This window comes from Micromonospora sp. KC213 (assembly GCF_004348325.1).
In the GTDB taxonomy this organism is placed as follows: domain Bacteria; phylum Actinomycetota; class Actinomycetes; order Mycobacteriales; family Micromonosporaceae; genus Micromonospora.
The window spans coordinates 1-114,446 of the sequence record NZ_SMKF01000002.1 but is presented as its reverse complement, the minus strand read 5'-3'; the positions used below and the strand labels follow the sequence as shown (position 1 = coordinate 114,446).

The following is a 114,446-nucleotide window of genomic DNA, read 5'->3' as shown; positions in this document are numbered from 1 at the left end:
GGCAGGCCCCAGGCCCCGGCCCGGTCGGGAAAGGTCAACGTGCCGGTGAAGGTGCGCCGGATCCGCCCACTCTCCAGGGTGAGCTTCGCGTCCCACGGGCCGTTGACCAGTTGCTCGTCGAGCAGGAATGTCACCCGCCCACCGCTACCGGGCGCGAGGGTGGCGCTTCTCTGCGCGCGGAACGGGCCGGCGTTGATCCGGCCGCCGCTGCCGGACAGCCACAGTTGCCCGTCGATGTCGAGCGCGCGCTCGCCGGTGTTGTGGACGTCGGCCTTCACGATCGGTACGCCCTGCTCGGTCCGCCCGGGAGTGACCTGATCGATGCGGAAGTCGGACGGGGGGTCGCCGCCAAGGCCGATGTCGAGGTAGACCCGGATACCGACCCCGTTGACGATCTGGACGTTCTCGTCCTGGCCCGGCGTGGGTGACGCCACCTCGGCGACGATGGCGCCGTAGCGCTCCCCCTTGGTGGCGTTCGGCGGGATGCTGATCCGGGCGGTCAGCCGGGTGCGGCTGTGTGGTGGTGCCAGGAACGTCGGCTGGTCGATGGTGATCCATGACGGCAGTTCGTTGGCGTTGCGGTCGTCCGCCGGCCGGAAGCTATTGTCGCGGATCTCCGCGGCGGTGACATGGACGTTGACCGGGTGCGGCTTGCCGGAGTTGTTGGTGACCTCGAACCGGCGGGTGATGGTGGTCCCCGGGTTGATGTGGTCCACGATGTACAGCCGCGCCCTGGGATCGTCACGACGGTTGGACGAGGCCTCGAGGAGACGGATGCCGAGCGTGCTGCCGTCGGGCCGGAGCGGTCGTCGTCAGGAGCAGCGTCACGGCGAGGACGCCCACTGCTCTGGCCAGCCGGCTGGGTGTGATCATCCGTCAGGTGACGGTGTGGGAGATGGTCCCGGTGTACGTGCCCGCCACCTTGTTGAGGGCGACCTGGGCGGTCAGGGAGGGATTCCACGTGGCGGAGTTGTTGCCGGTGCCGCCGGAGTGGCTGAAGGCGGTACGCGACACGTCCAGCGTCTGCCCGACGGGAGGTGGCGGTGGGGCGAACGCCCCGGCCTGTCCCGGGGTGAAGGTCCCGTCGCCGGTGGTGGCCGTGGCGTTGCCGGAGAAGTAGTAGATGCTGGAGTTGGGGATGGTCTCCGGTGTGGTCTCGCCCCCGGTGGTGAAGTCGGTGCCGGTGACGGTCGCGGTCCAGGTCGGCGTGAGGGACGCACGTTCGTCGCTGACGGTCACCGGCCCGAGCGACCCGTAGGCGTACCCGCCGGGGGTGGCGTCGTTCCCCAGGTCCGCCGTGTCGGGCACGGTGATCTCCAGGGCGCCGGCGGTGACGTCGAAGGTCGTCGTCGTGTCGCAGGCGGTGTCCTCGGCGCACGTGTCGGCCTGGGCCGGCGCTGCGGTGAGCAGCCCGGCCGCGAGCACGACCGCGCCGATGATTCCGGCACTGGTCTGTTTTCTCATGCAAACCCCCCGTAGTGGCATTAATCGGTCCAGAGGATCCTAGCGAGCATGTCCGTATCCGGCAGGAGTTCGCCGAGACCGGCGGCCGGCCGGACCCCACGCCGACACCCGGGCGGGGCTGGGATCTCAGCACATTTTCAGCACACGATCAGCAGCGAACGGTACTTTCCCCCGGCCCGTGGCGGGCGTGCCGCAGCACCACCAGCACTCGTCCAGAACGGCACGGTCGGGCTGTCTGGTCAAGGTCAACGAGGTCCTGAACCGGCTTCCACGCGTGGATTCGATGCGCGCCCCGGCCCCGGTGCGCCCGTTTTGCCCATCTCCGGCAGCGAGGAGCAGCGTGAGACACATCCTGGCAATGGGTACGGCCGCGGTCACCCTGGCCGCGGCCGTACTCGTCGGCGGCCCGTCGCAGGCCGCGCCCCCCGACGGCACCGGACGCCGCGTCGGTGACGGTTCGGCCCGACCGGCACCGACGGCACCCGCCCCGACCCACGACACCGACCAGTACGTGCCCCAGCGCCCGCAGCCGTACCGACCGGTGACGCCGGACCGTAAGGCCGCGCGACCGAAGGCGACCCCACCGGACTTCGGGCCACACGAGAAGATCGTCCGCGCGTACCACCGCGGCCAGCTGTCGCTCGACGAGACCGTGCGGTACGGCACGATGGTCGGTTCCCCCGCTTCGGTACCCGCGCACCTGCGTCCCACCGGCGCCATCAAGGACCCGACAAGGTACCTGACGTACCTGTCGATGCTGTCGGCCAAGGCGACGCCGGCTGCCTCCCGCACCCTGACCCCGACGCTCACCGCACCCGCGCCCGCACCCGCCACCGCCGGGCCCACCGGGTACGACGACTGCGCGGCCGAGGACTACGAGTATCTCGACGTCAACTACAAGTGCCGGGCCAGCGCCGGTGAGTTCCTCATCCTGTACAACGTCGCCGGCAGCGGCCAGCCCGGCATTCCGCCGGTGTACAACCCGAACGGGCGGCCGGAGGCCGTGCAGCACATGCTGAACTCGCTGTCGATCGCGGTCGGCGAGTACCGGGAGATGGGGTATCCCCTGCCGGTCCGTGCCGACAAGCCCTACGTGCTCGTGTACGGCGTGAACAAGCTCGGCCCGGTGGACATCACCGCGCCGTTCGTGTTGCCGTCGGGCCTGAACCAGCAACCCACCATCCTGGTGCCGACCAGCGAGAACGAGTGGGACTACATGCCCCGGCACGAGCTGTTCCACGTCATGCAGTACCAGTACTGGGACCGCTCCGACGTCGTCGCGGACTGGATCTGGGACTTCGTCGGCGGCAAGGAGTTCGGCTCGATGAACTGGTGGATGGAGGCCACCGCGGAGTGGGCCGCCCACCAGACGTACGCCCGCACCGGCGGGTGGAGCCCGCTCGGTGAGGACGACAACTACGCCCGCAACGTGGACGACGTGCTCTCCAAGCCCGGGCAGGCGTTGAACTCCTGGGGTGGCCTCGGCGGCGGCCCACAGTACGGCTCGTTCCTGCTGCCCGCGTACCTCACCGAACGGACCGATGGCGCCTTCGTCCGGCACACCTGGGAGAGCGTGCGGGACCACGACCACCTGCCGATCGAGGCGATCCGCAACGCGGTGGCGGGCTACGGCATGGACTTCAAGCACATGCTGCTGGGCTACCACATCGCCAACTACCGGCTGGCGAAGGCGAACAGCCCCTCCCTGCCGACCCCGCCGGGCAGCTGGGATATCTACGGCTACCAGGACCCCGACGCCACCCTGTGGCGATCGGAGCTGTACGGCGTCACCGCGACCGACGACGACGGTCTGGGAGACGCCCGGCCGGCGCGCAAGAAGCACACCGTAGCGGCCGGTACGCACACCGAGTACCAGGACATCCTGCGCAAGGGTGGGGCGGTCTACCACGACTTCTGGGCCAAGGCGCAGTCCGGCGACCCGAGCTGCGGCTACTGCTCCACCCTGCTGGTGGACACCACCAAGGACAACAACCGCAGCTCCGCCATCATCATCTGGTCGCCCAAGGGCAGCCCCGGCTCACTGGCCGAGTACCCGACCATCCAGACGGTGAAGTACCCCGACGCCGGCGGCCTCATCACGGTGTCGAACTTCGCGTATCCGATGGTGGCCACGCTGGTGACCACCTGGACCGAACTGGACGTCCACTCCCAGGACGCCGCCGAGTCCCCCAAGACGTTCAGCACCTACATGGAGACCACACTGCCGATCAAGGAGCGGCAGTGCGCGTTGCGGGCGCCCAACGTCACCAGTCTGCACCTGAACGCCGCCCCCGAGGCGACGTTCAACAACTACGCGGCCAGCACCCCGGACGGCTGGACCGGCGGCGACTCCACCTACTCGGTGAAGCTGCCGGACGGCCGCATCATCTGGCTGTTCTCCGACACCTGGCTCGGCCCGCTCAACGCCAACGGCACCCGGCCGACGACAGCGCCGCTGGTGAACAACACGTTCGTGGTGCAGAACGGCAACAGCCTCACGACGTACCACGGTGGAACGGCCGGGGCGCCCAGAGCCATCATGGGTCCCACCTCCACGACCACCTGGTTCTGGATCGGCGACGGGCACCTCTCCGGCGGTAAGTTGCAGGCGGTGTACCAGGAGTACCTGAAGTTCGGCCCCGGGTCGTGGGACTTCCGGTTCAACCGCAACGTGGTGGCGGACTTCGACCTGGGCAACCTGCGCACTCCCGTCCGGGTCCGCGACCTGCCGTCGGCCAGTGGAGTGGCGTGGGGTTCGGCGCTGCTGCCGGCCAGCCGCAGCGGTGACGGCTACACCTACATCTACGGCGTCGACGACTCGCCGACGCACAAGCAGATGCGCATCGCCCGGGTCCAGGGCGACGACCTCGGGTCCGGCACCTGGCAGTACTACACGCCGTGGGGCTGGTCGTTCCGGGAGCAGAACGCCCGCAACACGCTCACCGGCATCGCGAACGAGTACAGCGTGACGCCGTGGAACGGCCAGTACCTGCTGCTCAGCCAGGACAGCACCGAGGCGTTCAGCGGTCAGATCATGGCGTACACGTCGTGCTCGCCGTTCGGGCCGTTCACCAACCGCACCCCGGTCTACCGGATGCCCGAACCGGGTCCGTACGGCAGCTACTGGGACGGTGACATCATCGCGTACAACGCGCACGTCCACGCGTCACTGAGTTCCGGCAACACCTTCGTCGCCTCGTACAACGTGAACAGCATGGACACCAGAGTGAGCCCCGAAGGGGACCACTACCGGGACCCGGGGATCTACCGCCCACGGTTCTTCCGGTTCACCCTCGGATAGCTCGACCGGCGGTGTGGCGGTGCGGATCCCGCGCCGCCACACCGCCGTCACGGCGGGGGTCATTCCGGGCCCAGCTGACGCAGCCGCTCGGCCAGTTCCCCGGCTGCGGCGGCGTCCAGGCCGTGCAGCAGGGCCAGCGCCCGCCGCCACGCACGCCCGCACCCGGTCGCCTCGCCGGCGGCGAGGCGGCTCTCCCCGAGGCTGACCAACGTACGCGCCTTGCCCATCCGGTCGCCGCACTCCTGCGACATCTCGATACTGCGCTCGTAGCACCCGATGGCGAGGTGGTATTCGCCGCGCTGGTGGTGGATGTACCCCATGCTGTCCCAGCCGGCCGCCTCTCCGTGCCGGTCCGCGCTGGCCCGCAGCAACGCCAACCCCGCCCGGCAGTGCGTGAGCGCCGCGTCGTACTCGCCGAGCTGGGCGTGCTCCCAGCCCAGCGCGGCGAGGGTCCGTGCCTCCCCGACGTCATCGCGTTCGGCGCGGAACAGGTCCAGGGCGAGTTCCAGGTGACGCACCGCGTCCCGGTGGCGTTTCTGCCGGTCGAGCATTCGGGCCACGTCCAGTTGGACGTGCGCCTGCCCGATCCGGTCGTCGACCGCCCGGTAACGGTCGAGCGCGTGCTGGTAGTGGGTTTCGGCGTCGCCGTGTCGGCCCAGCCGGTCGTAGCCGTCGGCCAGGTACCGGTGTGCCACCGCCTGCGCCGCGGTGTCGGCGGCCTTCGTCGCCATCGTCACCGCCGTACGCTGCGCCCGCACCTGGTCGTGGCGGTGCCACTGCCGGCTCAGCCACGGCTTGATCGTCCAGGCGAGCTGCCAGGCGTGGGCGGCGAGCCCTTCGGCGGCGGCCCGGTCGATCGCGGCCAGCACCGCCGGCCGTTCGGCGGTGAACCAGGCCAGGGCCTGCCTGCGGTCGGCCGGCTGGTCGACGGGTACGTCGTCGGCGCAGGGCTCGAACCGGATCGGCGCCCGGTTCGGCTCCACCAGGGTGTCGGCGCGCCGGGCACTGTGCAGGTAGTGGTCGATGAGCCGGCGTACCGCCCGGCGGCGGTCCTCCGCCGGATCGGTGGCGTACGCCAGTTCTTCGGCGTACGCCCGGAGCAGGTCGTGGAACCGGTAACGGCCGGGGACGTGTTCCTCGATGAGGTGTACCCGGACCAGCTCACCGAGCAGCGCCTGCGCCCGTGGCACGGGCAGCCCCGTGAGGCTGGCCGCCCCGGACAGACTGATGTCCGGGCCGGGGTGCAGGCCGAGCCGCCGGAACACCAGCGCGGTCTGGGTGCCGAGCGCCCGGTAGGACCAGGAGAAGACCGTCCGTACGTCGGTGGCCGAGTCACCGTTGGCCAGGGCGTCGAGGCGATCACTGCTCTGCTTCAGCTCGGCCGCGAGCGCGTTCAGGGTCAGGCGGGGACTGGTGGCGGCGCGGGCAGCGACCACGGCCAGCGCCAGGGGCAGCCGCCCGCACGATTCGACGATCTCCGCGGCCGCCCGTGGTTCGCCGGCGACCCGCCCGCTGCCCAGGCGCCTGGCCAGGAACTCCCGTGCCTCTGCCGCCGAGGGACGCCCGAGCGGGAGCGGCATCGCGCCGTGCCCGGCCACCAGTCCGGGCAGTTGGTCACGGCTGTTCACCAGGACGAGGCAGCCCGGCACTCCGGGCAACAACGGGCGGACCTGCGCGGCGTCCCGCGCGTTGTCCAGCACGATCAGCACGCGGCGCGGTGCGACAACCGTACGGAGCAGGGCGGACTGTTCGTCCAGGGCCGCCGGCAGCCGGCTTGCCGGCACGCCCAGGCCGACCAGCAGCCGGCGCAGCGCATCGGCCGGTTCCATCGCGGCCCCCGAGGTGTCGAAGCCGCGCAGGTTCACGAAGAGCTGCCCGTCCGGGAAGTGGTCGGTGACCCGGTGGGCCCAGTGCACGGTGAGCGCCGTCTTGCCTGCGCCGGGAGCACCACTGATCACGGCGATCGCGACACCGTCGTGCCGCGACTCCAGCAGCGCGTCGAGCGCGGCCAGTTCTCTGGTACGGCCGGTGAAGTGGGGCACCGGCGCGGGCAACTGCCGGGAGCAGGAACCGTCCGGGGCCGACGGCGCGGCCGGCATGCCGTCGGCCAGCACCGCCCGGTGGACGCGGTGCAGTTCGTCACCGGGTTCGACGCCGAGGTCCCTGGTCAGCCGGAGCCGGGTTTCCCGGAACACCGCCAGGGCTTCGGTACGTCTGCCGGCGCGGTGCAGCGCGGTCATCCACAGCGCGACGGCGGTCTCCCGCATCGGGTGCTCGGCGACGACGGCGGCCAGCCGGGCCACCGCATCGGCAACCCGCCCCGCACCGAGCTCGATCCGGGACAGCTCCTCGATGGCGGAGATCCGCTCCTGTTCGAGGATCTGCCCGATGGTCGCCCCGAGCCACTCGCCCGCGACGTCGGCGAATGCGGGACCGCGCCACAGGTTCACGGCCGTTCGCAGCAGCTCGTCGGATGGGGCGTCCGCGGCCGTCGCCTGCCGCACCAGCCGTCGGAACCGGTGCGCGTCCACCGACTCGCGCGGCACGGACAGCTGGTAGCCGTGCCCCGCCGTGGCCAGCTCGACTGCCGGGACGCCACGGACGAGCCGACGGAGTCGGGACACGTGCCCCTGGATGGCGTTGCGCGCCGAGGCGGGCGGGTCGTCGCCCCACAGCGCGGTGACCAACTGGTTGAGGGTGACCACGTGCCCCGGGGCCAACAGGAGCATCGCCAGGATGGTGCGTTGCTGGGCGTTCGTCGGGCAGAGCCGCTGGCCGTCGCGCCACACCCCGACCGGTCCCAGCACCCGAAACTCGACATCGTCCACTGTCCACCGTTTCCTCGCACCCGAGCAACCGCCGCGAGCAGGTCAGCCTAGTGTCCACCGCCGACAGGGCGCCGCCGAGGACGGCACGATCAGCGCGATTTCAGTGCCCTTTCACGGGTCGCCGATACGGTCCCCGACGATCCACGCCAGCCATTGATCCCGGGAGCAGTGCAATGACTTTCCGTACCCTTCGTCGTGCCGGCGTGCTGACCGCCTGCCTCACCACCCTGGCTGCCGCGAGCCTGTTCGCCGCCGCGCCCGCGCAGGCCGCGGTGTCCTGCTCGGGCACCGTGACCTACAGCAAGACGGTGCCGAGCAGCAACCCCGTCGGCGAGTTGGTCATCTACTACAACACCAGCAACGGCGGCACCAACAGCGCCTGCTTCTACCACCGGGGTGCCGCCTACGGGAAGTCCGCGCTGACCGGGGTGCAGATCGGGCGCTGCGCGCAGCAGTCGGGGCAGGGACGGCCCTGCGATTTCACCGCGCTCTCCTCCCCGGACGAGGGCACCTACTCCTACCAGGCCGGACCGGTCGGGGTCACCGGCACCGCCAACTACTGCGTCTCGGCGAAGGGTTGGATCGTGTGGGGTGGCCGCGTCTACACCGTGGACAGCCTCACCCGGGGTTGTTGAGCCACCACCCGCACTCGACATGGGCACGCGGCGTTCCTGTTTGCGGTGGGTGGGGTCCGGCGCGTGTTGCCGCGGCATGCCGCACCCAGGATCAGCCGTGCCGCCCGATGGTGGCGTGCGCGGGTAGCCCGCTCGGCCGTCACCGGACTCTCCCGTGCCACTGCCACTGCTCCCGGCGACCGGCGCGGGCCAGCGCGATCCGACCGGTGCACCACAGCAGGGTGTCGACGGCGGCGTGACCGGCCGGGGCGTCCGGAAACAGTCGCTCGACCGCGGGGTCGCACAACCAATCCGGTGGCACCCAGTCGAGTCCGAGGGCGCGGGCGATGTCATGGGTGTGCACGACCAACTCGACTATCCCCATGGCGGCGAAGCCGGGACCGTCGGAGTGCCCCCACGGGTGCCAGGCGCGAACATCGGGAGTCGCCTCACGAACGGCCCAGGCGAGGACGGTTCCGGCGATCCGGAGGCCCTCCAGGCACGCGGGGATCGGTGCGCGCGGGTCGAGCGAGGCGAAGAGCGTGATGTACCGGTCGGCTGGCTGGGCGATGAGCAGTCCGGCGTACCCGACGACGCCGAGGGCCATGTGGTCCAGCGTCTGTCGACAGGTCCACTCCAGGCCGGCGGCGTTGCGGGACCAGTCCTGGTCGATCGCCTTCTCCAGCACCTGAGTGCATTCGCTGGCGGCCGACGAGACCAGGCTGGACCAGGAGCCGTTCATGCCCGGAGGGCCGGCGTGAAGTGCTCGACGATGCGCGCATAGCTGTCGAGGGCATGACCGTTGGCGACCGCCTCTTCGACGAGCCTCTTGGTGTACTCGGCTGCCGTGGCGTCGATGCCCCGGGCCCGGCTCTCCTCGATCAGGTGCTCGACCGGGGAAAGGTGGGTCTCCAGCGTGGCGTCGCTTGCCGTGTAGTCGCCGGTGTCGATCTGTTCGGCGTAGGGCGTGAGGAACGAGGCGACGCCGGTGAGCCACTGCCTGGCCAACGGCAGGAAGGTGGTCGCCGGGACGTTCTCGCTGCCCACCAGCGCGGCAGCGTGCATGAAACCGTTGAAGGTGCTCCACATGATGCCGAGCAGCGCCACGTCGTACACCGACGCGAGGCCCACGTCGGCACCCAGGTGGATGGTGCCACCACCAAGGGCCGTCAGCGCCGGTCGGTGTGCCGCGAATGTCTCCGACGGACCGCCGTAGAGAATGACCGCCTCCGCCGTGCCGATGCCCGGTGGAGTCATCATGATGGCCCCGTCGAGGTATCCGGCGCCGCGTTCGGCGGCCCAGCCGGCCATCGCCCGCGCCTGCGCCGACGTGCCGGAGGTCAGGTTGACCAGCAACCGGCCGGCGAGGGCATCGCTCACCGGACCGAGGATCTCGTACGCAGCCTGGTAGTCGCGTACGCAGACCACCACCAGCGGACTGGCCGAGACGGCGGCGGCGACGCTGTCCGCGCCGGCCGCGCCGGCGGCCACGAGTTCCTCGGCCCGACCAGCCGTACGGTTCCACACCGTCGTCGGGTGCTCGCCGGCCAGAAAGGCCCGGGCCAGCGCCCGGCCCATCATGCCGAGGCCGATCACCGTCACCGGCACGCGTCCGTCGCCCATCCTCATGTCCCCACTTCGTACGGGGCCGCTTTCCGGCCCGGCGGGAACAACGCTCGCATCGGATCACCTTGCCGGACAGTGGCAGGCCTGACGACATTCGCCAGTTTCCTGCCACTACTCTGGCGATCATGAACCGGCACACGGTGGCGGCATCCGTCATCGACGACGCACCCCTGACCCCGTGGGACGTGTACGAGCTGGGCATCGCGTGCGCGATCTTCGGCGGCTCGCACAGCGACCTGGCCGACCCCTGGTACGACTTCCGGCTGTGCGGGATCCGACCGGGCAGCGCGCACAACGGGCCGGGCCTCGTGGTGAACACCCACCACGGCATGGCCGATCTCGCCCACGCCGACACCGTGATCGTGCCGTCGGTGCCGGACGACTGCGTGACCGGCGACCGACCGTTCCCGCCCGAACTGATCGAGGCGCTCCGTCGCGCCGGCACCACCGGCGCACGGATCGTCTCGCTGTGCAACGGCGCCTTCGCCCTGGCCGCCGCCGGCCTACTCGACGGCCGTCGGGCCACCGCTCACTGGGCCCACACGGAGTTGCTGGCGGAACGCTATCCGGCGGTCCTCGTCGACGACTCCGTGCTGTACGTCGACGAGGGGCAGATCCTCACCAGCGCCGGGCTCAGCGCTGGGCTCGACCTCTGCCTGCACCTCGTACGGCGCGACCTCGGCGCGCACGTCGCGAACCAGTTGGCCCGCCGCATGGTGGTCCTCGCCCATCGCCCCGGCGGACAGGCGCAGTTCATCGAGCGCCCGGTCATGCCCAGCGACGACGACAGCCTGACCCCGGTGTTGCACTGGGCCATGGAGAAACTCGACCGGCCGCTGTCGGTGGATGCCCTGGCCGTGCGGGCACGGATGAGCCCCCGCACCTTCCACCGCCGGCTGCTCGCCGCAACCGGACTCACGCCGATGAAGTGGCTGCTCACCCAGCGCGTCGCGCGGGCGCAGGCGCTGCTGGAAACCACCGACCTACCGATCGACGAGGTCAGTCGGCGAGCCGGGCTGGGTACCGCGAACAATCTGCGCCGGCATTTCTCTCTCCACGTCGGGCTGTCGCCGACGGATTACCGGCGGGGATTCCCCGCCGTCGGGGAGCGTCAACCGATGCCTGTCGGCACAGCGGCGTTCCCTGCCAGCTGAACCAGGGCGAGCGGAAGCGGCCCTGGTGAGCGCAGCTGTCGGCTGCCGCCGTCAGGTCGGGATGAGCCGTGTGTCCGCGGTGGCGACGCCGGCCGGCCGGGCCGAGCGGCGGCGGGCGAGAAGCCGGGCGGTGGCCGTCGGTAGCAGGGCGACCGCCGCGGCGACGGCGATGGTGAGAAGGCCCAGCAGGGTGGTCCGCCACGGCCAGGTGTCTCCGGTCAGGCGCAGGTGCCGCGCCGGGTACTCGGTGAACTTGGCCGTGGCGCGGGCCGTGGCCTGGTCGGTGTGCTCGGCCAGGTCACGCAGGACCGGGTCGAGGGAGAACTCTCCGGGAGCCTGGTCGGCGTGCGGGAGGGTCACGGCGAGGCGACGCTCGGCCGCCCAGCGGGCCAGCACGGGATCCGGCTGGTCGACGCCCGGCACCACCAGGCGGTCCACCGGCCCGGCGGTGTCGGTCGGCACGGCGAGCAGGAGGGCTCCATGGCGCGTGGTCACCGTACGGCCGGCGGCGACCGGGATGGTGCGGGCGGCGAACGAGGTGCCGGCGTACGCCTCGAACACCGAGGCCACGTCCAACTCCCCGACACCGTCGACCAGGCCGATGCCGACGGTCGGGCGCCACCACGGGAAGGCGACGTTGAGCGCGTACGGCAGATCGGACAGCGCCAGCCGCTGCTCGGGAATCCGGGTCGACGCGTCGAGTGACCAGCCCGGGTACGCCAGCTCCCGGCCGATCCGCTCCGCGTCGGCGGGCCCGGCCAGCAGCTCCACCATGCGCAGCGCCCCGACCAGTCCGGAGGTGACACCGGCGGTGGTGACGATCCGGCCGGCCTGCACATAGCGCTCCCCGGCCACCCACTCCACCTGCCGGTACCGGCTTCGCAGCGACCCGAGGCGCTGCCAGAACGAGGTGGCCTGACGCCCGTCGAGCAGGCCGGTGGCGGCCAGCACCTCGGTGCCGGCGCAGACCCCGAGGACGTACGCGCCCCGGTCGGCCCGGCGGGTCAGCCAGTCGCGCATCGGTGCCTCCCGGCTGCCGGTCGGATCGACCACCGCCGGGACCACCACCACGTCCGGTCGCGGGGCCGTTCCCGCGTCGACGTCGGCGAACGTGTGCTCGGGAACGATCCGTAGCCCACCGGAGAGCGGCGTCGGCGTACGTCGTTCGCCGACCGTGTAGACGAAGAACCGCGACGAGCGGGCGAACACCTCGTACGGCATCAGCACATCACCGACCACCGAGCCGGTGGTCCCGGCGACCACCGCCACGACGGTCGTGCCCGGCGGGGCGGTGCGCGGCGTCGACCAGTCGGACCGCGACACCGCGGTGGCCGGGCCGGCAAAACTGTCGCGCATCGTGGCGGCCACCCCGGCGGCCGCGGTCGCACCCACGGTGGCCAGGGACAGGACGAGGCCGAGCAGGGTCAGGGCAGCACGACGCAGGAAACGGGGCATGCGGGAACTCCGGACGGGAGGCAGGGCGGGACAGGTGGTCAGGCGGGACGGGCCGCCGAGGGCGGTACGCCGTGGCGGGCGGCGTACAGCCGACGAAAATGGCGGGCATCGCGGAAGCCGCACCGGGCGGCCACCGCCTCGATGGTCAGATCGGTCTCGGCGAGCAGGTTGGCGGCCAACTCCAGGCGCAGGCGCTGCTGGTACTCCAGCGGGGTGCACCCGATCGTCGCGGTGAACGCCCGGGTCAGGCCGCGCGGGGACAGGTGCGCCAACCGGGCCAACTCGTCGAGGGTGTGCGGGGCGTCGAGGTGCTGGGCGATGTGGTCCTGCACCCGGTGCACCGCCGGATGCAGGTGGGCGCGGTGTGCCAGGAAAGGACTGATCTGCCCCTGGGCACCGTCCCGGCGCAGGTACACCACGAGTTGGCGGGCCACCGCGGCGGCCAGCGCCGGCCCGTGGTCGCGTTCGACCAGGGACAGCGCCAGGTCGATGCCGGCGGCGATGCCGGCGCTGGTGCTCACCGGCCCGTCGTGCACGTACAGGACGGCTTCCTTCACCTTGGTGTCCGGGTAGCGCCGGCGCATCGCGTCGATCAGGGACCAGTGGGTGGTGCATCGGCGTCCGGCCAGCAGTCCCGCCTCGGCCAGCACCGCCGCGCCGGTACAGACCGCGGCGACGCGGGCGCCGTCGCGTACCGCGCTACGCAACCAGGGCAGTACCGCCGCCGGTACGAGCGGATGTTCCGGCGTGGGCGGTCGTAGCCGCGGGCCCGGCACCAGAATCAGGTCTCCGGCGGCGGTGGCGGGCAACGGGTCGAGGCCGGCCAACCGCAGCCCCTGGGCCGAGGTCAGCTCGCCCGGGTCCGCCGACACGAACTCCAACCGATAGTCGGCACCCTGGTACGCTGCCGCGTCGAAGACCTGCACCGGACCGCCCAGGTCGAGCAGGTTCACCTCCGGCAGCACCAGTACGACCACCCGTCCGGTGCTCCTGTCCTCGCTGCTCACGGCCTCTACGCTAGGTCAGCGACGACTTCCCGCCGAGGGCCACCGAGGTCGTCCATCGGACGGATCAGGCACTCGACCACGGACCGCTGCGCCGCTCACCGTCGCGGGGCTGGCGGCTGTCGGGGTGGATACCTGCCACAGAGCATTGACTTCGATCTGCGCGGAGACTCACCGCTGCCCGGAATCGACGTTTCGTCGGGATGCGCCCGGGTAGCCCGTCCTCACGGACGACACCGGAGCAACGGGAGGCACCGCATGGGATACCGGGCGCGCGACGGTGAGCTACCGGTCGACCCGGAGCACGCCGAGGACGAGGCCGGCCAGGCGCGGCTGGTCCAGGTGAAAGCGGACACGACGGTGCCGACGTCGGACGGCGCGGAGCCGGACCTGGTCACCGAGGACGACGGCTCCGGTGTGGCTGGTGGTTCCTCGGGTGGCAGCGGCGGCGGCTCCGGTATGCCGGGGCACCCGGACGCCGCTCGCTGACGCGCTCCGACCAGCGCGGCGACGAGCTTGCCGACGCCGCCATGGGCCGTGTAGCGCTTGCGTCACAGTCCGTGCAATCTGATCTTGGTTCGTCGAACTCCCTTGACCTCAACCCTCCTTCACACCGGACGGTAGGTGGTGTACCCGCACAACGTGTCGAGGGAGACTCCGATGATTTTGGTGACCGGCGCAACCGGAAAGACGGGCCGCCAGGCAGTGGCGCAACTGCTGGCGGCGGGCATGGACGTCCGCGCCCTGGTCCGTGACCCGCAGGCGGCCGCGCTACCGGAGCAGGCCGAGGTGGTCCGTGGCGACCTGACAGATGCGGCTTCCGTCGAGGCGGCCATGGAGGGGGTGGACGGGGTCTTCCTCATCTGGCCACTGCTGACGGCGGACGCCGCGCCCGCGGTGATCGCGGCTGCCGAGAAGCACGCCCGCCGCATCGTCTACCTGTCCGCGTGGGGGGTGCCGGACGACGACACCGTCGAGCCGGAGCCCGGCATCCTCGCCTTCCACACCGCGATCGAGCGTGCGATCCGCGCCTCGACCCTGCAGTGGACGTTGCTGCGTGCGGGCGGCTTCGCGTCCAACACCCTCGCGTGGGCGGAGCAGATCAAACAAAGCGACGTCGTCCGCGCCTCGCATGCCCGGGCGACGCGGTCGCTGGTACACGAGGCGGATCTCGCGGCGGTGGCGGTGACTGCGCTCACGACGGCCGGCCTGGAGGGTAGGGCCCCGCACCTGACCGGTCCACAGGCGCTGACCCAGGCGGAGCAGGTCCGTACGATCGGTGACGTCCTCGGCCGCCGGATCGTCTTCGAAGAACTGGACGAAGAGGCGGCGGCGGCCGCCCTGGAGGCACAGGGCCTGCCCCCGGAATACGCCCGCGCCATCGTCGAGGCCCACGGGCAGATGGAGTCGGAGCCGGAGCAGGTGTCTCCGGCGGTGGCCGAGATCACCGGTCGGCCCGCACGCACCTATCGTGAGTGGGTCGCGGACCACGTGGCGGACTTCGGCTGATCCCACCTTCCTCAGCCGGCCGGCGGCTACCCGCTGGTCGGCCGACCGAGGTAGGTGATCGGACCCGGATCGGGCACCGGGATCTCCTGGAAGCCCAACCGGTCGTAGAAGCCCCGGGCCCGCACGTTCGCGGTCACCATGCCGACGTGCAGCGCCGCCGCCCCGGCCTGCGCGGCGGCGGCGAGGAAGGTCTCGACCAGGCGGCGACCATGGCCCGCGCCCTGAGCCTCCGGCAGCAGGTCGATGTGCAGGTGCGCCGGATGGTCGGCCAGTTGCGGCAGCAGCATCCGCTCCGGCCGGTGGTGCTGGGCAATCATCTCCTCGTCCGGCGTGCGGGGCGGCCGGGTGGGTGCCGGATACCGGTGCGCCAGCCGCGGAATCCACTGCTCACGGTAGGCGCGTACGAAGGCGGGCGTGTCCACCGTGCCGATGACGTACCCGACGACCCGCTCCCCCTGAGCCAGCACGAAGGCCAGCTCCGGTTCGAGATGCAGGTAGGGGCCGGCGAACAGGTCGGGCATCAGGTCGTCGCTGGCGTACTTCCCGCGGGCGTCGCCGCCCGCGTCGGCGGTACGGACGCAGATGTCGTACACCGCGTCGTGGTCCTCGTCCCGGTACCGCCGGATGACCGGCCGTTGCCCCAGTGGCGTGCTGTCCATGCCCGGACGGTAGGCGTTGGAACCGCTTCCAGCGCAAGCGGCGGTACGCGGTGGCTGGTCAGTCGGTCCGGCGACCTCGGTGGCTCCGGCGGCGACCAACGGGCGGTGGCGGAGGGGACGGGTTCACGCGTCGGTGTCGTCAGGGGCGGGCGGCGAGCCGTACGGGCACCGCGACGAGATTGGTCCGCGACCCGTCCACCGGCGACACCTCGTACACCTCGATTGTGCCGACCTGCTCGCGGTCCAGACGGTAGTCCACCAGTACCCGGTAGTCGCCCCGGCAGCCAGTGCCGCAGGTGGCGGTGGTGAACGTCGTGGCGATCTCGCGGCCGGCGGCGTCCAGGACGCGCACACTGACGGTGGCCTCGAACACGTCCGCCGTCCCGGCCACCGTGACCGGGCCGGCTACCCGAGCGCCGATGCCGGGAGAGGTCACCACGATCGGTGGGAGCAGGTCCGCGTAGTCGGCGCGGTCCACCGGAGCGGCGGCGCCGAAGCGGACCCGCCGCACCGTGGGGAACTGGGTGAGCGTCCAGACGATCTGCGCTTCCCGCAGCCGCACGGCGGCCGGTCCGCCGGTCGTCGGCACCGCCGCGAGCACCGCCGTCCCGTCGGCGATCCGGGTGACCTCGACGCCGGCGGGCACCAGCGTGGCCAGACCGGCGGATGCCTCCACCGCCGTCGGCCCGGCCGCCAGCTCGGCCAGCGCCAGGCGGGAGGTGGTCAGGATTGTCGGACGGGTACGCCTGGTTGGGACGATCCGCCCGTCCCGGGTGTACCACAGCTCGACGGTGACCGTACCGGTCGGCGGCGCGGTGGGGGCCGGTGGCGTGCTGGTCCCGGTCGGGCTCGGCGGTCCGGCCGGTGCGCTGGTCGGCGGCGGCGCGACGGTGGTAGGCGCGCTCGGCGTGGCGACCGGGCCCGCAGTCGGCGCCGGCCCGAGGGAGCCCGACCGGGGCGACCCGCATCCGCCGAGCAGGAGCAGGACGACCACGCCCAGCCTGACCGCCGCGCGTCTCACGGCGCACCCCCCGGTGTGCCGGGCTGTTCGCCGCCGGCTTCCCCGGCGGCGGTTGGCGGGCCCGCCGCCGGCAGCGCGAGCCGGAACCGGGTGCCGACGCCGGGTGTGCTGTCCACGCTCAACCGGCCGGCGAGCAGGCGGGCGTTCTCCCGGGCGATCGCCAGGCCGAGCCCGCTGCCGGGGCCGGAGCGGGCGGGGTCGACCTTGTAGAAGCGGTCGAAGATCCGGGGCAGGTGCTCGGCGGGGATGCCCGGGCCCTCGTCGGTGACCTCGAAGACGACATCCGGACCGGCGTGGTGGGCGCGGGCTCGCACCACGCCGCCGCCGTGCTCGACCGCGTTGGCGAGTAGGTTGCCGAGGACCCGTTCCAGCCGGCGGGGGTCGGTCCGCAACGCGACGCGGGCCACGTCGACGGTCACCCGCCCGGTCCAGGCCCGCGCCCGCAGGATCGACCGCAGTAGCGCCGCGGCGTCGACCGTGGTCACGGCGAGCGGTTCCCGGCCGGCGTCCAGGCGGGAGATCTCCATCAGGTCCTCCACCAGCCGACGAAGCCGAATCACGTCGGTGACCAGCAGTTCCCCGGTTCGGCGGGCGTCGGCGGGCAGGTCATCCAGGTGGTCGCGCAGCAGCGAGGCCGCGGCCACCAGAGCGGTGACGGGGGTACGCAGCTCGTGCGCCACGTCGGCGGTGAACCGCCGCTCCCGGGCCTGGGCCCGGGACAGCGCCTCGATCTTGGTTTGGAGCGCCTCGGCCATCTCGTTGAACGAGGCGGCCCAGACGCTGAACTCGTCCCGGCCCCGGACCGGCAGCCGGGTGGCGAGCAGCCCTTCGGTGAGCGCCCGGGCGGCCCGGCTGGCCCGGCCCACCGGTTCCAACGTGCGGCGCGCGAGGGTGTGCCCCACGGCGGCGGCGAGCAGCACGACGAGTACCCAGCCGGCCAGCAGCGCGGTGCGGAGCTGGTCGAGTTCGGCGGCGATGTCGTCCTCGACGGTGACCACGTACAGCTCGGCGGTCGAGCCGGGGATGCGACCGCCGACCACGAGCAGCCGGGGCCGGGCCTGCGGGGCGGAGCGTTGGTAGCCGAGCTGCCCGGCTGCCACGGTCGCCCGCAGCGTCCCGCCCAGCGGGGGCGCGTACCCGGGGTGCGACGGGTACGTCCCGTCGTCAACGAGCACCACGTGCCGACCGCTGCCCTCGAAGCTCGTCAGCAGCTCACCGCGGCGCTGCGCGGTGAGGGGCACGAACTGCCCGGCGAGCACCAACCGGTAACGGGCGTCCGCCGCGGACTGCTGCACCGAGGCGTCGAACCGGGCCTGCCGCAGCAGCGCGTACGACCCGCCGGCGAGCAGCCCGGCGGAGACCCCGGCGACCAGCACGAACGCCACGGTCAGCCGCCGACGCAGGCGGCCGGGGACGACGGGGTCAGCTGTCGGGTGCCCTTTGCTCTGCTGCCACCCACGCACCGGGCACCTCCCTCACGCCGGCGACAGCTTGTAACCGACACCCCGCACGGTCCGGATCAGCCGGGGATGGGCCGGGTCGTCCTCGACCTTGGCGCGCAGGCGCTGCACCGCCACGTCCACCAGCCGGGAGTCGCCGAGGAAGTCGTGCTGCCACACCCGCTCCAGCAGCAGTTCGCGGGTGAAGACCTGCCCCGGCCGGCGGGCCAGCTCCAGCAGCAGCCGGAACTCGGTGGCGGTCAGCGCCAGATCCCGCCCATGCTTGCGGGCCACGAAGCTGGCCGGGTCGATCTCCAATGCACCGACCTCGATGGTGGTTGGTGCCGGCGGGTCGGTGGCCCGGCGCAGCACCGACCGGACCCGGGCGACCAGCTCCGGCAGGTCGAACGGCTTGCGCAGGTAGTCGTCGGCGCCGCACTCGAGCCCGACGACCACGTCGATGGTGTCCGTCCGGGCGGTCAGCATGAGGATCGGCACCCGGCTGGTCCGCCGGATCTCCCGGCACACCTCGAACCCGTCCAGACCCGGCAGCATCACGTCCAGGACGATCAGGTCGGCCGGTCGGGCCCGCCACGTGGTCAGCCCGGACCGGCCGTCGACGGCGGTGTCGACCCGGAAGCCGGCACGGCGCAGGCCGAGGGCGGTGACCTCACGGATGGAGGCGTCGTCCTCGACGATGAGCATCCGGCCTTCCATGCGGTGAGCGTAGCCCCGTTGGAGGCCCTGCTGACCTGCCGAAACGGCTGGTGTGGCGGGCCCGGACGACGCCGGGCCCGCCCGTTGTCACTCCTGCCACTGGTGGGCGACGTCGAGCACGATCCGGCTGTGCGCGCCGGGGCCGGACAGGACGGCCACCCGGAACGGCAGCCGCGCCCGCACCCCCACCGCGAAGGTGGTGTAGCCCTCGAAGCTGCCACCGAACACCACGTCGCGCAGCGTCCGGTGGCGCAGCACGTTGGCCGCGTGCTCGCCGACCCGGTACGGGACGGTGGCGGCGTGACCATCGTCGTACGCCGGGGCCTGCAACGAGACCCGCAGCAGCTCGTCCCCGGCGGTGTACGGCGACAGCGGCAGTCCTTCACCCTCTGTCCATGTCTCGCCGTAGGTGACGGTGTAGCCGCTCACCGGGCCGGCGAACTCGAAGACCACCCGGTCGAAGCAGTCGTGCCGGCCCGTCCGGACCTCCATCAGTGGGGCGCTGCTCGGCGAGCCGGCCGCCTTCGCCCCGCTGCCCCAGGTGATCCCGCAGTACGGCGACCCGGTCGCCGCCTTCGCCGCCTTCGCCGCCGCGCCGGTGTGCGTGGCCGTGCCGGCAGCCGCGCCGGCGACCAGCCCGGCGGCCACGAGCGCCAACACGGTGAGTCCACTCCTGATCCGCATCTGTCTCCTCCTCCGACCGGTGTGGGTGCCGGCACCTGTCGTTCCGGCCCTCGGGTCCACGGTGGAGGGGGTTCACGGCAGCGACCTCGCCGTTGCGTAACAGCCGGGTAACAGTGCCGGCGGACGTGCCGCACGAGGTTTCCCGGCGTTCCGGCGCGGCGTGTGGTGCGGCACCCTTCATGACTTCTTCACCGCTGCGGTGGTCCCGCCGGCCAGAATGAGGCATGAACGCCCGGATCCTGATTGCCGAGGACGATCCGAAGCAGGCCCGTCTGATCCAGCTCTACCTGGAGCGGGAAGGAAACCGCACGCTGGTCGCCGGCGACGGCCGTTCCGCACTCGAACAGTGCCAGGCCCACCGACCCGACCTGGTCGTACTCGACATCATGATGCCCGGGACCAACGGGCTGGACGTGTGCCGGACGCTGCGGGCCGGGTCCGACCTGCCGATCCTGCTGCTCACCGCCCGGACCACCGAGGACGATGTCCTGCTCGGCCTGGACAGCGGAGCCGACGACTACGTCACCAAGCCGTACAGCCCGCGCGAGTTGGTGGCCCGGGTGCGGGCGCTGCTGCGGCGCGCCGGCACGGTCGGCGCGGGCGACCGGAAGGTGCTCACCGTGGGCGATCTGGAGGTCGACCCGGGCCGGTTCGAGGTACGGGTGGCTGGCCGGCCGGTGGTGCTGACGGCCAAGGAGTTCGGCATTCTCGAGGTGCTCGCCGCGAATCCCGGGCGGGTCTTCACCCGGGCCCAGATCATCGACAAGGCCTTCGGGTTCGACCACTTCGTCCTGGAACGCACGGTGGACGCGCACGTGATGAACCTGCGCCGCAAGATCGAGGCGGATGTCACCCGCCCCCGGTACGTGCAAACCGTCTACGGACGCGGATACCGGCTGGCCGAGCAGGTTTTGTCCCGATGAGTTTCCGCCTCCGGGTGCTCGCGCTGGTGGCGCTGGTGGCGGTGACCGCCACCGCCGCGACCGCGTGGCTGGTTTTGCGGCAGGCGTCGCGGCAGCTCACCGAGTCGGTGACGGCCGACCAGAACACCGCCGCGCTGATCACCAGGACCGTCCGCGAGTACGGCGTGCAGCACGGCACCTGGGAGGGCGTCGCAGCGGCCGTGAGCCAACTGCACGATCGAACCGGGCAGCGGATCCGACTGGTCACCGAGGGCGGTGAGGTGGTGGTGGACACCGACCACCTGCTGGGACGGGCAGCCCGCGACGTGACCGGACCGCCGATCTCGGTCAACCCCCGCCCCGTGCTGGAGTTGCCGGAGACCCAACTGCTGCCCGGCGCCGTCTCCGTGGTCACCGCCCAGATCGACCGCTACCGACAGGGCATCTCCATCGCCGCCTGCCTCACCCGCCTGGGCGCGCAGGTCTTCGTGGCCGGCGGCCCGTACGGCGTGCCCCGGTACTCGGCCAACCCGGTCGACGGTCCCGGGGCAGCGGCCGACTGCGCGGCACCGGCATCGTCGGACGCCGCACGCCGCCGTGACCTGGAGACGGTGTCAGCATGCGCCGACCCGGCGGACGAGGCCGTTTTGGGCACCCCGGCAACCGACCGGACCCAATCGGTGCCTGCCGACGGCGAGGTGGTCACGCGCTGCCTCCGGCAGGCGTTCAGCCGCCGCGTCGCCGACTTCGGCCCGCCGACCCTGGAGGTCTACATCGGTACGCGTGGCGAGGCGGCGACCGGTTCGCTGGCGGTGGGGCCGGCGTTGGTCGCCACCGGCCTGGTCGCGGTGCTGGCGATCGCGGGTTCACTGTTGGTCAGCCGACGGGTGCTGCGTCCGATCGAGGCGCTCACCGGCGCCTCCCGGCGGCTCGGGGCCGGTGACCTGACCGAGCGCGTGCCCGTGGTGGGCCAGGACGAACTGGCCGTGCTCGCCCGCTCCTTCAACCGGATGGCTGATTCGCTGCAACAGGGTGAGGAGCGGCAGCGCCGGCTGATCGCGGACGTGGCGCACGAGCTGCGTACCCCGCTGGCCAACGTTCGGGGATACCTGGAGGCGCTCAAGGACGGGGTGGTGGACCCGGACCCGGCGCTGTTCGCCTCCCTGCACGAGGAGGCGGTGCTCCAGCAACGGATCGTGGACGACCTGCAGGATCTGGCTCTGGCCGAGGCGGGCGCCCTGGTCTACCACCACTCGGTGGTGGACCTCGCCGAACTGCTGGAGACCTGCCGGATCGCCCACCAGGCGGTCGCCGACGCCGCCGGGGTGCTCCTGCTGGCGTCGGCCGCCGGCCCGATCCCCGTGCACGCCGACCCGGACCGGCTGCGGCAGGTGTTGGGGAACCTCGTCACCAACGCTCTGCGGGCGACCGCCGGTGGCTCGGTGACCCTGACCGCCGCCCGGGCCGGAACGCGGGCGACGATCACCGTGGCCGACACCGGCACCGGCATCACGCCCGAACACCTGCCGTACGTCTTCGACCGGTTCTGGCGGGCCGACGGGGCGCGGGGCCGGAGCACCGGTGGCAGCGGTCTGGGACTCGCGATCGTCCGGCAGATCGTGGCCGACCACGGCGGTGGCATCTCGGTCGCCAGCGAACTCGGGGTCGGCACGACGTTCGAGATCCAGCTACCGCTGCTTTCCGAACCCCGCTGAGTTCGCACGCCATCCGCACATGTTCTTGACAGCTTCTTCACGGCCGGTGAATAGCTTCAGCGCCACCGAACGGGGAGAAGGGTGGGGCGAGATGGAGTTGACGACCGAGTACCCGCAGCGGACGGGGTTCGAGCCAATCAGTGAGGTGGACCGCAAGGAGTTCCATGACCAGGGCTTCCTGCTGCTGCGTAACGTGCTCACCGACGGCCACCGGCAGCGGCTGGAGGCAGCCGTCGACCGGGTCCACGCGGAGGAGGTCTCGGCCGGGCGGTCCACCGAGGACGGCACCGTTCACCTGCTGGGCTTTCTGGATCGGGACGAGCTCTTCGCCGACCTGCTCGTCCATCCGACCACCTTCCCCTACGTTTGGGGGCTGCTCGGCTGGAACATCTACACCCACCACAACCACCTGGACGTCACGCCGCCGGCCCGGGAGCCGGAGCGACCGTACTGGGGCTGGCACCAGGACGGCTACCGGCAGAACTCGGATCCGGAGACGCTGGACGGGTCACCCCGGCCGATGTTCTCCCTGAAGGTCGCGTACCTGCTCTCGGACCTCTCGACGACCGGCCGCGGCGCGACCAAGGTGATCCCCGGCAGCCACCTGCGGAACAGCCTGGAGCGGCCCGCCTCGCTGCCGCACCCGGATCCGCACGGCACGGTCGAGATCATCGCGAACCCCGGCGACGCCTTCGTCTTCGACCGCCGGCTCTGGCACTCCCGGTCGACCAACCTCTCCTCGATCAGCCGGAAGATGCTCTTCATCGGGTACACCTACCGCTGGATCCGGCCGCTGGACGAGATGTCGGTCGACCGGGACGGCCCGTGGTGGGCCCGGCGGTCGCCGCTGCAACGCCAGTTGCTCGGCGACGGTACGCACACCGCGAACTACTGGGGCGTCGGGTGGGACGGGTACGTCGACGAGGAGATCCCGCTGCGTCGGGAACTCACACGGCGAGGGCTGCTCGACCGTTCCGTTCCCTGGCTCCGCTGAACCGACCGCGTCCGCGACGGCGGACCCTGCGCCGCAACTGCGTCGGTAACTCGTCACCGACGAGGAACTGTACGGGAAACAAACGCGGTGCTGACCTGAGGCGGCGTCGGCCCGCCCGGAAAGCCTCCGGAGAGGTGAGAGTGAATCAGGTTTCCCGTCGGGGAGATGCCCGGACGCGGGAAGCCCCGACCATGGGCCGGGGCTTCCTTCGCACGGTTTTGCTTACGCGGGGGAGATGCTTTCCGCGTAGTCGTAGAGGCTCTTGATGTCGTTGTCGAAGTACGGGCCGTCGAACTGTCCGTTGCCCGGGTTGTCACCGTGGCTCACGACGCTGTTGATGTACCCGTAACCGGTCTGGTCGTTGTATTCCTGCAGCCAGGGGCCGCCGCTGGATCCGTAGGTCATGTTGCAGTACATCCGGATCTGCTGACCGCCGGCGTGCCAGGTGTTGCCCTGGCAGTAGTACTGGCTCTCGCCGCCGCCCAGGTTGGACGGGTAGCCGAGCGCGGTGACGTAGACGTTGTAGCCGTAGTTCCAGCGCAGGCCGTTGCCGCCGACCGTCTCGACCACCTTCGCACCGTAGATACCGCCGTTGTTCATGATGGCGATACCCATGTCCTCGTCGAAGCTGCCACTGCTGGCCCATGCGGTACGGGTCGCGAGGCTGTAGGCCACGAACGTGCCGAACGGCCGGGACCCGTTGCGGTACCGGGGGACGAACTGCCAGTTCGTGTACCACTGACCGCCGCGCCCCTGGTGCACGCAGTGACCAGCGGTCATGACCAGTCGCCGCTTGCCGCTGGCGACGGTGCTGGCCGAGCAGGAGGCGAGACCGCCACCGGGGGTGTTGAAGTACACCTTGCCGACGGTCTGCGACTCGTTGAGCTGGACCCGGAGGTCGTCGTTGCTGGCCAGGCGCGACGCCATGGGCGCGACCGCACCCGCTTTACCGTCGGGCTTCGGCGCACGGTTCTGCGACTGCGCGGAGCCCGCGGGCCTCGCGAAGGTCAGGTCCACGGCCTTCGCCATCCGCTCCGGCGTCCAGTAGGCGGCGACCTCCTTGGCGACCGCCTCGCTGGTGATCGCGCGACCGTCACTGGTGCGGGCGACGGTGGTGGTGTTGCCGTTCCGGTCGCTTCCGGAGGGCGCCGCCTGGGCGGCGGGCGCAGCGGTCACGACCAGCGCGAGCGCGAGGCCGGCCATTGCAGACCATTGCAGGACGGGTTTCAAGAGATACCCCCTTGTCGGTGGTGCTCCATTCGGGCTCCCGCATCGTATTCAGAGTTTTTGATTGATCGGAATCCCCGGGCAATGACAGATCACCGACATTGTTCTCCGGCGGTCGATCAGGCCACCCAAAGGGGGATATGACCAGCGAGAACGACCCATCGGAGCGATCCGAACAAACCTCGCCTTAATAACTTCTATCGATGAGTTCCCCTGCTCTTTGATCCGCTCCACGGGCTTCGGCGACAGCGATCGACACCACCAAGAAACAATTGACTCAATTAATTGCCGACGTCAGCGTCGACTTCGTTCCGCAAATCACCTGCGGGTCAGAAAAAATGGAAATACCGCACTGCCGCCACGAATGGGCACGCCCGGGCAGGTTGCCCCGGCTCGACCGGTTTGTGGGCACCCGACAGCCGCCACAAGGCGGTGCGGCGTCGGCCTTGCGCCCGCCGCCGCCGTCGTCCTCTGCTACCGCTGACCAAGCACGGCGTGAGCCGGCCGGGGCGGCCGGATGGGGCGACGGAACAGTGACCCGCCGGCACGGCTGCGCCAGCGAGCGGAGGCACGCGGCTCCACCATGACGCGTCCCAACCGGCCGACCTGCCATCGGTATCGGCGGCACGCTTCCGCGAACGTCAGGGGGCGGCCGACCTGACGTTCGCGGCGGTGCACGGTTCGTCGGTTCGTCGGTGGGGGCGGCAGGACAGCGGACGCCAGGGCGGGTGCGGTGCGCGCCGCCAGACCGTCAGCCGCGCACCGCCCCACCCCTGTGGTCTCGTCAGCTCCTGGTCTGACCGTCCCGCCCGACCACGTCGATGACCGCGGTGACCGGTCCCACCGCGGTCGTACCGGTGATCCTCACCTCGCCCGGCGCGTCGGTCGCCCCTTCCGGCAACGCCTGCCAGCGCACGGGGCTGGTGGTCACCGTGCCGTTCGCGGTGGTGAGCACGCGGACGGCGGGCGGCAGCACCGGTCTGGTGCGTACCCGGGTGGCCGTGTAGACGGTGTCCTCGACGATGTGCTTGGCCTGGCTGGCGTTGAACACGTTGATCGACGCGTGCGGTTCCCAGGTGTTCGTCATGCCCGGGACGGCCCGGAACATCGTCTGCCAGCCCGCCGGCTCCCAGACCAACACGCCGGTGCCCTGGTTGTTCACCACATCGTTGGCGGCCTGGAAAACCCGCTGGATCGCGTCGGCCTGGCCCTGCACGGTGCGCGGGAAGGGGGAGTTCGGCATCGGCGAACCGTCACCGCCCGACGCGGGGTAGGAGGTCTCCGCGACCTCGATCTCGTAGTCGGGGTACGTCGTCGCCATCGTGTGCAGGTTGCGCTCCAGCGCCTCGGGCGTACCGTGCCACTCGGGGTAGTACGAGATGGCCAGCACGTCCGGGTTCTGCCCCTTCGCCTTCACCCGGGTGAGGTACTGGTGCCAGAACTCCATGGTCTTGGCAAGCCGGTTGGTGCCGACGATCACGTGAATCTCGACCTTGGACTTCGGTGACGCGTCGCGGACGGCCTTGATCCCGGATGCGGCCAGAGTGGTGAACCGGTCCCACGCCTCGTCGTAGAGCCGCTGCTCGACCGGGTCCGTCGACCCCCAGTACCGCCACAGCAGGCCACCGCCCGGCTTCGACTGGTAGATGTCGGCCTGGTTGACGAAGTACGGCGGGGCGGTCGTGCCGATCAGCGCCGCCTCGTCGCCGTACATGAAGCCGTTGATGATCTCGTTACCGACGGCGACCTTGTCCGGCGTGGTGCCCTGCTCGATCAGCCGGCGGAGGTAGTCGGCGGTGAAGTCGTACACGGCCTGCGTCAGGTCGTCGAACTCCAGTTGGGCCCAGGCGCGCGGCTTCGGCTGCTTGCTCGGATCCGCCCACGAGTCCGCGTAGTGGAAGTCGATGCCGAGACCCATGTCTCGTTCCTTGATCGACCGGGCCGACGCCAGTGAGCGCTCCGGCCCCTGACGCGGGACGGATGTCAGCTCGCCGTTGCTCTCGTTCCGCGGCTCGTTGAAGATGCGCAGGCGGGTGTATTCCATGCCCCGGTCCTTGGCCACGTCGAGCAGGTGCGGCCCGGCGCCCCGGTCGGTGGCCAGCGGGTTGACCCAGTACTGCCGGGCCTGGTAGTCGTCCACCCAGGACTGGTCGGCACCGAGGATGAGATCGTCACGCAGGTAGTTGAAGACCTGGATCTCGCTGATCCCGACCCTGGCGCGGCCCGACACCCCGGTGACCGTGAGCCGGACGAAGCGCGTTCCCGGGCGGGTGAACAGGTGCACCGCCCCACGCGACGCGCCCCGGGTCTGGGGCCGGTCGGCGATGGTCTTCCATCGTTGGCCGTCGGACGACGCCTCGACGACGTACCGGTACGCCGCGCCGCGGTCCGGGAACAGAACCTTGACCTTGCGCAGGTTGTCGTACGTGCCGCCGAGGTCGACGGTCAGCCGCTGGTGGGCGCTGGCGCGGTCCGCGTACCAGGACGTCGCCGGGTCGCCGTCGATGGCCAGCCGAGCGGTGGATGCACCGCTGCTCGCCGTCGCCGAGGCCCAGAACTTGGCGGCGATGTTGCTCTCGATCGGCTTGATGTCCGCGGTTCCGAAGATCGCCTGCGCCGGGGTGGGCGCCGCGAACATCGCCGTGCTCACCAGCGTCGCCAGGGCGATCGCGCCCACGGCGATGCGGGCGGGGTGCCTGATCCTCATGCCTTTCCCTTCCTGCCGGTCACCAACAGCTGACGCCCACTTCGCCGGTCGCGTCTCCTGACCCCACCGCCGACCAGGACCGGGAGCGCTCCCAACTGGGACAGCAATGCGCCCTCGCGCATCCTCGGATCTTGATAGGCGTCGATTTGCACGCTACGCGACCGGCGGCAGTTAAACGATTCAACACGCCGCGGTTGCTGCCCCCTGACAGAGTCCCGCAGACTCATCCTGCGCATCGCCGACGACATCACGTAGGGGCTCACATGATGGCCCCGGACCTCGGCGGTCCTGCCCGCCGGCGGCCGGACGACCGGCTGCCACGCCGTGCCGGCCCTGGCCGAACAGCCCGCCAGCCGGCCGCCGCACGTCCGGCCGCCTGCGTCACAGCACCGTCATGTTTGGTACGCCGGCCGACCGGAAACATCGATCCGGACGACACGTACCAAGGAGGAATCCATGAGCGTCACCGGCATCATCAGCGCACTCATCGTCGGTCTCATCATCGGTGCGCTCGGTCGCCTGGTCGTACCAGGCAAGCAGAACATCCCGATCTGGCTGACCATGCTCATCGGTGTCGGCGCAGCGCTGCTGGGCACCGTGATCGCTCGAGCCGCAGGCGTCAGCACGTCCGGCTTCAGCTTCGTGGAACTGCTCATCCAGGTGGTGCTCGCCGCGGCCGGCGTGGCTCTCGTCGCCGGAACGGTGGGGCGACGCGACCGCCGCGCCCTGCGATAGACGACGCGCGTGAGCGGCGGCTGGACCCGACATCCGGGTTCAGCCGCCGCTTCGTCTCAGCCGACTGCGCGCCACCTCCCCAGTCCGACATCTCGGCCGCGCGGCACCGGAAGGTGATGTCCAACAGACGACAGCTCGCAACCCGTGTCGCCCCCAGGGCGTCAGCCAGTCATGACACCGCCCGGAAGGTCCGGGCCGACACGGGGAGATGACGATGACCTACTCTGCTCGACACCGGATGCTCGCGGTGGCCGCCGCCGGCCTGTTGTCCGCCTCCTTCGCCGTCGCCGCCTCGGGGGCGGCGACGGCCGCGCCGAGATCCGCCAGCGCCTGCAGCATCATCAGCCTGCCGTTCCCCGCCGACGCCTACCGGGGCAAGGCGGATGCCGTCGATCCGACCGGGCGATTCATCGCCGGTACCGGCCTGCGGATCGAGGAGGACGGCAACCAGTTGCTGCTGCTGGTCTGGGACCGGGGACGACCCACCACCGTCGAGTCGCCGCTGGCCGACTCGGTCGCCGACGTCAACACCAGTGGCGTCGTGGTCGGCAACGGCTGGATCAACGCCCAGAGCCGACCCTGGGTCTACCAGAAGGGGAACCTGAGACTGCTGCCGACGCCGCCGTCCGGTTACGCCGCGGCGACGGCGATCAACAAGGCCGGCGACATCGTCGGCTGGGGTGAGGAGGCCGGTACCGGCAGGAGGCTGCCGCTGCGCTGGCCGGCGGCCCGGCCCGGCACGTACGAGGTGCTAAATGCTCCGGCCGACGCCGCGGCGACGGGGATCACCCAGGACGGCACCATCGTCGGTTACGCCGGCGAGTTTGGTAAGTGGACAAGTTGGGTGCGCCGCCCCGACGGCCGGGTCGAGACTCTGACCGTGCCGGGCGCAGGGATGACCACGGTCCGCACGGCGCAGGGACACTGGGCGATCGGCCTGGTCGACCTCGGCGAATCCAGCTCGGTGAGAGTGCGCTGGGACCTACGGAACGGCTCGTGGTCACGGATCCCCAAAGAGGTGCCTTGGGTGACTGACGTCAACGCCCGCGGGACGGTTGTCGGCGGTGATGTCGTCGCCCGGGGCGCTGCCACGCGCACCCTGCCCGGCGCTGGTGATCAGGTGAATGTCGGTGCCAACGCCATCGCGGACACCGGCGTCGTTGTCGGGTTCCGCAACGACCGCCGCGAAGGCGGTCGGCTCTCCCCGGTGCGGTGGGCCGGTTGCTGACGTCCTGATGTGACCCGGGCCACCGGCTCGGACAAACGGAGGGGTGCCCCGGTCGACCGGGGCACCCCTCCGTCGGTTCAGCCCCGAACCGGCGCGCCGACCCCCGAACCGAGCACCCTGACCCGATCGGTGTCCGCCGCGGCCACACCGGCGGTCCTCGTCGGGGTGGCCGTACCCGGGTAGAGCCAGAACGTGCCCACCACGTCGGCGACGACATGGGTGGTGCCGGAGTGGTTGTGCACGTGGAACCCGTCCTGCGGGCCGATGACCCCCATCACCGCGTTCGACACGGTCTGCCCGGCGACCGGGTTGAGGTTGCTGGTTGACGGCCTGGGCATGTCGTAGTCCGCGGGCCAGACCGTGAGCACCGTGTTGTTGGTGGGCGACACGGCGGTGACGTTCATCGCCAGCACCTCGGTCGCGTCGGTGACCATGCTCGGCGGCGCGGTGACCGTGCGCGTCGCGTTCGGCCCGAGCGCGCCCGGAATGCCCTGGGCGCTACGGCTGTCAGCGATCCGGGTCGGGCTCATCGGCGTGAACCGCAGTCCGTCCGGCACGGTGCCGTCGTCGATCACACCGACCAGATCCACGACCATGTGCGTGGTCTGCGAGGTGTAGACGCCGAACTGGGGTACGCCGTAGCCGCTACCGCAGCCTTCGTAGCACGGACTGGTCTCCACGAAGGCCAGGTTGGGCACGACCTTGCCGGCCGCGTAGTTGACGGTGGACGAGGTGGGCACGTCACCCACTGTGGACCAGGCGCTCAGGAAGCCCGCCTTCCTGGGCGAGACCGCGGTGATGTTGAGGACCAACGCCCGGATGTTGGAGTTGTACTGCCCGAAGTTCACCCAGCTCCGGATGTAGTAACCGGCCGGGAGCACACCTCCGTCCGTGCGGGTGTCGAAGAGCCGGAACGGCTTGACCCAGTGGTACTGCCCGCCCATGCCCCGACCGGACAGCGAGTTGTTCGCCGCGTAGAAGCCGACCACGTCCACCACGACGTCGGTGTAGCCGGCATGGTTGTAGACCGACACCTTGCCACCGGAGCCCAGCTTGACGGTGACGTTGTTCGAGCCCAGCCAGTGCCTCGGGAAGTTGATCGACGAGGCGGTCGGCCGGCTCACCCCGGCCGGGTAGAGGGTGAGGAAGCTGCTGGAGGTGGGGTTGGTGACGGTCACGTTCAGCACGACGGAGCCGACGCCGCTGCTGGGCACACCGCCTCGACCGGCGACCTGGAGGTCGACCTTCCGGCCCGTGCCGATCTTCGCCTTCGGCGCGCCGAGGCCGGACCGGGTGTCCATCAGGCGCTTCGGGGACAGCGGGTAGTAGGTGCCGGTGACTCCCCGGAAACCCTCCACCGAGAGCTGGACGCGGCGGGTGCCCGAGGAACTGTCGTCAGCCAGCAGCAGGCTGCCCGTCTGCAGCTCCGCCTTGGTGGGATGCGTCGCGACAGAGACCGTGCAGGTCTCGCCGGGAGCGAGGGTCCTGCCCGTGCACTGGGAACTCAGCACGCTGAACGCGGCGGGGGTGGGGCCGCCGATGCTGGCCGCGCCGAAGGTGATCGGCTTCGTGCCGACCGAGCGGAAGGTGACCGTCTTCGCCGCGCTGCGGACCGCGAGCTCCTGGTAGCCGAAGCCAACCGGGTTCGGCGTGCCGTGGGCCACCCCGTAGTCCAGCCCCGAGTTCCAGCGCAGCTCGCCGCTGATCACACCCCTGGAGCCGGCGGCGTCTACGCAGCTGTACTCGTAGGAGGCGGCGAACCGGTCGACCAGACCGGTCTCGGCGTTGCGACCGACCTCGCGAACGGTGATCGATCCCGAGGAATGCCCGCAGCCGCGGTGGTCCGAGTTGAGGTCCAGACTGGCCGTCGTCGCGTCGGCGAACCGGGCCGCCGGGTAGCTCTGGCCCTCCTGCCACGTCTGACCGGTGGGCGGGCCAATGCTGAGGTCGACGTAGGAGCTCGACTGCGAGGCTCTGACCGCCAGCCGGTCCTGCGCACTCGGCGTGACGGACACGGTCGCATTGGTGGTGTCGTAGACACCGGACTGCGAGAGGGGGTATCCCCCGGTGTGGTTTCCGACATCGACGGTGAGAACCGTGTACGGCGCGGCCGGCGCGGCGAGCGCCACCCCCGGCAATGCGGCGGTGGCGCATGTCCCGACGACGAGCGCGCTCAGCAGACTGCGAATTCTGCGCATGAAGACCCCGTGAGGAAAGGAAAAGGAAGCGGGGCCAGCGTAAGGCGATGATCGATGTCCAGCAACCCCGATCGGAAAGCGAACAGGGCATCGGCGACTGCTCGGGCTACATCTGCCCGGGCACGACCAGGCCGGTCTCGTAGCCGGACCAGGCCGTAGACGATCGTGAGCGCGGGAGCGAGGACAAGACAATTGGGGGCTTTCTGCATGCGGTCGACGTTGTCCGCCCGCGGCTTCGCGACATCGCCGATCTTCACCGGTCTCTGCCCGCTACTCGTGCCGGTTGGACCGGCACGAGTAGCGGGATGGCGAGGTCCTATCAGGCGACGGCGGTTCCCTCGAGCTCGACCATCAGGGTGGGGATCGCCAGCCGTGTCACCCCGAGCATCGTGGTGGTCGGTGCCACCCCCGCCGCGCCCAGCCGCGAGGCCAGCACGCCGTAGTGCGGGAACAGCAGATCGACGTCGGTGGTGTAGACGTTGAGTCGGACGAGGTTCGCGAGGGACATGCCGGCCTCGGCGAGCACCGCCTCCAGGTTGTCGAGACTCAGCGCCAGTTGGGCGGCCATGTCCCCGTCATGCTGAGGCTTGCCGTCGCTGCTCATCGCGGTCTGCCCGGAGCAGTACAGGGTCCGGGTGTGCCCGGAGACGACCTCCCCCTGGTTGAATCCCATCTCCACCGACCACGTCCACGGGTTTACCGCCACTCGTTCCACTGCCACAACCAGCTCCATTCGGTCCATCGAAAGTACGTACGCCCACCGGCTCGGCACAGCCGTTCCTGGCGCCGTGTGGATAAGCCTCCCGGCAAATCACGACATCCTTGGTCGTGTATTCCGATAGAGTTCCCGCGTGCGCGCCGACCGGTTGGTCTCGCTGGTGCTGCTGCTGCGCCAGCGCGGTCGGCTGACTGCGGACACGCTGGCCCGCGAACTGGAGGTGTCCACCCGCACCGTGCTGCGCGACATCGAGGCGCTGTCCGCGGCCGGCGTTCCGGTCTACGCCGAACGCGGCCGGCACGGCGGTTTCGGGTTGTTGCCCGGTTTCCGGACCGAGCTCACCGGACTGAACCACGACGAGGCCCTTGCCCTGCTCACCGCCGGCTCGGGGCGCGGCGAGCAGGTGTTCGGCCTTGGCTCGGCGCTCGCTTCGGCCATGCGCAAGGTCGTCGACGCGCTGCCCGAGAGCCATCGGGCCACCGCCAGCGACGCGGTCCAGCGATTTCTCGTCGAGCCGGAGACCGATCTGCTCTCCCGCCGGCTGGCCAACAAGGAGATCCCCGACACAACGATGATCGAGGTTCGACGGGCGGTGCTCGCCGGGCGCAAGCTGCGCATCCACTACGCGGCCACCGGCCAGCCACCACAGTGGCGCACGGTGGACCCGATCGGCCTGGTCACCGTACGCGACCGGGGCTACCTGCTGGCCACGAGATCTGGCGCGGACCGCACCTACCGGCTGTCGCGAATGTTGGCAGCCGAGGAACTCCCTGAACCGGCACAGCGACCGACCCGGATCGATCTGGACCGGGCGTGGCGGGAACGCTGCGCGCAGTTTCTGTCCAGCGACCACATCGCCGTGCTGCTACGGGTGAACCCGAGGCGGCGGGAGGAACTGCTGAACACCGCGGTGGCCGTCCGCGCCGAGGAACCTGACGCGGACGGCTGGCTGCGACTGGAGGTGACGTTCCAGGATCTACGACACGCCGAGTGGGCGCTGTGGCAGCTCAGCACCGGCGCGGAAGCCCTGGCCCCACGGTCGTTGCGCACGCTGCTGCGCAACCGCGCCGCCGCGATGGTCAACCGCTACGCAGAGCCATCCTGAGAGTTGTCGCCTGTTGCGGGGCAGCCGCCGACGCGACGGTGGGGCCGGCGAGTGGGTGCCCTCCCTTCCGCCCGCCCGGCCCCGTCGTGGGTGGTGCGTCAGCCGGCCACTTCCTCGGCCTGGTCGGTAACGGTGATGCCCTCCGCGAAGCGCACGATCTGGTCGTTGCTGAGGCCCAGCTCCCCCGGAACCTGCACCAGCACCTTCCGGCCCGAGGCATCCGGGAAGATCAGCCACCTGGTGTCCGACAGCTTGCCCTCCGACTGCAGGGGGAAGCCCAGCTCACCCGCCCTGCCGTTGATGTCGACCTTCGTCACCGGTGACTCGTCGGGCAGGTGGGACAGGCCCTGAAGAGACACCGCGATTCGGCCCTGCAGGCTGACAGCCTGTCCGGGGGCGGGCGGGGCGGTGTCGCCGCCGGGCGGCGTCACGATGAACGAGCTCTTGTCCGACGAGACCACTTTCCAGCCTTCCGGCACGGTGCTCACCTCGAAGCCGACCGGCTGGGTGCCGGTGTAGGCGACGAGTTGCAGGCGCGCCGTGTTCGTCGACGTGCCGGGCCCTTCCGCGACCCTGGTCGGGGCGCCTCCGGTCCCGCCGATCTGGCCGGCACCCAACGCCACGGTGGCGACGAGGGCGACGGCCGCGCCGGAGAACGCGAGCCGCCGCTGCCGGCGGCGGGTCAGGGCACGGTGTCCCCGGGCCACGTCGGCGGTGACGACATCCGGGCTGGTCTGGTCGGGCGTGACGGCATGCGGCAGGGTACGCAGGACGTCCATCACGTCTGGCATGTCAGTACTCCTTCATTCGTTCGGGTCAGGGGTTGGTTCAGGCGAAGTCGTGCACACGTGCGGGGAAGACCGCCCGTAGTCGTTCCAGCCCTCGGGCGCTCTGGCTCTTGACGTTGCCCTCGCTGCACCGCATCGCGGCGGCGGTCTCGGCGACGCTGAGCCCTTCGACGTACCGCAGCACCACCGCCGTTCGCATGCTCGTCGGCAGCGTGGCCAGCAATGCCAGCATCGTCGTCTCGTCACCGCCCGGGGCCTCGACGGCGGCGACGTCGGGCAGCTGCGCCCGCACCTGCTCACGCCGACGGAACAGGCTGCGACGCTCGTCCGTCGCCGCATTCACGACGCACCGCCGTGCGTACGCATCCACCGTGTCCGGCCGCACCCTCGGCCAAGCCAGATAGAGACGAGTCAGCGCTGTCTGCACCACGTCCTCGGCCTTGGCCAGATCGCCGGAGACCAACAGTGTTGCCACGCGCACCAGGCCGGCACGCCGGGTCATCACGAACTCGGTGAACTCGCGGTCCTGCTCGGAAGGCCGTCTCACAGGCCACCCACCTCTCCTTGTCCCCGCTTGCCACTCGGACACCTCTCTTACGAGAGAGACCGCGAGTCCGTTGCATGCTGGACGAAGAAGTTCAGCGCGAATCCCCCCTGCCCCAGGGGTCAGATGTGGTCAGTGAATGCCTGAATCAGTCGGCTACTTCGCGGCGCTGCCGAAGGCGCTCGACAGGTACGCCCGGGAGTCGGCGATGGCACCCTCGATAATCCGGGCCGCCTCGCGGGCCTCCTCCGGCCGGTGGTCGGCCTGCACCTGTAGCCGGAACCGTGACGAACCGGTCGGCGTCACCGGGAACTCCACCATGAACGCGAGCACCCCCCGGTCGAACAACAGCCGGTTCGCGACACGGGCCAGCTTCTCGTTGCCGATCAGCAGCGGCACGATCGGTGACGGCTCGCCCATACAGGTCAGGCCGCGCGTGGTGAGTTCGTCGCGCAGGGCGTCGATGGCGGCGAAGAGCCGCCCGCGCAGCTCGTCGCCCTCCGGCGACCGGATGATCCGGGCCGCCTCCAGCACCACCGCGGTCTGCACCGGGGAGAGCGCGTTGGAGAAGAAGTGCGAGCCGCCGAACATCTTGATGTACTGCTTCAACGCCGGTGAGTTGGACGCGACGAATCCGCCGTTGGAGCAGAACGTCTTCGAGAACGCGCCCATCACGATGTCGACGCTGCCGAGCAGACCCTGCAGCCCCAGTACGCCGGTGCCACCCGGTCCCATCGAGCCCAGGTCGTGCGCGACGTCGACGAGCAGGGTGGCGTCGTACTCCCGGCAGACTCGTTGCAGGGTGACCAGGTCGGGCCAGTCGGCGTCGACCGAGAAGAGACCGTCGGTGACGACGAGGACCCCGTTGCGGGTGTCCCGACCACGGATGTCGGCCAGGTGCTGGCGTACCGATTCGACGTTGAGGTGTTCGTAGCGCACCACGTTGCGGGTGGCCGCTCGGGCGCCCTGCTGCAGGCAGGAGTGGGCCAGCCGATCGATGAGGATGTGGTCCTCCTGGCGGACCAGGCCGACCACCGCGCCGAATCCGGCGGCCCACCCGGTCGGGAAGAGCGTCACGTGCTCGAGCCCGACCAGGTCACCGAGGGCCCTCTCCAACTCGTCGGAGATGCGGGTGTTACCGAGCACCATCGGCGAGCCGGCGCTGTGCGGACCGTAGTCGCGCATCGCCCGCTCGGCTGCCGTCCGGATCGCCGGATGAGTGTTGAACGACAGGTAGTCCTGGGAGTTGAAGTTGATGCCCCGGGTACGCCGACCGAGGTCGTTGGTGATCTCGGCGACGCTGCCCGGTGCCGCCTCCAACACCCGGGAGTACTGCCACGTCTCGGTCCGCCGCCGGGCGAGCACCCAGTCGTGGAAGTCCTCCGTGCGAGTCAGCAGGTTGCGGCCGGCCGGGCGGTAGAAGTCGTACGCGTTCTTGTCCAGCGCGTACTCCTCGTCGGGGTCGACGGGGTTGCGAAGGTGCGCCGGCTCCCACATCTCCTCAAGGTCGGCGACCACCTGGGCGAGTTCGTCGTCGGCGCCGTCGAGGCTCGCGAAGTCGTCCCACGGGATGTGGGTCGCCCAGTTGCGGATCATCTCGGACACCTCGGCCGCGGTACGGGCCATCGTCGTCACGTCGCCGCGTCGGGCCGCGCCGAGAATGATCTCGATGAGCTCGCCGTCTTCACGCTGGTCCAGACCAGTGGTCACGGTGTTGCCTCCCGGGGCAAGGTGTGTCAGGCGAAAAGGTTCTGCTGGTACATGCGGGACGTCGCGGCGAAGTCCTCGAAGATCGGGTAGCCGGCGGACGTTTCCTTCGCCGCGTCGTTGAGCAGGAACAGGTTCGATGCCTGGAAGAACTCCGAGACCGGCGCGACGTCGGCGTGGGTGGCGATGAACCGGTCGATCTCCTGCTGGTTGCCGCGCAGCGCGACGAACAGCTGAAGCTCGTCGTGCCGGTACGGACGCATCTCGGCGAGCGTGCAGACGTAGTCGTAGTAGGCCGCCGCGTCCTGGCCGCGGCGTCGCCTCTCGTACGACGCCATCACCTCGTCGAACGACGCGTCGTCGGACAGCCAGCGGTCCAGCGCGGCGGAGGCCAGCTCGGCGTCCCGGAAGGCGTGTGTCATCCCGATCGCGGTGCACTGGTCTTTGAACGATTCAGCGTCGCCGACGAGCACCCAGCCGGGCCCGTGCAGCGGCCGGAGGAACGCCGCCTGGTCGAGGGTGCCGTAGATGCGCTCCTCCCGGGTCCCCTGGGCGCGCACCAGCTCACCGAGTTCCGGGCTGACGAAGTCCAGCGCCCGCTGGTAGTTGCCGGGTACGTCGGCGCGGAACTCCCGGGACCACTCGCTCGGCCCCCACACCAGGACCATGTTCTGCTCGAAGTTGGTCGGTACGACAGCGCAGGCCAGCCGTCCCCGCCGGTGCAGCTGCGCGGTCTCGATGCTGAATCCGGAGTAGTAGCTCCAGTAGGCGAAGGTGCACCGCGGGCGCTCGTCGAACTTGGGCAGCTGGAGGGTACGCGCCACGAACGAGTTCCGGCCGTCGGCACCGACGACGATCCGGGCCCGCTCCTCGACCGACCGCCCGTCGGGGGCGCGGCCCCGGATGCCGACGACCCGCCCGTCCTCGACGATCAGGTCACGGACGGTGAAGTTGGTGCGTACCTCGGCGCCGGCCTTGGCCGCCGCCTGGACCAGGATCTGGTCCAGCACGCTGCGCCGGATCGAGGCGTAGGTGCGCACCACTCCCGAACCGTCGCCATGCAGGTCGCGGAAGTAGGCTCGCAGCAGCTCCGCCGGGACCGAACCGGTCAACCGGATTCCGTCGTTGACCACGTCGATCTCGGTCTGCGCCGGGGTGACCGCCAGCACCTGCTCCAGCAGTCCCCACCGGTTCAGGTAGGACATTCCGTGCGGCCACAGAAAGTGCGTCGATATGACGTCGCTGGGAAACGATGAGCGGTCCACCACCAGCACCCGGTAACCACGTCGAGCGAGCAGCATCGCCGTGGACGCCCCCGAACAGCGGGCCCCGATCACGATCGCGTCGTACATTCTTGTCGATCCTCCATCGGATGGGCGCACCGCCGGCCCTCCATGTTAGAGGCACCGGCGGGGCGTACCCCCCTGACGCAAGAAGGGGCGCGAAGGGAGCAAGTTCCCTATTACCGCAAGGTGCCGATCTCCATGCCGCGTCGAATGCCAGCTTTGTCGATCATCGATGGTTATGCCGCTTCGGGTCGCGGCGGCACAAGGTGAGACCGACCGAGGCAGAATCAGGGTTGAAAGGCTGCCGTGTTCTCGCGTACCCAGTTGGTGAACGTCCGTGCCGGGCGACCGGTGACCTGTTCGACGGTCGGCAGCACGGTGTAGCCGGCCTCGGGTGGGTTGGTGCGCATGGTGAGGAAGAACTCGATGTCCTCGTCGGAGTATCCCTCCGCACGCCACCGGGCGATGACCTCGTCGGTGGTCAGCTCGACGTACCGGATCTCGCGGCCGAGCACCTGGCCGAGCTGTTCGATGCGCTCCGGGACGGTCAGCGCCTGCGGGCCGGTGAGCCAAAGGTCCCGCCCGGCGTGCCCGTCGGTGGTGAGCGCGACCGCCGCGACCGCGGCGATGTCGGCCTCGTGGATCAGCGCGCTCTTCGCGTCCGGGAACGCCTCGCGGACGATTCCTTCGGCGCGGATGCTCTCGGCCCAATCCAGCGTGTTGGACATGAATTCGACCGGCGACAGGTGGGTCCACTGCAGTCCGCTGGCCTCGACGGCCTCCTCCAGCGGGCCCTTGCTGATGTCACCGCGAAGAACGGTGACCCTGCGGACCCCCGCTCGCCGCGCCAGATCGACGATCCGGTCGGCCTCCTTGAGCGGGGCGTAGTCGTCGCCGAACGTGATGAGGTGGGCCGCGGTGACGCCGGCGAACGCGTCCACCAGGCTGTCGAGGTCGGTGAGGTTGCCGGCGGTCACGTCGACACCGTCGGGCAGGTTGGCCTCCGTCGGGCGGCGGGTCAGGGCGCGGACGGGATGTCCGGCGGCTGCCAGCTGCGCGACGAGGTGGCGGCCGACGGTGCCGGTGGCTCCGGTCACGAGAATCGTCATACCTCCGACGCTAGAAAGATCCGCGGTCAGATCCTGTCCGCGAATGCCTGACATGCTGTGAGCGTGTTGAACGTGTCGGCGCGGTTGCTGCGGCTGCTGTCCCTGCTGCAGTCCCGGCGAGACTGGTCGGGCGGGGCGCTGGCGGAACGCCTCGACGTGAGCGCGCGCACGGTGCGTCGCGACGTCGACAAACTGCGGCTTCTCGGGTACCCGATCGAGGCGATCGGCGGCGTCGGCGGCGGATACCGGCTGGCGGCCGGCGCGGCGCTGCCGCCGCTGCTGCTCGACGACGACGAAGCGGTGGCCGTCGCCGTCAGCCTGCGGACGGCGGCGGCGCTGGCCGTCACCGGCATCGAGGAAACGTCGGTCCGCGCGCTGGCGAAGGTCGACCAGGTGTTGCCGGCACGACTGCGGCATCGGGTGAATGCCTTCGGCGCGGCGGTGGTGACGCTGCCGGCGTCCGGACCGACGGTGGATCCCACGATCCTCACCGCCGTGGCGGCGGCCGTGCGCGATTGTGAACGACTGCGCTTTGACTACGTCGCCCGCGACGGCTCGACATCTCGACGCGACGTGGAGCCGTACCGCATCGTCCACAGCGGACGGCGTTGGTACCTCTACGGTTGGGACGTCCAGGCGGCGGACTGGCGGACGTTCCGCACCGACCGGCTGTCGCCGCGCGTGCCAGCCGGGCCCCGGTTCCGGCCACGACCGCTGCCGGCCGAGGACGTCGCCGTCCACGTCGCCCTCGGCATGACGTCCCGGCAGTACCGGCACCAGGCGGTCCTGACCATGTACGCGCCGGCGGACGCGGTCGCCGAGGAGGTGCCGCCCACTCTGGGTGTGATCGAGCGGATCGACGAGCACACCTGCACGTTGCGGATCGGGTCGGACAACCTCGACCAGCTCGCCGTGTGGGTGGCCGCGTTCGGCTTCGAGTTCGCGGTACGTGAACCGGCGGAGCTACGCGCACACGTCGACACGCTCGCCGGGCGCCTCGGCCGGGCCGCCTCCCGGCGCACGGCGTGGCCCGCGGTTCGCCCAGGTTCCGACCTCAGTTCCCCAGGCACTCCCGCAGTGCGGCGGTGAGCCGGTTGGCACGTTCGTCGTCCACGCCGCCCATCTGATTGACCACATTGCTTGGACCTAGATCACGAACACTGGTTGACTGGTCGTGACCTTGCAGCCGGACCGGGATTCGCCGAACGGAGTGCCGATGGCCCGTGAAGTTCTTCTCTTCCGCCGCGCCGTGAGCAAGGCTGCCGCCACGGTCGTGACCGTGCTACTCGTCGCCGTGCTCGGCCCCGCAGTCGACCCCACGCCCGCGAGCGCCGCGGCGCCACCCCGGGTGGAGGGTGTGCTACCTGATGGCTCGACCTACGTGATGGACGTGCCGGCGAACTGGAACGGCACCGTGCTGCTCTACAGCCATGGCTACGTGCCCGACAACGTGGCGAACCCGGCCCGCAACGCGCCCAGCGACAACGTCCGCACCGCGTTGCTGGAGGCCGGATACGCGCAGATCGGATCCTCGTACCCCGCGACCGGTTGGATTGTGCAGGGGGCCCTGTCCGCTCAACTGGCCACGTTGGACAAGTTCGAAGCCCAGTTCGGCCCGGCCCGGCGAACGATCGCGTGGGGTACGTCCATGGGGGGCATGATCACCACCGGACTCGCCGAACGATTCAGCCACCGGTTCGACGGAACGGTGACCATGTGCGGACTCCAACAGGGCGCCGTAGCCAACTGGAACAACAACGTCGACACCCTCTTCGCCATCCGCGCCCTGCTGGCGGCGGGCTCGACCGCACCGTTGGTACGACTGCCCGGACAGGCCGCCGCCCTCGCCTCCACCGCCGAACTGACCGCCGCCCTCGACGCGGCACAGGCGACCCCGCAGGGCCGCGCCCGCATCGCGCTCGCCGCAGCGTTTCGCAACATCCCGGCATGGACCGACCCGGCTCGGCCGGAACCGGACGCGGACGACCACGACACCGCACAGCGCAACCAGTTCGAGGCGCTCCGCCAGTTCGTCAAGACGGGGCTCACCTGGCGGCAGGAAGCCGAAGAACACGCCGGCGGCAACATGTCCTGGAACATCGGCGTCGACTACGGCCGCATCTTCGCGCACTCCGCCAACCGACAGCAGGTCGAGCAGTTGTACGCGCGGTCAGGGCTGTCGCTGCGCGACGACCTGGCCGCGCTGGCCGCCGCACCGCGCATCACCGCAGATCCGGCAGCGGTCCGCCACATGATCCGAAACATCTCCTTCACCGGCCGGCTCACCACGCCGATGATCAGCATCCACACCACCGGCGACCCGCTCGTCCCGGTACAGGCCGAGAAAGCCTACGCCGAAGCGGTCAGCGACGCCGGCCGCTCGCGACTGTTGCGCCAGGGATACGTCCACCGAGCCGGACACTGCACCTTCACCACCGGTGAGATGCTGGCGGCAGTTGACGCCCTCGATCACAGGATCAGCGCAGGACAGTGGCCCGACACGTCCCCTGGCACGCTGAACCGACTCGCAGCGGACCTGGACCCCACGGCGACCCACGCCTACGCCCCCTACCGACCTGGCCCGTACCCCCGGCCGTTCCACCTGCGCCACTGACACCGACCACCGGTATCCCCGGCTGGCAGGCCCACGGACACCCTCGCGGTGGTGGTCGGTGGATCCGCTCTCCAGGAGGTCCAGGTGGTGCGGCCCAGCGTCGGTAGGAGGTTAGGAACCTCCACGAGAAGGTATAGGGCCGTATGGCGACGACGGGTCCGGCTCGAGGGATACCGGTGCGGGCCGGACAGCCAGGTGCGAGCCGGCCAGCCGAGCCGCCCAACATCCTGTTCATCCTGGCCGACGATCTGGGCTGGGCGGATCTCGGCTGTTACGGCTCGACGGCGATCCGCACGCCGAACCTCGATCGACTGGCCGGGGAGGGCCTGCTGTTCCGCCACGGCTACGCGTGCACGCCGTGGTGCTCTCCGACCCGCATCGGGCTGTACACCGGGCGCTATCCGACCCGGTTGCCGGCGGGCCTGGAAGAGCCGCTGACCACGCACGCGGAGGGCAGCGGGATTCCGGCCGAGCATCCGACCCTGTCGTCGTTGCTGCTGGCCGCGGGTTACCAGACGGCAATGTTCGGTAAGTGGCACTGCGGGTGGCTGCCCTGGTACAGCCCGTTGCGCATCGGTTTCCAGACCTTCTTCGGCAACTTCGACGGAGCGATCGACTACTTCGAGCACGTCAGCACAATGGGCGAGGCCGACCTGTACGAGGGTGAGACTCCGGTCGAGGAGGCCGGCTACTACACCTCCCTGATCTCCGAACGCGCGGCCGACTTCGTCGCCGCCGACCGCGACGGCCCCTTCTACGTCCAGCTCAACTACACCGCGCCGCACTGGCCGTGGGAGGGCCCAGGTGACCGGGAGGTCGGCGCGGAGATCCGGCGCAGGTTCAGCCAGCAGTCGGTGCCCACCCCGTTGATCCACCCTGACGGCGGCTCGCTGGCGAAGTACGCCGAGCTGGTCGAGGAGCTGGACGCCGGCGTCGGGAAGGTGCTCGCCGCATTGGCCGACGCCGGCCGCGCCGACAACACCGTCGTTGTCTTCACCTCCGACAACGGCGGTGAGCGGTGGTCGAAGAACTGGCCGCTCGTGGGCGAGAAGGGCGATCTGGCCGAGGGTGGCATCCGGGTCCCGCTGATCCTGCGGTGGCCGGCGGCCGTCACCGGCGGCCAGGTCACCGACCACCCGATCAACACCCTCGACCTGACCGCGACACTGGTCGACGCCGGCGGATCGGCACCGGATGAGGGCTTTCCGCTGGACGGGGTGGACCTGATGCCGTGGTTGGTCGACGGCGCCGACTTCCCCGAGCACGACCTGTTCTGGCGTACCTCGAATCAGGGGGCGTTACGCCGCGGTCGGTTCAAGTACCTGTACGACCGTCGCGACCGGTCGGTACTGGGCAACTGGCCACGCCGAGAGGGCCCCTTCCACCTCCTCTACGACGTCTCGGTGGACGGCCGTGAGCAGGCGGACATCGCCGCCCGCCATCCCGACCTGCTGAACGACCTACGCGAGACGTGGGAGCGAACCGACGCGCAGTTGCTGCCCTACCCGGCGGGTCATCCAGGTGTGCCGCAGCCGGAGGCGAAGCCCGCGACCAGCGAGCCGGACTAGGGGCTGATCGGATGATGCAGGTCGTTCTCTCCACGGTGGGAAACCTGGCGGTCCTGCTGTTCGCCGTGACCTCGATGCTCTCGGTGGGCTTCGCCTACTCGGTCAGGCAGATCCTCGGCCCGCTGCGTGACCTGGGGGCTCTGGCGCGGGCGCTATTGGCCAACTTCGTGCTGGTCCCCCTGCTCGCGCTCGGCATCCTGTGGCTCTGGCCGCTCGACCGTCCGCTGGAGGCGGGGCTGATCCTGGTGGCGATGTCCGCCGGCGCACCGTTCCTGGTCAAGTTGACGGCGGTAGCCCAGTCCGAGGTCAGCCTCAGCGCCACACTGCTGGTGCTGCTGCTGCCGGCCACCGTCGTGTACGCGCCGATCGTGATACCCCAGGTGCTTCCCGAAGCGGATGTCTCCGCCGGTGCCCTCGCGGTGCCGCTGCTGCTGACCATGCTCCTGCCGCTCGCCGCCGGCCTGCTGGCCCACAACCGTTGGCCCGCCCTGGCCCGGCGGTTGGCACCGATCGCCCGCCACTTTTCGACCGTCGCGTTGGTGGTGCTCGTCCTGGCCACCACACTGGCCAACATTCCGACGATCACCGACCTCTTCACCAAGGGAGCGATCGTGCCACCCCTGGTGGTGATCGCAGGTGGGTTCGTCATCGGCTACCTGCTCGGCGGAAAGGACCGCAACGCCCGTGAGGTACTCGGGCTCGGCACCGCGCAACGCAACATATCGGCCGCAACCGTGATGGCCACCCAGGGCTTCGACGCCGCCGAAACGGTCGTCATGGTGATCGCGACCTCACTGGCGGGCTTCGCGCTGCTCTTCCCCATCGCCGGGGTACTGCGCAAGCGGGAGCCCGTCGCCACGGCCCGAACTGGCTGAAGCGCAAGCAGGTGCGGTCGACGCGCCTACTCCACGGCTATCCGTACGGTCTGGACACCCTTGTCAACGGCGACGTCGAGAACACGAGGCCCTTCGCCACGCGGGACCACGCTGATACTGCCGTCGCGTTCCAGGTAGGCGAGCCGCACACGCGACAGGTCCGCCTCACTTCCCGTACCGCGAAGGGCCTCGTCGAGATCCAGCCGGGATACGTGGCTCTTTCGCATCCCGGCACGGTTGAGGTGCCCGTCCTCGACAAGCAGGACCGGGCGGCCCTTGACGAGCGGGCCGAACCAGTCGAAGTGACAGGACACGGTCGCGATCAGCCGATGCACCATGATGAGCACGAAGCCGGCGAGCCAGACCGCGACGAGCCCCAGGCTGTTCGTGATGGCGCGGCTCATGACCGAACCGAAGATGATCGCCACAATGAGGTCGAACGCCGTCGCCTTGCCGAACAGCCGCTTGTGCCCGAGCCGGACGATCGCCAGCGCCACCACGAAGGTCGACACCGCCCGCAGCGCCATCTGACCGGGGTTGAGTTCCTCCGCGCCGATGCCGAGCAGGGACTCCAGCAGACTCGTCATCCAATCCACCACTCAAGTCCCTACCCATAACCATAGAAATGCGACATTTGGAGCATACGACAAGCGCCGTCGGATAACAGCGCAGTCGCTGCAGCAGTGACGGCGCCCGACTGTCGGACACCGCCACAGCGGCGCACTGGGACAGGTCGCCACCTGGCCGCTACGCGGCGGCGTCCTCCAGCAGCCGCAACGCGAGCTGCTGCAGCTCGGGGCCGGCCTTCTCCGGACTGCCGGTGTCGAACGGCGGATCCGGGTCGTACTCAACCGCCAGTTGCAGCGCCTGCGCAGTTCTTTCGTCGACCAGCTTGGCAGCCAGGTGCAGGGCCATGTCGATACCAGCCGACACCCCCGCCGCCGTGATGATCTTCCCGGATTCCACGAACCGGCCCGGTGTGTAAACCGCACCGAACGTCGACTCCATATAGGACCGCGACGCCCAGTACGTGGTGGCTGGTAGCCCGCGCAGCAGCCCGGCCGCGCCGAGGATCAACGCACCCGTACAGACGGACACCGTCCACGTGCTCCGCTCGTGCAACCGGCGCACCCAGTCGACCGTCTCGGCGTCCTCCATGGCCGCGATCACGCCCCGGTTGCCAGCGCCCGGGACCAGGAGCACGTCCGCGTGCCGCACCTGCCGCAGCGCCCGGTCGGCGACCAGCCCGAGCACGCCAGTGTCGGTACGTACCGGACCGACCCGCTTCGCCACCGTCACCACCGACGCGCCCGGCACCCGAGACAGCACCTCGTACGGCCCAACCGCGTCCAACGCGGTGATCCCGTCGTACAGCAGGATCGCCACCCGCGGCCCACGCGACCCCGACCCGGCCACGGCCGGCTCGGGCAGTCCCGTGGCGGCCAGACCCGCCCCGACACCACCAAACGCCGCAGCCTTCAACAACGCACGCCGACCACCTTCGGCCATACTGGCCTCCTTCAGATGACAACCTGACCTCAGGTAGTCGGCGGGGAACCCGTTCCAGTTCCCGACCGGTGAGAAAGCCCCTGCTGCCCGGGACGTCGATCGACAACGAGTGGGGCAGGCGACCGGCCGGTGGTCAGCTGACCGCGATCCCACGGCTTCATGATCTTGTGCGTCCGAAGGGGCTCGAACCCTCACCCTCCAGCGAGATTGATCGTCCGGGTTCAGGTGGCACCTTCGGCGGCGGGCACGCCTGCCGGTACCCAGCGCACCGAGTCGCCTGCGCGGATGATGTCACTGGTCCGACTCGCGGCGGCCCCGCGTTCCCTGGGACAGAGCCAGTGCCGGGCGATGGTAACGCCCAACTGCGTCATCAGGTTTCGCTGAAGGTCCGTCGGTAGGCGCCGGGTGTGGTGCCGAGATGCGCCCGGAAACGGCGACGCAGGTTGACCGCCGAGGCGAGTCCGACCCGGGTGGCGATGGCTTCCACCGGAAGGTCGGTCTGTTCCAGCAGTATCCGTGCCGCGTCAAGGCGCTGGTTGAGCAGCCACTGTCCCGGGCTGGTGCCGAGCTGTTCGGTGAACCGCCGGGCGAGGGTTCGGCTGGATAGTCCGGCGCGTTCGGCGAGGTGGCCGAGGGTCAGTTGGGTGTCGAGGTGGGAGGTCGCCCACTCCAGCAGTGGCGCCAACGACTCGTCCGCCCTGGCCGGTGCGGGCTGTGCGGCGTACTGGAGTTGGCTGCCCTCCCGGTGCGGCGGCAGGACCATGCGCCGGGCGATCTGGGCGGCGTACGCCGCGCCGTGGTCGGAACGCACCAGGTGCAGGCACAAGTCGATGCCGGCGCCGGTCCCGGCGCTGGTCGCCACGTCGCCGTGGTCCACGAAGAGCACGTCCGGATCCACCTGCACCTCGGGAAAGGCTGCGGCGAACCGGGCGGCGCTGCGCCAGTGGGTGGTGGCGCGGCGGCCGTCGAGCAGTCCGGCCTGAGCGAGGACGAACGCCCCCGTGCAGATCGCGACGATCCTCGCCCCGCGCTGGTGGGCGTCCCGCAGCGCCTCGGTGACGTTCGGTGGCACGGGTGCGTCGGGCGGCTGCCAGCCGGGAACGATCACGGTGTCCGCCTCCCGTAGGGCGGCCAGCCCCGCCTCGACGAGCATCGCGTAGCCGGCGCCGGTCGGCACGGGTCCGGGACGCTCGGCGCAGACGCGGAAGCTGTAGCGGGGCGGGGCGTCCTGCGGGGCGGTACCGAAGACCTCTGAGGCGCAGGCCAGCTCGAAAGGCGACTGCGGCGGGGTGAGCAGGGCCACCACCCGGTGAAGCAACATGGCAAGAATGTATCTGAGAATGTCATTCCAGACACTCGGCTGCGAGACCGGTCTCGGCCACAGTGACCCCATGAGCGAAATCATCGAATCGACGGTGCTGCGGGCCGAGGTCGAGGTCGACGGCGAGCCGGCCAGCTACCTGACCGTGGAGCAGGACGGCCCGGCCGTGCTGATGCTGCACGGAACGTACTGGAGCCGGGTCTGGCTTCCGGTGATGGACCGCCTCGCCGCGGCGGGGCTGCGACCCATCGCGGTCGACCTGCCGGGACTTGGGCGCTCGGGAGGCGAACTCACCCTGGAAACCGGCACGGTCCCGGCCCTCGCGGACTGGGTGGCGCGCTTCGCCTCCGCGCTGAAGCTCTCCGGGCCGATCGCCGTAGCAGGTCATGACATCGGCGGCGCCGTCGCCCAGCATCTCCTCGTCCACGATCGGCTGGACGTGTCCCGGCTGGCATTGGTCAACTCGGTCACCTACGACTCCTGGCCGGTGTCCAGCGTCGCCCGGTTCCGGGACCCGGCGATCGTCGCCGCGACCACCGCCGACGAGATTCTCACCGCCCGCCGGCAAGCCGTGACAGCAGCACTGGCCGGTGCCGCCACCGAGCAGCGGATCGCGGACTACCTGAACCCGTGGACCGATGCGCGGGTTCGCCGCTCCTGGATGGCCATGGTCGGCGGGGCCGACAACCGCTACACCCGCGACATTGTTCCCGCGCTGCGACAGAATCCGATACCCAAGTTGCTGATCTGGGGCGAGGACGACGGCTTCCAGAAGGTGGAGTACGCCGAGCGGTTCGCCTCGGAGATCCCGCACGCCACACTCATACGTATCCCGGGTGCAGGGCACATCCCCACGGAGAACGCGCCCGACCAGGTCGCGCGCGCGCTCACTGATTTCTTCACGGCGTAGAGGCTTGGTGGGCGGCCTGTGAGCTGCCGTCGTCGTTTCGGTCGCTACGGGTGCGATTCGTCGCCACCGCGCATCGCATGCAGGCTGCACGCCACGGACAGCGCGGCGTTCCGGCCACCGTCCCGCGCGACGTCGGTGTTGTCGACGCTGGTCCAGCGGCCGATCTGCTCAGCGGGCATGACGGGGCTTCCCTACCGCGAAAGTTCTCGCGGCCCTCGTGGTTCCCGTCGGTGCAGCTCTCAACATGATCGTGATGCCACCGCAGTACGAGAGCCTGATGGCGGCGCCGGTCACCCTGACCGTGTGGGTGCCGCTGCGACGGCCGCAATCGTGGTGGTGACCCGTGCCGTCCATGCCGGGCGGCATGGCAGCGCCCGCCAGCGGCAGCCCCGCGCCGGGAAGTTGCTGGACGGCGAACAGGTCCGCCGTCCAGCAACGAGGTCCCGATTCTCGGAACGGCGGACGGGTCAGAGGGTTACCACCCTGCCGCCGAGGGTGACGACGAGGCGACCGTCCGGCGCGAAGGACCAGCCCAGAGAGCCGGTGTAGTTCGCGCAGCGGGTTCCGTTCGCGCCGTCCCAGAACTGGTTGGAGCCGTCGGCGTCGCCGACGATCCGGTCTGTCGATCCGCTGTTGCACGAGGTGTTGTTGCGGAACACCGAGGAGCCGGCGTCGAAGTTGAAGTTGCGCTCCTCGTTGTTGGTGCCGAGGTTGTTGGAGATCTGCATCGAGCCGTTGTTGCGGTTGTAGGTGAAGCCGTGCTTGCCGTTGTCGTGGGCGATGTTGCGCCGGATGACGTGGTTGACCCCGATGTCCTCGCCGCCGAGTTTGTAGCCGTTGCGGTCGCCGTTGCCGGCTTGGCCGCCGTTGCTGAGGGTGCCGTTCTCGTAGGCCAGGGAGTCCTCGATGGTCACCGCGCCGATCGGGCCGGTGTCCGTCTTGGTGAACAGGTCGTAACCGTCGTCGATGTTGTTGTGGGCCACGGTGTAGCGGAACACGTTGCCAGGACCGACGGTGAGCTTCGGGGCGAAGCCGTCGGCGTCCTCACCGTCGGAGTCGACGTTGTCGTGCGACTCGGTGCTCAGGATGAGGTTGTGGGACGGCCACTGGTCCCGGGGGGCGCCAGCTGCCAGCCGCGAGAGCTGTAGCCCCGAGTCCCGGTTGAACCGCGTGATCACGCGCTCGATGATGTTGTTGTTGCCGGCGAGGAGGATCCCGTTGTCGCCGGCGCGTTCGACGACGAGGCCGTGGACGTGCCAGTAGTTCCCGCCCACGACGATCCCGCGGTTCGCCGGATCCTCGCTCTGTGCGGAGAAGTTGAGGATCGGGGTCTCACCGGGGTAGGCGAACAGCTTCTTCCGGGCGCTTGAGCTGCCGTTGTTGCCCTGCGCGATCGTGATGGTCTGCGAGTAGTGGTAGGTGCCGCCGCGCATGTAGATCGCCCCGCCGGCGGCGACACGGGTGATCGCCGAGGTGAGGGTGGTCGGGTTCGACTCGGATCCGGCTGCGCTGTCGCTGCCGTTCGGCGCCACATACAGCGCGCCACTGGGTGGGGGCGTGGTCGGCGGGGCTGTTGTCGGCGGTGCCGAGGTCGGCGGAGCCGTGGTGGGACTGTTCACCACGACGTCGTCGAAGCGGGCGCTGGCGTACTCGGTGAACAGGGCGATCCGCCCGCTGCTGGTCATCGCGTTGGTGCCCGACGCGACCTCAGTGCCGTTGACGAAGCCGCGCAACGTGCTGCCGCTGGCCTCGATGCGCAAGGTGTACCAGGTGCCGGTGGACACGCTCAGCGACGCTGATCCGATCACCGTGATCGAGCTACCGTTCATCGCCTGCAACTCCACCCGATTGGCATTGATCAGTGCCAATCGATACATCGTGGTTGATCCGCTGGCCCGGGCCGCCAGAGCCACCACCCGGTTCGAGCCGTTGAACGACAGCGGTTTGACCCGAGCCTGCACTGCGTAGTCGCTCCAACCGGAGTTGCCGTTGAGGAGCCGGGCGCGGCTGCTGGCGGTGTCGGACTGCTGGAGGACCTGCGAGCCGTCGGACACCACGGACCAGCTGCCGCCGGACTTCGACCAACCGCTGGTGCTGCCGTTCTCGAAGTCGGCCGAGAACAGCGGCGCCGCCTGCGCGGTGACGGCAGCGCCGAGCGCGAGGACGACCGAGGCCAGCGCGGTGCTGGTCGCGGCGACGAGCCCGGCTCTTGTACGTCTCATGGTGCTACCTCCTGGGTGAGCCGGGCAGCGGTGAGAACGACAACTGCCCGGGGACGGGGCGATCCGGACTTATCAGGACCCGGGCGCGCCTCCCGTCCGCGTGGTCGGCGGTGTGGGTGAGTGGGGCCTGGCCAGGAAAGCGCGTTCCCACCGACAGGAACAATGTTCGATCGAAGACTTTGCATCTGTCGAACCGGTCCCCCGGTGTTTGTTATCCCCGACCGCCCCGAGCGTCAACGAAACGGGGACGTCCGTCACGAGCGGGCGGAACCACCGACGCACAGTTCGCCGGCCCCCGGTTCTGGCTGCAACGGCCGAACGACACACCGGCGTGTCAGCATGACGATCCGCCTGGAAAGGGTGCTCATGAGGACAGCTCTGATCACTGCCGCCCGCGCCGGCGACGAACAAGCCGTGGCGGCCGTGGTCGCCGAGGCCATGCCGCTGGTGTACAACCTGGTAGGCAAGGCGTTGAGCGGCAGCCCGGACACCGACGATGTGGTTCAGGAGACGATGCTGCGCGTCGTGCGGGGCATCAGCGGGCTCAAGGACCCTGAGCGCTTCCGGGCCTGGGTCATCTCGATCGCCTACCGACAGATACAGGACCGCGGCCGGTCGGTCCGGGCGGCGACCGCGCTCGGCCCGCTGACCGACGACGTCTCGGACTTGCCGGACCCGTCCGGCGACCTCGCCGACTCCACACTGTTTCGACTGCACCTGGCGAGTGAGCGCCGCGAGGCGTACGAGGCCAGCCGCTGGCTCAGCCACGAAGACCAGCGTGTCCTGATGCTGTGGTGGCAGGAGGTCGCCGGCACGCTGACCCGCGCCGAGTTGTCCAGGCAGCTAGGTCTCAATCCCGCCCACGCGGCTGTCCGGGTGCAGCGCGTCAAGGCACAACTGGCGCTCGCCCGTACCCTGCTACGTGCGTGGCGGGCGAGCCCACGCTGCGACGGCCTGACCGTGGCAGCGAAACGCCTGGCCGGGCCGTCCGGCCCGCGCTGGCTGAGCCGGCTGGGCCGACACGTGCGCGGATGCGACCGGTGCCGGGCCCACGAACGGGAACTGATCCCCGCCGAACACTTGCTGTCCGGTGCCAACCTGGCGCCCGCCCTCGCCGCGTTGGCCGCGTCGACCGGCGCGACCGGTGCTCTCGGTGGCCTAGCGTCACCGCTGGTGGACCTGCTCCAACGGACCGGCCGCTACCTGCTCGCGAAACTCGTTCCGGTCGGCGGCCTGGTCACTGCCAGCGCCGCCACCATCTTCGTCGCCGCCGTCCACCACACGCCGGACACCAGCAACGGCGAGGGGTACGCGCCGCCGCCGGCCGCAACCGCTCCGAGTTCGTCTCGGACGGCTACCCCCGCCGTCGCACCGTCCGCCGTCGCCCCAACCGCCGGCACTCCGGCCGCCGCAGCGGCCGACGGCTTCCGCGGCGTCACCACCGCCACCTATTTCGTGGCTCCCGACGGCAGCGACGACAACCCCGGCGGGCTCGACCGGCCGTTCGCCACAGTGACCAAGGCGGTGAGCGTGGTCCGCCCCGGCGAGACGATCGCCCTGCGTGGCGGACGCTACCGTCCCACGCGCCCGGTCGAGATCACGACCAGCGGCACCCCCGAGCAGCGGATCATCATCAGCAACTACCGGAGCGAGCGCCCTGTCATCGACGCCTCCGGCCTGCCGGACAAGACGTCGTTCGTCACGCAGCGAGCCAGCTACTGGGTGGTGCAGGGCTTGGAGATCAGCGGAGCACCCGGCCACGCCTACCTCTGCCGGTCTTGCCGGCGCAGCGTGTTCCGGGCGCTGTCCCTGCACGACAACGGCGGGACCGCCCTGCTGCTACGGGACAACGGAACCGTGGGGAACCTCGTCGTCGACAGCGACTTCTTCCACAATCGAGACCACGACACCCATGGCGAGACCGGCGACGGGCTTGGCATCGAGTATGGATCAGGTGCCGACAACGTCGTCCGCGGCTGCCGGTTCTACGAAAACGCCGACGACGGCATGGGCCTGCACGAGTTCACCAGCGCGGTACGGATCGAGCGGTCCTGGTCGTTCGGCAACGGCGTGAACCGCTGGGGCTTGGAGCCATTCGACGGCGACGGCTACGGCTTCAAGCTCGGCGGTGGCGACCCGGCACCCGCCGTCGACCACAGCATCACCGACAGCGCGGCGTGGGACAACGCCGGCTACGGATTCACCGAGAGCAGCAACGCCGGTGCGCTGTCGGTCCGCAGCAACACCGCCTTCCGCAACGGCGAGGCCGGCTTCGCCTTCGAGCTGTCCGCGGCGCTGCTGCACAACAACCTCGCGGTCGACAACGGCGACGACGCGCGGATCGGCGGACGCGTGAACGCAGCCGACAACTCGTGGGACCAGCCCGGCTGGAGCGCGGCGGCACTGGTCACCGCGAACCCGGCCTCGGCGCTGGCACCGCGGGCACGGGACGGCTCTCTACCCCGGACAGTCTTCCTGACCAATACCAAGGACAAACGCATCGGTGCCGCCATGAACCCTGGCCGGTAGGCGGCCGCGGTCCGCGACCACGTCCGGGTCGCCGGTGGCCAACACCGCGTTCCACTGCCTGAAGAGGTACGCACCGGTTCCCCCACCAGGGCGGCACCGACGGTGCCCGCGATGACGGTTTGAGATGTCCTGCGCACGGCCCAACCTCTTCGGCCGCCTCGTCCTGGCCCTCGTGTGCCGACAGGACTGGTTTCCTCCTCCGGCTTCACCCGTCTGTCGCGGCCCGCGCCGGAGGTCGGTTGTCGTCGTCGGAGAAGACCCGTGCCGGCACGGTGGAGTGAGCATCCAGGGAGGAGCGATGTAAGAGTTTCTAGACATGATGTCAAAGCCGCGTTACTCTGACAATGTCAAAAATTCTGTACAACCGAGAGGTCGACTGTGACACACGAGGAGAAACGCGCCTGGATCATGCTGGTCGTCAGCGTGGTCGCCTACGCCAGCTATGCGGTCGTCGTCCTGGGCCGGGTCGACGGCGGGCCGCTGTCCGCCGTGCCGTACGCCGGCGCTCTCTTATGGACGGTCGGTGGTGCCATCGTCGCGAACATCGCGGCCGAGATCGCGATGGGCATCGCGAACCCGCGGGCATCACGCGTCAAGGATGTGCGCGACAAGGAGATCGGACGGCTCGGCGAGCACGTCGGCCAGTCGTTCGTGGTCATCGGCGCGGTGTCGGCGATGCTCATGGCGTTGGCCGAGTGGGACTGGTTCTGGATCGCCAACGTCGTCTACCTCTGCTTCGTGCTGTCGGCCGTGGTCGGCGCCCTGACGAAGGTGATCGCCTACCGCAAGGGCGTCCCGCAGTGGTGAAACCGACCCGCGTCACGAACAACATCCGGGCGCTGCGCTTCGCGCACCACGAAATGACCCAGGCCGAGCTCGCCGAGCGGATCGGCGTGACCCGGCAGACCGTCATCGCCATCGAGCAGGGCAGGTACTCGCCCTCGCTGGAGATCGCATTCCGGATCGCCCACGCGCTCGGCGTGCGGCTCGACGACGTGTTCCAGTACCCCAACCCCGAGGAGACAGCGCCGTGAAAGCCATCGTCCAGGACACCTACGGCTCGACAGACGCGCTACGGCTCCGCGACATCGACAAGCCGACCGTTGGCGACGACGAGGTGCTCGTCCAGGTACGCGCGGCCGCGATCGACCCCGGAGTGTGGATCTTCATGGCCGGCCGACCATACCTGGTGCGTCTGGCGAGCGGGCTGCGCCGACCCCGGGTAGCGGTGCGCGGCCGGGATCTGGCCGGGGTGGTATCCGCGGTCGGTGCCCGGGTGACCAGATTCCAACCAGGCGACGAGGTGTACGGCACCTGCCTGCGCGGATCGTACGCCGAATTCGCGAGCGCACCGGCGCAACGACTGGCACGCAAGCCGGTCAACCTGTCGTTCGAGCAAGCCGCCGCGGTGCCCGTCTCCGGGATGACGGCACTGAGGGCGGTGCGTGACAGTGGCGCGGTGCGCCCGGGTGCCCGGGTGATGGTGATCGGCGCGGCCGGTGGCGTCGGGGCCTTCGCCGTGCAGATCGCCAAGGCGTACGGCGCGACGGTGACCGGCGTCTGTGCCCCGACCAAGACCGATTTCGTCCGCGCCCTCGGTGCCGACGACGTCATCGACTACACCCGCGAGGAGATCGACCGCGACGGCCCGGTGTATGACGTCGTCATCGACACCGGCGGTGACCGCCCCCTGTCCCTGTTGCGGCGCGCACTCACCTCGCACGGGACGCTGGCCCTGGTCGGCGGTACGTACTCCCAGGGCCGGCTGCTCGGCGGCTACGGCCGGCAGATGTTCCGCGCGCCGCTGCTGTCCATGCTTGTCGGTCAGCAGCTGCGCAGTGTGACCGCGGTGGAGCGCGCCGACGACCTCGAAGAACTGCGGGAACTCATCGAGTCCGGTGCGCTCACCCCGGCGATAGACCGCACTTATCCTCTTGCGGAAGTACCGGATGCGATCCGGCACTTCGCGGAAGGGCACCCGGCAGGAAAGGTCGTCGTTACCATCTGACCCCGCCACGCGAAGGGGTGATCGGATTCGCGTAGCCGGACCCGGACACCCGAAGAGTCCCGATCTCGTCGGCGCCGCGGGCATAGGCATCTACCCATACCCGCGGCGTCAAAGGTCCTACGTCGACAGCAACGAGAACACGTTGCCGTTCACGCCGCCGCCGGGTAGGGCCGACCAGGCACTACCGTTCCAGCGTGCGATCTTGCTCGCCGGCTGCCCCCCTGCGTTGTCGAAGAAGCCGCCGACGACGAGGAAGCCCGCGTGGGGGGTCACCGCGAACACGCCGTCGTCCGTCCCGACACCGGAGGGACCGGAGAGCGCCGACCAGGTGGAGCCGTTCCACACCACGACGTTGTTCACCACGGCACCGCCTACCCGGGTGAACTGCCCACCGGCGACGAGCAGCCCGTTGTAGACGGTGAAGTCGCGGACATCGCCGTTCAAGCGACCACCCGGCTGCCCGCCCAGCACCGACCACTGGCCATTGAGACGCACCGCCACGTCGTTGACGCTGAAGTTGTTCTCGCTGTAGGCCCGAGACGCCACCAGCGCGCCGTTGTAGTTCTCCACGGCCAGCACCGTGGCACCCTCGATCGGCTGGCCCACCGAGGACCAGGTGCTGCCGTTCCACGCGGCGATACTGTTGGCGGCCACCCCACCGGCGGCAGTGAACAAGCCCGCGACGACGAGCTTGCCGTCGACAACGGTCAGGTCCCACACCGGCGCGCTGATACTTCCTGCGTACTCGGTGCCGACGCCCGACGGGCCCGGCAGGGCGGACCAGTCGCTGCCGTTCCACCGGGCGATGTTGTTCACGGTCACCCCACCGGCGCGTGGAAAGGATCCACCGACGTACAGGTCACCGTTGTAGACGGCCAGGGAAGCGACGAACCCGAGCGGCCGGACCACGACGCCGATGGCCCCACTCGATCCGACCAGCGGCTCCCAGGTGGTCCCGTTCCAGCTGGCGATGCCGCTGACCACCACGCCGCCCGCCTCCATGAACGAGCCGGCGGCGATGAGCTTGCCGTTGTACATGGTCAACGCGTCGACCGTCTCGTCGGCACCCTCGCCGTTGGGGCCGGACAGCGCGGACCAGTCGACTCCGTTCCAGGCCGCGATGCTCGTGGCACCTGTCCCACCGGCCTGGGTGAAGTTGCCGCCGGCAAAAAGCTTGCCGCCGGGAATGGCGTTCGAGGCCGCCGCGGCGCCGGAGAAGGCCACGGTCCCGGCGACCACGACGACGAGACCCAGCACTGCCTGCGCCACCGCCCGCAGCAGACGGCGGGCAGCACGGCCCGACGTCGGTTTCTTGGACACCTTCACGCAATCCCCCGATCTCGGAAACGGCACAATGCCGCTTCCCCGTAAGGTGATGGAAGCCGTGGTGCCACGGTCGCCGCCGCGTTTCCGCCAGCAGCCCTTCATATCGACACACGGCTAAGTCTTGCCTTGGCCAGAGTCAAGCAAGCTCCGACGTTGCGCGTCAAGCAAACAACCGCGTGAGCCACGTCTCTGCCCGACAGAGACCGGCCAAGCCGACGAGACCGGTGGCGACTCATCCAGCAACAGGCTCAACGATTCGTTCAAACTCCTGCAAACAAAAACCCTCAGGCCGGTAAATCATTTGTCATCACGGCGACAATTTCTTCGTGTGCGGACCACTCAGCCATCAAGATCATCTAGCCCTGAAACCCCGTCACCGATCCGATGCCAACTGCGGCGACGCTCGTTTCGGTTAGAGCATGTCTTGAGCCAGATGCGGTAGGACACGAATATGCTGGTCATGTCGTAGCCAGTAGTGGCTGGGGCTGCACGGTTCGCCCCGAGAACCACCAGAGACCGACAAGGGCTCGACAGCGGAGAGGTGAGCGGCGTGGAAGGCGGCTGGCGCGCGCACCCGCACGCCGTCGACGACCGGATGGATCTCCCCCTGTCGAGCCCTGCCGGGTCGTAGGCACAGGCGCCATTCAAGGTGGCCGCGCAAGACCTGCGAGACCTCCCCTACGAGGTGGTCATCACCGACAGAGTGACCCAGTGGCTCGCCCCTGCCCGAAGCTCGACTGCATCCAGATCCAGCCAACGATGTGAACGACACAGCGGCGTCGACAACTCAGCCTGACTGGATCACCGGTAGCTGGCAGCGAACCCACCGCAGGGCGAACCCCAACCGCGAGTGCGCCCCCACGATGCTCTGCGACCAGCTCACGAGAAGACCCGCCCCAGCTTCTGCCGATCCGGCAGCCTCGGCGTACCCGCCGAACTGATCTTGCCTACCGGAACTTCCGAGCGTTGGTCCTCAAAGGTTCGATCGGCGGCCAAGCGCCGCCGGGCGGGTGGGGGAGCACCTGTACGGAGCCGTTGACCGTTGAGGCCGCACATCGGTCCCACGCCCGGGCCCGACACGCAGGAGCGCCCGCTGCGTCGGTCATGCTCGAGCCTTGCGCACCTATGCTGTGCCTCGGCCGGGAGGTGAGCGACAACCGCGTACACGCTTGACAGGCCCCGATGGTCGCAGGAGGGTTCGTGCAACGTCAGCCGCTGGTCATCGCCGTCGCCCAACCACGGATCACGTCGTACGACATCGTCTCGAACGCGGCCGTGCATGCCGACACGGTCCGGGCCGCGCACGCGCGGGTGGTGGTCTTTCCCGAGCTCTCACTGACGGGGTACGAGCTGGACGCACCGGCGATCACCACCGACGACCCAAGGCTGACGCCGATCGTCAAGGCGTGCGCCGACAGGGGGACCACCGCGCTGGTGGGCGCGCCGGTACAGGGTGAGGCGGGTCGCGAGCACATCGCGATGCTGGCCATCGACAGCGTCGGCCCGCGAGTGGCCTACCGGAAGGTGCACGTGCACGATTCCGAGGAACGGTTCAGCCCCGGTGACGGGCCCGCGGTGCTCGAAGTGGACGGCTGGCGGCTGGGCCTGGCTATCTGCCGTGACACCCGCTTCGCCGAGCACGACGCGGCCACCGCGGCACTCGGCATGGACGTCTATGTCGCGGCTGTCGTCGACCATGCCCGCGACGCCCACGTGTCAGCCGAGCGAGCTCAGCGGGTCATCGCCGACCGTGGGGTGTGGGTCGCCACGGCGAGCTTCGCCGGCTGCACCGGCGGCGGCTTCGATCAGACGGCAGGCGGCTCAGCGATATGGGCGCCCGACGGCGGGATCCTCGCGCAGGCAGGACCGGAACCCGGGAAGATCATACGGGCCACCCTGCGCGACTATGCCTGAGCCGGAGTTGGAAGAGTACGGGCGAAGCACTCCGACTGGAGGGCACCGGCGTAGGGGCCGAAGTTGTCGATGCGCTCATAGCCTTCCCGCTGGTAGAACCGGATCGCCTCGGGCTGCAACGTTCCCGTTTCGAGCACCAGCCGACGCACGCCGGCGGCCTGGGCGCGCGCTTCGAGATCCCGCAGGATCGCGGTGGCCACACCGGCGCCGCGGTACGCCGGGTCGACGTACATTCGCTTGATCTCGGCCACACCCGGTTCCAGCACCCGCAGCCCACCACAGCCGACGGCACCGCCGTCGCGGGTGTGGGCGACGACGAACACGGCGACGTCGTCCGCGCTGGGCGCCGTGCCCGGCTCGTGATCGTCGTTTCCGTACCGGGCATCAAGCTCGGCGCGTTGGGCCGCGCGAAGCCGGACGGCCTCGGGCGCATCCCACGGGTGCGCGACGACGACCACATTCATCGGAACCACCTCGTTACCGCAGACGTTAACGTAACGAGCGTTACCGTAACATGCGGTACGGTAACGACGCTGATCCTGCCCCCACCGAAAGGACGGCATGGCTCGTCCCCGCGATATCGACGCCCACCGTCAACGACTGTCAGCCGCCACCTGGGCGGTTCTGGCTCAAGGCGGGCTGACCGGCCTTACGGTGCGGGCCGTCGCCGAACGGGCCGGCTGCACAACCGGCCTGGTCATGCACACCTTCGCCGACAAAGCAGCGTTGCTGCGCCACGCCCGAACCCTGCTGCACCAGCGCACCGCCGAAGGCGCCGAGCAGGCCGAGGCCACCGCCACCGACCCGCGCAGCCGGCTCCACGCCGTGCTGACGCAGGCCGTCACTGTCACCGACGAGAAACGCGAAGAAGCCCGGGTCTGGATCGCCTACACCGCCGCGGCTGTGGCCGACCCCGAGCTGGCCGAACTGCATCGCACACACAACCGCGCGTTCCTCGCGCGCATCGACCGGCTCCTGTCCGACGCACTCCCGCACCTGGCCGACGACGTCCGCGCCGATGCCGCCGTCACCCTCGTCGCCCTGGTCGAGGGCCTCAACACCCTCGCCGCCCTCGACCCGACGACCTATCACACCGACACACAACACCGAGCCGTCGACGACATCCTGACTCGACTTGCCGCAGCACACCCGCACGAGCACGCATCAGGGCCCGCTCCTCTCGATCCGGGTCCACCCGGTCCAACCGCGCTCGGCGACCAGCTCCCGTAGCCGCGCGACGGCGGGGTGGACAGCGTTGGCGAACGAGTCCATCAGGTGCACGAACGCGGTGTCGGGGATGAACTCGTCCTGCCGGTCCAGTTCGCCACTGGCGGCGGCCTGCTCGAACAGCTCGCTCATCAGGTCGGCGATCTCGCGTAGCCGCTCGTCGTCCGTCCAGTCATCCGCGATCCGACCGATGAGCTGGTAGAGCTCGACGACCTTCGGGTTGGCCAGCTGTGCCACCTTGTCGGCCATGAGTTCCGGGATCACCTGCGGCCACCTCGCCGCCATGAGGATCCACGCGTCGCGCTCGTTGTCGACGAGGGCTGCCGGCGCTCCGATGGCACGGAGGCGGTCGAGGTAGTCGACCACCTCTGCGGGGACCGCCAGCGAGTCACTGCAACCGAGCCGCGCGATGCGCCGCCGGTGCTCCTGCAGCTCGCGGATCTGCGTACGCAACCGCTGGTCGATCTCGGTGGTCGCGGCGGCGAAGGTCTCCGGGGCAGCGTCGAGGAGCTCGCTGACCCGGGCCAGGGGGACCCCCGCCTCGGCGAGGGTCCGGATCCGGATGAGTCGCACGACCGCGGCCGCGTCGTAGCTGCGGTAGCCGGAGGGGTCGCGCTCCGGCTCCCGCAGCAGTCCGATCTGGTGGTAGTGCCGCACCGCGCGGATGGTCACACCGGCGTAGGAGGCCAGCTGTCCGATGGTCAGCATGGCTTCAGCCTGCACGACGACGACCCGTCGTCAACTGATTCTGCGGCGGTAGATGTTCATGGCGACGCCGTACGCGACGGCGAGGAGGCCGGCGCACCAGGCGAGGGCGATCCAGATGTCGACACCAACCTGCTGCTGGGCGAACAGGTCGCGGATCGTGTTGACGATCGATGTGACCGGCTGGTTCTCGGCGAAGACGCGCACCGGTCCGGGCATGCTCTGCGTGGGTACGAAGGCGGAGCTGATGAACGGCAGGAAGATGAGCGGGTAGGAGAAGGCGCTGGCGCCATCCACGGATTTGGCGGTGAGGCCCGGGATCACGGCGAGCCAGGTCAGGGCCAGCGTGAACAGCATCATGATGCCGGCGACCGCGAGCCAGGACAGCGCGCTGGCGCCCGAGCGAAAGCCCATGGCGAGGGCGACCAGCACCACCACCACGAGCGAGATGAGGTTGGCGACGAGCGAGGTCAGCACGTGCGCCCACAGCACGGACGCACGGGCGACCGGCATGGACTGGAACCGCTCGAAGATGCCGCTCTTCATGTCAAGGAAGAGCCGGTACGCGGTGTAGGAGATGCCCGAGGCGACCGTGATCAGTAGGATGCCGGGCAGCAGGTAGTTCACGTAACTGTCCGACCCGGTCTGGATCGCGCCGCCGAATACGTAGACGAAGAGCAGCATGAAGGCGATCGGCATGATCGCGGTGGTGATGATGGTGTCCGGGCTGCGGCTGATGTGGCGCAGGGACCGCCCCAGCAGGACAGCGGTGTCACCGAAGAAGTGCTTGTTCATCGAGGGTCCTTGACTGCTCGTGCGGTCGGGGTGGGAACGCCTGCTGTGCCGTCGTCGCCGATGACGGCGAGGAAGACTTCCTCGAGGGTCGGCTGCTTCTCGACGTACTCGACCTTGGCCGGCGGCAGCAGCTGCTTGAGTTCGCCGAGGGTGCCGTTGGCGATGATGCGCCCCTGGTGCAGGATCGCGATCCGGTCGGCGAGCTGTTCGGCCTCGTCGAGGTACTGCGTGGTGAGCAGTACCGTGGTTCCCTGCGTGGCGAGTTCCCGCACGGCCTGCCACACCTCGAGACGCGCCTGTGGATCGAGCCCGGTAGTCGGTTCGTCGAGGAAGATCACTGGCGGATCCCCGATGAGGCTCATCGCGATGTCGAGGCGTCGGCGCATACCGCCCGAGTACGTCGACACCTTCCGGGTGGCCGCGTCAGTGAGCGCGAAGCGGGCCAGCAGGTCGTCCGCGATCCGGCCCGGCTCTCTCAGATGCCGCAACCGGGCAACCAGCACCAGGTTCTCCCGCCCGCTGAGGATCTCGTCGACGGCCGCGAACTGTCCCGTCAGACTGATCGACTCGCGCACCTTTGCCGGCTGTGTGGCGACGTCGAAACCGTTGACGCTGGCCGCTCCCGCGTCGGGTTTGAGCAGCGTGGACAGGATCCGCACGACCGTGGTCTTGCCCGCCCCGTTTGAGCCGAGCAGAGCGAAGATGCTGCCCCGCGCCACGTCGAAGTCCACGCCGCGCAACACGTGCAGCTGACTGTATGACTTCTCCAGGCCCTGGACCTGGATCACCGGCCCCGCTGTCTGGTGAGAATCTCTGGACATGACGCCAGGATGCAGGGTTGACGCTGCGTCAAGGTCAAGTCTGGTAGCGAGGCAGCTCGTCCGCATGGATGCCCGGGGCGGTTCACCCGCGGTTCTCGTGGCAGGCAAATCCGGTCGGGTAGGACGGCGGTTGTCTGATTCGTTCAAGACTGCTGCGCCGGCCGCGTGATGGTCTCGGACCGAATTCCGACTGATCTTCTGGGAGCCGCAATGAGGTTCGGTTACGCCATCGTGTACGTCTCGGACGTGATCCAGGCTGTCGACTTCTACGAGCGGGCTTTCGGGCTCGCTCGCGCGTTCGTCCACGAGTCGGGCGATTTCGCCCAGCTCGATACCGGCGGCACAGCGCTCGCCTTCACCAGCCACCGGCTCGGGGCGAAGGCAGTGCCAGTCCCCTACACCGCCCTCAACCCTTCCATGCCACCGGCGGGGCTCGAGTTCACCTTCATCACCGATGACGTCGCCGGCGGCTTCGCCCGCGCGGTCGCGGCGGGTGCCACCGCTCTGGCCGAGCCGCACGACACCGCCTGGGGACAGGTGGTCTCTTATGTCAGAGATCCCTACGGCGTCCTCGTGGGAATCGCCTCGCCGGTCACCGGGTCCTAACCCGTCGAGCCCACCCGACATAGATCAGCGCCACTGGGAGCACCGGCTGCTCCCAGTGGGCTACCATCGTCGGCTTGGACGAGGTGACTCATCTACGTGTTTCCTTGACCTACGACCGCCGCCCGGCCGTGAAAGCGCACCGCTGGCCGTCCCGGACGGCAGTCCCATCACCGACTGTACTTCGCACGCGGCTGGTCGATCCGGTTCCGCGCTGCCACCGACCTAGCCTGTCGGCACCTTGCCGGGCGCAACGGCGGGGATCAGATGTGTGTGCCTCCCGGCCAGGCGACACACGAACGCACTGGTGAGCACCGACCGGCACGGACCCGGGCAACGTCCCGCCCGAGGCGCACCAGCGCCCTTAGTCGCGACCGAATGTGAGACAGAGGTTCGTTTACAGTTCCCGCGCTGCCTGGTGAGGCAGTCAGCGCAGCCAGCCCGGCTGGATCCGGCCCGACTCGTATGCCCACACGACCAGCTGGGCGCGATCTCGGAGGTCGAGCTTGGACAGGACCCGGCTCACGTGGGTCTTGGTGGTCGCATGGCTGATCAGCAGACGCTCCGATATTTCCTCGTTGGACAGTCCGGCAGCTACCAGGTCCATGATTTCGGTCTCGCGGACGGTGAGGCTCGCCAACTCGGCCGCCGGTGCCGGAGCAGCCAGCCGAGCGGCCACATCGGCGATCAGACGGCGGGTGACCGAGGGGGCCAGCAATCCGTCGCCTCGGGCCACTACCCGCACGCCGTGGATCAACTCGGTGGGCTCCATGTCCTTGACGAGGAATCCACTCGCGCCGGCGCGGATCGCGCCGTACAGATAGTCGTCCTGTTCGAAGGTGGTGAGGATTACGATCTTGACGGCGCCGAGTCGCTGGTCCGAGACGATTCGCCGGGTCGCCTCCAGCCCGTCCAGCTCGGGCATCCGGATATCCATGAGCACCACGTCGGGGCCGTGTTCCGCGGTTAGCCGCACCGCCTCGATGCCGTCGCCGGCTTCCGCCACCACCGTTATGTCGGGCTCACCCTGCAGGATCGAGCGGAAGCCGGCCCGGACCAGGGTCTGATCATCCGCGAGGAGCACCGTGATCATGCCGCACGGCTCCCGGTCGGCGTTCGGACGGACCACGGTAAGCGGCGGTGCGGTGACGTAAACCGGGTACGGCACATGGTGACCATTCTATGAGCCCTCCCAAGCTGGTCTTGCAGCTCAGGGCAGGTGCGGCGAGCCCAGACAGAGAAGAGGGCCAAGATTTGGCAAGACGGCAGTCGACCGGGATCTGCGCAGACCTTTCTACGGCTGTAGAATCAACCTCTACATATGTAGAAGGAGGTAGTGATGGCGCGGACGGCAGTGGTCATCGGAGCGGGCATCGGCGGGTTGAGCGCAGCGATCGGTCTGCACCGCAGGGGCTGGCAGGTGACCGTGCTCGAACGCGTCGCCGCCTTTCGGCCGGTCGGGGCGGGCTTGGTCCTACAGGCGAACGGGCTGCGCTGTCTGGACGCGCTGGGCCTCGGCGCGGTCGTGCGGGAGCAGGGCCACGACGACGTGTCGGGTGGTGTCCGCAGACTCGACGGCCGATGGCTGGCCCGCATCGAGGCTGGCGGACTGGAACGCATCCTCGGCACGTCCGCGATCGGCATCCACCGCGCCGCCCTCCATGAGATCCTGCTCGCGGCCCTGCCAGCCGGCGTTGTGGTGACCGGCGCCGAGGTCCGTGCCGTCACCACGGACGGCGCCGTCAGCTATCAGAGCCAGGACGGACCGGTCCAGGTAAACGCCGATCTGGTAGTCGGTGCCGACGGCATCCACAGCACGGTGCGCAAGCTGCTCTGGCCGGAGGCCGCCGCCCCGGTACCCATCGGCGTCACCGCGTGGCGCGGGGTCACACCGGCCTGGGACGGCGACCTTGTCGTCGCGATCAGTTGGGGGCGGGGTGAGGAGTTCGGCATAGTGCCACTGATCGACGGTCGGGTCTACTGGTACGCCGCCGTCAATGCCGCACCCGGCGGATCGGTCGCCGACGAGCCGGCCCGGGTCCGCGCCCGGTTCGCCAACTGGCACGACCCGATCCCCGCCCTCATTGCCGCGACCGGCAGCGTCCTACGCGACGACCTCGCGTGTCTCGACAAGCCGCTCAGGACATACGTCAAGGGTCGGGTCGCCCTACTCGGTGACGCCGCGCACCCGATGACACCCAATCTTGGCCAGGGTGCCAACCAGGCGCTCGAGGACGCCGTCATCCTTGCTTCCGTCGCCCATCGACCGGATGGGTTGACCGCCTTCGACCGGCAGCGACGTCCGCGCAGCCAGCAAGTGGCGAAGGCTTCCCGAACGATCGGCCGCTTCGGCCAACAACTGGACAACCCCATCGCCGTGGCAGCCCGCAACACCATCATGCGGCTGACCCCGCCGCAGTTGGCATTGCGCTCGATGGCCCGCTACGCCGACTGGCGACCGCCACCGCTGGCGGATCAGGCATGACCAAAGATCACCGTTCGGGTCCGCGCTGAGCGTCTCCTGGATCCCAAATCGCGGTCTACCCACATCTGAGCACCCACCGCGCCGGTACGTGCCCGGCTGCCTACAGTAATCACCATGCGGCCCCCCGAGTGGACGCCGATGCGGCGCGACATGGTGCTGGCGGCGCTGGTCCTCGTCCTGGATGTCGGCACGGTGCTGAACACGGATCCGGGCAGCCGTCCGCTGTTTCCGGTCGGCTGGGCGCTGCTGGCGCTCAGCGCCGCCGCGCTGGTTCTGCGCCAGCGCTACCCGATTCCGGTCCTCGTCCTGAGCAGCGTCTGCGCCCTGCTCTACTACCCGCTGGGCTTCCCCGACTCGCCGATGGCCCTCTCGTTCATCCTGACCCTCTATGTCATCGCCCGCGACTGCTGGCGCCCGGTGTCCATCTGCGCCGCCCTGGTGCTGGCGATCGCCTTCCCGCTGGCGCCCGTCGTTGTTCACCAGCTGGCTGGTCAGGCAAGTGAGGCGCCGCAGACGCATACCGCAGTGGCCATCGGCGTGATCCTGCTCCTCACGATCGCCGCCGGCGAGATGGGCCGCGACCGGCGTGAGCGTGTCGTCGCCGCCGAGCAACGGGCCGCTGAGGCGGAAGCGACACGAGAACAGGAGGCGTGGCAGCGGGCCACGGCGGAACGCCTGCGCATCGCGCGGGAGCTGCACGACGTCGTCGCGCACCAGATCTCACTGATCAACGTGCAGGCCGGTGCCGCCCTGCACACCCGCGACGAGGGTGGTGCATTCGCGGCGCTGGAGGCGATCCGCGCCGCCAGCAAGGAGGCGTTGCGCGAGGTCCGAGCGGTGCTGGGCGTGCTACGCCAGGTCGACTCGGAGGACCAGGTGAGGCCGGCACCGTCGTTGTCCCGGTTGTCGGAGCTGGTTGCGCACAGCGAGGCATCCGGTCTGCCGGTCCGGCTCACCGGGGACAGCGAGGTGCCGGCCCTGCCTGCGCCGGTCGACTCAACCGCGTACCGGATCGTGCAGGAGGCGTTGACCAACGCCGTCCGGCACGCGCAGGCAAGCACGGTGCGGGTGGATCTCCGGCACACCGGCACCGACATGATCATTGAGGTCGAGAATGACGGGACGACCCGGGCGGATCCCATGCCGGTGCGCCCTGGCAACGGCCTGCTGGGCATGACGGAGCGGGTCGCGGCCGTCGGCGGAGAACTGCAGGCGTGTCCCACCACCGGCGGAGGTTTCCGGGTACGAGCACGGCTGCCGGTGGCACTCCCCGAGGACGGCACCGGCTGACCGTGCGGCAACTGAGCTCAGCCCCGAGACCGCGCCGAGCGTCGTCAGCAGCCAGTTGCCGACCAGGCCGACCACGAACGGGCCTTCCCGGGTACGGCACCGAAGCCCACTCACGCCATTACTGGATGCTCTGATCTGCCGACGGCCTGCTTCTTGGGTCACGCTGTCGCTCTGAACGGGCATCATGAATACACCTCTGGTCGCACCGAGCAGATTCGACGTACCTCCGAGGTTGCAGGTTGGAGCTCACGGAATCGGGGGCATTTCGGGGACGCTGCGACGATCGATTCGCGCTGAATCCTGGAACCATTGTTGATGTGAAGCGTAGAAGCATTCTCCTCCTTGCGGCCCTGTCCGGTGCGGCCACCACCGGCCTGGCCTGTGCCTGCAGCGGCGGATCCGAGGACGATTCCGGCAGCGACAGCCCCTCCGGCGGCACGGCCGCCTTCGACAAACCGCTGCGCATCCCGCCGCTCCTCATGCCAAAGGTGGACGCCGACGGCGTGAAGCAGTTCACGCTGACCATGCAGAGCGGGGGCCGCTCGGAGTTCCTGCCTGGCAAGACCACAGAAACCTGGGGCATCAACGGCGCCTACCTCGGTCCGACGCTGCGGGTATCCCGCGCCGACCGAGTGCGCATGCGGGTCACCAATCGGCTCGGTGAGACCAGCACCCTGCACTGGCACGGCATGCGCGTCCCGGCAAAGATGGACGGCGGACCGCACCAGATGATCAAGCCCGGCGCCACCTGGAGCCCGGAGTGGACGGTCGATCAGCCGGCCATGACCGGGTGGTACCACCCGCACCTGCACGAGAAGACAGCCATGCACGTCTACCGCGGCCTGGCTGGCCTGATCATCGTTGACGACCCGGAAGAGCCGGGCCTGCCCCGCGAGTACGGCGTCGACGACATCCCCCTGATCATCCAGGACAAGAAATTCAAGCGCGACGGCCAGCTGAACGTGAGTGACGTGGAGGGCGGCACCTGGGGGGTGCTCGGCGACAGCATCCTGGTCAACGGCACGCTCGGCGCGCAGTTCAAGGTCACCACGCAGGCGGTGCACCTCCGGGTCCTCAACGCCTCCAACGCCCGGGTGTATCGCGTGGGGTTCGCCGACAACCGCACCTTCCACGTGGTGGGCACCGACGGCGGACTGCTGGAGCGGCCCGTCGAAGTCGACCGGGTCAAGCTCAGCCCCGGCGAACGGGCGCAGATCGTGGTGCGGTTCGCCCCCGGCGAGCAGGTCGGCCTCAACAGTATCGGCGAGACGGCGCGAGAGGCCGGCGACCCGGAAGAGGACAATTACCAGCTCATGAAGTTCGTCGCCGCACCGCACCTGGCTCCCTCGGCCGCGCTGCCCACGGCGCTCGGCGGGGCACCCGCCACCCCACCGCCGGCCGGCGCCCGGGTGCGCACCTTCACGCTTTCCGGATCCGAGATCAATGACAAAGAGATGGACATGACCCGGATCGACGAGGTGGTACCAGCCGGTGCGCACGAGATCTGGGAAATCAACAACACCTCGTACGCGCACAACTTCCATATCCACGAGGTGCATTTCCGGATCCTGGAGGTGAACGGCGCGCCGCCGCCGCCGTACCAGCAGGGGCCGAAGGACACCGTCTTCATGGCCAAGGGCGCGAAAGCTCGGCTAGCGGTCTCATTCGGCACCTACGTCGACCCTGTGTCACCGTACATGTACCACTGCCACATCCTTCGGCACGAGGACAAGGGGATGATGGGCCAGTTCGTCGTCGTCGAACCGGGCACCGAGGACCGGGTCCCGCGCACGCTCGCTGCCGGGGCCAAACATCACCACGGCTGATTCCACCGCGCAGGGATGCGACAGGCGGTGCTTGCCGACGACACCACGTCCGACGTGGAAGCGTCGGTACCCGACGTTTCCATGAACCTCGTCCGGGTCGACCGCGAGGAGGACCGCGGTATCGCCCACGATCCGCCCGGCCCGGTCACCGGCCCTCTCCGTGCCGAATACCCGACGAATCCGGTTGACGACAGTCGATTCCTCTTCAAGCCGCGCACCACGTCTGACAGTGTGCAATCGCCAGGGACCTCAGTGGACAGGGCGGGCCGAGGGCGATGACGAAGCGTTGGTTGGTCACAGGGTGTTCGAGCGGACTCGGTCAGGCTCTCGCGGCCCGGCTCGCCGCCGAGGGCGAACAGGTGGTGGCGACGGCCCGGCGGCCGGAGACCCTGGACGGGTTGGTGAGGCGGCATCCAGACAACGTGGTGGCCGCCGCCCTGGACGTACGGGATCCGGAGCAGTGCGCGGCAGCCGTCGAGCGGGCGGTGGACGCCTTCGGCGGCGTCGACGTCCTGGTCAACAACGCGGCCTACGGACAGTTCGGCACCTTCGAGGAGGTCTCCGACGCGGAACTCGCCGCGCAGTTCGACACCAACGTGTTCGGGCCGTGGCGGCTCACCCGCGCGGTGCTGCCGGTGTGGCGGGCGCAGCACTGCGGGCACGCCGTCTTCGTCAGCTCGGTCGCCGGCATGGTTCCCTTCCCGGGGCTCGCCGCGTACACCGCGAGCAAGTTCGCGGTGGAGGGGGCGGCAGAGTCGCTGGCCGCCGAGGCCGGGCACCTCGGGGTGAAGGTGACCATCTTGCAGCCGGGCGGCTTCGCCACCGCCTACAGCGCCAACCTGGTGCTGCCGGAGCACCGGATCGCGGACTACACGCTGGTCGGCGACGGCATGCTCGACGTGGTGCGCGGCATGAACGACAAGCCGGACATCAACTCCCCCGAACTCTTCGCCGACGTGGTCTGGCGTCTCGGTCAGATGGACTCGCCGCCGCTGCGGCTGCCGATCGGTCCCGACTCGGAGACGCTGCTGAAACCCGCCTACGACGCCCGACGCAGTGAGTTCGACCAGGTGATCAAGGCAGGACATCACACCGTGGCGTGAACAGGTGCGCAGATGCCCCTCGCCAGCTGAGCGCACCGGCCCTCCGGACCCGCGCCTTCCTGCTCCTGCGGGTCGCTGTCGGGATCACGCTGGCGATCCGGGAGGCTCGCCGGGCTCTGGTCGGCCGGTCGAGACCAGCCAGCGCCACCGGGGAAGGTCCGCCAGGACCGAGGCGGCTACGAGAATCCAGACGGTGATCGCCGCCGGCATCGGCCAAGCCAGCCAGGATGCCACCACCGATGCCACGGCCAGCAGCACCGAATGGCCGGCGAGCGCCCACAATGGTGGCCACCCAGGCCACCAGCTCGGTGGCGAAGCGCAGCGCGGAGGCCGGCCCCGGCCGGTTCAGGGACCGAGTCACGCCTGCTTCCCGTTCTCCGCCCGGCTCTTGAGCGCCTCGTTGAGCCGTTCGAAGTCCGCCACCGTGCCGTTGACGACCTTTCCGAACAGCGGCACCAGAATCCCCGAGAACGTCTCGCTCTGCACCACCCGCGTGCCCCCGCCGTGCGGGGTGAGGACGAACAGGTGCTCCCCGTCGAAGATCCCGGGCAGGATCAGCCGGCCCAGCCAGCGCAACTCAGCCGCCTCCCGAGCCGCCAGGACGCGCGGCTTGAACGACATCGGACGGCCGGCGACCGGGAACATGCGGAGGCTCAGGGTGCTGCCGACACGGGCCTCACCGGCCGCCTCCCGGATGAAGGGATTCCACTGCGCATAGCGTGGAAAGTCGGTCAGCACCTCCCAGACCCGCTGCGGCGTCGCGTCGACATCCACCTGCGTCGAGATCTCGCGCATTGGTCTCCCTTCAAGAGTTCGATCATGATATCCACTGGGGACCAGTGGGAGGACTCTGGATCAGGTGACCCTTGCAGTCGGCGATGACCTGCACGTTCACCCGTGGCGTTTGTACGCTCCGCGGCGGAGCGTGGTTGCGATGATCTCCGAGCTCTCGGCGTGCAGGGCCTGCGCAGCCGTCTGCCCGGTTGCCGCCAGGTAGGTGTCGACCAGCCGGTTGCCGGCGGCGTACCCGGCGCCCGTCGGCAGCCCCACCGGCGTGAGGCCGAAGCGCTCGGCGCTGGGGTCGCCGTGCACCCAGGCAGTGAAGTTGTGCATACCTGTCACGTCGAGCCCGGTGAGCACCTTGGCGAAGACCTCGTCGTCGTGCAGATGCGGCACGCCGATCCGGGTGTGGCCAAGCTCATCGCCGTAGAGCTGGCGGGCGAAGGCGTCGGCCAGGCCCTCGGAGACGATGTGGTCCCCGACCGTGACGGTCATCGGATCCCACACGATCCCGCCCGGGCCGAACCGCAGGTTGTGGTTGAGTTCGTGCACGGCGGTGGCCTCCAGCCGCTCCACGTTCTCGGGGAAGGGCCAGAGCGTGATCACGATGTGGCCGGAGATGCCACCGAACCCGGTCACCCCGTGGCAGGGTCCCATGAAGTGCTCGTCACCCGGATCGCCGAGCACGAACAGCACGGTGATGTCCGGGGCCTCCAGCCCCGGATTCGCCTTTAGCAGTACGGCGAAAGCGTCGCCCAAGGCGCGTTGCATCCGCTCCCAGGCCCCGGCCGCCGCCAGGGTTTCGAGCGCGTCAAGGCAACGCGCCTCATCACGGTCGATGGGGAACCCGGAAGCTTCCCGGTGCATGGCCACCAGGTCGACCTCGCCGGGGTAGTAGCGGTACATGCCCCTGGTGGGCTCCAGCATGGAACGCAGCAGGTCAACGCGGTCCGCGACCGGGGCAAGCAAAATCCGTTTCATGGCAGAGTAGGTGTCATGAACAGTGATCGACATGGCCTCGATGCTAGGAACTGACGTAACGTCAGGGTCAAACCAGCGGCGCTCTCCGTCAAGGTACGGCCGGCATGCCGTCACCGGGCCCGTCATGACCGACGGTTCGCCGTGGCGATGGACTTATGCACGTTGTTCCGCCGGTACGGTGCCCATACCTGCCGCACGCAGTGTGACCTGGGGACCTTGCATTTGAGGTCGAACCCCACGACGAATGGCAAACCGGCGACCGCCGCCACCTCACCCAAGGCACCGTGGCCCTGATCACCACGCCGCCAGCCCCGACCATCACAAACGAGCTCGTCGCCGCCACGTCAGGGCGCGACGTTGCCGGAAGCGTAACCCATCGGTTACGCTTCCCATGTGGACGAGGTAGCGGCCGCCATCGCCGATCCGGTGCGGCGGGAAATACTGCTGATGCTGCGCGACAAACCACTCTCGGCCGGGCAGATCGCCGACCGGTTCGCGATCAGCCGGCCGGCCGTCAGCCGCCATCTGCGCGTGTTACGTGAGGCCGGCCTGGCGCGCGACACGGCCGATGGACGTCGGCGTGTCTACACACTGGTCACCGCGCCGCTCGACGAGTTGGCCGGGTGGCTGGAACGGCTGATGCGCCCGTCTGGCTGGCAGCACCACCTCGATGCACTGGAAACCGAGGTCTACCGCACCCGCCGCGAGCGGCAGACGGCCGCCGGGCGGCACCCATCCCAGAAGGAGACCGCATGAGCCCGACACCCACCGGCCGACTGTTGGGCAACGACCTCGTGCTGACCCGCACGTTCCGCGCTCCGATAGCTGACGTCTGGGCGAGCCTCACCGATCCGGCACGTACGGCGCGCTGGTTCGGCCCCTGGCAGGGCGACGCCGCGCCGGGACGCACCATCAAGGTCCAGATGGTGCACGAAGAGGGAAAGCCCTGGATGGACATGACCATCGACGCGTGCGAACCGCCGCACCGGCTAACGGTTTCCGCCGTGGACGAGCACGGCAGCTGGCACCTGGACATGGCGCTCGTCGAGAGTGCGGGCGTGACCGAGCTGCGGTTCACACAGCACCTGACCGGCACGGAGGGCGTCGGCGAGGTCGGACCGGGCTGGGAGTACTACCTGGACGCTTTGGTGGCCTCGCACGTCGACCAGCCGGCACCGAACTTCGACGACTACTACCCGGCGATGAAAGAGCACTTCGAGGCTCAGCGATAGATACAGCGCAATAATCCGCGGCAGTCAGCACGGGGTCGGATGCCGCGTTGCTGTCAGGCGACGTCGTAGATCAGGTGCCGACCGTCGTACGAGCAGGTAGGAGCGTTGGCTGGGATGCTCTACCGCGGTGTGGGGTGTTCGGTCTAGGCGGGCGACGAGGTCGAGGCCGGCTTGCGCCAGGGCCGCCGTCTCCGCCGCCGGGTCGAGGAGGCGGAAGGTCAGGTCGACGGGCTGGTCCCACCAGTCGGTCAGGGTCTTGGCCTGCCCGGGCTGGGTGTCGGTGTCGCTGGTGTGGAAGCCGAGCAGGGCGTGTCCACCCTGGCGCAGCACCCGAGCGAACTCGGCGTAGGCGGCGTTGCGCCGGGGCCCGTCGAGATGGATCACCGCGTACCAGCAGAGGATTCCGCTCACGCTTCCGGATCGGATGGGCGGCGCGGTCATGTCCGCCGCGGCATACGGCAGCGACGTGGTGCGGCGCGCGATGGCGCACATCCTGGGTGACAGGTCGATGCCGACCGGGTCGGCCCGGCGGTGGGCGAGATGCCTGGTCGCAATGACCGGGGCCGCAGCCCACGTCGAGGACGGGCCCGTCGGCGGTTAGCTCGGCGAAGGCGTCCAGTAGTGCTCGGTCGAGTGGTTTGCCGTGCAGCTCGTCGCCGATCTCGGCGGCGTAGCGCTCGGCCACCAGGTCGTAGCTGCGGCACGTATCGGCGGCTTCTGCCGTGTGCGCGGCGGATGACTGGTTTCGACCCACGGCCGACACAATCGTCAGGTGACGCCTTTCGGCGGCATGATTGCGTCGCTGTGGTGTTCGGCCGCCACGCGTTAGGCGGCGAGTTGCGCTCGCAGTCCCCACCGGTCGATCTGGATCCAGTACTCCGCGATCCTGCCGTCGGCGACGCGGTACACACAGCTGGTTACCTGGATGATGGGCTGGCCTGTGGGCAGCAATCCGTTGACGCTTCCGACGTGCGTTCCGTGCTGGGTCCAGCGCGCGTACACCTTGTCGCCACTGCCGAACAACTCGTCGATCTCCAGACGGAACGGCCCGTAGGCCGTGAGCATCTCCTCGACATGCTCGGCGTACTCCTGCGGAGTACGTGTGATCGTCGCCGGGTCCTCAGCCTGCACCTGATGAGCGATCACCGTGGCCGCCATCAGCCGGTCGGCTTGTCCGGGATCGGCCCCCGAGCGAACGACCTGCAAAAACTCCCGGACCACCGAAACCGGGTCATGGCTCATGGATCGATTGTGTCCCACCGGATCGTCCCGGCATGGCGGAGCCTGCGGTCTGTGCGTGCCGTCACCGGGTGACAAGTCCCTACGCCTGACCGGTGTCACCGACATCAGCACCACCTCGGGCCTGAGCCGCTGCACCGCGGCGACCGCCTCGACACCGTCGCCGGCCTCGGCGACCACCTCGATGTCGTCCTGCAGGTCCAGGATCGTCGCGAAACCGGCCCGGACGAGGTCCTGGTCATCGGCCACCACCACCCGGATCATGCGAAGACCGCCTCCAGTGTGCATCCACGTTCCTCCAACCCGACGCCAACGGTGACTTCCCCACCGGCCGCCGCGACCCGCTCACGCAAGCCGATCAGCCCGTGACCGCCCGACCCTTGCCTGCCCCCGCCAGCGGAGCGGATCCCGACGCCGTCGTCGGCGACGGAGAGCCGGAAGCCACCGCCGGTCCAGGTGGTGCGCAGTTCGACGGTGCTCGCTTGCGCGTGTTTGACCACGTTGGTCAGTGCTTCCTGGGGAACCCGGTACGCGGCCAGGTGAACGTCCGGAGACAGCTCTCTGGGCTCACCGGTGGTGTGCAGGCGCACCGCCAGCCCGGCCTGCTCGATCTTTCGGGCGAGCGCCGGCAGGTCGGCCACGCCACGCGGCGGTTCGACCGCCTCCGGGTTACGCAGCCCGCGGACGGTGGTGCGCAGCTGGGACATCGCGTCGCGTCCGGTGGCGGCGATGGCGTCGAAGGCGGATGCCGCGCGCTGCGGATGCCGCTCCGCGAGCGCCGCGCCGGCTTCCGCCTGCACGATCATCATGCTGAACGCGTGCCCGACAATGTTGTGCAGGTCGGCGGCGAGGCGGGTCCGCTCGCGTGCGGCCGCCAGCTCCGCGGCCTGCGCGGCGTTGTTGTCGGCCAGTTCCTGCCGGGTCCGCGCCAGCGCGCCGATCGCGAACGCGGCAAGCCAGGTGAGCAGTTCCCGTACCGCGGTGGTCAGCGAACCGACCACGGACAGCAACCCCACCGCGGTGACGACGAGCGCGATGAGGCGGTGTTTGCCGGGCGCCAGATTGGCGACCGTGTAGAGGCCGACCAGGGCGCCGTACCAGATCGGCTGTGCGGGGCCGGTGCCCAGCACGCCGTACGCCCCGACGCACAGCTCGGTCAACACCAGGCACAGCAGGGGCGCCTTCCGGCGGAACACCACGGGCAGCGCGGAACCCAGGACCGGCAGGTACTCCGCGAGCTGCCACGGTTCGTCCGAGGCGACCCGATCGGAGAACAGGAACGGCGCCGACTGCGCCAGCAGCACGACCGCCGCCAGACCGGCGTCCTTGGCCCAGGTGATCCGCACGACGACAGACCCTAGCGCCCCCTCCCCCGTGCGAGGGGGCGCAAGACCAGCCTCGCTGGCGATGTCCGGCACGTCGGCGCTGAACAGGATGTTTCCGGTACTCCCGACCTGACCGCCGCCCACACCCACGGGTTCAGGTCAGGTCAAGGCGGGGCAATTCCCGGCGGGAACGGATGCCAAGCTTTCGGAAGGCGCGGTAGAGGTGGTGCTCGACGGTCCGCGGGCTGAGGAAGAGTTGGGCGGCGATCTCCCGGCTGGTGCTGCCGTCCGCAGCCAGTCGAATCACCTGGCGCTCCTGGGGGGTGAGCCGGTCCAGTGGGTTAGCGGCGGTCGGCGCAGCCGGGACGAGCGTCTCCCCGGTCGCCTTGAGCTCGGTACGCACCCGTGTCAGCCATGGATTTGCATCGAGCTTTTCGAATGTCTTCAGGGCGGCGCGCAGGGACGCCCGCGCGTCGCTGCGTCGTCGGGCGCGGCGCAGCCACTCGCCGTAGAGAAGCTGGGTGCGCGCCTGTTCGAAAGGCCGGCCCGCGTTCTCATGGGCATCAAGGGCGCGCAGGTAGTCGTCCTCGTCGTCGGACAGTAGAGCGCGGACGCGAGCGGTGAGCGCCTGTGCCCACGGCTGCCGACCGGCCCGGGCCCACGCCTCCAGTCGGCGCAGCGCTTCCTCGGCCCGGGCCGGCTCACCCATCCGTACGGCAGCCTCGGCTTGGTCGGCGCCTGCGGCGATCAGGGCGGAGGCGTGTCGCAGCGGCCCCCGGGTGGCCGCCTCCAACCGGTTCAGCGCCACCTCGTATCGACCCAGCCCCAGATCGAGCAGGCTGAGTGAGATAAGCCCGCTCATGCCGCCGGTGTCGGGTTCGCCGCCCGCGAGGCGTACGCAGCGCTCCTCGTCCCCTTCGATGGCGGCGACTCTGGCCAGGACCGAGTTCAGCTGCGACACCCGTTGCAGCAGGCCCGTGTCATGGGCGATGCGTATGGCCTCGGCCACGGATGCCTCGGCATCCCGGTGCCGCCCGGCCAGTATCTGCACACCGGCCAGGTCCTGCAGCACCTGCGGCAGCGCGCCCACGAGCCCGTGACGGCGGCAGTGTAATGCCTGCGCCTCGGCCAGTTCGCGGGCGTTCGCGTCGTCACCGAGGATCATCGCGCAGAAGGTGGCCCAGGTCATGGTGATATCCGCGGGCGGCGCTGTCGCCCCGTTGAGTCTTTCTCGCACGGAACGGGAATCGCTCGTCATCAGCTCCGTCAGCAACGGCAGCCCTCGCGCGTAGTCCTCGTCCACGAGATGCGTCATCCCCAGCACCATCGGGTCGGGGCGGCCCAACGCGCGTAGCCGTTCGGCCGCGTCCCGGATGGCATCCCGGTCACCGCTGAACCACGCGTACCCGGCGCTGGTGCGCAACATGGCCACGGCGGCGTCCGGGTCGGCGTGTGCGGATCGTTCGACCAGTATTCGGGCCGCGAGCCGGCGCTCGCCCAACTCGAACTCCACGGTGGCGCGCACGCGCGCCAGTCTGGCCAGCGATTCGGGATCGTCCACCAGTTGCTCGGCCTGGTCGGCCAGTTGTGCCGCCTGCGCGGCGTGCCCGGCGGAAAGCGCGAGTGAGGCCGCCTCGCCCAGCCGGGCCGCCCGGTCCGACAGGCCGGGGGTGAGGTTCGCGGCCTGCTCGTACAGGCCGGCCGCGGCGGCGTACGCGGTGCGGGCTCGGGCGCGTTCAGCGGCACGGACGATCTCCGCGGCGACACCTTCGTCGGCGGAGGTGGTGGCGACGGCGAGGTGGCGGGCGCGGCAGTCCTCGTCGGTCGCCGACTCCGCGAGCGCTTGGTGCACGGCGATCCGTCGCGCCAGCGGCGCCCCCTGGTAGGCGGCGGTGCTGATCAGGGGATGCCGGAAGGTGACGACGTTCGCGGTGACTTGGACGAGCCCCGCCTTCTCGGCCTCCGTCAGGTCCTCCAAGCCGACTCCCAGCGCGGTGGCGGCGCCCAGCAGCGTCGGCAGGTGGCCGCGCGCCTCGGCGGCGGCCGTCAGCATCATCAGGCGTGTCCTTTCCGGCAGCCGCCCGATCCGCGACCGGAAGGACGCGAGCACCTGGTCGGCCACCGGCATGGGCCCGGCAACGGTGTGGTAGCTACGCCGTGCCGCGGCGAACTCGATCAGTGCGAGCGGGTTGCCCGCCGACTCCTGGATCACCTGTTCACGCAGAACGGGCGTGAGCCCCCGCCCCTCCAGCAACCGCACGGCGTCCTCCGGCGGCAGCCGTGACGGCCGCAGTTCCGGCAGGCCCGTCGCCGGGAAACCCTCCTCCCGCGTGGCGAACAGCATCGCCACCCCCTCGGCGGCCAGCCGGCGTGCGGCGAACAGCAGCGCGTCGGCGCTCGCCCGGTCCAGCCACTGCGCATCGTCCACCAGGCACAACAGAGGGCCGTCGTCGGCCACCTCCGCCATCAGCGTCAGCACGGCCAGCCCCGACAGGAACCTGTCGCCTCCGCCCTCACCTTGGGCACCAAGCAGCGCGCGCAGCGTCTGGGCCTGTGGCCCCGGCAGCGCGTTGAGCCGGTCCCGCACCGGCCAGACCAACTGGACCAGACCGGCGAACGCCAGGTCGGCCTCCACCTCGACGCCGGTGACCCGCAGGGTCGTAAGACCGGCGCCGTCGGCGTACTCGCCGGCCCACGCCAGCAGCGCCGACTTGCCAATCCCTGGCTCGCCGCGCACGACGAGGCTGCCGCTCCGGCCGGTGCGCGCCGCGTCGACCAGGTCTCTGATCGCCGCCTGCTCGCCCGCCCTGCCGTACAGCACCTGCGCTCCCTGTCCGTAGCTACGTACGACCCACCTCCCGTACGCGAATACGGAAACTCTACCGATTCGGCCCGTAACCCCCTGTGCGTAGCGTCGGGCCAGCACAACACCCGTACCGGCAAGGGAGATAGACGTGAACGACGAGCTCCTCCACCCCGTGACTGTGGGCGAGCTGACCCTGCCCAACCGTCTCGTCATGGCGCCGATGACCCGCAGTCGAGCCCGCGGCGGTCTGGTCCATGATCTGACGGCCGAGTACTACGGCCAGCGCGCTGGCGCGGGTCTGATCGTCACCGAAGGAACACAACCGTGCGTGCTCGGCCAGGGTTACATCGACACCCCCGGTCTGCACACGCCCGAACAGGCGGCGGCCTGGCGGCGGGTCACCGACGAGGTGCATCGGCGCGGCGGCCGGATCTTCGTCCAGCTCATGCACTCCGGACGGATCGGTCATCCCATCCTCTATCCCGGCGGTGAACTGCCGATCGCGCCGTCGCCGATCCCCTCTGGCGAACGGCTGTACACCCCCGACGGGCTGCTGGACCACCCCACACCACGCGAGATGACCATGCTGGACATCGCCCGCGCCGTCGAGGACTTCGTGACGGCGGCCCGATACGCTCTGGACGCCGGGTTCGACGGAGTCGAGCTGCACGGCGCCAGCGGATACCTGATCCACCAGTTCCTGTCGGACAACACCAACCACCGCGCCGACGCCTACGGGGGGTCGGTGGCCAGGCGCATCAGGTTCGCCGTGGAGGTAGCCCAGGCAGTCGGCGATGCGATCGGCGCCGCGCGCACCGGGCTGCGGATCTCGCCGGGCATCACCTACAACGGCATGGACGAAAGCGACTCCGAGACCCTCTACACCGAACTGGCCCGCGCGCTCGCCCCACTGGGCCTGGCGTACCTGCACGTCTCGGAGAACGACACCCGCGCCATCACCAAGCTGGTGCGCGCCGAGTGGCCCGGCACCCTGATCCTCAACCCGCATCCCAGGGGCGACGACGCGCCGGCGAGCCCCGAGGAAGGTGTCGACGCGGTGCGCTCCGGACTCGCGGACGCGATCGCCTACGGGCGGCTGTGGCTGGCCAATCCCGACCTGCCTGCCCGGATCGCGGCGGGCGGCCCGTACGCCGAGGCCGATCCCGCCACCTTCTACGGCGGCGACCACCGGGGCTACACCGACTACCCCGCGCTGACGCAATGAGTGCCCCGATGACCCGAGATTGCGCCTCCCACCCCGCCAGCCGCCCGGGCATCCTGGCGGGAGCCGGATCTGCCCGGGACAGGGCGCTCGCGCGGGGCGCGAGTTCCGACCAGGCCGGCGCCGGCGTTGGAACGAGCACAATGCCTTCGGCGGAGGAGCATGTCGCCCGGACGCGCGAGCAGGGCGGCGGGGTTTCTGCGGGATGGCTGGCGGTGCTGGCCGGGCCGCTGTCATTCGGCATCGCCGGGCCCGCCCTGATCCTCCCCGACGTCGCCCGCGACCTCGACCTCACGCCCGCGGCGGTGACGTGGATCGTCACCGCGTTCGGCTGGGCCACCGCGGTCGGCACCCCGCTCATGGCCAGACTGCAGAGCCGCCGCGGCACCCGCGCGGCCCTGGTCGGCTGCGGCACACTGGTGCTGCTCGGCGGAATCCTGACCCTGGTCGCACCGGTGCTGCCGGTTCTCGTGACCGGCAGCGCCCTCCAGGGGCTCGGCACGGCCGGGCTCACCACCATCGCGATGAGTCTCGCGCGCTCGGCCCGCATGATGGGACTGGTCACCGCATCGCTGGCCACGGTCGGCTCCGTCGCGCCACTGGTAGGCGAGGTGGTCGCAGGGCTGCTGGGGTGGCGTGCCGCGCTGGCGCTGCCCATGCTCAGCCTGCTCGCCATGCCCCCCGTTCTGCGCCGCCGGCCCGTCACGGCGCTGTCCGCCGCCCGGTTCGACCTGCCCGGCGCGGCGCTGCTGACCGCGCTGGTCACCGCCCTGGTGTTCGTGCCGCATGTCTGGCAGGTCGCCACCCCCGCTGCGGTGGCTGCCGGATTGGCGTTCGCCCTGTGGCTGCGGCACCGACCGGACGGGTTTGTGCCGGCGGCGGTGGTTCGGTCGCCGGCATTCCTGCTGGCGGCCGGGACGGCGTTCCTGCTGGCGGTGGTCAACTTCGGAACGATGTACGCTCTGCCGCCGCTGCTGGCCGAGCGGGCCGGCTGGACGGGCCAGCAGGTCGGCCTGGCCATCACCTGGCCGCTGCTGTTCGGCGGGATCGCGTCCTACGTCGTGATCGCGGTGACGGCAAGGACGCCGTTCGAGTTTCTCGTCGTGCTCTTTCCCCTGTTGGCCGGGGCGGGAATCGTGCTGGCCAGCCTGACCGCCGCACCCTTCGCGCTGCTCGGCGCTCAGGCCCTCACCTCGGTGGCTGCGGCCTCCGGCCAGGGAGCACTCGCCACACGCGCCGGGACCGCCGTGCCGGAGGACTCGCGAGCCGCCGCGATGGGTCAGTTCAACCTGGCCTATCTGCTCGGTGCCGCCTTCGGGCCGGCGATCGCCACACTGCTCCTTGCCTGAGCGGTAGAGCCAGGCCAGCCCGATCGGCCAGCCGCCTGGTGGCGAAGCCCAGCAACTCGACCTCGGCTCGGACCGCGGCACCGCACAGCACGCCTCGCGAGGCGGCCGAGGTGTGCTGTGTGCCCAGGGCGTGCGGGCAAGTCCTGGAACGCCACCGCCCGCCACAACGGGCCGGGCCGAGGTCAGCCGGCCGCCAGCCCCGACGCGCTACCGGTCCCCCCGGTCACCTCACCCAACATCTCCTCACCTACATGTCTGAAGGAATCACGAAGAAATGATTGTGATTCCGGATCGGCCACCGCGCCACGAACATCCAACGGAGAAACGTAGTCCTGCCGCTGCCCGCGCATGGCATTGTCCAGCCGAACTCGAAGAAAAGCCTCAAGTCCCACCGAGTCCCGAAGTTTGACACCTCTTAGTGCCCGACAGACGTGACCGTACGCCTTTTCAGCCTCTTCGAAGTAGAATCCGCCCGGCGTTTGCGGCAGCAGTTCCCTAGTTAGCTCCACGCCCCCACGAAATGCGACATCACGAAACTCGGAAGCCGAGAAGTCGTTCTCCCCGAATCGATTCCTACTCCTGCCAAGATCCCGGGAGCCCGCCCCAGTCAATCCAGCGTCGAACACCACCCTCTCCAGCTTGGCGCCGAACCAGCAGCCAGTGAATTCCGCCTCGAGGCAGAGCCATCCCTTGATCCTGCACCGCTCGAACCTGCAGTCCTTCACGCCCACTCGCCCGATCGACGCCAGATGCATCCGGCAACGATCAAACAGGCAGCCCTCAAGACTGGACTGCCTGACTCCCGCCCCGAGACTGCCATAAGATATGCTGAGGCCGCGGAATGTGACCCGACTTAGACGGGACCCGTTGGCGATGACCAACTCATCTATGCCGCGCGAGGAGAACACCTCATTTTTCACGTCGCGGCCGTCGATGATCAGGCGACTTCCGGCAACGTACGAAACGGGATCGGTCAAAGTCCCTCCCACGTCCGTTCAATGCTGGTCCCCGCAGATTCGATCATGATCCGGTCCGGCCATAACGGACAATGCCTGACATCGTTGAAGGCCGACCGAACCCGGGTTACCGGGCGTCGACGCCGGAGGACCTACTGGTCGGCGGGCAGGCCCGGAATGGGGAACTCCACCTCGCTGCGGATACCCACCAGCTCCTTGCCCCGGTCGACCAGACGCTTCTTCGGGCTGACGAAGGCGACAATGCCGGCGCTGATCCGATCAACCCAGGCGCACATCGTGACGTGGTACTGCCCGTCGCGGCCGTCACCGCACGCGGCAACGCCACCCAACGGTCCCGCGTCCACCGCCCGGACCTCACCCACCGACGGGTACAGCCCGAAGATCGTGTTCAGCGCCGCTTCCTCGTCCCGGACCGTGCCGGCGGCAGCGCTGACCAGAACCGCGTAGTCGGCGTCGGTCTCACCGTTGTACACGGACGCGACAGCCCTCTCATGGCGGCGATCATCCACCAGACGATCAAGGACGCTGTAGTTCCTGATCGCGACACCCGTCAGCGTCCGGTCATCGAAGCGAGAGCGACTGCCCAGCCGCATCGGCAACTCAAGCCGTGCCCGCATACTCGACGCGCTCGCCGAGGGCTGCGCCGACGCCGACGACAAGGGCGGCTCCGAGCGGTGCCCGGAGGAAGCCGAACACCCGACAGCCGCTCCAACGGCCACCATGACCACAACCCCGCGCACGGCGGCCCGGCCGCGCCCCACCATGACCGCGTACCCCAAGGCCCGCCCCCTCGTCGTGATCACAATCCCGGGGACGATACCGCAGGCTGCCAGCTCCACCGCCGGCCCACCGCCAGCGCGACCAGCCCGCCTCACTCGACAGGCGCGCCAGCGCGTCGCCGGTCTGCCTGCGCCACCGGCCGTCATCTCCGCCGCATCTGCCCGATCGACGGCAGGACCCGCCTTCCGACGCAGCTTGGCGCTGCGTCGGGTTCGCGTTGCGCGAGAAGGGTCCGCGCGGCCGTCCTGGCGGCCCCCCCGCGCGGTTAGCTCAACGTGAAGGTCACGTCGTCGACGTCGAAGGCCGTGACGCCGTTGCCGGTAGTCTCGCTGGCGACGAAGCTGACCGTCGCGGTGCGCTCGGTCGTCGCCGTTCCGGTCGACATGGTGTACTGCCGCCACTGCGACCCGCCGTCGAAGGCCAGCGAGAACCTCGTCTTCGGGGGTATCCCGGTGACCGCCAGCCCGACGTTCAGGTAATCGCTGCGGCTGGTCTCCGTGGTGGTGGTCCGGACCCAGAAGCGAACCGTCAGGTCGCAGTCGGCCGGCACCGTGACGTTGGTGCGCAGCAGGTCGGTACGCGTCACGTCCAGCCCGGCGAAGGTGGCGTACGCGCGGCCGGTGTGTGCGGGCCGGGTCGCGTCGCCGAGCACGACGATGCGGGGGCCGGCAGTCCAGCCGGTGGTGCCGCGCTCGAACCCCGGGTTTGTGTGGATCTGCCCGGTGCAGGGCGTGTCGGCCGCCGGCCGGCCGTAGGGCACGCTGCCCGCGGCCAGGAGCAGCAGAGCCGCAGCCGAGGCGGTGGCGACAAAGGCCTTCATCAGTCCTCCCCGTGTCGATGCATTCGAGCCTATCGATGCCTATCGACCATGCGCGATGGACGTCGACAGGTCAAGCCCTTCCCGGTGTCAGCTCTGCACGGTCGGGCGGATGACGAGCGAGCCGACCTCGACGTCGTTCGACGGAGAAGCACACACCGCGCGGGCGGGCGATGACGCCGTCCAGGCGGGCCTCCGCCAGCCTGGGTTTCGAGATCACCGCCGGCGTCGCGAAGGCCCTCGCCGCGATCTGCCCCGCCGGCCCCGCAAAGACCTCCCGTTGGGCCGGCTACGCGGCAAGGATGGCACCGTACCGTGCTGCTGGCCGACCGAGGCTAGGTCGCGGTGTTGGCGAGGCGGTGGTCGAGGGCGGTGTGGCGGCGCCCGGCGCTGACGGTGCGTACGGCGGCGTTGAGGGCGCGGCGGGAGCCGACGAGGACGACGAGCTTCTTGGCGCGGGTGACGGCGGTGTAGAGCAGGTTGCGTTGCAGCATCATCCAGGCGCTGGTGGTCAGGGGGATGACGACGGCGGGGTATTCGGAGCCTTGGGAGCGGTGGATGGTCATGGCGTAGGCGTGGGCGAGTTCGTCGAGTTCGTCGAAGTCGTAGTCGATGATTTCGTCCTCGTCGGTGCGTACCGTGAGGGTCTGCTCGTCGGTCGAGAGGTGGGTGACGATGCCGAGGGTGCCGTTGAAGACGCCGGCTTGGCCCTTGTCGTAGTTGTTGCGGATCTGGGTGACCTTGTCGCCGACGCGGAACACCCTCCCACCCATCCGTCGCTCGGGCTGCCCCTCGCGGTGTGGGGTGAGCTTCTGCTGCAGCAGGGTGTTCAACGCGGCGGCGCCGGCGGGGCCGCGGTGCATGGGGGTGAGCACCTGCACGTCCCGGCGCGGGTCGAGGCCGAAGCGGGCGGGGACGCGGGTGCAGGCGACGTCGACGGCCAGCGCGGCGGTGGCGTCGGTGTCGTCGCTGGCGAACAGGAAGAAGTCCGGCAGGCCCTGGAGGAGGGGCGGGCGGCCGGCGTTGATGCGGTGGGCGTTGATGACCACGCCGGACTGGGCGGCCTGGCGGAAGATCTGGGTCAGCCGCACCCGGGGGATGGCGGGTGCGGCGAGCAGGTCCCGCAGGACCTCGCCCGCGCCGACGGAGGGAAGCTGGTCGACGTCTCCGACCAGCAGCAGATGCGCGCCGGGTGGGACGGCTTTGACGAGTTTGTTGGCGAGGATCAGGTCGAGCATGGAGGCCTCGTCGACGACGAGCAGGTCCACGTCGAGGGGGTTGTCCCGGTCGTAGGAGGCGTCTCCGCCGGGGCGTAGCTGCAGCAGCCGGTGCACGGTGGCGGCGGGGTGCCCGGTCAGCTCGGACAGGCGTTTGGCGGCGCGTCCGGTCGGGGCGACGAGGGTGACCTTGGCTTTCTTCGCGGCGGCGAGTTCGACGACGGAGCGGACGGTGAAACTCTTGCCGCAGCCCGGACCGCCGGTGAGCACCGCGACCTTCGAGGTCAACGCGAGCCGGACTGCCTGCTCCTGCTCGGGGGCGAGGTCGTTGCCGGTACGCGCTCTCAACCAGGTCAGGGCCTTGCCCCAGTCGACGTTCGTGAAGTGGGGTAGCCGGTCGGCGCGGTCGTTCAGCAGCCGCGCCAGCGAGGAGGCGAGGGACTGCTCGGCGCGGTACAACGGCACCAGATACACCGCCTGCACCGGCTCCCCGCCGCTGCCGGGCAGGGTTTCCCGCACAACGCCCTCGTCGGCGACCAGGTCGTCCAGGCAACGGCCGACGAGGTCGGCGGACACGTCGAGGATCTTCGTGGCGTCGGCCACCAGCTCAGCTTGGGGCAGGAAGCAGTGGCCGCTGTCGGTGGCCTCGGACAACGTGTACCGCAGGCCGGCCATGACCCGCTGCGGGCTGTCGTGCGGGATCCCCACCGACCGGGCGATGGTGTCGGCGGTCTTGAAGCCGATGCCCCACACGTCGGCGGCCAGCCGGTACGGCTCCTTCGTCACCACGTCGGTGGACGCGTCGCCGTACTGCTTGTAGATCCGCACCGCCAGGGACGTGGAGACGCCGACGCCCTGCAGGAAGACCATCACCTCTTTGATGGCCTTCTGTTCCTCCCACGCCGCGGTGATCTTCGCGGTGCGTTTCGGGCCCAGCCCGGGCACCTCCACCAGGCGAGCGGGCTCCTCCTCGATGATTCTCAGCGTGTCCAGGCCGAAGTGGGCGACGATCCGTTCGGCGAAGACCGGGCCGATGCCCTTGACCAGTCCTGAGCCGAGGTAACGCTGGATGCCCTGGATCGTGGCCGGCAACACGGTGGTGTAGGAGTCGACCTCGAACTGCCGGCCGTACCTCGGATGCGACGACCACCGGCCGTGCAGCCGCAGGCTCTCCCCCGGCTGCGCGCCCAACAACGCGCCCACCACCGTCAACAGGTCACCGCCGCGGTCGGTGGCGACGCGGGCGACGGTGTAGCCGGTCTCCTCGTTGACATAGGTCAGCCGCTCCAGCACCGCCTCCAGGGTGGCCTGGGACGGGCGCGACGGAACGGTCACGCAGCCATCCTGCCGCATCCCGGTCTTTGACAAGCAGCCCCTGTCCTAGCCCGGCCCCGGCACCAAAGGGGCTCCTCCGGCTGCGCCTGACCATCCCAGTGCGTTGCGGTGTCAAGAAGAGCGGCGCGTCCCAGTTGCTCGGCAGGCATCTCGATTGGGTGCACGGCGGACTGTGCTTATCCTTCTCCCGTGGCACTGCGGTTCCAGACGCGCGCGTCCGACTCGCCGTGGGTCGACACCGTGTGGACCTGCACGAGCGAGCACGTCACTCAGATGACCTCCGTTGCGACGGTGTGCTGGGGCCTGGTGTTCTGGGAGCGCGAGGGCACGGCGTACGCGGGCATCACCGGCCCCGAGACCAAGACTGACGCCGCGCCGGTGCCGGAGGGCGCGACCTTCGTCGGCATCGAGTTCGCCGTGGGTACGTCACTGCGGGCCGTGCCCACGCCGACCCTGGTCAACAGCGGCGTCGAGCTTCCCGACACCACCCGCCGGACCTTTCGGTTGGACGGCGTCCGCTGGGAGACGCCCGGCCCCGACGACGCCGAGGCCCTGGTCGACCGTCTGGTCCGCGTCGGAGCCGTGGTCAGTGACCCGCTCGTCACCGCGGTCCGCCGAGGGCACCGTCCAGCGGTCTCGGACCGCACCATCGAACGCCGCTTCCGGGCGGCGACCGGGCTCACCCAGGGCGCCGTACGGCAGGTCGAACGCGCGCGCAAGGCTGCGGCGCTCTTGGCCGCCGGCGCCCCAGTGGCTGATGTCGTCTCCGAGCTCGAGTACTTCGACGAGCCGCACCTGGCCCGTACGCTGCGCCGGTACGTCGGCCGTACCGCGCGGCAACTCCGCGGGGGCACCGGCGGTCCGATCGCCCTGAATCTGGATCAGCGAACGACGTCGTAGATCAGCTTTACGACGCCGTTCGGGTAGGCCGCGGAGGACCGGAGGCTCAGTACCTGCTTGTCCTTGTCCGCCTTGCTGAACAGGCTCTTCCCGGCTCCGAGCAGCACCGGGAAGACGAGAAGATGGTACCGGTCGATCAAGCCCGCGTCCGACAGCCGTCGGGTGAGTTCCCCACTGCCGTGAATGAAGATCGCGCCGCCCTCGCTCTTTATGAGCTCGACGACCTCGTCGGTCGAGCGCAGGATCGTCGTCGGGCCCCATCCCTGGACGAGGGCGTCGTCGGGCAGCGTGGTCGAGACGACGTACTTGGGCAGTTGCTTGTAGGCGGCGTGGTCGTCCGAGTCGCGCCAGACCGGCGCGAACGCCTCGTAGCTTCGACGGCCGAACATCAGGGCCGTCGTCTCCTCGAGTTCCTCGCCCTTGAGTGAGAATGCCTCCGGTAGGAATTCGATGTCCTTGAACACCCAGCCGCCGCTGCGGTGCTCCTCACCCGGCCCACCACCAGGGGAGTCCATAACGCCGTCGAGCGAGATGAACCCGGTGTAGATCAGCTCACGCATGTCGTGTTCTCCTCATGATCAGGCGACAAGCGTCACCATGTAGATCGAACGGCCGCAGCGCTGGGCCGACGCACCGGGGCGGAGCGCGACGCCCATGCTAGGGAACTGCCACCGCACCCGTCTTGTACGGAAACGACGGCACAGGGAGGCAGGGGCACCACCGCAGCCGGGCCACAGCCGACGCACGACCGCCGAGAGGATCGAAAGCAAGGGTGTGCAGTCCCATCCTGGCTTCGGTTCCACAGCCCTTGCCCTGGTACTGCATGCCGAGATCACGGCCTTGCTCCGGCCCGCTGGGCGGTAGCCGACCGGGATGTTGAACGTCGTGCCGGAGCCCCGCCGCCCGGTGTGGGTGACGACGGTGAGGCGGCGGCTGATTGCCTTCCCGAACCCGGGCGACGACCGCAGGCCGGGGACGCAGGCGTTGAATCGGTCGACGACACGACGGTACGTGTTCGCATGCGCGTAACGCCAGGGTCGCCGTGGACTTGCGGCCCCGAACTGAGAGTGCGCGCGGGTGCTTGTGACTCGTAGGTTGTCGATCATGACGGACGTGCGGCTGGAGCCGATGACCGAGGATCAGTACAAGCCGTGGCGGGCGGAGGCCGAGGCGCACCACGCACAGAGCGTCGCCGCGTCGGGCCGGTCGGCGCAGGACGCCGCCCGCAACGCCGCCGACACCTACGCGCAGCTGCTTCCCGACGAGTTCGCCACCCCTGACCACCATTTCTGGTACGCCTACGACGGCGACCGCCGGGTCGGTTTCCTCTGGGTCAAAGTCACCCACGACACCGCGTTCGTCTACAACATAGCCGTCGAGCCCGACGTACGCCGCCAGGGCTACGGCCGCGCGATCATGCTGGCCGCCGAGCGCTGGTGCCACGACAACGCGCTGACCAGAATCGGCCTGCACGTCTTCGCCCACAACACCGGCGCCCGAGCCCTCTACGAACAGCTGGGCTTCACCGAGACCGGCCGCAACATGGCCAAAGACCTGTGACCGGCGTTTCTCGTCCGGTTCGCCGACGGCACGCGCCGCACGGCCCCGCGCTCGCCGAGCCAGAGGTTCTTTTCCTCCAAGGTGCTCCGACAACTCCTAGCTCCTTGGGCGTTGGAGTCGCCGGCAGCAGATGAAGCAGGCCACGGTACCGCGGGAGCCGAACCCCGACATGGGCCTGCACGGCACCCGATGGCTGCTCCGGTCGAGCCACCTAATTCATCGAGACGCCGGCAGCGGTCCACGCCACGTCGGCCATCTGCGCCGCCGGCGCCGACGAACTGTTCGTCGGCACCAACGACCTGGTGCTGTTCCACCTCGCCGCCGACCGCAGGCACCTGGTCGCACAGTCCTACCGAACCCGCCAGCCGGCCCTCCTGAACGGCCTGCCACGGGTCATTGAGGACGTCGCGAGGCACGCGGCATCGACGGGGCAGTCCCCCTGCCGAGACAGATGTCTCGGCAGGGAGAACTGCCGCGAGCAGGGTGGTCGCTCAGCCCGGAGGGTTCACCCCGCGGCCGATGCCTGCGGTGTGCTGGCTGCATCGGCGGGCTTGGTGACCAGCGAGGACAGGTGTTCCTCGCGGGTGAACAGCATGCGGCAGGTGGCGCCACTGGCGAAGGTCACCGGCCGCACGAACCTCAGACGGTGCCGCGAGGGCTCGATGGCATCGGCCCAGTTGAGGTCGAAACGGCACAGAATCGGCTGCAGCTCGCCACGGCCGGCCGCGACCAGAACCTCGTGGAAGAGGCAGCGGCGCACGTCCAGCACGTACGTTTCGTCATCGTCGACGGGTCGCTCGAAGCGGAACGACGGGCCGAAGTAGGACCGCTCGCGTTGCTTGCTGGCCGCGACCAGGGCGGTGAAAGGGTCGGCGGCGTGGTCGAGCATGCCGCGGGTGCCGGCCAGCAGGTCCTCGCGCAGTGGACTGTTGAGACAGTCCTCCACGATCGCCGCTGCCTTGATGGAGCCGCACACCGGTTGCAGGATGTCGTACGCCGCGACGGCCAGCGCCGTGAACCGGGCGTTGGCCGCGTCCATCGCATTGGCGACCAAGGGCTCGATCTGCGTGTCGAGGGCTGCGAGCCGGTGTCGCACCAGCTCGTCGACGGGCTGAGGCCATGCGGTGGCGGCCCAGGATCCCAACAGCTGCAGCATGCGCGCGAAGAACGCACGCTCGATGACAGGGGTCCAGTCCGTGGGGTCGTACTCCGGCTGATCCTGCTGCGCCGGGGCGGGAGGTTCAGCCGTGGTGGCGTCGCTCATGGTGGTCCCTTTCGGGTCAGGACCACGCGGAGCCGGCCGAGCACGTGGTGCGAGACCATGGCTGGCAGCCCCCATGTGGCCCGGGGTTGACCAGCGCGCTCCACCACCAACCGGCGCTGCAAGATGACGTCTCTAGCCAAGAGGATCGTCACCGCCGCGTCAAGCCGTTCGCTTGCCGATTGCTTCCTGAGCGCGTTGACCGCCGGCGCCCACCTCGACACCTGGATCAGCAACCCGCGACGGTGGATGCCGCTCGTGCGGGCCAGCGCCCAGGTGGCCGACCGACACACCCGCGACATCATCGACCGCTACCGGGCCCAGGCCGGCGACGGTACCGTGCCCGCCGGGCTGGTTGGGTGGTGGCCGCGCTCCAGCGGGGCAGGTCGACACCGTGCTGCTGGTCAACGACGCCTCCTCCACCGACACCCTCTGGATCGGACCTGACGACCCCACCCTGTGCTGCCGGGAATCGGTCGTCGCGCTGCGTCGGCACGACCCGCTGAGCGCCCGCTGATCGGCACGTCCGGACGTCGGCGGCCGGCATGCACGTCACCTTCGGTGGCGAGCGCTGCGCGGCATGAGAGTTGCATGCTGCCGGCAGGGCTGGCAGGCAATACCCTTGACCATGAAGCACGGCTTCCTCCGGCACGTCCAACGCTCGGGCTCGACCGGTCCGCGCTCGCTGCTCGACTCGAGAGGTACGCCTATGCTCGGTACACCGGAACCCGTCACGTACCTCATCGTGGACGGGGAGAACATCGATGCCACTCTCGGCAACAGTGTTCTGGAGCGCCGGCCGGCCCCTGCGGAGCGACCCCGGTGGGAGCGCCTGCGGGAATTCGCGCGGGACACGTGGCAGCGGCCGGTGAAGGGACTGTTCTTCCTCAATGCCTCGGGTGGCGGTCTGCCGATGCCCTTCGTCCGGGCCCTCCTGAGCATGGAATACCGGCCCATCCCGCTCGCCGGCTCGTCGGATCAGAAGGTGGTGGACATCGGCATCCAGCGGACGTTGGAGGCTATCGCCCGGCGCTCAGGCAATGTGATGCTCGCCAGCCACGACGGCGACTTCCTGCCGCAGGTCGGCGCGCTCCTACGAGGTGATCATCAGGTCGCGGTCGTCGGGTTCAAGGAGTTCCTCAACGCCGGCTTCGCCGACCTGCCGGGCCTGCAGGTATTCGACATCGAGGAGGACGCGGGCTGCTTCACCAACGTCCTTCCTCGGGTTCGCATCATCGACCTCGAAGACTTCGACCCTGAGCGCTTCTTGTAGGCCGGACAGCTCTTCGCACAGCGACCTCAGTATCGGTTCGCTGATACGGACGCGAGCGTGTGGCCGAACTCCGGCAAGCTGATCGAGCGTGCTCGCCCGATCCTGGGCGAGCACAAGGTCCGGCTGCTGCGGTTCCACGCCGGCCTGCCCCATCAGAGGGCGCTATGACCGCGACGACAAACCTCGTCCGCTCAGTGATATCGAGCGAGGCGTCATCGCGCGTCTGCTGGCGGTGGTGTTCCCGGCGCGATGAGCTGCGCGTGCAGTTGCCGTTCGACACTGTCGAAGGTCGGTGCAGCTGCGGCTGTGCGACCGTCGGCCTTGCTGTGGACCGCGCCGCAGCGGCGCCTGCCGCCGTCGAGCCTCGACCAACAGATGCTAGAGAGATATTGCTAAAGCTGTCTTTATAAAGCAATCTGCTGGTATGGCTTCCGAGGAACGCAAGACGATCCGGTTGAACGACCCGCGGGCCCTACGCGCCTACGCGCACCCGCTGCGGCTGAGCCTGATCGGGATGCTGCGGCGCAACGGTCCGATGACCGCCACCCAGTGCGCCGCCGTTCTGGACGAGAACGTGCCGAACTGCTCGTTCCACCTGCGGCAGCTCGCGAAGTACGGGCTGGCCGAACGGGCACCCGCGGCCGACGGACGGGAGCGGCCCTGGCAGGCGACCGCGAGCAGCACATCGTGGACCGACGACTCGGACGACCCGGAAACGCGGGTCGCGGCCGACCAGCTGAACGCGGCGATCCTGCGGCAGTACACACGGCAGGCGGAGGCCTATCTCGCCGTCCGCGGCGAGGAGCCCGCCGAGTGGCGCGCGGCGGCCGGTTTCAGCGACGACATGATCTATGTGACCGCCGAGCAGCTGGTCACGCTACTCACCCAGGTCGAGGCGTTGCTGGCACCGTATCGGGACAAGACGGCACGTACCGACGGATCCAGGCCGGTCGCCGTCGTGCAGATGGCTATCCCGACGCCTGAGGATGGCGCGCCGTGACCACCGATGCGCTGCCGAAGCCCGCAGCGGCGCTGCTTCGGGAACGGGTGTTCCGGCACTACTGGTCGGCGCACGTCGTCTCGATGGTCGGCGACCAGATCTCGCTGATCGCGATCCCGCTGCTCGCCGTGCTGACGATCGGTGCCGGAGCGGCCGAGATGGGATACCTGACCGCCGCCGCGCTGCTGCCGAACCTCTTCCTCTCGCTGCTCGCCGGGGCGTGGGTGGACCGGCAGGGGTACAAGCGGAAGGTCATGATCGGTGCCGACCTGGGCCGGGCCGCACTGCTGCTGGTGGTGCCGGTGCTGGCGTTCGCCGGGGTGCTGGACCTTTGGCACCTGTGCGTGCTGTCCTTCGCCATCGGTACGCTCACCGTCTTCTACGAGGTCGCCGACGGCAGTCTGTTCGCCTCTGTGGTGCGGCGGCCGGACTACATCGCCGCGAACTCGCTGACCAACGGCGCCCGGGCCATGTCGTTCGTGGCCGGTCCGAGCGTAGGTGGTGTCCTCGTGCAGGTGCTCACCGCGCCGTTCGCGCTGGTGGCCGATGTGCTGTCGTACCTGGGATCGGCTCTGCTGCTGACCCGGATCGCCCCACCGGAGAACGCCGGTTCCAGGTCGCGAGGCGGCGGCTTGGGGATCGGCTCCGGGCTGGCGTTCATCGTCCGGTCCGCGGTGCTGCGGCAGCTGCTGCTCGGCGTCACCGTGATGAATTTGTTCAACTACGTCTTCCACGCGCTGCTGATCCTCTACGTGACCACCGTGCTGGGCGTCTCGCCCGGGATGCTCGGCGCGCTGATCGGCATCGCATCGATCGGCGGGCTGGTCGGCGCCGCGGTCACCGGCCCGCTCACCCGCCGGTTCGGCATCGGCCCGGTCGTGGTCTTCGGATACGTGGCGTTCCCGCTCCCGCTGGTATTGATCCCGCTCGCAGACGGCCCCCAGCCGGTGGTGATCGGCATGCTGTTCGCCGCGGAGTTCCTCTCCTCGCTCGGCGTGATGATCCTCGACATCGGGGTCGGCTCGCTGCAGACGGCAGCAACCCCGGTGTCCCGGCTCTCCCTGGTCAAGGGCGCGCAGCGCACCGTCAACTACGGTGTGCGGCCGATCGGGGCGCTGCTCGGCGGGGTCCTCGGCGAGCTGATCGGAGTGCGCTCGGCACTATGGATCGGCGCGGTCGGTGCGGTGGCCGGTGTGCTCTTTGTCGTGTTCTCTCCGGTCCCACGCATGCGCGAACTGCCCAACGCCTGACCGCCGCGAACAAAGAACTCCATGCTGTCTGGATGCTCGCCAGATCGTTACGCCGGTTCGACGGGCAGCCAGAGTTCACAGGTCGCGGTGCTGAAGTCGTTCGTGGGCTCATGCACCGCGACGATCTCCGGACCTGGCCGCAGACGCCACGGGTTGGACGGGAACCACGCGGCTGCGGCCGTGGCCCAGGCCTTTTGCAAAGTCTGCGGATGCGGCCCCCTGGTCCGGATGACCACCCATCTGCCGGCCGGAACTTCGATGATGTCGAGGCCGCCGGGGACCGGCGTACCCGGGGACACGGCGACCCCGTGAAGGTAGGTCAGCTCGCTGCCCTCGGCGTAGTCGGGGTCAAGGTCGTCGCTGACCGCGAGCAGGCCGCTCGGCTCAGTATTGCCGAGAGCCTTCAAGCGCAGGTGCTCCTCCATCGGCAGTGCGGTGATGTGCCGCTGGATGTGCGGGTTGATGCCTTGATGGACCAGCCGGGCACGGGTCGCGCGCCCCACGAGCCGGAACTCGGGATGGTCGACGATGCGGGTGTCCACGTGTTCGCTCCCTTCGACGGTCCGACGGAGTGCCGAGATCATCAAGCCCTCCGTCCGACGTCAACCTTGGTCGCAGCGCATCGGTGGGCACCCGACAAAAGCGGCGCGGAACATGTCGGGTGATCGAGACCGGCGCTGCCGCACGATGAGGGCATGTCTGACACGACCTTGGTATCCCGCTTTCTTCGCGACGGCTTCGTTAAGCTGGAGGGTGCCGTCGCGCCGCGCGTGGCAGCGGACTGCGCGCGGCTGCTGTGGCGGGAGACGGGCTGCGACCCGGACGATCCAGCGACGTGGACGCGGCCCGTGCACTGGGTGCCCGGCATGGCGCAGGGGCCGTTCGCCGCCGCTCCGAACTCCCCGTTCCTACACCACGTGTACGACCTGCTCGTCGGCGCGGGACGCTGGGAGCCGCGCTACTCGCTGGGCACGTTCCCGCTGCGCTTCCCGCACGAAGAGGAGCCGGACGACGCGGGCTGGCACATCGAGGGCAGCTATCTGCCGGAGGGCGAGAGCTGGTACTTCACCAATGTGCGCTCCCGCGGCCGGGCACTGCTGATGCTGTTCCTGTTCAGTGAGGTCGGTGAGAAGGACGCCCCGACCCGGATCCGGGTCGGCTCCCACCTCGACGTGCCGAAAGTGCTGGAGAAGTACGGGGAGGACGGAGCGAGCGGACTGGCCCTTGCGCCCGACCTGGTGGCGGCGTCCGAGCACCGGCCGCTCGCCCTCGCCACCGGATCTCCGGGCGACGTCTTCCTGTGCCACCCATTCCTGGTGCACGCGGCGCAACCGCACCACGGAACGCGGCCCCGCTTCATGGCCCAACCGCCGCTGATGCCAGCCGCACCGTACGAACTGGAGCGGGCTGACAGCGCATACTCACCCGTAGAGATCGCGATCCGTCGGGGTCTCGGACTGGATGCCCTCGGTCCGGACGGGGACGGCACCGACCGCGGCGCCGGGGCGACTTGCTCCGTCCGTTCCTGAGCGCCTGGCCGAAGGTCTTGTCGGAAACCTCGGGGAGCCAGAGGCGGGTGAAGCGTGGCAGGCAGGGCATGGGCGGGCTAATGCGTCGGAGGCGGGGTTGGCAGTGGTTCTGCGAGTGAGTGCGCGCAATGCCCGGTTCCAGCAGTGGAACGCTCTCCTCGGCAATCGGACCAAACGGCAGCGACGTGGCGAGTTCCTCGTGCAGGGCGTGCGCCCGATCACCATGGCCGTCGAACACGGCTGGCAGATCCGGGAGCTGCTCTACGACACCAGCGCTCAGCTGTCCGGCTGGGCACGCGAGGCCCTGGACACAGTCCGGGCCGAGAAGTTCGCCGTCTCGCGTGAACTGATGCACGAACTGGGAGGCAAGGCAGACAAGGTTCCAGAGCTGCTGGCCGTGGTCGCGCTGCCGGAGGACAACCTGCGCCGTATCCCGGTCGGTCCGACCATGCTCACCGTCGTGTTCGATCGGCCCACCAGCCCCGGCAACATCGGGACCCTCGTTCGGTCGGCGGACGCCTTCGGCGCCGGCGGCGTCATCGTCACCGGCCACGCCGCCGACGTGTACGACCCGAAGGCGGTCCGGGCGAGCACCGGCTCGCTGTTCGCCTTGCCCGTGGTCCGGGTGCCCTCCCACCAGGCCGTTCTATCCTGGGTCGCTGACGTCCGCGCCGACGGCATCGGCATCGGCATCATGGGAACCGATGAGCGCGGCATTCTGGACGCCGCCGAGTACGACTTCACACAACCCACCCTGGCGTTGATCGGCAACGAGACCACCGGCCTCAGCTCGGGCTGGTGCGAGGCATGCGACCAACTCGTCCGGATCCCCATGTTCGGGTCCGCCAGCTCCCTGAACGCGGCGACCGCCGCGACTGTCGTGCTGTACGAATCGGCACGCCAGCGGGCCGCCGCCGCCGAGGGTCGGTGACTCGGCCGGCACCGTGGGCCGGCGGACGTCGTCGGCCGCCGGGTCCGCCGACGGCGTCGATGACGCAGACCCGATAGAAGCCGACCACGACCGACAGTCGGCGGGACACCGTCGAGGGCTGGTGCCGGCGAACGTCTTGCAGCAAGCGCACGTACCGCTCGATATCAACCCGCGCCGCAGCCAGCGGGTCCGGGCCGTGATCGGCGCACCAGAGCAGGAAGACGCGCGGGTCGGACTCGGTATGAACCTGAGTCTGGCCACGATAGCGAACCAGGAAGGCCGACACCGCGGCGCGCAGAACGAGTTGATCGGCCGATACGCCACGGGATGCGGAGACAGGAGGGGTAGCCATACATCACCGTGCGTCACCAGCGGTGATGAACGCCAAGCCCACCGGGAGCCGCATGAGCGGGCACTCGATCTTGGTTAGTGTCAGTCCTGATGTAGGGGCGTGCGTCGGGCGCGCACGATCCGGTGCGTGATTCGCCATCCGGCGGCCGTTCGTTCGACAGTGTCCTCGTACGCAACGCTGCCGGTCGATCCATCCGCCATGACCCCAAATCCCTTGGACAGGGCATTGACCGTGCCGTCCGCCGTCTCGCGTAACACGATATTGGTCACGTGGTGGGCTACTGGGTTGGCGTCGGCCAGTGCCAGGCCGGCTTCGCGGACTGCCGCGAGCCCGATCAGTTTGCCACCACCGAGAGCCGACACGTCGTAGACGACATCTTCGGCGAACAGCGTCGCCAGGCCATCGAAGTCGCCGCGATCCGTCAGGTGGCCGTGCGAGTTGATCAGGTCCGTAATGGCGATCCGGTCATCCATGGTTATGGGCATCGTGATCCCTCCACACCCTAAATGGGGCTACCCCCGTTTAACTTCTGGTACCGTATGCGGGGATGTCCCCGGATAGCAAGCGTGGCCCGCGCTCCGACGCGTCCCGTAACCGTGCGCGGCTCATAGCTGCGGCCCGTGAAGCACTGGCCGAGGCAGGCAACGACGTCGCATTCGACGTGATCGCCCGACGCGCCGGGGTAGGCAACGCCACCCTGTACCGCCACTTCCCGACGCGCGCCGACCTGCTCGTCGCCGTCTACGCCGACGAGGTCGCCGTACTATGCCAACGCGGCGAGCAGTTGTTGCGGTCCGCGGACCCGACGGGCGCGCTGTTCGCCTGGCTCGACGAATTCGTGGTGCACGTGGCCACTAAGCGGCCCCTTGCCCTAGCCGCGACGGAAAGCACCGACGAACGCCGCACCACGCTGTTCCGCGACTGGCACGCATCGATCACCTCGATCGCCGATCGCCTTGTCCGACGCGCGCAGCCAGCACTTCGTTCCGACCTCACCGCCACCGACGTGCTGACCTTGGCCAGCGGAGCGGCCCTAACCGCCGACGCCGCGCAGGCCCGCCGTTTGGTCGGACTACTGCGTACTGGCATTGCCGCAACCGGCACCGGCTGACGGTTTCCTCCCTACCAGTCCAACGGTGCGCCCCATTGGCCGTTCCGCACGTCAGTTCGCGCTCGCACGGCGGCAAAGGAGGGTGCCAGACGTTGGTGCAACAAAGCTATCGGGTACGAATCTTCTGGGGCGCCCGGCTGAATGTGATGGCCTGGAATCGGCCGTCGATATAAGTAAGGCGAGCGCCGTCGCAGTGGCTGAACGGCATACCCCAGGATCGATGGTCGGCGGTCGGTAGGCAGTCGACGAGTCCCGGTTCGATGCTGCCGCCGTGTGAAATGATCAGGGCGCCGCTCCCGTCGGGCACTGACTCGACGGCCCTGATCCACAGGTTCCGGTGAGCCCGTGCAGCCTGCGCCACACCGCCCTGGCTGGAGATCAATTGTGCGTAGGTCTCGTAGGGTGACTTCCAACGCCACTGATCGTGGTGATCAGCCTCGCCGGGTACGTAACCCGAGGGCATCTCCACGACGTCGTCAACGGCGTAGCCCATGGCAACCGCCGTCTCGATGGCTCGGGGCGACGAGCTGCTGAGCACGCACGCAAAGGGGCCGAGTCCCATACCGACGGCGCGGGCGAGTGACACTCCGGCAGCCGAAAGATGGGAACCACGCCCACGTGCCTCGCCCTTCTTGGTGAGCGAGTGTCGTCGGATCTCGAGCCATCGCAAGCCGGGATCTTAGACCCTTGGGTCGACTGACCGGTCATAACTTCATCGACAGGACCAAGCGCATTCAACTCGCCACGACGGGTGCCGGCTTGATCCGGTTGCGGTCACGCCGCGTAGCGCGCGGTCTGCGGCAAGAAGAGTGCGTTGCCGTCGGCTCCTTGGCGGATCGGGCACTGTGACCTACGAATGAAGCCTGCATCGAGATTGCGCCCGCTTGGTATGCGTACTGCGTAGCGAGGGCGGGTGCTGCAGGGCTGATGGTCGGTGGCGGGAAAGGAAGGAAGGCATGAACCAGGTCGATATGTCCGGGGCGGAGGGTCCAGGCGGAGCGGGTCCGGCCGTGCAGGCGCATTACGCCTATGAGCGCTCCCGTGACCAAGTGCTCGCATGGCTGAACGGTGACCGGGCGCTGGCGGAGGAGCGGTGGCGTGCTGCTGCCGCCGACGGCGACGGCAACGCCGCCGAGCAGCTTGCTATGTTCTACCTCAGGGTTCGCGACCGTGGAGAAGCGCTTCCCTTGCTGCAGCAGGCCGCCGAGGCGGGTCACTACATCGCCGCCTTCACCTATGCCGAGCTACTTGCCGAGGATGGGCAACAGGAAGCGGCGCGTCGGATGTACCGGCTTTCGGCAGAGTATGGCTATGTTCCCGCGCAGGCCGAGATGGGTGCGCGGGCATTGGCGGCCGGCGACCTGGACATGGCCGAGGAGATGCTGGTCCTTGCCGCTGGTCAGGGGAGCGCCCGGGCGATGAGTGATCTTGCCGTGCTGCTGGCGTCGCGGGGCGAGGCGGCTGACGCTGAGGAGTTGTGGTCGGCTGCCGCTACCAGCGGCTGGGCCGATGCGGCACACCACCTGGTGCGGCAATGCGAGAGTGCCGGGGACCGGAGCGGCGTTCAGCACTGGACAGCGATGGCCGAGATGGGCGGCTACGCGGGCCCACAGCGAATGACCAGACCACCTGCGTCCGCGCTGCGCCGGCTCGACGCGTACCTTGCACGCCGGTCGCACGATTGAGCCCGAAGATCTCCTCCTCGATGCGCTGATCAGGTGCACGCTATTCGGCATGTCCGGATGCAGGCACCCGCGATCCGGCTACTTTCCGTGACGATTGGCGGACCTTCCGAGTGGGCTGTCGGATGCGTGCTCAGCGGGACGCGGCAACGTCGACCAAGATCTTCGTCAGCTCCTCCGGCGTGTCACGCATCAGGTTGTGTCCGCCGGCAAGAGCATGGGTGGTCCAGCCTGGCTCCGCGCTGGGCTTCTGGTAGATCGGGGTGAACGGGGACTGGTCGGCCCACCCCGCGGCGTAGACGTAGTCCCGACGGCGGACTTGTCCCGGGTCGCCGGTGAGTCGGAGTGGCTGAAGCACCGAGGCGATCGGGTGCGGCGTCGCCCGGGCATCGAAGAACGGCAGTGGTCGAGACGCGCAGCCGGTCTCGTCCACCTCCAGGTACCACCTCCGCTCTGGACGGACACCAGGGACCAGCAGGAGTCGCCGTCGGCGGGTACTACGGCGTCGACGTGAACCAGGGAGTCGATCCGATCCGGTGCCCGGTCGGCGGCACCGGTGATGACCATCCCGCCGTGGCTGTGCCCGACCAGTGCCGTGTCGCGTAGGTGTCATCGACGCCATCCTCGGGGCCGCCGCGCCGGCGCCGCCGGGCCGTACCAAACTCCCCCGCCCCGACCGGCAGCCACCCGCATCAGTTCTACGGCATGCGGATTGCCGATGAGTCGATGTCGCAGTCTCAGCGATCCCGTGGCCTTATCGGAAAGTAGCCGGTGAAGCCACTACGCCGAGCCACCGGTGTTAAGGATTAGCTGCCGGAGAACCTTGAGGGTCGTGACGTAGTCCGCGTCATCGATGCCTTCATGGATGCGGGCGCGGATCGCTGGCGCATGCTGTTTGAGGCTGACGCGAGCGTCTTCCCCCGCTTCGGTAATCCATAGTCTTCCCTCCTCGGTGCGGGTCAGCCAGCCGCGCTCCAGCAGAGCCTCCGCTTCGGCCTCCAGATCGTCTGCGGCCCTGAGATACGAACTCATCGCCTGCCGGAGCTCAGGAACGGTCATTCCCCCTCCTTCCGGCAAAAGGTCATTACTGGATAGGTTGCGCAGCAGCCAGAACTGGGGCTGAGTGAACCCAAGTTCGGCGTGCCGGGCACGGATAAAAGCGATGAGCGACTCGTAGGCCACGCCTGTCCAATAGGCGGCAGGTTGACCTGCGAGTTCAGCGTCGGACAGCTGCAGCGTCGTCATGTGATCTACCCCCGAGAACGGACCCATTGCGACGAAGGTAGAACTTGAACCTTCGTTCATGTCAAGAGCCAATGCCGTTCAGGTAAGGCGAACTCGGCCAACAAAGCCCTCATCTGCGGCTCGGCCGCATCCACGATCGAACCCTCGCCGCCCGCCGATACCGCGGCGGCTCGTCACTGGCCAGGGCCTTCTTCGCGGTGTTGCGCGACATCTTCAACCGCCGTGCGATGGCCCTAGATCCACATACCTTTTGACGACTCGTCGGCGTTTGACGACCGAGAAGCCTGTGACCTCTCCTGGCCTTCCCGCCGGGATTCGCCGCGGCGGGGCAGGCACCGTGATGCGTCCTGGGAGTGATCGTCACGCCCGTGGGTAGATGGCTAATCTCGTTCGCCTGCGTTGCGGGAGGTGTGATGGTCAGGCGTAGAACCTTCCGTGACGCCGTGGTGCTGATCACGGGGGCGTCGAGTGGAATCGGCCGCGCGACCGCCTTGGCGTTCGCCGCCGAAGGGGCCAGGTTGGTACTCGCCTCGCGCAGCCAAGAGGCGCTCGCGGAGGTGGAACACGACTGCCGAGCACGAGGCGGGCAGGTGCTGGTGGTGCCGACCGACATTGCAGATCCGGCGGCCGTCGAACGGTTGACCCAGCTGGCGGCGCAGCGGTTCGGGCAGATAGACGTCTGGGTCGAAGCGGCGGCCGTCGGCATTGCCGGGCCGCTGGGCTCCGAATCGGTGGACGAGATTCGTCGGCTGATAGACACCAACGTATTCGGCGCCACGCTGTGCGCCCGCGCCGCACTGGCTACATTCCAGGCGCAGGACAACGGGACCCTCGTGCTCGTCGGGTCGCTGCTGTCACTGTTCCCAAACCCGCTGGTCCCGCTCTACTCCATGACCAAGTTTGCCATCAGAGGGCTGGCCTTGAACCTTCAGCAGGCAGTCGCCCGTCATCCTCGGGTACGGGTCTGTCTCGTGTTACCTGGGCCGGTCGACACGCCGTTCTTCGAGCGGGCCGCCAACCACTCGGGCCGCCAACTACGAGCTATCCCTCCCGCGTACGCACCGGAGCGTATCGCCGCCAAGATCCTCGCGTGCGCCCGCCGCCCGCGCAGGCAGGCAACAACGGGTGTGGTCTCACACCTGGCGCTAGCCGCCCACCGACTGGCACCGCGTACCACGGAGTGGTTAGTTGCCCGGTGGAGCGCTACGTTCTTGACCAAGCCCGCCACAGCCGTACCCGGGTCAGGATCGCTGTTCGATCCACCAGCAACCGGGGCGGTGCACGGCGGATATCGCCGCAGCCGGATCCGCCGACGGCTCGGCGAGTGGCTGGGTCTCGCCCAAGCACGCAGGAACCGGCCAACCCCAGGCTGACCGCTAGCACTCCGAACGGGTTGACGGCGCCGACAAGCCGGCTGACAGCCAGCCAACCCAGCCGCGAAGGCCCCCGATGTCCATCGATGGAGTCTCTGATCGACTTCGCCATCGTCGCCAGGACCAGACCGGACCCACCCGAACCCGGACGGGCCGAGACGCGGGGGATGCTCGTCGGACGAGCAGCCACACGTCCACAAGAGACGAAAAGCAAAGAGCCTGACCTGCGTGGGGTGGAATCAGTGGGCGGGCATGAGACCCGTCAGTGGTGCGGGGTGGCGATGGCGGCGAGGTGCGTGCCGGGGCGGACGGAGAGTCCGTTCATGCCGTAGATGATCTTTTCGGTGGCGGTGGCGACGACCTTGTGCTCGGCGCCGTCGATCGGGTCGATGATGCGGCCGATGGTCTGCCCCTCGGTCACCTCGTCGCCGGTGACCGCGTCCGGGTACCACAGGCCTGTGACCGGAGATTCGACCTCGCCCGTCCACATCCAGTCGTGCGGCTGCACGGTCACCGGTGCGAGGTGCTGCGGCGCCTCGATGACGCCGAGGTGGTGCAGGAGCCGGTACAGGGCGTCGAGCAGCCTACGCACGGTGGCGGGGTCGCGGTCGCCGAGTTGCCCGGTCTCGACCAGGATCGCGGGGACACCCTGTCGGTTCGCCGCGGCGTGGCTGTTGCCGCCGTCCGGGCTGGTGCCGAAGATGACCCGCTCGTATCCGACGGCGTGGGCCATTGCCCTGTTCTTCGCGTCCAGCTCTTCGTCGCCGGTCAGGCGGTAGCCGACGAAGTCGAGCAGGTGCTGGTCGATGCCGCCGCTGTGCAGGTCCACGTAGGCGTCGGCGCCGTCGATTAGGTTCTCGAACAGCCAGGCCGCCATCCGGTCGGTGGGGCCGCCGTCCTTGTCGCCGGGGAAGACGCGGTTGATGTTGACGCCGTCCAGCGGGGAGATGTTGAGCCTGCCCCGGTAAACGGCCGGCGGATTGGCCACCGGGCAGATCACCAGCTGGCCGGCGACCTCGTCGGGTTCCAGCAGCCCAGCCAGGCGGGTGGCAGCGTCGACTCCGATGAACTCGCCGCCGTGGACGCCACCGGTGATCACGACCCTGGGGCCGGGACGGGATCCGTTGACGAGGATCAGGGGAACGTCCACGGTCGCGGTGCCGAGGTCGGCGGGCAGGCTCCCGCGGGTCTTCTGGCCGGGCTCAGCCCGCAGCGGGCCGATGGTCAGGGTCATGTGTGTCCTCTTTCTAGCTCAGGCCCGCAGTGCGGCCGTTTGTGGTGATGAAGTCGATCGGCTGGGAGGCGCGGCCCGCCAGGGCGAGGTCCGCGGCGATGTCGCCCATGGCGGGCGAAAACTTGAAGCCCTGGCCGGAGAAGCCGGCCAGCAGGGCACCTCTCACGTTTCGCGGGCCACTCTCGTTCACTGCCTCTGTAGGCGGTTGCCCGTCTCAGGGCTGAACGGCCGAGCGCAGTTCGGGCAGGCTCAGGACCTCGTCCAGCGCGTCGACGTAGAGATCCACGTGCTCGCGGCGGAAGGTCATGGGCGGTTTGATCTTCAGTACGTTGTCGTGCACGCCATTGGGGAAGACGATGACGCCTCGCTCCTTCATGAGCTCGGTGACCATGAAGGCCTGCTCAGTGGCCGGCATCTTGGTGGTGCGGTTGCGGACCAGTTCGACGCCGAGGTAGAGCCCTTCCGCCCGCACGTCACCGATAAGCGGTTGGCGCTGCTGGAGCTCGCGCAGCGACTGGGCGAAGTACCCGCCCACGCTCACGGCGTTCTCCCTCAGCCCATCCTGCTCGACGATGTCGAGCACGGCCTCGCCGATCGCGCAGGAGACCGGGTTGCCGCCGAAGGTGTTGAAGTACTTCATGCCCGTGTCGAACGCGTCGGCGATCTCCCGAGTCGTGACCACCGCCGCGAGGGGATGCCCGTTCCCGAGCGGCTTGCCCATCGTGACGATGTCCGGGACCACCCCCTGGAGCTCGAACCCCCACCAGGGCCCGAGTCGCCCGACGCCGACCTGGACCTCGTCGGAGATGCACAGGGCACCCGCCCGCCTGGCAGCGGTGAACACGCCATCGAGGTAGCCGTCGGGGAACACGATGTTCCCACCCGATCCCATCAGGGACTCGGCGATGAAGGCGGCCGGGGGTCGGCCGTCGGCCGTGATCCGCTCGATGACAGCCGCGGCGTCGCGCGCGTACTTGACTCCGGCGTCCGTGTCGTCGTACCCGTAGGTGCTGCGGTAGCGGTCCGGAATGACGACCTCGTGGGTGGTCGCGGGCGCACCGGCGCCGCCGGGGCCCTTGTAACGGTTCGGGCTGATCCCGGTCACCACGCCGGTGTTTCCGTGGTAAGCGCCATCGATGTTGACGATGTGCTGACGACCTGTCACCTGGCGGGCGATCCGCAGCGCCAGGTCGTTTGCCTCGCTGCCGGTGCACACGAGGAAGACGACCTCGAGCGGGTGGGGCAGGGTGGCTACCAGCTTCTGCACGTAACTGGCGATCTGCGGGTAGACGAAACGGCTGTTGGTGTTGAGCTTGCGCATCTGTCGGGCGGCGGCGGCCGTCACGCGTGGCTCGGCATGGCCGACGTGGGTGACGTTGTTCAGCGAGTCCAGATAGGCCAGGCCGTCCTCGTCGTGGAACCACACGTCCCGCCCACGCACAAGGTTCATCGGGTTGCGGTAGTAGTTGCGCTGGGAGCGAGCGATGTGGCGACGGCGCACTGAGACGACGTCGTCGATGGTGGGGACCGCGGCGGGGGATTCGGTGAACCCGAAGAGCCGGGCAGGGTCGGGTGACAGGTGGCTCCACACCTGCCGTGCGGAGGGCGGCACGGCACGAGGCGGCGGCCACGTGGCGATCCGTGCGGTGCGGTGGACCTGCACCTGGACGCAGGCCCCGAGTGGGTCCGTCTCATCGCCCGCGCAGGCGCGTCCCAACGGCGCTCGGGCCGGAACTCGCGCCGCGACAGGCGGCGTGTCGTCGAGTCCCCACCAGCACGTCCAGAACTCCCGCCCCTCGACCGCATGTCGCAGCACCAATGGCATCCCGGCGCCACCGCGGGCCTCGACGACGCCGGACAGCGGGCTGGCAACCTCCTCGGCGTCTGCCACGATCAGCGAGCCGCCGACCTGAACCGTCGCCGGCTCGTCGGCTCCTGGGCGGCGCTGGCCCCCCAGGAGCAGCGATGCGCTGAGGTGGGGCACGTAGCCCCGCCGCCGCCGTCCGTCGAGGACGTCGTCGATGCTCGCGCGCACCGCCCTCGCGTCGTGCCAGTCGACCTCGTCGTAGAGATCACTTGCCGGTCGCAGGTCGAGCAGCTGCGCAGCCGGTGTGTGCGGGGAGCCCTCTCGGGCCGCCTCTGCCAGGACCTCTTCCAAACCCCGCTGCTCCCGCGTCCGGGGGAGCCCACACGCGACCCGGAACGTCGCCTCGGCGACGTCGGGGCAAACCTTGGCCACCTGCGCGATCGCGGGCCAGGTGTGTTGCACGCGGGTCCGTCCGTATGGCGTGTCGCTCTCGGCGACCCGGCGCGTCCACGTCACGGCGTTCATGCACAGCCGGGCGGCCGCCAACGGATAGACAGCCGCCAGTTCCTCAGCCGTGAGGGGGAGCACCGAGTGGAAGCCGGCCACGACTTCGGCCGCCGCAGCGAGCGGGTCGGCCTTGCGGACCATGGCGTAGCCCGCCGCGATCGCCACCTCTGCCGCGCGCACACCGTAGAGCGAGTCGCCCAGGTCGACGATGCCCGAGATCCGCAGCACCCCGTCCTCGTCGGCGTCGGCCAGAACGTTGGCGTCATTGAGATCCTGGTGTACGACGCTCCGCGGCAGTCGGTCCAATGCCGGCAGGAGTTCCTCGTACCAGCCCATGATCGTGCGCACCGACTCCCGCCGGTCGGCGTCCTGTACGGCGTGCAGCGACGCCTCGACGATCTCAGCGGCCCGGCGCATGTCCCAGTCGTGCGGTTCCAAGCCCACCGGTGGCTCCATGCTGGAGAGTCCGAGGCTCAGCCGCCCAGCGGCTTCTCCCAGCTGACGCAGAAGCGCCGCGGGGTGGTCGTCGAGTTCCGCCAGGACCCGGCCCTCGATCCAGCTCATCACGCGGACCACGTGCGTTCGGCCCTCGTGGACGACGTCGGCGAGGCACTTCCCCTCGCGTGTCGGGACCAGTCGTGGCACCGGAAGGCCGGGAACGGTGGCGGCCAGATGCTGGAGGAGCGAATTCTGCCAGAGGACCTCGGCTGAGTCCGGCTCCGCGCGGGTGACCCGCACGAAGTAGCGCATGCCGTCATCGCCGGTGATCCGGACGTTCTGGTCGATCTCCCCTCCCAGTGGGTGCTGGACGTATCCCTCGAGTCCGAAGGACTGCCGGAGCACGTGATCAAGGAGCGAGCCCGGCAGTTGGCCGGTGTGACCGGGGATGGTCGTTCCGTCCTGGCCGGTGGTGGTCGCTGAGGTCATCGGTGCGTTCTCTCTCTCGTCGTCAGGGCGCTCATCACTCACCGTGGGCCTGCGTCACGACGCTCAGGTCGTGGCCGGTCCCCGCCACCCGTGTCGGACCTTTTGCCCGACGCTGTCAGTCAGCTCCCAAACGGTCCGACCGATGCGGTTCCCGGGAGGAGGCGGGCGGGGCTGCCGCGGCTGTGTCTCGATCGCTTCGCAGACCTTGGCCAGGTCGACGACCGACAGGTGCAGGGCGAACGCCCCCGTCGGTACTTCCCCTCGATGCCCACTCCGACGGCCGCAGGGGCCCAGGCCAGGACGCGCGCCAGCACCTGGTCGGCGATCAGGTCCGAGGTGGCCCGTCCGCCAAAGGCGGAGCGCTCATCGAGACGGGGCATCAGCTCACGCGGCGGCGTTCACGACGTCACAGGTGACGTTCTGGTCCTCGACCCTCGCCTTGAGCTCGGCGAAGTCTCGGGGAGGTCCTGGGTGATCTCGATCCCGCTCTGCCTGGCGAACCGGTTGGCTCGGCCGTGCCTTGTTCATCGCTTCCTGGTGGGCCCGTAGCGGTAGGCTGAGACTGACTCGAAGGACGCGGCGCCCCTCAGCAGTGCCTACTCAAGGAGACGGACTGGGGATCAGGGTGCTTACGGAAGCGCCATAACTGCTCCAAGTGCGTGGTATGTCACGAGCTCTCCCGCCCGAGGTGATGCTTTAGTGAAACACCGCGGAGAATCCGGCAACAAGGGACGCGAGGCCGCGACATCGACCCCGTATTTTGTGCCTATGCACAATTACCGCCAGGGAGCCCCACCGGCATATCAGCGGCATCACCCGGAGAGGGCCCCGGATCTGCCCGGTGACGGCTGTCGTCGGGAGAGTCGGTCCTCGTGAGCGGCCCGAGACGCCGGCAGGGCGAGGCTCGCCACGACGCCGTGCAGGCGATCGCGCGCCGACTTCTCGAGGAACAACTCGACGAACTGACCTCTCGTGCTCTCGAACGACTGGAAGCCGAGGAGCCCGCCTACGCGTCGACGGACTGGGACCCGGTCCAGAAACGGGAGGGGATGCGACGAACCCTCGAACTCGCCCTGACCCGGCTGGCCGGCGGTCCCGTGCCCCGGACGGTCTCGCGCGCCACCGAGGACGTGGGACGCGAGCGAGCAGAGCAGGCGTTTCCCCTGACCGCTCTGATGCACTCCTTCCAGCTGGACCTCAGGACCCTGTGGGAGGCCGTGCTCACAGAGGGGCGAGCACGTGGCATCAGCGCCGATCCCGACTTCCTCGACGGGTTGATCCGCGTCTGGGAGGCGACGCACGCCAACAGCGTCGAGGTCGTCGACGCCTACCGCCGCACCGAGCGCGACCTGGCGAGCCGTCGTACGGAGGTGCGTAACCGCGCCTTCAGCCGCCTGGTCCTGGAAGGGGAGCAGGATCCCTCCACCGTCGCCGAGGCCTCGACGTTGCTGGGCTTCGCCGAGAACGTCGCTCTGACCGTGGTCGTGGTCGAATCCGTTCCTACCGGGGACCCGGCTGTGTCCCAGGTCGGCGATGCGCTGCGTCGGGGCGGCCTGGTACGTCACTTCGGATGGATGGGTGACGAGCTCCTCGGCATCATCGGTCACGGACGGTGCGATGAAGAGGCCATGCTTGCCATGCTCCGGCCGTTCGCCACGTGGCGCTGCGGCGTCGCGGAAGTCCCAGGGCTGGCGCTGACGGCGCGGGGCATCCGGTTCGCACGTGCCGCGATCCGCAGCTCCGCGCAGCCCGGAGTGCGGCACGTGGAGGGCCACTGGATCGGGGCGATCATGTCGGCGCAGGAGGAGCTCACCGGTGCGATGGCCACCGGCGTGCTGCGCCCACTGCTCGAACTGCGCGACCGCGACAGCATCGTCGAGACCCTGCGCTGGTACCTCGATCTGGGCTCGGTCGCTGAGGTGGCCGCACGCACCTACCGTCACCGGAACACGGTGGGCAATCGCCTGCAGGCTGCGGAAGAGGCGACCGGGCTGAAGCTGTCCCGACCGAACGACGCCGCCCGGCTGGTCCTCGCCCTGGCTTGGCTGGAGACGGACGCGGGCGCCCGCTTCCGGGCGACGATGTCCTGATCCACCGATCGCTGGACAGATGAGGCAACCGGCCGGGGGCCGCGACCGGGAGAGCTTGAGCCAAAGCGTGGCGGTCAGAGGCCACCTGCCCTTCATGAGGACGACAGCCTTGGCGGCCGACAGCACGGTCACGCCGCCGGCAGCAGCGCCAAGCGGCCGCAGTTCGCGGCGGAGCCGCTCGCGGTGCCTCTCGAAGACCCATTCCGTTCGGGCAGAACCGCACCGGATCCCTGACAGGAAATTGTGCACAGGCACAAAATTCGCGGCCGATCACGCGGCCTCACTTCCCTTGTTGCCGGATTCTCCACCGTGCTTCACTGACGCATCACCTCGAACCGGAGAGAGGCGCATCGCACTCGGAGGTAATGGTGCTGCCGCCGACTACCTGATCAGCATTCGCCGTCCCCGGCCCTGTCCGGGGCCCGTCCTTCAGCGGCGGCCCCTCGGGTACCCCCTCAGCCCTGATGCCCCCTCAACAGGCCGCCGCCAAGCGGCGGCAGCCTCCTGAACCCCGATGCAGCCGGACCTGGCCGCACTCGACGAGATAGCGACTCCCGGCGAACGGATCGTCTCATATGCCCGGAAAGAGGTTGAACACCATGCGTCAGATCGTCACCTTCGATGCCTACGGCACCCTGGTCGACTTCCATCTCGGCCCCACCACCCTGAAGGTCCTGGCCGACCGGCTGGACCTGGACGGCCTGAACGTCGACGAGTTCCTGGACGACTTCCGCGTCATGCGGTTCCAGGCCGTCCTGGAGGCATACCGCCCCTTCCACGAGGTGTTGCACTCGAGCCTGGAGATGGCCATGCGTCTGCACGGACTGGAGTACCGGAAGTCCGACGGCGAGGCCCTGGTCGCGGCCGTGCCCACCTTCGGCCCCCACCCCGAGGTCCCGGCCGCCCTGCGGGCGCTGAAGTCCCGGTACGAGATCGCCATCATCTCCAACACGGACGACGACCTCATCGCCCAGAACCTGGCCAACATCGGCGTCGAGTTCGACCACGTCATCACCGCCCAGCAGGCCGGCGCCTACAAGCCCGACCGCCATGCCTTCGAGTACGCCTTCCAGACCATGGACATCGACCCCGCCCAGGTCATCCACGTCGCCCAGGGCTGGGAATACGACCTCATCCCCACCCGCGACCTCGGCCTCGCTCGCCGCGTGTGGATCAACCGCTACGACCGCCACAGCGGCAGCGCCGACTACCAGCCCTACGACGAGTTGCCCGACCTGTCCGGCCTACCGGCCCTGCTCGGCTGCTGAGGCCGGGACCCAAGAGAAGCGCTCCTGGACGACCAGGAAGATCCGAGGACGTACGTCATGAAGCAGATCCCCTACTGGCTCGACACAGCCCCTGCCTTCCCCGACCGGACCGGCAAGCCCTTGCCCGAACAGGCGGACCTGGTGGTCATCGGCGGCGGCCTCACCGGCCTGTCCACCGCCTACCACGCGGCACGCAAGGGTGCCCACGTCGTCCTCGTGGAGAAGGACAAGGTGGGCTCCGGGGCCTCCGGGCGCAACGGCAGCATGTGCACCCAGGGCATCACCATCGGAGTCGCTGAGGCCCGCAAGCGCTACGGGCAGCCGCGGGCCCGGGAGCTGTACGACGCCTTCCGCGAGGCGGTGGACGTTGTGGAGGAGCTAACGGTCAAGGAGCAGATCGACTGCGACTTCCACCGCGTAGGGCGTCTGGGAGTCGCGTTCAAGCCGCAGCACCTGGAGCGCATGCGGGCCACGCAGCGCGACCTGGCCGACAACTTCGGCCACGACACCACGCTGCTGAGCAAGAGCGATCTGCGTGCCGAGCTGGGCTCCGACTACTACCACGGAGCCCTGCTCGACCCGCTCAGCGCGCACCTTCACGTCGGCAAGTACGTCCATGGCCTGGCCGAGGCCGCCGAACGCGCCGGGGCTCAGATCCACGAACGCAACGCCGCCACCGCGCTGCACCGCATCCCCAAGGGCGGTTTCCTCGTCGAGACCCTGCACGGTGCCATCCGCGCCAAGCAGGTCATGGCGGCCACCGACGCCTACACCGACAAGGCCATGCCTTGGTTCCGCAAGCGGCTGATCAACGTCGGCAGCTTCGTCATCGTCACCGAGCCACTGGGCGAGGAGCGGGCCCGGCAGCTCATCCCCAACAACCGCGTGGTCGTGTCCTCCAAGAACATCGGCCACTACGTCCGAATCACCCCGGACCACCGCCTCGCCTTCGGCGGCCGGGCCCGCTTCGCCCCCTCCGACCCCGCCTCGGACGTCAAGAGCGGTGACATCCTCAAGCGGGAGATGACCGAGATCTTCCCGCAGATGGCCGGGGTGAAGATCGACTACGTGTGGGGCGGCATGGTCGGCTTCTCCTACGACCGTGTTCCGCACGCGGGCGAGGCCAACGGCCTCTACTACTCCATGGGCTACTGCGGCCACGGCGTCCAGATGGCCACCTACATGGGCCGCGCCATGGCCGAGGTCATGGACGGCCACCCAGAGGCCAACCCCATGCGCGGCTTCGGCTTCCCCAAGGTGCCGGTGCCCTTCTACAACGGCACCGCCTGGTTCCTGCCCTTCGCCGGGGCGTACTACAAGGCCAAGGACCGCCTGCGCTGACCGACAGCGATTCATCGGAAGGGCCAGTGGCGGGTCCGCCCGCCACTGGCCCATGCCATGTCGCTTCCGGCATTGGAAAAGCGCGGTCGCGGATCTCGCCACCGGGCTCGACGGCTGCCGTCCAGACCGAGACGGGGCGTGAGAGCGCAAGGCTAAGGGCGCACATCTTCTTCCCGTAAAGGATGGAGTCGATCAAAGCATTGAGCGCTCGAGGACCCCGGGCGACCGGACGTGGTGAGCTGCAAGTCCCCAGCGGGAGAGCAAGCCCTCAGGTACTATCGGCGCCCGCCAGCATCCGGGCAGTAGGGCCGGGTTGATCAGGGTCAGCCGGAGCGTGGCGTCGTCGCTGAACTCGCCGTGGGCGCGGGCCCGCGCTGGTGACCTACCATTAATCATCCATGGAAGATGGTTCATCGGAAGATGAGTGATGGCGGACCTGAAGCAGCTGTACCGGGAGCTGGTCTCGTTGGAGATCGAGCTGTGGAGCGGCATCGAGGGGCGGTTGCGGGCCGAGTTCGACCTGCCGTTGACCTCGTTCGAGGTCCTACACCTGCTGTTGCGTCGGCCTGGGCCGCGGATCCAGGACATTGCGGAGGAATTCTCGATCACGGTGGGCGGCACGAGCAAGGTGGTCGACCGTTTGGAGGCGGCGGGTCTGTGTGCGCGGCGGGCTAATCCGAACGACCGCCGCTCCTCGGTTGTCGAGTTGACGCCTGAGGGGCGAAGGCTGGTGGAAGGGGCGCTGGAGGTCTTCGAGGAAGAGCTGGAGCTGCGGATCGGGTCAGTGATTCCCGAGCGGGCCGTGCGCGAGGTGACGGCGGTCCTGCAAACGCTACGGGCGGCAGGACGGGCCCTGGACGTGACGCGGAAGGCCGCCGAGCGCACCCCGGCGCCGGGCATGCGGGCACCGAAGCAGCCCGGCCGGCCAGCGTCGTGAGCTGCGACGGCCGTGCGGTGACGGGCCGAGACACTGTGCCCGCCGGCCCGTCAGCGTATGGCGTCAGTCGGCGATGCCGTCGAAGGCGATGACTTTGTCGATGCGGCCACGGACGAGTATGTTGCCGGGGCCGCCGTTACGAGCGGCGTACTCCTTCTCACGGTCGTCGCCCATGTAGCGGGCGCCGAGCAGGCCACCCCAGCGCAGCATGTCGTCGGGGTCCTCGGAGATCTCGGCGCGTCCGTGGAGCAGGACGAACGCGTACGGCGGCCGATCCTCGTCGACGCAGAGAACGAACCGTTGGTCACGAGCGAGATTGCGGCCCTTGACACCGCTCTTCTCGGTGGTGAGCACGATGTCCTCGCCGTCGAGGAGGAACCAGACCGGTGTCACGTGGGGACTACCGTCAGCGCGGACGGTCGACAGCTTGCCGGTGCGAGTGCCGTGCGTGACGAACTCCCGCCATTGCTGGTCGGTCATCTTCCGCATGCGGGTGCCTTTCGCGTTGGTACGGGCGGCTCGCGGTTGTCCGGGGCCGGCTCGGCCCCGGACAACCGGAGGGTCAGCCCCAGAAGGCGTCTTCGGTGGCCGGGTCGCCGGAGAACAGCCACATCTCGGTGATCTTGCCGTCGGTGATGCGCAGCAGGTCGACGCCGTCCATGCTCATCGACGCGCCGTCGTGACGGCCGCTGAAGTGGATGGTCGCGGCGACCAGGTCACCGTTGGCCATGAGCGCGTGGATCTTGTCGATGGCGAAGGTGCCCCGGCTGGCCTCCATCATGCTGCCGAGCATCTGGAAGACGGCGTCGCGGCCCTTGTGCTCACCGGAGAACTGGTTAGCGCCGGGCTGGTGCCAGACGATCGCCTCGTCGAGGAGTCCGCCGAGCGTCGCCATGTCTCCGGTCTGCACGGCCTGGAAGTATGTGCGGGCGATGTCGATGTTCGTGCTGGTCATGGTGCACGCTCCTTAGGGTTCGGGTTCGGTACGGGGATGGTGGTCAACGGGCGAAGTCGAGGCGTCCGGCCAGGCCGGCGTCGGCGAAGGCGGCCTGGATCTCGTTTCGGCCTTCCGTGAAGTGGGCCCAGCTGTCGTAGTGGGCGGGGACGACCCGGCGGGCACCGAGCATCTTCGTGGCCTCGGCGCCTTGGGCGCTGTCGAGGGTGAGCAGGGCGCCGTCGAAGGCGAAGGCCATGCGGGCGCCGCCGAGGAAGAGGATCGCGGTGTCGACGGGAGCGAACCTTTCGGCGATCTGTTTGACGTGGTCCAGGGCGGCGTTGTCGCCGCTGACGTAGACCGGGGGCAGGTCGTCGGCGGTGAGCATGAAGCCGACGACGTCGCCGGTGATCGGTTCGCAGCCGGCCGGACCGTGCCGGGCCGGCAGGCCCGTGACGGTCACGATGCCGTCGGGCCGCGTGAGCTCGGCGGTCTGCCAGGAGGCCAGGCCGCGAGCGTTGCCGCCCAGGCGGCCGGCCCCGCTGACCGTGGTGAGAACGACCGGTGCCTGGGACAGGAAGGCACGGCCGGCGTGGTCGAGGTTGTCGTCGTGCTCGTCGTGGGACAGCAGGACGGCGTCGACGCGGCCCAGGTCGGCGGCGGTGACGGGGGCGGGGGCGGTCTTGACGAGCCTGTGGTCGCCCGGGAGGGGCATGGGGTACTCGCCGGGCGGATCGAAGGTGGGGTCGGTGACGAATCTGAGCCCGCCGTACTCGATCAGGGTGGTCGGACCGCCGTAGACCCGGACGCGGATCTTTTCGCTGGCGCCGGACATCGGGAACCTCCAGGGGTTTGAACAGTGCGAACGGGCCCTGCGGAACCGGTCAGGCAGCGGGTACGGAGAAAACGCCGAAGTGATTGCCGGCGGTGTCCTGTAGCCGGGCGAAGGTGAAGCCCGCGGTGTCGGAGACCGGTGCCATGAGCACCTCGGCGCCCAGCTTCGCGGCGTGCTCGACAGTCGCGGCGACGTCCTGGACGACGACGTAGAAGATCGCGTAGTCGGAGAAGCCGCCCTCCGAGTCCCACACACCGCCGGTCGGCTGCTGGGCGCCCGGCGTCATCACCGAGTGATAGGTGACACCCGGAGTGTTGGTGTTGAGGAGGTACTTCCAGTCGAAAAGCTCGCCGTAGAACTCCTTGACCTTCTCCGGCTGGCCGGTGCCGAACTCGAACCAGGCGACCGAGTTGAAGGCGGGAACGGTCATGACACTCACTCCTCACCCCTCTTCCGAGGCGTAGTAACCCTGTGTGGCGGACTGAACTCTTTGGGTGGCAGCAACTCTCGGCGTCAGCCCGGCAAGCCGAGCAGGTGGCCGCAAGCGCTGGCCAGTCAGTGCCCAGCAAACCACTTACATTCCACGGAATCAACTTCTGGGGATTATTGTTCCCAGATGTGGGTTCGCGGTGGCCGGGCCGGCCGCTCCGCCCACAGCACAACAGTCCGGTCGCCATGAACGCGACCAGCGGGAACAACCGGAAGGACGTCGGCCATGGAACCGGTCGAGATCGAGGCGAAGACCCTGATCCAGAAGTCGAAGACCCCGTCGAACGACTACGTGATTAACCCATACACCGGCTGCGTCCTGGGCTGCGCCTACTGCTTCGCCAGCTTCGCCGGGCGGCAGTTCGGCCGATCCGTCAAGGAATGGGGTGACTACCTGTACGTCAAGACGAACGCGGTGGAACTGGCCCGCAAAGAGCTCGCGAAGATGCCGGAGGACAAGCGCCGGGGCACGATGCTGCTCAGCTCCGTCACCGACCCCTACCAGGGCCACGAGACGAAATACCGCCTCACCCGCGGCATCCTGCGCGAATTGAAGGCCGTCGAGTACCCGGGCCTGGTCCGCATCCTCACCAAGTCACCCGTCGTCACCCGCGACGTCGACCTGCTCACCAGCCTGCCCCGCGCCGAGGTCGGGATGACCGTGACCACCACCGACGACAAGGTCAGCCGCTGGCTGGAGGTACGCGCCCCGCTCGCCTCCCGCCGCCTGCGCACCCTCGCCGAACTCAAGGACGCCGGCATCCCCACCTACGCCTTCGTCGGCCCGCTCCTGCCTCACTTCGCCACCCAGCCCGAAATGCTGGACGACCTCTTCGGCCGGCTCGTCGACGCTGGAGTGGGCGAGGTGTTCATGGAGCACATCAACCTCAAGCGGTACATCCGCGAACGCATGGAGCAGGTCCTCACCGGCGAACCCGACGAGGTCCGCGCGGCATACCTGCAGGCCCGCACCCGAGAACACCGCGAACAACTCGACGCGATCGTCGCCGGCCTGCTGGCCAAACACGGGCTGCGGCTGCGCTTCGACGAGGTCGTTCACCACGACGACAACGACGCCCTGCGCCAGCGACTCGCGTCCCCGCAGTAGCGGGGGAAGGCCGTCCGGCTTGGAGGCCACGCGGAACGAACGGGGGCGTGTTGCGACCACGAAGGACGGTCGCGAGGGATGGGGCGCGGTCAGGGCGGCGGATGCTCCGCACCAGCGTTGCCGTCGGCTGGGTGCCCCAGAGCGACGATGCCGCCGCGATGGTGATCAGATCAAGCGGCACTGCCGCCACCAGGACCAGGACCAGCGAGGGCCAGTCAGGGACGGGACGCCCCACACGTGTCACGCCCGGCTCGCCGAACGGACGCCCAGGTTGACCAGCTCTTCGCCGGGAGGTGTGAGGAGCTGGTGTCGTGCCAGGTTCGCGCCGACCGCCGCAACTTCGCCGGCCAAGCAGTTCAACCGGCGCATTCGTAGCGCTTCTCGTCCAAGAGGGCTCATGAGCATGCGCACTTAGCAGAGCTGACCTCATTCGGGGCTCGGGGAACCGGTCGGGGGTGGGCGTACGTCCCACCCCCGACCGATTCGTTATATCCGCGTTGTCCGATGGCGGCTCCCTGGCAGCCGCCCGAGGAGCCGCGCCAGGCCAGGGGCAGCCACCCGGTGGAGCCTGCTGGCCCGGACACCGCCAATGCGAACCGACCCACACGGGCCGGGCCGACCATCGCCACCGCAATCCCACCTCGCACCGTGCCCGGGACAACGGCTCGTACGGCTCACCCAACAACCGATGACGCCAGCCGACCCCGTGCGGGTGGACCGGCAACATCGCCGCCCCGGCCACAGCCAGCCACTCGAACCCCGCACACTCATCGGCCTCGACATGCGTCGATAGAACCGGTGATCTGCTTCGCTGACGCCGCCAGGATTAGACCGGACACACCCGAACCTCACCGGACGGGCTGGGACGCGGGGGAAGCTCGTCGGACGAGCAGACCGAGCAGCCGCACGTCCACAAGGGACGGGCAAGCACAAAGCCTGAACTGCGTTTTCGCAGGTCAGGCTTTTATGATCTTGTGCGCCCGAAGGGACTCGAACCCCTAACCTTCTGATCCGTAGTCAGATGCTCTATCCGTTGAGCTACGGGCGCTTGGTGCTCGGCCAGTCTACACAACCGGCTTTTGCGCGGAGACTCCGGGATTCGAACCCGGGAGGGGCTTTAAAACCCCAACCGCATTAGCAGTGCGGCGCCATAGACCAGACTAGGCGAAGTCTCCCCGGTGGCCGCTGCGGACCACCGGGGCCGAGGATACAGGGCCGCCCCCGTCCCGGGCAAAGCGACTACCGCAACGGAGGCGTTTCCACCGTGTGCGAGGTCACGTTCACGACTACGCTGCATCGATATGCAGGAGCAGACGCCGAGCGAGCCGCCCCGCCGCGAGCCCTCCTCCGGTG

At 69.3% G+C, this 114,446-nt stretch carries 102 protein-coding genes, 2 tRNA genes and 2 pseudogenes (1 of these 106 running past the window's edge); 47 read left to right on the top strand and 59 right to left on the bottom strand.

Annotation, left to right across the window (positions count from 1 at the left end; all coding sequences use genetic code 11):
* Together E1166_RS01175 and E1166_RS01170 are read right to left on the bottom strand one after the other, a co-directional pair.
* Positions 1–716 carry the 5' portion of a hypothetical protein gene (locus E1166_RS01175; RefSeq protein ID WP_132334946.1) on the bottom strand. Its footprint begins 130 nt before the window's first position, so the window shows 716 of its 846 coding nt (coding positions 1–716); its start codon is at positions 714–716; its stop codon lies beyond the left edge, outside the window.
* A 160-nt stretch (positions 717–876) separates the two neighbouring features.
* Complete coding sequence (locus E1166_RS01170) at positions 877–1,464, bottom strand: hypothetical protein (protein ID WP_132334944.1); 588 nt, start codon at positions 1,462–1,464, stop codon at positions 877–879.
* Positions 1,465–1,804: 340 nt separating this feature from the next.
* Between E1166_RS01170 and E1166_RS01165 the strand changes: the two genes are divergently transcribed.
* Positions 1,805–4,765, top strand: a complete 2,961-nt coding sequence (locus tag E1166_RS01165; protein WP_132334942.1) for a hypothetical protein — start codon at positions 1,805–1,807, stop codon at positions 4,763–4,765.
* A 59-nt stretch (positions 4,766–4,824) separates the two neighbouring features.
* Here E1166_RS01165 and E1166_RS01160 read toward each other — a convergent pair whose 3' ends face one another.
* Positions 4,825–7,593: a BTAD domain-containing putative transcriptional regulator gene (locus E1166_RS01160; RefSeq protein ID WP_132334940.1), complete on the bottom strand. Its 2,769-nt coding sequence runs from the start codon at positions 7,591–7,593 to the stop codon at positions 4,825–4,827.
* 173 nt (positions 7,594–7,766) lie between these two features.
* Between E1166_RS01160 and E1166_RS01155 the strand changes: the two genes are divergently transcribed.
* Entirely contained in the window at positions 7,767–8,228 is a 462-nt protein-coding gene (locus E1166_RS01155) for a hypothetical protein (RefSeq protein WP_165944198.1), read from the top strand.
* Between the two features lie 139 nt (positions 8,229–8,367).
* Here E1166_RS01155 and E1166_RS01150 read toward each other — a convergent pair whose 3' ends face one another.
* The gene (locus tag E1166_RS01150) at positions 8,368–8,949 is read right to left on the bottom strand and encodes a maleylpyruvate isomerase N-terminal domain-containing protein (RefSeq protein WP_132334938.1); all 582 of its coding nucleotides are present in this window, start codon (positions 8,947–8,949) and stop codon (positions 8,368–8,370) included.
* Entirely contained in the window at positions 8,946–9,830 is an 885-nt protein-coding gene (locus tag E1166_RS01145) for an NAD(P)-binding domain-containing protein (protein WP_132334936.1), read from the bottom strand. The genes E1166_RS01150 and E1166_RS01145 overlap by 4 nt, the downstream gene beginning before the upstream one ends.
* 128 nt (positions 9,831–9,958) lie before the next feature.
* On the opposite strand from E1166_RS01145, the gene E1166_RS01140 reads away from it, so the two are divergent.
* On the top strand, positions 9,959–10,987 hold the full coding sequence (locus tag E1166_RS01140; RefSeq protein WP_132334934.1) for a helix-turn-helix domain-containing protein: 1,029 nt from the start codon (positions 9,959–9,961) through the stop codon (positions 10,985–10,987).
* A 51-nt stretch (positions 10,988–11,038) separates the two neighbouring features.
* Here E1166_RS01140 and E1166_RS01135 read toward each other — a convergent pair whose 3' ends face one another.
* Entirely contained in the window at positions 11,039–12,442 is a 1,404-nt protein-coding gene (locus E1166_RS01135) for a DJ-1/PfpI family protein (protein WP_132334932.1), read from the bottom strand.
* A 38-nt stretch (positions 12,443–12,480) separates the two neighbouring features.
* Positions 12,481–13,449 (bottom strand): GlxA family transcriptional regulator, encoded by a 969-nt coding sequence (locus tag E1166_RS01130; RefSeq protein ID WP_132334930.1) that lies wholly within the window; start codon positions 13,447–13,449, stop codon positions 12,481–12,483.
* Between the two features lie 255 nt (positions 13,450–13,704).
* On the opposite strand from E1166_RS01130, the gene E1166_RS01125 reads away from it, so the two are divergent.
* Together E1166_RS01125 and E1166_RS01120 are read left to right on the top strand one after the other, a co-directional pair.
* On the top strand, positions 13,705–13,935 hold the full coding sequence (locus E1166_RS01125) for a preprotein translocase YidC (RefSeq protein WP_132261305.1): 231 nt from the start codon (positions 13,705–13,707) through the stop codon (positions 13,933–13,935).
* Between the two features lie 171 nt (positions 13,936–14,106).
* On the top strand, positions 14,107–14,955 hold the full coding sequence (locus E1166_RS01120) for an NAD(P)H-binding protein (protein ID WP_132334928.1): 849 nt from the start codon (positions 14,107–14,109) through the stop codon (positions 14,953–14,955).
* 26 nt (positions 14,956–14,981) lie between these two features.
* Here E1166_RS01120 and E1166_RS01115 read toward each other — a convergent pair whose 3' ends face one another.
* The 5 genes from E1166_RS01115 to E1166_RS01095 form a co-directional block, all read right to left on the bottom strand.
* Entirely contained in the window at positions 14,982–15,614 is a 633-nt protein-coding gene (locus E1166_RS01115; RefSeq protein ID WP_132334926.1) for a GNAT family N-acetyltransferase, read from the bottom strand.
* A gap of 139 nt (positions 15,615–15,753) precedes the next feature.
* Positions 15,754–16,635 carry a Gmad2 immunoglobulin-like domain-containing protein gene (locus E1166_RS01110; protein ID WP_132334924.1) on the bottom strand — a complete coding sequence of 294 codons (882 nt, stop codon included), beginning with the start codon at positions 16,633–16,635 and terminating at the stop codon, positions 15,754–15,756.
* Entirely contained in the window at positions 16,632–18,098 is a 1,467-nt protein-coding gene (locus E1166_RS01105) for a HAMP domain-containing sensor histidine kinase (RefSeq protein WP_132334922.1), read from the bottom strand. The genes E1166_RS01110 and E1166_RS01105 overlap by 4 nt, the downstream gene beginning before the upstream one ends.
* 12 nt (positions 18,099–18,110) lie before the next feature.
* The gene (locus E1166_RS01100) at positions 18,111–18,791 is read right to left on the bottom strand and encodes a response regulator transcription factor (RefSeq protein ID WP_132334920.1); all 681 of its coding nucleotides are present in this window, start codon (positions 18,789–18,791) and stop codon (positions 18,111–18,113) included.
* 87 nt (positions 18,792–18,878) lie between these two features.
* Positions 18,879–19,475 carry a hypothetical protein gene (locus E1166_RS01095; protein WP_132334918.1) on the bottom strand — a complete coding sequence of 199 codons (597 nt, stop codon included), beginning with the start codon at positions 19,473–19,475 and terminating at the stop codon, positions 18,879–18,881.
* A 224-nt stretch (positions 19,476–19,699) separates the two neighbouring features.
* Here E1166_RS01095 and E1166_RS01090 point away from each other — a divergent pair, with 224 nt between their 5' ends.
* The 3 genes from E1166_RS01090 (at position 19,700) to E1166_RS01080 (ending at position 23,086) form a co-directional block, all read left to right on the top strand.
* On the top strand, positions 19,700–20,398 hold the full coding sequence (locus E1166_RS01090) for a response regulator transcription factor (protein WP_132334916.1): 699 nt from the start codon (positions 19,700–19,702) through the stop codon (positions 20,396–20,398).
* Positions 20,395–22,092 (top strand): ATP-binding protein, encoded by a 1,698-nt coding sequence (locus E1166_RS01085; RefSeq protein WP_132334914.1) that lies wholly within the window; start codon positions 20,395–20,397, stop codon positions 22,090–22,092. Before E1166_RS01090 ends, E1166_RS01085 begins: the two co-directional genes overlap by 4 nt.
* A 91-nt stretch (positions 22,093–22,183) precedes the next feature.
* On the top strand, positions 22,184–23,086 hold the full coding sequence (locus E1166_RS01080) for a phytanoyl-CoA dioxygenase family protein (RefSeq protein WP_132334912.1): 903 nt from the start codon (positions 22,184–22,186) through the stop codon (positions 23,084–23,086).
* Between the two features lie 222 nt (positions 23,087–23,308).
* Here the strand turns inward: E1166_RS01080 and E1166_RS01075 are convergent, their stop codons facing one another.
* Positions 23,309–24,289, bottom strand: a complete 981-nt coding sequence (locus E1166_RS01075) for a hypothetical protein (protein WP_243710069.1) — start codon at positions 24,287–24,289, stop codon at positions 23,309–23,311.
* A gap of 808 nt (positions 24,290–25,097) precedes the next feature.
* The gene (locus E1166_RS01070; protein WP_132334908.1) at positions 25,098–27,020 is read right to left on the bottom strand and encodes a glycosyl hydrolase 53 family protein; all 1,923 of its coding nucleotides are present in this window, start codon (positions 27,018–27,020) and stop codon (positions 25,098–25,100) included.
* Between the two features lie 456 nt (positions 27,021–27,476).
* Here E1166_RS01070 and E1166_RS01065 point away from each other — a divergent pair, with 456 nt between their 5' ends.
* Both E1166_RS01065 and E1166_RS01060 read left to right on the top strand, forming a co-directional pair.
* Complete coding sequence (locus E1166_RS01065; protein WP_132261293.1) at positions 27,477–27,755, top strand: GlsB/YeaQ/YmgE family stress response membrane protein; 279 nt, start codon at positions 27,477–27,479, stop codon at positions 27,753–27,755.
* 214 nt (positions 27,756–27,969) lie between these two features.
* Complete coding sequence (locus tag E1166_RS01060; RefSeq protein ID WP_132334906.1) at positions 27,970–28,983, top strand: hypothetical protein; 1,014 nt, start codon at positions 27,970–27,972, stop codon at positions 28,981–28,983.
* Positions 28,984–29,060: 77 nt separating this feature from the next.
* Here the strand turns inward: E1166_RS01060 and E1166_RS01055 are convergent, their stop codons facing one another.
* Together E1166_RS01055 and E1166_RS01050 are read right to left on the bottom strand one after the other, a co-directional pair.
* Complete coding sequence (locus E1166_RS01055) at positions 29,061–31,181, bottom strand: choice-of-anchor D domain-containing protein (protein ID WP_132334904.1); 2,121 nt, start codon at positions 31,179–31,181, stop codon at positions 29,061–29,063.
* Positions 31,182–31,500: 319 nt separating this feature from the next.
* Positions 31,501–31,914 (bottom strand): RidA family protein, encoded by a 414-nt coding sequence (locus tag E1166_RS01050; RefSeq protein WP_243710068.1) that lies wholly within the window; start codon positions 31,912–31,914, stop codon positions 31,501–31,503.
* A gap of 118 nt (positions 31,915–32,032) precedes the next feature.
* On the opposite strand from E1166_RS01050, the gene E1166_RS01045 reads away from it, so the two are divergent.
* On the top strand, positions 32,033–33,004 hold the full coding sequence (locus E1166_RS01045) for a WYL domain-containing protein (protein ID WP_132334902.1): 972 nt from the start codon (positions 32,033–32,035) through the stop codon (positions 33,002–33,004).
* 98 nt (positions 33,005–33,102) lie between these two features.
* Here E1166_RS01045 and E1166_RS01040 read toward each other — a convergent pair whose 3' ends face one another.
* The 5 genes from E1166_RS01040 to E1166_RS01020 form a co-directional block, all read right to left on the bottom strand.
* On the bottom strand, positions 33,103–33,795 hold the full coding sequence (locus tag E1166_RS01040) for a hypothetical protein (RefSeq protein WP_132334900.1): 693 nt from the start codon (positions 33,793–33,795) through the stop codon (positions 33,103–33,105).
* A gap of 37 nt (positions 33,796–33,832) precedes the next feature.
* Positions 33,833–34,339, bottom strand: coding sequence for a sigma-70 family RNA polymerase sigma factor (locus tag E1166_RS01035; RefSeq protein ID WP_243710067.1), 507 nt, complete (start codon positions 34,337–34,339; stop codon positions 33,833–33,835).
* A 153-nt stretch (positions 34,340–34,492) separates the two neighbouring features.
* Positions 34,493–36,046 (bottom strand): aminotransferase class I/II-fold pyridoxal phosphate-dependent enzyme, encoded by a 1,554-nt coding sequence (locus E1166_RS01030; RefSeq protein WP_132334898.1) that lies wholly within the window; start codon positions 36,044–36,046, stop codon positions 34,493–34,495.
* A 26-nt stretch (positions 36,047–36,072) separates the two neighbouring features.
* On the bottom strand, positions 36,073–37,395 hold the full coding sequence (locus E1166_RS01025) for an NAD(P)/FAD-dependent oxidoreductase (RefSeq protein ID WP_132334896.1): 1,323 nt from the start codon (positions 37,393–37,395) through the stop codon (positions 36,073–36,075).
* Positions 37,396–37,616: 221 nt separating this feature from the next.
* Positions 37,617–38,438 (bottom strand): NAD(P)H-binding protein, encoded by an 822-nt coding sequence (locus E1166_RS01020; RefSeq protein WP_132334894.1) that lies wholly within the window; start codon positions 38,436–38,438, stop codon positions 37,617–37,619.
* A 63-nt stretch (positions 38,439–38,501) separates the two neighbouring features.
* Here E1166_RS01020 and E1166_RS01015 point away from each other — a divergent pair, with 63 nt between their 5' ends.
* The 4 genes from E1166_RS01015 (at position 38,502) to E1166_RS01000 (ending at position 43,495) form a co-directional block, all read left to right on the top strand.
* Positions 38,502–39,527 carry a YafY family protein gene (locus E1166_RS01015; RefSeq protein ID WP_132334892.1) on the top strand — a complete coding sequence of 342 codons (1,026 nt, stop codon included), beginning with the start codon at positions 38,502–38,504 and terminating at the stop codon, positions 39,525–39,527.
* 127 nt (positions 39,528–39,654) lie between these two features.
* On the top strand, positions 39,655–41,052 hold the full coding sequence (locus E1166_RS01010) for a hypothetical protein (protein WP_132334890.1): 1,398 nt from the start codon (positions 39,655–39,657) through the stop codon (positions 41,050–41,052).
* A 176-nt stretch (positions 41,053–41,228) separates the two neighbouring features.
* The gene (locus tag E1166_RS01005) at positions 41,229–42,620 is read left to right on the top strand and encodes a sulfatase-like hydrolase/transferase (protein ID WP_207913887.1); all 1,392 of its coding nucleotides are present in this window, start codon (positions 41,229–41,231) and stop codon (positions 42,618–42,620) included.
* An 11-nt stretch (positions 42,621–42,631) separates the two neighbouring features.
* Positions 42,632–43,495: a bile acid:sodium symporter gene (locus E1166_RS01000; protein ID WP_207913885.1), complete on the top strand. Its 864-nt coding sequence runs from the start codon at positions 42,632–42,634 to the stop codon at positions 43,493–43,495.
* A 26-nt stretch (positions 43,496–43,521) separates the two neighbouring features.
* On the opposite strand, the gene E1166_RS00995 is transcribed toward E1166_RS01000, so the two are convergent.
* The 3 genes from E1166_RS00995 to E1166_RS00985 form a co-directional block, all read right to left on the bottom strand.
* The gene (locus E1166_RS00995; RefSeq protein WP_132334886.1) at positions 43,522–44,082 is read right to left on the bottom strand and encodes a YetF domain-containing protein; all 561 of its coding nucleotides are present in this window, start codon (positions 44,080–44,082) and stop codon (positions 43,522–43,524) included.
* 160 nt (positions 44,083–44,242) lie between these two features.
* Positions 44,243–45,004, bottom strand: a complete 762-nt coding sequence (locus E1166_RS00990) for a DJ-1/PfpI family protein (protein ID WP_132334884.1) — start codon at positions 45,002–45,004, stop codon at positions 44,243–44,245.
* A gap of 370 nt (positions 45,005–45,374) precedes the next feature.
* The gene (locus E1166_RS00985; RefSeq protein WP_132334882.1) at positions 45,375–46,325 is read right to left on the bottom strand and encodes a helix-turn-helix domain-containing protein; all 951 of its coding nucleotides are present in this window, start codon (positions 46,323–46,325) and stop codon (positions 45,375–45,377) included.
* 70 nt (positions 46,326–46,395) lie between these two features.
* Between E1166_RS00985 and E1166_RS00980 the strand changes: the two genes are divergently transcribed.
* Positions 46,396–47,235: an alpha/beta hydrolase gene (locus E1166_RS00980; protein ID WP_132334880.1), complete on the top strand. Its 840-nt coding sequence runs from the start codon at positions 46,396–46,398 to the stop codon at positions 47,233–47,235.
* A 44-nt stretch (positions 47,236–47,279) separates the two neighbouring features.
* On the opposite strand, the gene E1166_RS32425 is transcribed toward E1166_RS00980, so the two are convergent.
* Together E1166_RS32425 and E1166_RS00975 are read right to left on the bottom strand one after the other, a co-directional pair.
* Complete coding sequence (locus E1166_RS32425; RefSeq protein WP_279433199.1) at positions 47,280–47,414, bottom strand: hypothetical protein; 135 nt, start codon at positions 47,412–47,414, stop codon at positions 47,280–47,282.
* Between the two features lie 288 nt (positions 47,415–47,702).
* Positions 47,703–49,457 (bottom strand): family 16 glycoside hydrolase, encoded by a 1,755-nt coding sequence (locus E1166_RS00975; RefSeq protein ID WP_132334878.1) that lies wholly within the window; start codon positions 49,455–49,457, stop codon positions 47,703–47,705.
* Positions 49,458–49,823: 366 nt separating this feature from the next.
* Between E1166_RS00975 and E1166_RS00970 the strand changes: the two genes are divergently transcribed.
* The 4 genes from E1166_RS00970 (at position 49,824) to E1166_RS00955 (ending at position 53,994) form a co-directional block, all read left to right on the top strand.
* Positions 49,824–51,986 (top strand): sigma-70 family RNA polymerase sigma factor, encoded by a 2,163-nt coding sequence (locus E1166_RS00970; protein ID WP_165944197.1) that lies wholly within the window; start codon positions 49,824–49,826, stop codon positions 51,984–51,986.
* Between the two features lie 378 nt (positions 51,987–52,364).
* Positions 52,365–52,793, top strand: coding sequence for a hypothetical protein (locus E1166_RS00965; protein ID WP_132334874.1), 429 nt, complete (start codon positions 52,365–52,367; stop codon positions 52,791–52,793).
* On the top strand, positions 52,787–53,020 hold the full coding sequence (locus E1166_RS00960) for a helix-turn-helix transcriptional regulator (RefSeq protein ID WP_132334872.1): 234 nt from the start codon (positions 52,787–52,789) through the stop codon (positions 53,018–53,020). The genes E1166_RS00965 and E1166_RS00960 overlap by 7 nt, the downstream gene beginning before the upstream one ends.
* Positions 53,017–53,994, top strand: a complete 978-nt coding sequence (locus E1166_RS00955; RefSeq protein ID WP_132334870.1) for an NAD(P)-dependent alcohol dehydrogenase — start codon at positions 53,017–53,019, stop codon at positions 53,992–53,994. The genes E1166_RS00960 and E1166_RS00955 overlap by 4 nt, the downstream gene beginning before the upstream one ends.
* A gap of 117 nt (positions 53,995–54,111) precedes the next feature.
* Here the strand turns inward: E1166_RS00955 and E1166_RS00950 are convergent, their stop codons facing one another.
* Positions 54,112–55,314: a hypothetical protein gene (locus E1166_RS00950; RefSeq protein ID WP_132334868.1), complete on the bottom strand. Its 1,203-nt coding sequence runs from the start codon at positions 55,312–55,314 to the stop codon at positions 54,112–54,114.
* A gap of 1,188 nt (positions 55,315–56,502) precedes the next feature.
* On the opposite strand from E1166_RS00950, the gene E1166_RS00945 reads away from it, so the two are divergent.
* Positions 56,503–57,234: a carbon-nitrogen hydrolase family protein gene (locus E1166_RS00945; protein ID WP_132334866.1), complete on the top strand. Its 732-nt coding sequence runs from the start codon at positions 56,503–56,505 to the stop codon at positions 57,232–57,234.
* On the opposite strand, the gene E1166_RS00940 is transcribed toward E1166_RS00945, so the two are convergent.
* Entirely contained in the window at positions 57,225–57,698 is a 474-nt protein-coding gene (locus E1166_RS00940; RefSeq protein WP_132334864.1) for a GNAT family N-acetyltransferase, read from the bottom strand. The two genes, E1166_RS00945 and E1166_RS00940, sit on opposite strands and share 10 nt — an antisense overlap.
* Positions 57,699–57,795: 97 nt before the next feature.
* Here E1166_RS00940 and E1166_RS00935 point away from each other — a divergent pair.
* Positions 57,796–58,377: pseudogene (locus tag E1166_RS00935) on the top strand (TetR family transcriptional regulator C-terminal domain-containing protein); the annotation flags it as partial.
* A gap of 21 nt (positions 58,378–58,398) precedes the next feature.
* Here the strand turns inward: E1166_RS00935 and E1166_RS00930 are convergent.
* The 3 genes from E1166_RS00930 to E1166_RS00920 are packed head-to-tail and all read right to left on the bottom strand — an operon-like array spanning position 58,399 to position 60,782.
* The gene (locus tag E1166_RS00930; RefSeq protein ID WP_132334860.1) at positions 58,399–59,169 is read right to left on the bottom strand and encodes a MerR family transcriptional regulator; all 771 of its coding nucleotides are present in this window, start codon (positions 59,167–59,169) and stop codon (positions 58,399–58,401) included.
* Between the two features lie 30 nt (positions 59,170–59,199).
* Entirely contained in the window at positions 59,200–59,961 is a 762-nt protein-coding gene (locus E1166_RS00925; RefSeq protein ID WP_132334858.1) for an ABC transporter permease, read from the bottom strand.
* Positions 59,958–60,782 (bottom strand): ATP-binding cassette domain-containing protein, encoded by an 825-nt coding sequence (locus tag E1166_RS00920; protein WP_132334856.1) that lies wholly within the window; start codon positions 60,780–60,782, stop codon positions 59,958–59,960. Before E1166_RS00920 ends, E1166_RS00925 begins: the two co-directional genes overlap by 4 nt.
* Positions 60,783–60,992: 210 nt before the next feature.
* Between E1166_RS00920 and E1166_RS00915 the strand changes: the two genes are divergently transcribed.
* A complete protein-coding gene (locus E1166_RS00915) occupies positions 60,993–61,388 on the top strand; it encodes a VOC family protein (RefSeq protein ID WP_132334854.1) in 396 nt (131 codons plus the stop codon).
* Positions 61,389–61,812: 424 nt separating this feature from the next.
* Here E1166_RS00915 and E1166_RS00910 read toward each other — a convergent pair whose 3' ends face one another.
* Positions 61,813–62,478, bottom strand: a complete 666-nt coding sequence (locus E1166_RS00910) for a response regulator transcription factor (protein ID WP_132334998.1) — start codon at positions 62,476–62,478, stop codon at positions 61,813–61,815.
* 246 nt (positions 62,479–62,724) lie between these two features.
* Here E1166_RS00910 and E1166_RS00905 point away from each other — a divergent pair, with 246 nt between their 5' ends.
* The 4 genes from E1166_RS00905 (at position 62,725) to E1166_RS00890 (ending at position 68,089) form a co-directional block, all read left to right on the top strand.
* A complete protein-coding gene (locus E1166_RS00905) occupies positions 62,725–63,870 on the top strand; it encodes an FAD-dependent monooxygenase (RefSeq protein ID WP_132334852.1) in 1,146 nt (381 codons plus the stop codon).
* 114 nt (positions 63,871–63,984) lie between these two features.
* Positions 63,985–65,160, top strand: coding sequence for a sensor histidine kinase (locus E1166_RS00900; RefSeq protein ID WP_132334850.1), 1,176 nt, complete (start codon positions 63,985–63,987; stop codon positions 65,158–65,160).
* Between the two features lie 239 nt (positions 65,161–65,399).
* Complete coding sequence (locus E1166_RS00895; RefSeq protein WP_243710066.1) at positions 65,400–66,986, top strand: multicopper oxidase domain-containing protein; 1,587 nt, start codon at positions 65,400–65,402, stop codon at positions 66,984–66,986.
* Between the two features lie 290 nt (positions 66,987–67,276).
* Positions 67,277–68,089 (top strand): SDR family oxidoreductase, encoded by an 813-nt coding sequence (locus tag E1166_RS00890; RefSeq protein ID WP_243710065.1) that lies wholly within the window; start codon positions 67,277–67,279, stop codon positions 68,087–68,089.
* A 357-nt stretch (positions 68,090–68,446) separates the two neighbouring features.
* Here the strand turns inward: E1166_RS00890 and E1166_RS00880 are convergent, their stop codons facing one another.
* A complete protein-coding gene (locus tag E1166_RS00880; protein ID WP_132334846.1) occupies positions 68,447–68,884 on the bottom strand; it encodes an SRPBCC domain-containing protein in 438 nt (145 codons plus the stop codon).
* Between the two features lie 96 nt (positions 68,885–68,980).
* A complete protein-coding gene (locus tag E1166_RS00875; protein WP_207913882.1) occupies positions 68,981–69,976 on the bottom strand; it encodes a DUF2268 domain-containing putative Zn-dependent protease in 996 nt (331 codons plus the stop codon).
* 267 nt (positions 69,977–70,243) lie between these two features.
* On the opposite strand from E1166_RS00875, the gene E1166_RS00870 reads away from it, so the two are divergent.
* Together E1166_RS00870 and E1166_RS00865 are read left to right on the top strand one after the other, a co-directional pair.
* Positions 70,244–70,606, top strand: coding sequence for a metalloregulator ArsR/SmtB family transcription factor (locus E1166_RS00870; RefSeq protein ID WP_132334842.1), 363 nt, complete (start codon positions 70,244–70,246; stop codon positions 70,604–70,606).
* Positions 70,603–71,082: an SRPBCC family protein gene (locus tag E1166_RS00865; RefSeq protein ID WP_132334840.1), complete on the top strand. Its 480-nt coding sequence runs from the start codon at positions 70,603–70,605 to the stop codon at positions 71,080–71,082. The genes E1166_RS00870 and E1166_RS00865 overlap by 4 nt, the downstream gene beginning before the upstream one ends.
* A gap of 24 nt (positions 71,083–71,106) precedes the next feature.
* On the opposite strand, the gene E1166_RS00860 is transcribed toward E1166_RS00865, so the two are convergent.
* From E1166_RS00860 to E1166_RS00840, 4 genes are all read right to left on the bottom strand, one after another.
* Positions 71,107–71,637 (bottom strand): class I SAM-dependent methyltransferase, encoded by a 531-nt coding sequence (locus E1166_RS00860; protein ID WP_132334838.1) that lies wholly within the window; start codon positions 71,635–71,637, stop codon positions 71,107–71,109.
* 270 nt (positions 71,638–71,907) lie between these two features.
* The gene (locus tag E1166_RS31675; RefSeq protein ID WP_243710064.1) at positions 71,908–72,585 is read right to left on the bottom strand and encodes an ester cyclase; all 678 of its coding nucleotides are present in this window, start codon (positions 72,583–72,585) and stop codon (positions 71,908–71,910) included.
* Positions 72,582–73,667, bottom strand: a complete 1,086-nt coding sequence (locus E1166_RS00845) for a histidine kinase (protein ID WP_165944196.1) — start codon at positions 73,665–73,667, stop codon at positions 72,582–72,584. The genes E1166_RS31675 and E1166_RS00845 overlap by 4 nt, the downstream gene beginning before the upstream one ends.
* Before the next feature lie 133 nt (positions 73,668–73,800).
* On the bottom strand, positions 73,801–76,467 hold the full coding sequence (locus tag E1166_RS00840; RefSeq protein WP_132334832.1) for a helix-turn-helix transcriptional regulator: 2,667 nt from the start codon (positions 76,465–76,467) through the stop codon (positions 73,801–73,803).
* 133 nt (positions 76,468–76,600) lie between these two features.
* On the opposite strand from E1166_RS00840, the gene E1166_RS00835 reads away from it, so the two are divergent.
* Both E1166_RS00835 and E1166_RS00830 read left to right on the top strand, forming a co-directional pair.
* Positions 76,601–77,677: an alkene reductase gene (locus E1166_RS00835; RefSeq protein WP_132334830.1), complete on the top strand. Its 1,077-nt coding sequence runs from the start codon at positions 76,601–76,603 to the stop codon at positions 77,675–77,677.
* 140 nt (positions 77,678–77,817) lie between these two features.
* A complete protein-coding gene (locus E1166_RS00830) occupies positions 77,818–79,023 on the top strand; it encodes an MFS transporter (protein WP_132334828.1) in 1,206 nt (401 codons plus the stop codon).
* A gap of 182 nt (positions 79,024–79,205) precedes the next feature.
* Here the strand turns inward: E1166_RS00830 and E1166_RS00825 are convergent, their stop codons facing one another.
* The 4 genes from E1166_RS00825 to E1166_RS00810 all read right to left on the bottom strand — a co-directional run bounded on the left by E1166_RS00825 (position 79,206) and on the right by E1166_RS00810 (position 84,149).
* A complete protein-coding gene (locus tag E1166_RS00825; RefSeq protein ID WP_132334826.1) occupies positions 79,206–80,000 on the bottom strand; it encodes a hypothetical protein in 795 nt (264 codons plus the stop codon).
* Between the two features lie 131 nt (positions 80,001–80,131).
* Positions 80,132–80,839 (bottom strand): hypothetical protein, encoded by a 708-nt coding sequence (locus tag E1166_RS00820; RefSeq protein ID WP_132334824.1) that lies wholly within the window; start codon positions 80,837–80,839, stop codon positions 80,132–80,134.
* 206 nt (positions 80,840–81,045) lie between these two features.
* The gene (locus E1166_RS00815) at positions 81,046–81,600 is read right to left on the bottom strand and encodes a hypothetical protein (RefSeq protein WP_132334822.1); all 555 of its coding nucleotides are present in this window, start codon (positions 81,598–81,600) and stop codon (positions 81,046–81,048) included.
* 332 nt (positions 81,601–81,932) lie between these two features.
* The gene (locus E1166_RS00810; protein WP_243710063.1) at positions 81,933–84,149 is read right to left on the bottom strand and encodes an ATP-dependent RecD-like DNA helicase; all 2,217 of its coding nucleotides are present in this window, start codon (positions 84,147–84,149) and stop codon (positions 81,933–81,935) included.
* Between the two features lie 189 nt (positions 84,150–84,338).
* On the opposite strand from E1166_RS00810, the gene E1166_RS00805 reads away from it, so the two are divergent.
* Positions 84,339–85,049 (top strand): helix-turn-helix domain-containing protein, encoded by a 711-nt coding sequence (locus tag E1166_RS00805; RefSeq protein ID WP_132334818.1) that lies wholly within the window; start codon positions 84,339–84,341, stop codon positions 85,047–85,049.
* Here the strand turns inward: E1166_RS00805 and E1166_RS00800 are convergent.
* A complete protein-coding gene (locus E1166_RS00800) occupies positions 85,031–85,609 on the bottom strand; it encodes a dihydrofolate reductase family protein (protein WP_132334816.1) in 579 nt (192 codons plus the stop codon). The two genes, E1166_RS00805 and E1166_RS00800, sit on opposite strands and share 19 nt — an antisense overlap.
* A gap of 544 nt (positions 85,610–86,153) precedes the next feature.
* Here E1166_RS00800 and E1166_RS00795 point away from each other — a divergent pair.
* Positions 86,154–86,609, top strand: coding sequence for a GNAT family N-acetyltransferase (locus E1166_RS00795; RefSeq protein WP_132334814.1), 456 nt, complete (start codon positions 86,154–86,156; stop codon positions 86,607–86,609).
* Positions 86,610–87,114: 505 nt separating this feature from the next.
* Here E1166_RS00795 and E1166_RS00785 read toward each other — a convergent pair.
* Positions 87,115–87,873, bottom strand: coding sequence for an L-2-amino-thiazoline-4-carboxylic acid hydrolase (locus E1166_RS00785; protein WP_165944195.1), 759 nt, complete (start codon positions 87,871–87,873; stop codon positions 87,115–87,117).
* A 391-nt stretch (positions 87,874–88,264) separates the two neighbouring features.
* On the opposite strand from E1166_RS00785, the gene E1166_RS32420 reads away from it, so the two are divergent.
* From E1166_RS32420 to E1166_RS00765, 4 genes are all read left to right on the top strand, one after another.
* Positions 88,265–88,387, top strand: a complete 123-nt coding sequence (locus E1166_RS32420) for a hypothetical protein (protein ID WP_279433198.1) — start codon at positions 88,265–88,267, stop codon at positions 88,385–88,387.
* A gap of 111 nt (positions 88,388–88,498) precedes the next feature.
* The gene (locus E1166_RS00780) at positions 88,499–89,143 is read left to right on the top strand and encodes an NYN domain-containing protein (protein ID WP_243710062.1); all 645 of its coding nucleotides are present in this window, start codon (positions 88,499–88,501) and stop codon (positions 89,141–89,143) included.
* A gap of 424 nt (positions 89,144–89,567) precedes the next feature.
* A complete protein-coding gene (locus E1166_RS00770) occupies positions 89,568–90,143 on the top strand; it encodes a helix-turn-helix domain-containing protein (protein WP_132334810.1) in 576 nt (191 codons plus the stop codon).
* Between the two features lie 83 nt (positions 90,144–90,226).
* Entirely contained in the window at positions 90,227–91,393 is a 1,167-nt protein-coding gene (locus E1166_RS00765; protein ID WP_243710071.1) for an MFS transporter, read from the top strand.
* A gap of 47 nt (positions 91,394–91,440) precedes the next feature.
* On the opposite strand, the gene E1166_RS00760 is transcribed toward E1166_RS00765, so the two are convergent.
* On the bottom strand, positions 91,441–91,935 hold the full coding sequence (locus E1166_RS00760; RefSeq protein ID WP_243710061.1) for a GyrI-like domain-containing protein: 495 nt from the start codon (positions 91,933–91,935) through the stop codon (positions 91,441–91,443).
* Between the two features lie 153 nt (positions 91,936–92,088).
* Between E1166_RS00760 and E1166_RS00755 the strand changes: the two genes are divergently transcribed.
* Together E1166_RS00755 and E1166_RS00750 are read left to right on the top strand one after the other, a co-directional pair.
* On the top strand, positions 92,089–92,922 hold the full coding sequence (locus tag E1166_RS00755; protein ID WP_132334804.1) for a phytanoyl-CoA dioxygenase family protein: 834 nt from the start codon (positions 92,089–92,091) through the stop codon (positions 92,920–92,922).
* 97 nt (positions 92,923–93,019) lie between these two features.
* Complete coding sequence (locus tag E1166_RS00750; RefSeq protein ID WP_132334802.1) at positions 93,020–93,853, top strand: RNA methyltransferase; 834 nt, start codon at positions 93,020–93,022, stop codon at positions 93,851–93,853.
* 432 nt (positions 93,854–94,285) lie between these two features.
* Here the strand turns inward: E1166_RS00750 and E1166_RS00745 are convergent, their stop codons facing one another.
* The gene (locus E1166_RS00745; protein WP_243710060.1) at positions 94,286–94,678 is read right to left on the bottom strand and encodes a nuclear transport factor 2 family protein; all 393 of its coding nucleotides are present in this window, start codon (positions 94,676–94,678) and stop codon (positions 94,286–94,288) included.
* Positions 94,679–94,752: 74 nt separating this feature from the next.
* Between E1166_RS00745 and E1166_RS00740 the strand changes: the two genes are divergently transcribed.
* Positions 94,753–95,316, top strand: a complete 564-nt coding sequence (locus E1166_RS00740; protein WP_132334798.1) for a TetR/AcrR family transcriptional regulator — start codon at positions 94,753–94,755, stop codon at positions 95,314–95,316.
* A 106-nt stretch (positions 95,317–95,422) separates the two neighbouring features.
* Here E1166_RS00740 and E1166_RS00735 read toward each other — a convergent pair whose 3' ends face one another.
* Complete coding sequence (locus tag E1166_RS00735) at positions 95,423–95,986, bottom strand: histidine phosphatase family protein (protein ID WP_132334796.1); 564 nt, start codon at positions 95,984–95,986, stop codon at positions 95,423–95,425.
* Positions 95,987–96,272: 286 nt separating this feature from the next.
* Between E1166_RS00735 and E1166_RS00730 the strand changes: the two genes are divergently transcribed.
* Positions 96,273–97,001 (top strand): hypothetical protein, encoded by a 729-nt coding sequence (locus E1166_RS00730; RefSeq protein ID WP_132334794.1) that lies wholly within the window; start codon positions 96,273–96,275, stop codon positions 96,999–97,001.
* 130 nt (positions 97,002–97,131) lie between these two features.
* Here the strand turns inward: E1166_RS00730 and E1166_RS00725 are convergent, their stop codons facing one another.
* The 3 genes and pseudogenes from E1166_RS00725 to E1166_RS00720 form a co-directional block, all read right to left on the bottom strand.
* The gene (locus tag E1166_RS00725; RefSeq protein WP_207913876.1) at positions 97,132–97,431 is read right to left on the bottom strand and encodes a hypothetical protein; all 300 of its coding nucleotides are present in this window, start codon (positions 97,429–97,431) and stop codon (positions 97,132–97,134) included.
* Between the two features lie 80 nt (positions 97,432–97,511).
* Positions 97,512–97,589, bottom strand: a pseudogene (locus tag E1166_RS32615) (alpha/beta hydrolase); the annotation flags it as partial.
* Between the two features lie 189 nt (positions 97,590–97,778).
* Complete coding sequence (locus E1166_RS00720; protein WP_132334792.1) at positions 97,779–98,243, bottom strand: MarR family transcriptional regulator; 465 nt, start codon at positions 98,241–98,243, stop codon at positions 97,779–97,781.
* 443 nt (positions 98,244–98,686) lie between these two features.
* On the opposite strand from E1166_RS00720, the gene E1166_RS00710 reads away from it, so the two are divergent.
* Entirely contained in the window at positions 98,687–99,616 is a 930-nt protein-coding gene (locus E1166_RS00710; protein ID WP_243710059.1) for an SDR family NAD(P)-dependent oxidoreductase, read from the top strand.
* Between the two features lie 262 nt (positions 99,617–99,878).
* Here E1166_RS00710 and E1166_RS00705 read toward each other — a convergent pair whose 3' ends face one another.
* The 3 genes from E1166_RS00705 to E1166_RS00695 are packed head-to-tail and all read right to left on the bottom strand — an operon-like array spanning position 99,879 to position 104,091.
* Entirely contained in the window at positions 99,879–100,850 is a 972-nt protein-coding gene (locus E1166_RS00705; RefSeq protein WP_132334786.1) for a succinylglutamate desuccinylase/aspartoacylase family protein, read from the bottom strand.
* Positions 100,851–100,863: 13 nt separating this feature from the next.
* The gene (locus tag E1166_RS00700; RefSeq protein ID WP_207913874.1) at positions 100,864–101,016 is read right to left on the bottom strand and encodes a hypothetical protein; all 153 of its coding nucleotides are present in this window, start codon (positions 101,014–101,016) and stop codon (positions 100,864–100,866) included.
* 48 nt (positions 101,017–101,064) lie between these two features.
* Positions 101,065–104,091 carry an aminotransferase class III-fold pyridoxal phosphate-dependent enzyme gene (locus tag E1166_RS00695; RefSeq protein ID WP_132334784.1) on the bottom strand — a complete coding sequence of 1,009 codons (3,027 nt, stop codon included), beginning with the start codon at positions 104,089–104,091 and terminating at the stop codon, positions 101,065–101,067.
* A gap of 872 nt (positions 104,092–104,963) precedes the next feature.
* On the opposite strand from E1166_RS00695, the gene E1166_RS00690 reads away from it, so the two are divergent.
* The 4 genes from E1166_RS00690 (at position 104,964) to E1166_RS00675 (ending at position 109,727) form a co-directional block, all read left to right on the top strand.
* A complete protein-coding gene (locus E1166_RS00690; protein ID WP_132334782.1) occupies positions 104,964–106,181 on the top strand; it encodes a helix-turn-helix domain-containing protein in 1,218 nt (405 codons plus the stop codon).
* Positions 106,182–106,780: 599 nt separating this feature from the next.
* Positions 106,781–107,449 carry a haloacid dehalogenase type II gene (locus E1166_RS00685; RefSeq protein WP_132334780.1) on the top strand — a complete coding sequence of 223 codons (669 nt, stop codon included), beginning with the start codon at positions 106,781–106,783 and terminating at the stop codon, positions 107,447–107,449.
* A gap of 57 nt (positions 107,450–107,506) precedes the next feature.
* The gene (locus E1166_RS00680) at positions 107,507–108,790 is read left to right on the top strand and encodes an FAD-binding oxidoreductase (protein WP_132334778.1); all 1,284 of its coding nucleotides are present in this window, start codon (positions 107,507–107,509) and stop codon (positions 108,788–108,790) included.
* Between the two features lie 466 nt (positions 108,791–109,256).
* Positions 109,257–109,727 (top strand): MarR family transcriptional regulator, encoded by a 471-nt coding sequence (locus E1166_RS00675; RefSeq protein ID WP_207913871.1) that lies wholly within the window; start codon positions 109,257–109,259, stop codon positions 109,725–109,727.
* 63 nt (positions 109,728–109,790) lie between these two features.
* Here E1166_RS00675 and E1166_RS00670 read toward each other — a convergent pair whose 3' ends face one another.
* The 4 genes from E1166_RS00670 to E1166_RS00655 all read right to left on the bottom strand — a co-directional run bounded on the left by E1166_RS00670 (position 109,791) and on the right by E1166_RS00655 (position 111,926).
* Positions 109,791–110,216: a PPOX class F420-dependent oxidoreductase gene (locus tag E1166_RS00670; protein ID WP_132334774.1), complete on the bottom strand. Its 426-nt coding sequence runs from the start codon at positions 110,214–110,216 to the stop codon at positions 109,791–109,793.
* A 73-nt stretch (positions 110,217–110,289) separates the two neighbouring features.
* Entirely contained in the window at positions 110,290–110,682 is a 393-nt protein-coding gene (locus tag E1166_RS00665; protein WP_132267448.1) for a nuclear transport factor 2 family protein, read from the bottom strand.
* Positions 110,683–110,725: 43 nt separating this feature from the next.
* Positions 110,726–111,496 (bottom strand): MBL fold metallo-hydrolase, encoded by a 771-nt coding sequence (locus E1166_RS00660; RefSeq protein ID WP_132334772.1) that lies wholly within the window; start codon positions 111,494–111,496, stop codon positions 110,726–110,728.
* 49 nt (positions 111,497–111,545) lie between these two features.
* Entirely contained in the window at positions 111,546–111,926 is a 381-nt protein-coding gene (locus E1166_RS00655) for a VOC family protein (RefSeq protein ID WP_132334770.1), read from the bottom strand.
* Positions 111,927–112,211: 285 nt separating this feature from the next.
* Here E1166_RS00655 and E1166_RS00650 point away from each other — a divergent pair, with 285 nt between their 5' ends.
* Positions 112,212–113,093: a radical SAM protein gene (locus E1166_RS00650; protein WP_132334768.1), complete on the top strand. Its 882-nt coding sequence runs from the start codon at positions 112,212–112,214 to the stop codon at positions 113,091–113,093.
* Between the two features lie 975 nt (positions 113,094–114,068).
* On the opposite strand, the gene E1166_RS00645 is transcribed toward E1166_RS00650, so the two are convergent.
* Positions 114,069–114,141: transfer RNA gene (locus tag E1166_RS00645), tRNA-Arg, on the bottom strand.
* Between the two features lie 36 nt (positions 114,142–114,177).
* Positions 114,178–114,268: transfer RNA gene (locus E1166_RS00640), tRNA-Ser, on the bottom strand.
* Positions 114,269–114,446: the final 178 nt, after the last annotated feature.

What these genes read in the sequence shown, in the direction of transcription:
- E1166_RS01050 (WP_243710068.1), bottom strand. Translation starts at nt 31,914, where the DNA reads ATGGAGCTGGTTGTGGCAGTGGAACGAGTGGCGGTAAACCCGTGGACG.
- E1166_RS01070 (WP_132334908.1), bottom strand. Translation starts at nt 27,020, where the DNA reads ATGAGGATCAGGCACCCCGCCCGCATCGCCGTGGGCGCGATCGCCCTG.
- E1166_RS01115 (WP_132334926.1), bottom strand. Translation starts at nt 15,614, where the DNA reads ATGGACAGCACGCCACTGGGGCAACGGCCGGTCATCCGGCGGTACCGG.
- E1166_RS00940 (WP_132334864.1), bottom strand. Translation starts at nt 57,698, where the DNA reads ATGAATGTGGTCGTCGTCGCGCACCCGTGGGATGCGCCCGAGGCCGTC.
- E1166_RS01040 (WP_132334900.1), bottom strand. Translation starts at nt 33,795, where the DNA reads ATGCCAGACGTGATGGACGTCCTGCGTACCCTGCCGCATGCCGTCACG.
- E1166_RS01010 (WP_132334890.1), top strand. Translation starts at nt 39,655, where the DNA reads ATGGCCCGTGAAGTTCTTCTCTTCCGCCGCGCCGTGAGCAAGGCTGCC.
- E1166_RS00930 (WP_132334860.1), bottom strand. Translation starts at nt 59,169, where the DNA reads ATGCTGACCATCGGACAGCTGGCCTCCTACGCCGGTGTGACCATCCGC.
- E1166_RS00865 (WP_132334840.1), top strand. Translation starts at nt 70,603, where the DNA reads ATGAGCCCGACACCCACCGGCCGACTGTTGGGCAACGACCTCGTGCTG.
- E1166_RS01155 (WP_165944198.1), top strand. Translation starts at nt 7,767, where the DNA reads ATGACTTTCCGTACCCTTCGTCGTGCCGGCGTGCTGACCGCCTGCCTC.
- E1166_RS01060 (WP_132334906.1), top strand. Translation starts at nt 27,970, where the DNA reads ATGACCTACTCTGCTCGACACCGGATGCTCGCGGTGGCCGCCGCCGGC.
- E1166_RS01020 (WP_132334894.1), bottom strand. Translation starts at nt 38,438, where the DNA reads ATGACGATTCTCGTGACCGGAGCCACCGGCACCGTCGGCCGCCACCTC.
- E1166_RS00755 (WP_132334804.1), top strand. Translation starts at nt 92,089, where the DNA reads ATGTCTGACACGACCTTGGTATCCCGCTTTCTTCGCGACGGCTTCGTT.
- E1166_RS00680 (WP_132334778.1), top strand. Translation starts at nt 107,507, where the DNA reads ATGAAGCAGATCCCCTACTGGCTCGACACAGCCCCTGCCTTCCCCGAC.
- E1166_RS00800 (WP_132334816.1), bottom strand. Translation starts at nt 85,609, where the DNA reads ATGCGTGAGCTGATCTACACCGGGTTCATCTCGCTCGACGGCGTTATG.
- E1166_RS00695 (WP_132334784.1), bottom strand. Translation starts at nt 104,091, where the DNA reads ATGACCTCAGCGACCACCACCGGCCAGGACGGAACGACCATCCCCGGT.
- E1166_RS00670 (WP_132334774.1), bottom strand. Translation starts at nt 110,216, where the DNA reads ATGCGGAAGATGACCGACCAGCAATGGCGGGAGTTCGTCACGCACGGC.
- E1166_RS00780 (WP_243710062.1), top strand. Translation starts at nt 88,499, where the DNA reads ATGAAGCACGGCTTCCTCCGGCACGTCCAACGCTCGGGCTCGACCGGT.
- E1166_RS00720 (WP_132334792.1), bottom strand. Translation starts at nt 98,243, where the DNA reads ATGACGACGCTGCAGCTGTCCGACGCTGAACTCGCAGGTCAACCTGCC.
- E1166_RS00770 (WP_132334810.1), top strand. Translation starts at nt 89,568, where the DNA reads ATGGCTTCCGAGGAACGCAAGACGATCCGGTTGAACGACCCGCGGGCC.
- E1166_RS00980 (WP_132334880.1), top strand. Translation starts at nt 46,396, where the DNA reads ATGAGCGAAATCATCGAATCGACGGTGCTGCGGGCCGAGGTCGAGGTC.
- E1166_RS01120 (WP_132334928.1), top strand. Translation starts at nt 14,107, where the DNA reads ATGATTTTGGTGACCGGCGCAACCGGAAAGACGGGCCGCCAGGCAGTG.
- E1166_RS00920 (WP_132334856.1), bottom strand. Translation starts at nt 60,782, where the DNA reads ATGTCCAGAGATTCTCACCAGACAGCGGGGCCGGTGATCCAGGTCCAG.
- E1166_RS00975 (WP_132334878.1), bottom strand. Translation starts at nt 49,457, where the DNA reads ATGAGACGTACAAGAGCCGGGCTCGTCGCCGCGACCAGCACCGCGCTG.
- E1166_RS01080 (WP_132334912.1), top strand. Translation starts at nt 22,184, where the DNA reads ATGGAGTTGACGACCGAGTACCCGCAGCGGACGGGGTTCGAGCCAATC.
- E1166_RS32425 (WP_279433199.1), bottom strand. Translation starts at nt 47,414, where the DNA reads ATGCCCGCTGAGCAGATCGGCCGCTGGACCAGCGTCGACAACACCGAC.
- E1166_RS00705 (WP_132334786.1), bottom strand. Translation starts at nt 100,850, where the DNA reads ATGACCCTGACCATCGGCCCGCTGCGGGCTGAGCCCGGCCAGAAGACC.
- E1166_RS01000 (WP_207913885.1), top strand. Translation starts at nt 42,632, where the DNA reads ATGATGCAGGTCGTTCTCTCCACGGTGGGAAACCTGGCGGTCCTGCTG.
- E1166_RS00660 (WP_132334772.1), bottom strand. Translation starts at nt 111,496, where the DNA reads ATGTCCGGCGCCAGCGAAAAGATCCGCGTCCGGGTCTACGGCGGTCCG.
- E1166_RS01055 (WP_132334904.1), bottom strand. Translation starts at nt 31,181, where the DNA reads ATGCGCAGAATTCGCAGTCTGCTGAGCGCGCTCGTCGTCGGGACATGC.
- E1166_RS00815 (WP_132334822.1), bottom strand. Translation starts at nt 81,600, where the DNA reads ATGAAGGCCTTTGTCGCCACCGCCTCGGCTGCGGCTCTGCTGCTCCTG.
- E1166_RS01150 (WP_132334938.1), bottom strand. Translation starts at nt 8,949, where the DNA reads ATGAACGGCTCCTGGTCCAGCCTGGTCTCGTCGGCCGCCAGCGAATGC.
- E1166_RS00910 (WP_132334998.1), bottom strand. Translation starts at nt 62,478, where the DNA reads ATGATCACGGTGCTCCTCGCGGATGATCAGACCCTGGTCCGGGCCGGC.
- E1166_RS01170 (WP_132334944.1), bottom strand. Translation starts at nt 1,464, where the DNA reads ATGAGAAAACAGACCAGTGCCGGAATCATCGGCGCGGTCGTGCTCGCG.
- E1166_RS00900 (WP_132334850.1), top strand. Translation starts at nt 63,985, where the DNA reads ATGCGGCCCCCCGAGTGGACGCCGATGCGGCGCGACATGGTGCTGGCG.
- E1166_RS01065 (WP_132261293.1), top strand. Translation starts at nt 27,477, where the DNA reads ATGAGCGTCACCGGCATCATCAGCGCACTCATCGTCGGTCTCATCATC.
- E1166_RS31675 (WP_243710064.1), bottom strand. Translation starts at nt 72,585, where the DNA reads ATGATCCGGGTGGTGGTGGCCGATGACCAGGACCTCGTCCGGGCCGGT.
- E1166_RS00665 (WP_132267448.1), bottom strand. Translation starts at nt 110,682, where the DNA reads ATGACCAGCACGAACATCGACATCGCCCGCACATACTTCCAGGCCGTG.
- E1166_RS00685 (WP_132334780.1), top strand. Translation starts at nt 106,781, where the DNA reads ATGCGTCAGATCGTCACCTTCGATGCCTACGGCACCCTGGTCGACTTC.
- E1166_RS01140 (WP_132334934.1), top strand. Translation starts at nt 9,959, where the DNA reads ATGAACCGGCACACGGTGGCGGCATCCGTCATCGACGACGCACCCCTG.
- E1166_RS00740 (WP_132334798.1), top strand. Translation starts at nt 94,753, where the DNA reads ATGTCCCCGGATAGCAAGCGTGGCCCGCGCTCCGACGCGTCCCGTAAC.
- E1166_RS00730 (WP_132334794.1), top strand. Translation starts at nt 96,273, where the DNA reads ATGAACCAGGTCGATATGTCCGGGGCGGAGGGTCCAGGCGGAGCGGGT.
- E1166_RS00785 (WP_165944195.1), bottom strand. Translation starts at nt 87,873, where the DNA reads ATGAGCGACGCCACCACGGCTGAACCTCCCGCCCCGGCGCAGCAGGAT.
- E1166_RS00925 (WP_132334858.1), bottom strand. Translation starts at nt 59,961, where the DNA reads ATGAACAAGCACTTCTTCGGTGACACCGCTGTCCTGCTGGGGCGGTCC.
- E1166_RS00985 (WP_132334882.1), bottom strand. Translation starts at nt 46,325, where the DNA reads ATGTTGCTTCACCGGGTGGTGGCCCTGCTCACCCCGCCGCAGTCGCCT.
- E1166_RS00995 (WP_132334886.1), bottom strand. Translation starts at nt 44,082, where the DNA reads ATGACGAGTCTGCTGGAGTCCCTGCTCGGCATCGGCGCGGAGGAACTC.
- E1166_RS00880 (WP_132334846.1), bottom strand. Translation starts at nt 68,884, where the DNA reads ATGCGCGAGATCTCGACGCAGGTGGATGTCGACGCGACGCCGCAGCGG.
- E1166_RS00795 (WP_132334814.1), top strand. Translation starts at nt 86,154, where the DNA reads ATGACGGACGTGCGGCTGGAGCCGATGACCGAGGATCAGTACAAGCCG.
- E1166_RS00875 (WP_207913882.1), bottom strand. Translation starts at nt 69,976, where the DNA reads ATGACGGGCCCGGTGACGGCATGCCGGCCGTACCTTGACGGAGAGCGC.
- E1166_RS00915 (WP_132334854.1), top strand. Translation starts at nt 60,993, where the DNA reads ATGAGGTTCGGTTACGCCATCGTGTACGTCTCGGACGTGATCCAGGCT.
- E1166_RS00655 (WP_132334770.1), bottom strand. Translation starts at nt 111,926, where the DNA reads ATGACCGTTCCCGCCTTCAACTCGGTCGCCTGGTTCGAGTTCGGCACC.
- E1166_RS00970 (WP_165944197.1), top strand. Translation starts at nt 49,824, where the DNA reads ATGAGGACAGCTCTGATCACTGCCGCCCGCGCCGGCGACGAACAAGCC.
- E1166_RS00745 (WP_243710060.1), bottom strand. Translation starts at nt 94,678, where the DNA reads ATGGATGACCGGATCGCCATTACGGACCTGATCAACTCGCACGGCCAC.
- E1166_RS01135 (WP_132334932.1), bottom strand. Translation starts at nt 12,442, where the DNA reads ATGCCCCGTTTCCTGCGTCGTGCTGCCCTGACCCTGCTCGGCCTCGTC.
- E1166_RS01075 (WP_243710069.1), bottom strand. Translation starts at nt 24,289, where the DNA reads ATGGCCGGCCTCGCGCTCGCGCTGGTCGTGACCGCTGCGCCCGCCGCC.
- E1166_RS00830 (WP_132334828.1), top strand. Translation starts at nt 77,818, where the DNA reads ATGCCTTCGGCGGAGGAGCATGTCGCCCGGACGCGCGAGCAGGGCGGC.
- E1166_RS00650 (WP_132334768.1), top strand. Translation starts at nt 112,212, where the DNA reads ATGGAACCGGTCGAGATCGAGGCGAAGACCCTGATCCAGAAGTCGAAG.
- E1166_RS00765 (WP_243710071.1), top strand. Translation starts at nt 90,227, where the DNA reads ATGGTCGGCGACCAGATCTCGCTGATCGCGATCCCGCTGCTCGCCGTG.
- E1166_RS01090 (WP_132334916.1), top strand. Translation starts at nt 19,700, where the DNA reads ATGAACGCCCGGATCCTGATTGCCGAGGACGATCCGAAGCAGGCCCGT.
- E1166_RS00905 (WP_132334852.1), top strand. Translation starts at nt 62,725, where the DNA reads ATGGCGCGGACGGCAGTGGTCATCGGAGCGGGCATCGGCGGGTTGAGC.
- E1166_RS01125 (WP_132261305.1), top strand. Translation starts at nt 13,705, where the DNA reads ATGGGATACCGGGCGCGCGACGGTGAGCTACCGGTCGACCCGGAGCAC.
- E1166_RS01095 (WP_132334918.1), bottom strand. Translation starts at nt 19,475, where the DNA reads ATGCGGATCAGGAGTGGACTCACCGTGTTGGCGCTCGTGGCCGCCGGG.
- E1166_RS01145 (WP_132334936.1), bottom strand. Translation starts at nt 9,830, where the DNA reads ATGGGCGACGGACGCGTGCCGGTGACGGTGATCGGCCTCGGCATGATG.
- E1166_RS01025 (WP_132334896.1), bottom strand. Translation starts at nt 37,395, where the DNA reads ATGTACGACGCGATCGTGATCGGGGCCCGCTGTTCGGGGGCGTCCACG.
- E1166_RS00990 (WP_132334884.1), bottom strand. Translation starts at nt 45,004, where the DNA reads ATGGCCGAAGGTGGTCGGCGTGCGTTGTTGAAGGCTGCGGCGTTTGGT.
- E1166_RS01100 (WP_132334920.1), bottom strand. Translation starts at nt 18,791, where the DNA reads ATGGAAGGCCGGATGCTCATCGTCGAGGACGACGCCTCCATCCGTGAG.
- E1166_RS01085 (WP_132334914.1), top strand. Translation starts at nt 20,395, where the DNA reads ATGAGTTTCCGCCTCCGGGTGCTCGCGCTGGTGGCGCTGGTGGCGGTG.
- E1166_RS00945 (WP_132334866.1), top strand. Translation starts at nt 56,503, where the DNA reads ATGGTCGCAGGAGGGTTCGTGCAACGTCAGCCGCTGGTCATCGCCGTC.